Genomic DNA, 114883 nt, shown 5'->3' with positions numbered 1-114883 from the left:
TTTCATCATGACTGGCCTGGCAATGTGCGTGAGCTGGCCAATGTAGTCGAGTACGCCGTCAATATGGAAAACTGCACGTGGATACAACCGGAGCGCATCCTGCTGCCAGCCAAAAGGGAGAGCGAGTGGCGGGAGAAAGTGGAGGAAGAGGCGCCGCTGGATTCGCTCAATCTGAAGAAAAGGGAGAAGATCGCGATCTCCCAAGCCTTGCAGGCCGCCTCCAAAGCCAATCAGGGCAAAGACGCCGCTGCGCAGCTGTTAGGAATTAGCCGAGCGACGCTTTTTCGGAAAATCAAAGAGCATCATTTAAGTGGAGAATAATCGCATGAGAAGACGAGGTTGGCTGCGCGAAAGCCAGCCTTTTTGGACTGGCGATCATTTTGTGGTATCATGTCTTAAGCAACGATTTTTCATACTGGAGGGAGGATAGACACATGAAAATAAGAGAGATCGTAGGATGGATTCGTTCCATTGGCTTTGCTGTCGTCTTTGCTTTGGTCCTCGGAATCTTTGTGTTTCAGCCGTATAAAGTAGACGGTCATTCCATGGATCCGACCTTGCAAGACCAACAGCGTATATATGTGAGTAAACTTGCCCATACGTTTAACTATTTGCCCAACTACGGCGATATTGTTGTGATTGATAGCCGTGTAGATAGAAGCCGTTCCTGGAAAGATGATGTGACCGGGCATCCACTGGTAGGCTTGCTGTTAGGTACGGGAGATGATCACTCGATGTACGTCAAGCGCGTGATCGGCAAACCAGGGGATGTACTGGAATTTAAGGATAACAAGGTCTATCGCAATGGTACGCCTTTGGACGAGCCCTATATCAAAGAAACGATGGACTATGCTGCCGACGGTAAAGTAACGGTGCCAGCCAATCACATCTTCGTGATGGGTGACAACCGCAACCATAGCACGGACTCACGGGAGATTGGATTCATTCCAGTTGACCATGTCATGGGGACGATGATTGAAAATCCGTTCGCTGACCAATAAAAGACGTAAGGTAAGGAAGGTTGTCCCGCTGCGGACAACCTTTTCTCCTACAGCCAAGAATCGCTCTTTTCATCGAAATCTTCCGTGAATGAAAAGGAGGGGACTTCATGCCGAGCATTTTGATAGCTGACCGCGATGCCAACGAACGGATCGGAATCGGCTGGCTCATCACGAGCTGCGCGATTCCGTATGACCATGTCTACACGGCAGCTACGATGGCAGAAGTGATTCAATGCCTCGAATCTCATACACCAGACGTGCTTTGCCTGGAATTGGACATGATGGAAAGGGGACAGTGGGAGGCACTCAAGCTTTTGGTTGACCAGTATCGACCACTTGTCCTCGTCATGACGGCAGAAGCGACCTTCGAGCGGGCGATGCAAGGAATCGAGCTGAACGCACGGGACCTGTGGCTCAAACCGCAGACCCCGGAAAAGATCAGACGTGTCCTCACCCGCTTTTGTATGGAAAAGAAGGAAAGTCAGTCTTCGTTACCCGTGCGGGGCGTAGAGGGGGGCAGACTTGCGGAGGTGTCATATCGGGATTTGTTCTTACCGCTGAAGAAACCAGGCAAGTCCTATCCGCTCATGCTGGCGCAGCTGGAGAACCCTCAGCGGCATCCGGAGCTTTTGCGCTTTTTGTCCACATATCCGTTTCGGGAGCAGCCGATTTTACTCCCGTTAAATGATGCGATCGCAGGGATCTTTTCCTGGGAGGACGGCGACGCCTTATCGCAGCTGGAGCAGGTAGGGAAAAGATTGCTACGCGATTGGGAAGCTTCTTTCGATGATTCACTGTCGGTCGTGCTCTACCAATCGGATGATCAGGAGCAGCTCGTCAACGAAACCTATCTGGAGGCGAGCCAGGCGCTGCACATCCGTTTTTTCAGAGGGTATCGCCAAGTGTCGGTCGTGCGCAACCGCATCAGCTGGACGATGATCGATCCTTTCCTGACACCGGCTGAACAGAGGGCATGGATCGAAATGCTGCAGGATGGCGACAAAGAAAAGCTGAAGCAATGGATGTACCGCCAGTTTTTTTACAAGGATGAGCCTTATCCCGAGCCTGGCCTTCTGCGCATCCGTTTGACCAGCATTCTCGCGCAGGTAAGGCGGTATATGAAGGCGAATGGCCTCGATCACGGGAATGTGGAGGAAGCGTATCACCGTGTCTTTGAGACGATTTTGTACGCGCCGATTCTGTATCGGATCGTACAGGAGCTTTTGCTGTTCATCTACTCGTTGATCGATTCCGTGTTTACGCAAAAGGAGGAATCGCGAGCGGATTTGATCGAGCTTGCCATCCGCTATATCGAGGGGCGTTACACGGATCCGGCCCTGCGTCTGGAGGATGTGGCCCGCCATGTGGATCGAAGCCCAGCCTATTTCAGCACGCTGCTCAGCCAGAAGCACGGGGTCTCCTTTCGCCAGCTGCTGAACAACCTGCGAATGAAGGAAGCGCAGCGCCTTTTGCTCGAAACCTCTTTGTCTGTACAAGAAATTGCCATGCGAACGGGATTTGTCAACGCGAATTACTTCAGCAAAATTTTTAAGGAAAAAACGGGGACAACCCCTCGTTTGTTGCGAAATCAAAAAAAATGATAGGAATCGAAAGAAAAGAAAGTTTTTTGGGGTGATGTGACCCCGATAGATCCTTTTCCATCGATAAAACTGGCACCAATTCGAAAGGCAGGTGCCTTTTTTGTGCTTATTTCCTTTTTTATACTGAGGGTAAGCAATGAATCTGGAGAAAAGCAGGTGGACGAGATGACAATGACACAGACCCAAACGATTCAGCAACTGATCCAAGACTATTCCGGTACCAAGCTTCATACAAAGGGATGGATACAGGAAGCAGCTCTGCGCATGCTTTTGAACAACCTGAATCCGGACGTAGCCGAGCGGACAGAGGATCTGGTCGTGTACGGTGGCATTGGGAAAGCTGCGCGTAACTGGGATTGCTTCAGCGCAATTGTCAAAACATTGGGAAAACTGGAGGGTGACGAGACGCTGTTGATCCAATCGGGAAAACCGGTTGCGGTGTTCAAGTCGCATGCAGACGCGCCGCGTGTCTTGCTGGCAAACTCCAACCTCGTACCTGCTTGGGCCAACTGGGATCATTTCCATGAGCTCGACAAAAAAGGTCTGATGATGTACGGCCAAATGACGGCAGGAAGCTGGATTTACATCGGCAGCCAAGGCATCGTGCAGGGCACGTATGAGACGTTTGCCGAGCTGGCTCGTCAGCACTTTGAGGGAACACTGGCAGGGACCATTACCGTCACGGCAGGCTTGGGAGGTATGGGAGGCGCGCAGCCACTCGCTGTATCCTTGAATGGCGGTGTGAGCATCAATATTGAAATCGACCCGACACGGATTCAGCGCCGTCTGGACACCAAATACCTCGATGTATCGACGGAGAGCCTGGAGGAAGCGATTCGCCTGGCACTGCAAGCCAAACAGGAGAAGAAAGGCATCTCCATCGGTCTGTTAGGCAATGCTCCGGATGTGCTGAATGCTATGCTGGCGCGTGATTTTATCCCGGATGTTCTGACGGATCAGACTTCCTCCCACGATCCTTTGAATGGCTATATTCCGACCGGCATGAGCCTTGAGGAAGCGGCAGAGCTTCGAACCAGCGATGCCAAGGCGTACGAAGCGCGTGCAAAAGCGAGCATCGCCGAGCATGTTCGTGCCATGCTTGTCATGCAGGAAAAAGGAGCGGTCACGTTTGATTACGGCAACAACATCCGCCAGGTCGCCAAAAACGAAGGAGTAGAAGAAGCGTTCCGTTTTCCAGGCTTTGTGCCTGCGTACATTCGCCCGCAATTTTGCGAAGGAAAGGGTCCTTTCCGTTGGGTGGCGCTGTCGGGTGACCCAGAAGATATTTACAAAACTGATGAAGTCATTCTCCGCGAATTTTCTTATAACACGCATCTGTGCAACTGGATTCGCATGGCACAGGAACGCATCCAATTCCAAGGGCTGCCTTCGCGTATTTGCTGGCTGGGTTATGGAGAGCGTGCGCGTTTTGGACAGATCATCAATGACATGGTGGCGCGTGGCGAGCTGAGTGCACCGATCGTCATCGGGCGTGACCATCTGGATTCGGGGTCGGTTGCTTCGCCCAATCGGGAAACCGAAGCGATGAAGGACGGCAGCGATGCAGTAGCAGACTGGCCGATCCTGAACGCCATGATCAATGCAGTAGGCGGTGCAAGCTGGGTATCCGTCCATCACGGTGGCGGGGTAGGCATGGGCTATTCGCTGCATGCGGGCATGGTGATCGTGGCAGACGGGACACCGGAAGCTGCGAAGCGTTTGGAGCGGGTATTGACGACAGATCCAGGGATGGGGGTCGTCCGTCACGTGGATGCAGGCTACGATTTGGCGATCCAGACGGCAAAAGAAAAAGGCATCCACATCCCGATGCTGGGGGAGTGATAATCGATGAATAGACCTGTATGGATTCGCCATGCCAGTCAGCTTGTTACGCTAGCTGGCGGCTCTTCCTCTCCTGTAGTTGGAGAGGGGATGAATGAGCTTGCCATCATCGAGGACGGCAGCGTATGGCTGGAAAACGGCAGAATCGCAAATGTGGGTACGGACGCAGAGCTGGAAAAGATCTACCGCACGCGTTCGGAGGAAGCGGATATCATCGATGCCACTGGGCGGCTTGTCACGCCTGGTCTGATCGATCCGCACACGCATCTGGTGCATGCGGGAACACGCGAAAACGAATTCAACATGCGGCTGAACGGCGCTACCTACATGGAGATCATGAACAACGGTGGAGGCATCCACGCGACAACGGCTGCAACACAAAAAGCGTCCCATGAACAGCTGTATCAGGAGAGCAAAAAGCGGCTGGATCTGTTCCTGCTGCACGGTGTAACGACAGTGGAAGCGAAGAGCGGATATGGCTTGACACTCGAGGATGAAATCAAGCAGTTGGAAGTCGCCAAGCAGCTGGACGAAGAACATCCCGTTGATCTGGTCAGCACTTTTATGGGAGCACACGCTGTTCCAAAGAAATATCGGGATAACCCAGATGCATTTGTCGATGTGGTGATCCAAGAGATGATCCCAGAGGTTGCACGCCGAAAGCTCGCGGTGTTTAACGATGTCTTTTGCGAGCGAGGGGTCTTCACCCCCGAGCAGTCGCGCCGAATCCTGGAGGCTGGGGTAGAGCATGGGCTTTTGCCGAAGATCCATGCCGATGAGATCGAGCCTTATGAAGGAGCAGAGCTGGCGGCTGAGATTGGGGCGGTGTCAGCGGATCACTTGCTGCGTGCATCCGACACGGGCATCGAGCGAATGGCGGAAGCGGGCGTCATCGCGGTGCTATTGCCAGGGACAGCCTTTTTCCTGATGGCGGAGTCAGCGAATGGCCGCAAAATGATCGATGCGGGAGTAGCGGTCGCGATTTCAACGGATTGCAACCCGGGCTCGTCGCCTACCGTCTCCATGCCGCTTATCATGAATCTGGGCTGCCTCAAGATGGGGATGACACCTGCAGAGGTGCTGACAGCCGCGACGATCAATGCGGCCCACGCTATCAAGCGTGCCCACGAGATTGGAAGCATCGAGGCAGGCAAGCTTGCGGACATCACGATCTTTGATGTACCTGACTTCATGACGCTGCAATACCGGTATGGCGTGAACCATGTGCATACCGTGATCAAAAAGGGAGCTGTGGTCGTGGCGGAAGGGGCTTTGGTGTGATGAGCTATCCGTACCCGCTCTTAAAGCCGCCCAGCTTTGCGTGGGACAGAAGTGCTGCCCCGGCTGAGCCAAAAGTACATGAGTGGATTCAAACGCTGGATGCAGCGCGAGCAGGGGAGTTTGACTGGTCGAACGTCGATGTGGCTCTTTTGGGTGTGCCGCTGTCACGCTCGTCCATCTCGGCATCAGCTGCCAGCGAAAATCCAGATGCCATGCGCCGTGCATGGAAGTATTTTACTACCTACAATCTGGATCACGACGTAGATTTGAGCGAGCTGCATGTAGTGGATGTGGGAGACGTACGCCAGCACGTGACGGACATCGCAAAGTGTCACAGCCATATACGGGAAGCCATGCACGCGATGCGCACTCATCATCCGCACGTACTTCCGATGATGATGGGCGGAGATCACTCGATAACGGCGATGCTGATCAAAGGCTACAAAGACGCGCACCCGAAAGAGCGTGTCGGCATCTTGCAGCTGGACACTCATTTTGACCTGCGCGACTTGGCGGATAATGGTCCATCCAACGGTACGCCCATTCGCAACCTCATCGAAAGTAGGACCGTGGCTGGGGAGGATGTGCACAATATCGGCCTGCACGGATTTTTCAACGCCCGTTCGCTGAAAGCATATGCGGATGAAGTAGGAGTGCACTATACGACTCTGCGTCAGGCGCGGGCCAAAGGGGTTGCCGAGACGGTACGCGATGCACTCGCCAAGCTCGGTGAGAGGGTCGACACGATCTATCTCACCGTAGATATGGATGTGCTCGATATCAGCTATGGCCCAGGTGTTCCTGCTTCGACTCCTGGCGGGATGAGAAGCGATGAGCTTTTTGAAGCGGTCCATGCCGCAGGCTTATGCAAGAAAGTGAAAGCGATGGATCTCGTTTGCCTCGATCCATTTAAAGATCGGGGAGAAGCTACCGTCAAAACAGCTGTGCATGTCATGCTGTCTTTTTTGACGGGCTACAAGCAGCGGGAGCAATAGACGAGAAAGCAGGTTCAATCAGCTGCAAGAAGACAAGGCTACCGGCTAAGACCGGTAGCCTTGTTGTTGGTTGCCGCCACGGAGGAAGAGGGAAAAGGTAGGTTCGCCATATGTGAGAACATGATCATCTGTAAATCCGAGAGTAGTTTAAAACTTTACACCTGCTTCATTTGCGGGGTGTACAGTCAAGCGTATGCGCTGGCAAGGCGGCTGGTTTTCTTTCAGATGCCTGCACAGCTCTTCGATCGCTGCAGCCCCAAATTCCAGCCGCGAGAGTAATCAAGAACCCATTCATTCTTTTTTGTACACATTTTCTTCACATCCTCCCGCAATGGCTGTGGAAGGAGAAGTTCGCTTCTTGCTAGATAGATTATCGCATTGTACGATGACAGTATCCCGGCAAATCCCTTTCGGACAGAGGTGAACCCCGTGAAGTTTACGATTAATGAATTCCTTTCCGTTCCTATATATGTTCAATTGAAAGAACAGTTCAAAAAGTTGATCGATAACGGACTCTATCAGCCACATGAGCAGCTGCCCAGTGTGAGTGAACTGGCAGGATTTTTGCGAATAAACCAGAGTACGGTGCAAAAAGCCTATGCAGAGCTGGAGCAGGATGGTTATGTCCATATCCAGGCCGGCAAGGGAGTCTTTGTGCACGCGCAGCCTCCCCTTGCTGCGGTCGTCGAGGCAGTGTCGGAGCCGTTCGGGGATACTAGCATGGCAAAGGAGCTTTCTGTCTCGTCCAAGCCGGTGCTCCTGTTTGTGGAATGCAATGTTCCCCAGGCCCAGGAGTATGCCGTGGAATTAGAGAAAGCGACTGGCTATGTCGTCAAGCCTTGCCTCGTGCAGGATTTGGAGATACTCGGAGGAAGCATCCAGAGCGGCTATTACGATCTCATCGTAACGACGTTTCTCCATATTGAAGAAGTGCAGCCTATCATTGAACGACTAGGCGGTGCCTACCAACCAAAGGTGATCGCGTGCCTCATCGAGTCGAATCTGCAAAGCATCAGGAAGCTTCAGGAGTTGCCTGCCGGGAGCAAGGTAGGGATTGCAGGAACGACTTGGCAAGGCGCGGAAAATTTCCGTCAATCGATCGTCAACGCCGAATTGTCGCATGTGGAGTTGATCGTAGGCTCGCTCGAGTATCCGGCTTCCTTGGACGCCGTCATCGCTGCCAAACCTGACCTCATTGTCAGCACTAGCCTGGTAAGTCCTTATTTGCAGAGGCATTCGCGCTTTACGCAGCTGTTGATTGAAGACCGCTGCCTGAGTGCCCAGTCTGTACAGTACATCCAGCAATACGTGGAAGGGAAGCGTGCTACCACAGATCCTGCATCCAACATGTAGAACAAGTGCTCGGTTGCTAGATTGAAACGCCGTGCTAAGATGAGGATAGGCAAAACCTATTTGATGAAAGAGGTGTTCTGCTTGAAAGGATTCGGAAAATTTCGGGAAGTGATTCAAGACGAAACCCAGCTCAATGAGCTCTTTGGAGAACCAAGCCGCTTGGTACAAAACAAAACCATTCATCATATCGACGAGCACTGCCGCGATTACATTGCAAAAGCGCCGTTTCTCGTTCTATCTACGGCGAATGCAGAAGGAAATTGCGATGCTTCGCCACGTGGAGATGCTCCTGGCTTCGTCCACGTTTTGGACGATCGCCATCTGGTGATTCCAGAGCGACCGGGAAACAAGCGGATGGACTCGCTGCGCAACATACTGGCGAATCCGCATGTCGGTCTGATCTTTATCATTCCGACGCTGCAAGAAACGCTGCGCATAAACGGACAGGCTTGCATTATTCGCGATCAAGAGATTTTGGAAAAAATGGCAGTGAACGGGAAAGTGCCAACCGTAGGGATCGGTGTACAAGTCGAGGAGTGCTATGTGCACTGTGCGAAGGCCTTCATGCGATCCGGTCTGTGGCAGCCTGAAAAATGGCCGGAAAAAGAGACAGTCCCGAATATGGCGAAGGTACTGGCAGCTCATGTAAATCTTCCTGATGTAACCGTCAAAGATGTGTCTACGGGCTTGCAGGACAGCTACACCAACCGTTTGTATTGAGCGAGGAGGAGACTCGCAGCCGTCAGGAAGCAAACCGCTTCCGGCGGCTTTTTTTCTTAACGTATAGGAATTTATAATGCGTAATGCTTATGAATTCCGGAGCGCATGAAAACTTTCCGCTAAAACGCGGTCGCTCCTCCTCGAACAGGCATCGTTAGAGGTTTTCTTACTCGGAGTCCCAAAGCGAGACGTGGAAGTGAAACATCAGGTAAGAAGCAATGACAAACGAGAGCAGGTAAGCTGCTAGTGGCTTCTGATAATGAAGCCGCAAAACGGAGAACATGGTCAAGTTAAAAGCAGTAGACCACCACATGTTCCAGGAGTGGGCGTGCGAGATCGTGCCTAGAGAAAGACCGATGATTTCCAGAATCACGTAAATGGCAACATACTTGACGATGTGCCATACTCGTTTCCCTGCTTCTTCAGGATAGTTGGATAGAAAAAGCAAAGCGGTAGCTGGGAAGGCGATTACCGTATAAAGCAGGCTGGCGATTTCTTCACTAACATACGAATTCCCGGTATATCTCCATAAATAAAACGTGCCGTCATTTACAAGCACGTCGTACATGGCGCTGGAGAGGGCGATAAAAAGCATGGTGGTGTGATATTTTTGCCAATGCTTCCAGTCACCCCAGCGCCATGCGGCAAACACAGACCAGAGAATGAGGACTACATGCATGCGTTTCAGCTCCCACAAGCAGGTTTAGCAAGCTTTGCTACGTGTGCCATACCGAACGATTGCGTGTACTACAAGGATCCATACCAGCTGCAGGAGCACATAGAAAATGAATTCCCACGCATCGTCTATTTGTATGGTGGATGAAGCTAGCAGGAGAAAGTCGAAGGAAAGAAGGATGGCCATGAAACCGACTTTCCCAGGTACTTTCAGGAAAAATGAAAAAGCAGCAATCAGCGCAGTAGAGGCTTCAAGCAGTTCGCCTACCGCGATATGATCTCGGGTCGGATCTGAAAACCAGCCTACCTGCAGCTCGTGGACATCCATAAAATGACCTTGAATGAAATGAGAAGATCCGTAGAGGAAGAGGTAGGCAAAAAACGTGTACACAAACAAGAGCGGCTTGGTCACTTTGCCGTCGCGGACGCTCCCCCAGAGCCATTGGGCGATCCAGAAAAATAGGAGGATGCCGATTCCCGTGTAAATGGTTGTCCACCAATAATGCATATATGCTTGCAAAGACAAAAACAACCATTCAATTCCCATGAACAAAATGGATAGACAAAGAAGCCAAATAAAACGAAGCTTGAAGGCAGCAGCAGCTACTGCTACGGAAGGAACGATAAAATCATTTGAGGCAAAGGAGCCGAGCATGTTGTCGATCCAGGGATTGCCCATCACACCAGAATAGTATTGATAGGATGGCAGAAGGATCAGGATGACGTATTCGAGTGGATCGATCAAACCGGCCAAGCAAAAATGGAGGACGAGTAAGCGCAAATCTCTTGTTTTCCAGAGCGTATATCCTAGAATCAGCAGAGCAGCGACTACCAAGGAGCCATACCAGAAAAATTTCGGCATAAGATTTCACCCGCTGTGTAAATACTTCCATATTACAGTATTTCCTCTGATACAAGGAAATAACAGGAAATGTAAAAATTTTACATATGCCTCCACCCTTTTTTTGGTAGTCTACTTGTGATACACTTACTTATTGTACGTACATAATTAAAGGGTGACGGGAGGAGATCGGATGGCAACAAATATCTCGGATCATTCTGTACTGAACAACGGGGTGAAAATGCCCTGGCTGGGACTTGGCGTCTGGAAGGCAAAAGATGGGGAAGAAGTGACAGGTGCTGTCCGCTCTGCCATCGAATCTGGCTACCGCAGCATTGACACTGCAGCTGTCTATGGCAACGAGGTTGGTGTCGGCGAAGGAATCCGTCAAGCGGGGATCGATCGCGATCAGCTTTTCATCACGACGAAAGTATGGAATGCAGATCAAGGCTATGATTCCACACTGAAAGCATTTGATGAAAGTGTAAAGAGACTGGGTATCGAGACGCTGGATCTGTATCTGATTCACTGGCCAGTAAAAGGCAAGTATGTGGAGACGTGGAGAGCGCTGGAGAAATTGTACCGTGACGGCTATGTACGTGCAATTGGCGTCAGCAACTTCCATACACACCACCTGGAAGATCTGCGCCAAAACAGCGAGATCATCCCAGCAGTCAACCAAGTCGAGTTTCATCCGCTGCTCACACAAAAAGAGCTGCTCGCCTACTGCCAAGAAAACGGTATCCAAATGGAAGCGTGGAGTCCTTTGATGCAGGGGAATCTAGATCATCCGCTGCTTGTCGAGCTCGGGCAAAAATACGGCAAATCACCAGCGCAGATTATCATTCGATGGGATCTTGAGAAAAAGGTTGTGACGATTCCGAAATCGATCACACCAGCACGAATCGCGCAAAATGCAGATGTTTTTGATTTCTCCCTCAGCGCAGAGGACGTAGAGAAGATCAACGCCCTCAATGCAAACAAGCGATTCGGGGCAGACCCGGACAACTTTAACTTTTAATAAAGAAAAAGGGAAGCCGTTTTGTGCGCGGCTACCCTTTTTTCGTACAGAACAGATTCAGCGATAGCTGACAATTGTCCGGTACATCCCTTTATCCGACAGTTTGAGAAACAACGTGATGTCTGGGCGCAGATTGGCTTCGATAATCCATACCTTGCCGTTCGAATCGATCCCCATGTCAAAGCCGAATACGTTTTGCGAGGTATAATAGGTGAAGAGTCTGCTTGCAGCGAGCAGAGAGATCCGGCGCAAGCGTGCCATTACAGCATTGGAGGAAGCGCCGCGAATATTGGAAGAGCGAATCGCTGTACGCAAGGGAAGGACACGTCCACCGCTGCGTTTGATATTGGTGATGATATAGCCTCTGCCGGCAACCTTGGCGAGCATACCGGTGACGACCCATTGGGAGCCGGGACGCCGCTGTACCATGACACGCACATCAAAGGGGCGGCCGTTGATCCTGGCTAGTGAGATTCCACGCTGAACGAGGTAACGAGCGCCCATTTTCTTGCGTAAGTAATGATAGGTGTCCTTTTTACCGCGAATGGTTCGCTTTATTGCGCCCCGCTGTACGTGATAGCTGCTGCTGCCTTTGCTGGATATCATCATGACGCCTGCACCGCCGCTGCCAGAGGCGGGTTTGGCGATCACTTTTCGATACCGATCAAGAAACGCATACAGAGACCTTTTGGAAAAAGGCTTCGTGCGCGGCAGATTCCCTGCAAGAGCAGAGCTGGCGCGCAGGACGTAGTACTTGGTTAGCTTTGATTCACTTACGCCCATGTGAGGTCATTCCCCCAATCCTGAATTGAAACAAGCGGTGTACCATACTAATGTATGTCCCTTTTGTTTCATCGCTTGTGGGAGTGTCCTACTGGTAGAAAAATGGGAAGGGATGACAAAAACTCGTCATTTTCGCTCTTTACTATACACATTTTTTTCGTATACTGAAAAGTAGCATATTAGTTTCATCAGATGAAACGTACGGAACCAAGAAGGAAGCAGGTGTAATGAAAGATGGAAGAACAAAAAGCAAACGTGCGGGCGGTCGAGCGGGCTCTGGATATTTTGCTATGCTTCACAGATGCTACCGACCTAGGCTTGAGCGAGATCTCTAGTCGGCTCTCGTTGCATAAAAGCACGGTGCATCGTTTGCTAGCAACTTTGGAAAACAAAGGGTTTCTGATCCGTGACGTCGAGACGGAAAAATATCGGCTCGGCTTTCGAATTTGGGAGTTGTCTGCAAATCTTACCCATAATGACGATCCTGCTACGATGCTTCTGCCGGAGATGGAGCGGCTGCGCGATTTGGTAGAGGAAACGATCAGCTTGTATGTACGGGATGGTATGGAACGGATCCGCATTCAAGCTGTGCAGAGCAAGCAGCCGATCCGCAGGGTGGCTCCGATCGGGGCTCGAATGCCGCTGACGGTAGGAGCCTCCAGCAAAGTGCTCGTAGCCTATGCAGATGCGGCTGTTGCCAGAGAGCTTTTAGAGGATCCCGATTGGCCGGACTTTGTTAGCAGGGAATCGTATGTGGAGCAGCTCGAGCAGATCCGGCAGCAAGGCTTTGCGACAAGTGTGGAAGAGAGGGAGTTGGGGACGGCAGCTGTTGCAGCCCCGATCTTTAATCGAAATGGACAACTGGTGGCATCGATTGCCGCTTCAGGACCGTCAAACCGTCTGACGCAGGAGAAGATGAGTCAATATGCTCCATTCATCAAGGAAGCGGCCTATCGTATGGGAAAAATGATGAAATAGCTCCAAAGCCAACACAGCCCGATCGGTGGGACGTGTTGGCTTTTTTTCTACAGCTACATTCCTCGTTTGTGCTCGTTTTGCAAGACAGTCCAAAAGGATTTGACGCCTTCATCAGCGAGAAAACGGCTGCCCCGTTCTTTGACGTACTGGCTCATGGCTTCGTAATAGGAGGGATTGGTCAGCCGTTCGTAATGGAACACGATGTCGTAGGCGTCCTCGACAAACAGAGGGTATTCGCTACCGAGTAAGGCCAGGTTGCCGACTGTCCGTGTGGTCAATACAGGAACACCGAGCCCCATATACTCCAGAATGCGGGATAAGTAAGAGTGTGAGGGGTTGCGGTCTTCGGTTTTGTCATAGAGGAGGGCAACTCCGATCCCACTCTTGACGATCATCTCTTTCGTTTTCCACATCGATTTTTGTCCGTGATCCGCGACACCGGGTCTGCGCAGCAATTTTTCAGCCTGCTTGCGGTATTTTCCGACGATAGAGGGGTAGAGTACCCGCAGCTTGGCGTCGGGAAAGTCTTTGCGTATGAGCCTGATGGCTTTGGTCGCTACAGGCAAGCCATAGCGCGGACGAATCACGCCAGCTTGGATCAGATCGAGTGGATCGGAAGGGGAGCGACGGAGATTGAGATCGGGCATGGGCTCGACAAACTGGGGAAGTACCTGGATTTTGCGGAGAAGCTCCTCGTGGGAATAGGAGCCTTTCTGCAATTGATAGAGACGGTAGCGCTCGGCATTTGGCTCGGTTTGAAAAAAGACGACGCGGGAATGGCGAAAGACGTAATCGAGTCTGCGCATGATATACGGATCGTTGAGATTATACTGGATGGCCAAAAACAAAAGCTTGGAGCCGAGCGACCTTTTCATTCTTAGCAGCTTCACTGCTTCATTGCGGCCGCGGATGAAAATGAAATCATAGGGCTTTTTCCGGTCGCGGGCAATAATTTCCTCATGAGGATTATTGGCTTGGAAAAAGCGGATATGCTGAAAGGTAAAGCCACCCATCCCATCTCGAAAGCGAAAGGGAAGGACACACTCGAACGTATAGAGCTGTCGCTCGGACTCCGACAGCTGGGCCAGCTTGCGATCGAGCGCGCGCAGTAGGATGAAGAACTGCAGAACATTTCCCTTTGGCTTGAATTCGATGAGATTGCAATAAAAACAAATTCTCACGTGATTCTCTCCTTCACAGGGCTCTTCACTATGGTATTGGGATTAGAGGCGGATGGCTACCCGAAAGAAGAAAATCCAGAAAGAACAATCGCTTACTCGAATAAAAAACTTTACTCAAGTTAATTTATTGATTATTATGTAGATATCGAAAGGGATATAGGAGATCATCATGAAACTATCGTTGCGTGAAAAGAAAAAGGCGAAGACCAAGCTCGCATTGCTGCATGCCAGTCTGAATCTGATCGGGGAGCGTTCCTTTCGGCAGGTGCCTGTAGAGGAAATCTGTCAGCAGGTGGACGTCTCCAAAGTAACTTTTTTCAAGTTTTTCCCGCAAAAAGAAGATGTGCTCATCTTTTTCATGAGTGTCTGGCAGGCGCAATGCTTTTTGGAGCTCGTCGATGCCGGCAAGCGGGGGTGGGAGGGAGTTCGTCATATTTACGGAAAAGTGGCAGAGGATGCTAGGGAACAACCCGGGATTATGCTGAGTCTAATCAGCTTTTTGTCTGAGCAAAAAATGCATCCGTGGGTGCCGAAGCTGACGGAAGCAGAGCTGTCACTGTTATTTCCAGAAAGAGATACCCATGGAGTTGAAGAGGTAACGCTCGATCAAATTTTCAAGCGCTGTGTGAAAGAGATCAAGGAAGAGAAAGAGCTCGTGGATCAAGTAACGGCCGAAGAAGCGGTGGAGCTTCTGTTCTCGATCTTCTACGGCGCCTTTTTATCCGCGCATTTGTTTCGTTCCACCGATTATATGGCGTATTACGATATGCACCTCAAATTACTGAGGAGGTAGGTGCCCGATGGCAAAAGTAGTCCCTGGAAGATTTACGGCCCGTATAGAAGGCCCTTTTGTCGTGTTCATCATCGGCATGCGCGTAAACCGCTTATGGGCCTTTCATAAGTGGGTTCCTGTTGCGACAGCCATGGGTGGCATGCTTAAAGAGCTGTATGAGCACCCGGAGCTCGGCTTTTTGGGGAATTCATCCCATATGAATATGCGTGAAGTGACGCAGATTCAGTATTGGCGCTCCTATGAGCATCTCGAAAAGTATGCGAGAGGCAGCCACAATCATTTAACGGCATGGAAGAAGTTCAACCAGTCGATCGGGTCAGATGGGACGGTTGGGATCTTTCACGAGACGTACTTCGTGGAAGCGGGGAAATATGAGTGTCTTTATGGAAACATGCCTGTATGGGGTCTGGCAAAAGCAGGCGAGCATCTGCCAGCAGTCGGAATGCGGGAAACGGCCAGGCGACGTTTAGGAGGACAAAACGACCCCGCAGTTCCCACTCCTCCACAATAAGCTGAGGAAAGCGGTACGTAGTTTCCCAGGCGCTGGAAGGATATTCTAGCTCGAAAGCGAATACATGAAATACCGGGAAAGAGCCGCGAATAGCGGTTCTTTCTCTATGTGCAGATCGCTCTGATACGTATGGGGAGAACTTTTGGGAAAGAAAAGCAGCAGAGAGAGAAGCGGCTTGGGAAGGGACTGGGGGGAGAAAGCTGAGAGTTGTACTGATCGATGATGAACGGTTGGCGATCCAGTATATGGAGAAAATACTGGATGACATAGAAGGAATAGAGATCGTGGGAAGGTATCAAGATTCTGTCAAGGCACTTCACGATATACAAAGCCTGCGTCCTGATGTCGTGTTTCTGGATGTTGAAATGCCGGAGCGGGACGGGATAGAGACGGCAGAGGAGATTTCACTTCTTTTGCCTGATACCGATATTGTTTTCGTAACCGCGTATCAGGAATATGCAGTGAAAGCATTTGAACTGGATGCCCTGGATTACGTTTTGAAGCCGGTACAGCGTGAACGTTTACAGAAAACCTTGAAGCGGCTGCAAAAAGAAAAGGAATGGATGGCCGAGGAGAAACGGGAGAGCTCACCTCAGGCAAAAATTCACTGTTTCCAATCCTTGCAAATCGAGGTATCCGGGCTTCAGACCATCCGCTGGCGAACCGCAAAGGCGCAGGAGCTGTTTGCTTTTCTGATCCATCGCCGGGGAAAGCCCGTCCGAAAAGATTACCTGCTGGAGCTTTTTTGGACGGATATGGAATGGAAGAAAGGCTACTCGCTGCTGTATACAACGGTGTATCAAATCCGGAAGACACTGGAGCGGCTGGGCAACGGCTTGAAAATCACCAACCTTGAGGATGGATACTTGCTAGAGATGGGCGGAATCAGCCTCGATGTGGAAGAATGGGAGAGCCAGCTGCGAAGTCTGCCGCCGATCTCGGAGGACAGTCTGAGTAAGCATATGGAGCTGATTGAGCAGTACCGCGGAGATTACTTCGCGGAGTACGACTATTTATGGGCAGAAAGTGAGCGCCAGCGTCTGCGGGCAGACTGGTATGATCATGCGATGCAGGTGGGCCGCTACCTGGTGGGCGAAAGGGAGTATCCGAAAGCGATTGCCTTGTACCTGCGCTTGCTGCGGTTTTTGCCGCATTTGGAGGAGTTGCATTTCACACTCATGCAGCTGTACGATACGGTGGGAGACAGGGAGGCCGTTACCTTACAGTACAACCAGCTGAGGAATATGCTTAAGGAAGACTTTGATATGGACCCGCGCCCGGACGTAACGGAATGGCTTCAGAAGCGGAAGCGCGTCTATCGGGGCGAAATCGAAGGGAATTAAGGCAAGTGGGAGGTGACTCGTATGAAATACTCCTTTGTCCGCGTTGCCGGATGTGGCTCTAAGCAAAGAGTTCCTCAAAATCTTTGTTTAGAGCCTACTCTATAACTGCAAGTCGGAACTCTTTGCTTCTCTATATACGAAAAACCGTGATATAGATGGGAGCAAAGTGAAATGAAATACGTCAATGCAAATAAAATGCTGCCGGCAGAGCTTCTGCGCAGCATTCAGGAATATACGCAAGGCAGCTATTTGTACATCCCCGTTCGCGAGGGACACAAGAAGCGGTGGGGGACGCGCACGGAATCCAAGCATCTGTTGCGCAAGCGCAATGAGTCGATCATCTCGGCGTATCGGTCAGGTGCTTCTGTGAAGGAACTCGCACTCCAGTATCACCTAACGGAGTCTAGCATCCGCAGGGTCCTGCGCGATCACAAATGATTCTGTACCAAGCATGAACTTTCTTCTCTTCATTCCGCGCTGTAAACTGAACGGAAAGCACTGGAATGAGGAGGTACCTATGAGTGGAATCCACTTACTCGATATTTCGTTTACCAATCAGGGGCAACAAGAGACTATCACGCCCGTCTTGTTGCAGGATGAACAGGAGACCATTCTAGTCGATTGTGGGTACCCTGATTTTGTCCCACTGCTGGAAGAGGTAGTTGGTCGCTTCGGCTTGACGCTTGCGGCAGTCAACAAATTGATTGTGACTCATCACGACATCGACCACATGGGTTCACTTGCTGCATTCAAGCCTACAAGAAGAGGTGAGCAGTGGTGAAACAAAACAAATACGATGAGACCGAATTTTTTTCAGCCTATCAGCAAATGACGCGGTCCCAAAAAGGCTTGGAGGGGGCAGGAGAATGGCATGTATTCAAGGCGCTGCTGCCCGAATTGCAGGATAAGCATGTACTCGATCTGGGATGTGGCTTTGGCTGGCACTGTCGTTATGCACGGGAAGCGGGGGCAAGCTCGGTAGTAGGAGTGGATCTCTCGGAGAAGATGCTGCAGAAAGCACGGGAGATGACCGAGGATGACCTCGCTGTTACCTATATCCGGATGCCAATTGAGGACATCGCTTTTCCTTCTGACCAGTTTGACGTCGTAATCAGTTCGCTTGCGATCCATTACGTGCAAGACTTCGGCGAGCTTTGCAGCAAAGTACATGCATGCCTCAAGCCTGGAGGTACTTTCCTGCTATCTGTCGAGCATCCGATCTTTACCGCCCGCGAAGAACAAGATTGGATCATAGACGACCAAGGCAAACGCCTGTATTGGCCAGTCGATCATTATCAAATGGAGGGGAGCCGCTGTACCTCCTTCCTGGCCGAGAATGTGATCAAGTACCACCGAACCGTCTCGACCTATATGAATGACTTGATCGGTAATGGATTCACGATCAAAGCCGTGCAAGAGCCAATGCCTTCTGCCGAAATGCTCGATGAAGTAGACGGGATGCGAGATGAGCTGCGCAGACCCATGTTCCTGATCATGAAGGCAGTAAAGGCTAATGCGCTGGATGACAGGCAGATATAAAAAAGGAGAGGTCATCCGAGAGCTTCGATACGGATGGCCTCTTTCGTTTTTCAGCAGGGCAGCCTAAAAGCCGGGCAGGTTGTCCAGATTGTTTTCCTTGATCCCGTCAGGCTCGCTGCGCAAAATATCCCGACCGTACTTGTGAAAGACGTCGACATGGGCGAGCTTTCCTGCTTTGGCTTCGGTCAAGGCAGTGATGTAATCCAGCTCTCTGCCCGAGTCTGTCTTAAAGGCGATGAGATCGCCGTCATCATTTTTGCGTACGGCAACGATCTGTTCTTTGCCATCGATGGTTTGGTTGTTCATACCGCCATTTTCTTCGATGGCTTGCTGTTCGCCATTTGCTTTGTACTGGGCATAAATTTGGGCAAAGTCTTTTTCATTAGTTGGGTTCATGTCAGATTCCTCCTCTATGGATAAGGGTGTCTAGGAATGGCAGCAGCCATGCGCGCAATTGGAAGTTTCAATATTGAAATAATAGGAGATAACGAGGATACTGGTAAGTACAAGTACAGAAAAAGAGTTTGTCTACAAACGAGGAGTGGAAGCATTGGAGGGAAAACGGGCTTGGTGGCTGTTGGTATTTTGCAATTTGTTCTGGGCAGGCAACTACATATTCGGCAAATTCGTCGTGACCGAAATGACGCCCTTGTGGCTGACTTTCGCGAGGTGGGTCCTGGCCCTTGTCGTTTTGATTCCGCTGGCGATTGTTTTGGAGAAACCGGATTGGAGACAGGTCGCAAAGGCATGGCTGCCCTTAACCTTGATGGGGCTGTTCGGGGTGATCGGATTTAATGTACTGCTGTATTCGTCGCTCGAGCATACTTCCGCGACAAATGCTGCTTTGGTAACGGCTTTAAATCCTGTGGTCATCGTGCTGTTTTCGGTGTTTTTCTTGCGTGAAAAAGTATCGCGCATCCAGGCCACCGGGTTTATCCTCTCGCTATTCGGGGTGCTCGTCATCTTGACGCAAGGGCATGTTTTGCGCGTCTTTCAAACGGACTACAATCAGGGAGACTTGCTCGTCCTGTGCTGTGTACTGGTATGGACCCTGTATTCCATCATAGGGAAGAAGGTAAAGGGGGTATCGCCGATTACGGCCACAGCAGCTTCAACCGCGTTAGCTGTTGTCATGATGCTTCCTTTTGCCATCGCAGAGGGGGTCGACTTTAGCGCATTGAGCCCGCTAGCTTTCACCGGTATTGCTTACATTGTTTTGTTTCCGTCCATTTGTTCCTTTGTGTTCTGGAACGTATCGGTACGAGCCGTAGGAGCGAGCCAGGCAGGCATCACCTTAAACCTGATCCCGGTCTTCACTGCGATGATCAGCGTGGCATTGGGGGAGCGGATCTCGCAGTCACAAGTGTGGGGAGGACTGCTCGTCTTTATCGGGGTTACGTTTGCTTCCGGTTTGATCGATCAGCGCTGGAAACGCAGACAGGCAAAATCGTCCGCCGAAGTGATGGATAGATAAACAGACAAGCAAAAAGGCAGCGCATCGTCGAAACGATGGCTGCCTTTTTTATGGGTGGGTGCTGTTACGAACTTATTTGATAACGATCTTATGCGTTAACTGGTTTGCCTTCATCCAGCAACTGACGCAGTACAGTTTGCAGGATACCGCCGTTGCGATAGTAGTCTACGTCTACCATGGAGTCCAGACGAACCAGTACTTCGAATTCGAAGCTGCTGCCGTCATTACGGGTAGCCTGTACTTTTACGCGTTGGCCTGGTTGAACGTCATCGGACAGACCTACAATGCTGAAGGACTCCGTACCGTCGATATTCAAGGTTTTCCAGCTTTGACCGTCAACGAATTGCAGAGGGAGTACGCCCATACCTACCAGGTTTGCACGGTGGATACGCTCGAAGCTCTCTGCAATAACCGCTTTGATGCCCAAGAGGAATGTACCTTTTGCTGCCCAGTCACGGGAAGAACCAGTACCGTACTCTTTACCAGCCAGTACGACAAGTGGAGTACCGTCTGCTTGATACTTCATGGAAGCATCGTAGATGGACATTACTTCGTCAGTTGGCAGGTATTTGGTTACGCCACCTTCAGTTCCAGGAGCCACTTGGTTGCGGATACGAATGTTCGCGAAAGTACCGCGCATCATTACGTCATGGCTACCACGGCGAGCACCGTAGGAGTTGAAGTCTTTGCGTTCTACGCCGTTCGCTTGCAGATAGAGACCTGCAGGGCTGGTTGGCGAGATGTTACCTGCTGGGGAGATGTGGTCAGTTGTCACAGAGTCACCGAACAGAGCGATGGTTTTCGCTGCTTTGATGTCTGCGATCGCTGCGATTTCGCCAGCCAGGTTTTTGAAGAATGGCGGTTCTTGGATGTACGTGGATTTTTCATCCCACTCGTACAGATCGCCAGTTGGAACGTCGATTTGGTTCCAAGCTTCGTTTTGTGTAAACACTTGACCGTACTCAGCACGGAACAGAGCAGGATTCATCGCTTTGTCCATAGCTGCTGCGATCTCTTGAGGAGATGGCCAGATGTCTTTCAGGAATACTGGCTCTCCGTCTTTGCCAGTACCGATTGGTTCGGAAGTCAGGTCGATATCCACAGTACCCGCCAGTGCGTATGCAATAACGAGTGGAGGCGAAGCGAGATAGTTCGCTTTTACCTGTGCATGGATACGTCCTTCGAAGTTACGGTTACCGGACAGAACAGCGGCTACAGTCAGATCTTCATCAGCGATTGCTTTGCTGGTTTCCTCTGGCAATGGACCGGAGTTACCAATGCAAGTGGTGCAGCCATAACCTACGACGTTGAAGCCGATAGCGTCGAGGGAATCGATCAGGCCAGCGTCTTTCAGGTATTGTGTAACAACACGGGAACCTGGAGCCAGGGAGCTCTTCACGTAAGCTGGTTTGGTCAGACCTTTTTCCACAGCTTTTTTCGCCAGGATACCTGCGCCGAGCATTACACTTGGGTTAGAAGTATTGGTACAGGAAGTGATCGCTGCGATTACTACCGCACCTGTTTTCAATGTAGCTTTCTCGCCATTTGCATAAACAACTGGTGCGGAAGCTGCAATTTTCTCATCGGAGAGACCAAAGCCGCCTTTGTCGATCGGCGTACGCAAGCTGCTGTTGAAGGATTCCTTCATAGCAGTCAACTCTACGCGGTCTTGTGGACGTTTTGGACCAGCGAGGCTCGGTACTACAGTGGACAGATCCAGTTCCAATGTTTCGGAGAATACTGGGTCGACAGTGTCGTCGGTACGGAAGAGACCTTGTGCTTTGGTGTAAGTTTCCACCAGAGAGATCAAATCTTCTTCGCGGCCTGTTTGACGCATATAGTTGAGCGTTTCGGAGTCTACTGGGAAGAAGCCCATCGTAGCGCCGTATTCAGGAGCCATGTTCGCTACAGTCGCACGGTCAGCCAGCGAGATGTTGGACAGGCCAGGTCCGTAGAACTCTACGAATTTCCCTACAACGCCTTTTTTACGCAGCATTTGGGTAACAGTCAGAGCCAGGTCAGTTGCAGTTGCACCAGCACTCAGGGTACCAGTCAGTTTGAAACCAACGACTTCTGGTGTTACGAAATACAGAGGTTGGCCGAGCATTCCTGCTTCTGCCTCGATACCGCCAACGCCCCAGCCAAGAACACCAAGACCGTTGATCATAGTGGTGTGGGAGTCAGTACCTACGAGAGAGTCAGGGAAAGCTACCAGTTCGCCATCTACTTCACGAGTAGCGATAACCGTTGCCAGGTACTCCAGGTTTACTTGGTGAACGATACCCGTTGCTGGAGGAACCGCACGGAAGTTGTCAAACGCAGTTTGTGCCCAACGCAGGAAGCGGTAGCGCTCTTGGTTGCGTTCGAATTCCAGCTTCATGTTGTTTTCCAGAGCAGATGCGTTACCGAAATCGTCAACCATGACGGAGTGGTCGATAACCAGGTCAACTGGAACCAACGGGTTGATTCGTTTTGGATCTCCACCAGCGCGCTTCATCGCGATACGCATAGCAGCCAAGTCTACAACGGCAGGAACACCGGTGAAGTCTTGCAGTACGATACGTGCAGGCATGAGTGGTACTTCTTGGTTTTCGTCGCGTCCTTTTGTCCAGGTCGCCAGTTGTTGTACGTGTTCTTTGGTGATAGCGCGGCCATCGAACTGACGTACAGCAGCCTCGAGCAGAACTTTAATGGAGAACGGCAGCTTGGAAACTTCTCCAACGCCTTGTTCTTCCAACCCTTGCAGGCGATAGTACGCGAAAGACTTGTCGCCTACTTGCAGGGAAGATTTTACTTTGTAAGCATCTTTGTTAGCCAATGTATACAACCTCCCTAAAGAATTCTTGGGGTTTCATCAGGTGAAACGCAGTTTCGTTTCCTTCATTACGAACCTATTATACTCGATTTATTTCTTGCCATCTACCCCAAATTCATCATTTATATACAAAAATCATGGGAGAAAAAATAGGCACCGATCTCAAATAGGGAACCTAGCCTATCGTATTATCCCGTTTATATTCCGTTTACATTCATCCATTAATGTTTCTTTTGCAAGGGAGTAGCGGCACCAGGTGATCCGTTGGGGGAAGGAGAGGGAAAAGGTGGAAATCGAAAAACAACCGAGCAACAAGCTGATTTTATTCGGACTGCTCTTGGGATTGCTCGTGTCTTCCCTCAACCAGACGATCACAGTGACTGCGATGACTACGACGGTTAGCTGGCATTGGCTCTTTTTCGTCAATCTGCCCTTTGGAGTCTCAGCGGTTTGCTTATTGGCAATTGGACACCGTGAAAATCGGATCAAACACAAGCTGATAATCGATTGGCCGGGAGCCATCACGCTTTGCGGATCGGTCATCGCAATCTTGCTAGCTTAGGTCCGATCCTTCCTCTTGCTCTGTTTCGCCATCGGCTTGTTTCGAGCGCAAGTGTGGTTTCCTTTTTCGTCAGCGCGGGCATGTTCGGCGCCATCCCATTCGTTCCATTCTTTTTGCACGAAGTACAAGGTGTCAGCTCAGCACTTGCAGGAGCCATGGTCATCCCGTACATGCTCTTCTATTTTGTGGGCAATGTGGTGAGCAGGCGCCTGATGAGCTGTTTTACTTACCGCCAAATAGTCTTTACCAGCCTATTGATCATAGGAGTCAGCTTCGGTCTGCTGATGATCGACACGCAAACAACTTTACTGTCGGTTGCAACGTATATGATAGTATCAGGACTGGGAACGGGCCAGCTCATGCCGGTTTTGAAAACGGCTATGCAGAGCGCCGTAAGCAAGCAACACTCGGGTTCTTTCCCTTCCCTTTTCGGGTTTGTACGCTCAATGGGCAGTACCATCGGAGTTAGCTTGATGGGGCTCCTGATGTATGTTCAGCCTGACCACTCCCTTGGAATCGAGATCGAAGAAGTCTTTACACTCGGTCTTTTCTTTGTCATCATGGCGTTGCTGGCGGCCCTTTTTCTGGGGAAAGCGCAACTGGTTATTCGTCAGAACTAAAATCTTTACAGGCAAGGAGATCATTGCAATGAAAACTACTTTGAATCCAGCAGAAGGAACAAAGGCCAATTGGCGCTCGTTCTTTCATTTAATAAAAGAAACAAAGCCGTCTAAGTGGAAAGTCGGAATTGCCCTATTTTTGAGTGTCGCCACTACATTGGTGAGCCTGGTCATTCCTCTTTTCACGAAAGACCTCGTGGACAGCTTTACCCTTTCATCGATAAGTCCTGGCCAAATTGTTATTCTGGCGATTGCTTTTGTGGCACAAGCCATCGCTGGGGGAGTCTCGATCTATTTGCTCAATCATGTCGGCCAAAGCATCGTGGCATCCCTGCGTCAGCGTCTGTGGAAAAAGCTGCTGGTACTGCCTGTCTCCTATTACGATAACCATCGGACAGGAGACACGATCAGCCGGATGACCAACGATACGGGTGTTGTCAAAGGTTTGATTACGGAGCATTTGTCCAACTTCTTTACCGGTATCATTGCGATTGTCGGTTCGATCGCAACACTGCTGTACCTGGACTGGCAAATGACATTGGTGATGCTGATAGCAGTTCCGTTCGCCTTCTTTATTTTGATGCCACTGGGGCGGCAGATGTACAAGATCTCCAAAGGGCTGCAGGATGAGACAGCCAGCTTTACAACCGTCATGAATCAGGTGCTTTCCGAGGTTCGGTTGGTCAAGTCGTCGAATGCAGAGCCGCATGAGTACCAAAGTGGAAAAAAGGGGATCGACAATCTGTTCCGCTACGGGCTGAAAGAAGGCCGTGTGCAAGCGATGATCGGACCGCTGATTTCCTTTGTCCTGATGGTGCTTCTGGTCGTCGTTATGGGCTATGGTGGAATGCGCGTAGCGACTGGGGCTTTGACGGCAGGGGAGCTGGTCGCCTTTATCTTGTATCTCGTCCAGATCGTGATGCCGATGGGGCAGTTCACCCAGTTTTTCACTCAGCTGCAAAAAGCGATAGGTGCGACCGAGCGAATTATCGAGACGCTGGACGCAAGAGAAGAAGACCATGCATCAGGGCGCGAGCTGAATAGCGCCAATCAGCCAATCTATGTGGAAAACGTGAGCTTTGCCTACGATGGTGGGGAAACCATCTTGGAGAATGTGAGCTTTACGATTGCTCCAGGCAAGGTCACTGCGATTGTCGGACCGAGCGGCAGCGGGAAGACGACGATGTTTTCCCTGCTCGAGCGCTATTATCAACCGAATAGCGGGAGCATCCGCTTGGGAGAGGAACAGATTCAAGGCTTTACCCTCGCTTCCTGGCGCAGCAAGATCGGCTATGTGTCGCAGGAAAGTCCGCTCATCGCCGGGACGATTCGGGAAAACATCTGCTACGGGCTGGGTAGAGAAATCAGTGACGAAGAGCTTAGGCAAGCGGCTGCGATGGCGTATGCCGACCAGTTTATCGAGGAGCTTCCGGAAGGTTACGAAACACAGGTAGGAGAGCGCGGCGTCAAGCTCTCTGGGGGGCAAAGGCAGCGGATCGGGATCGCACGTGCTCTACTCCGTGATCCGCAAATTCTCATGCTGGATGAAGCGACCTCCAGTTTGGACAGCAAATCGGAGCTGATCGTACAGCAGGCGCTTACTAATTTAATGAAGGGACGCACGACACTGGTCATCGCCCACCGGCTATCAACCGTCGTCGATGCGGATCAGATCCTGATTTTGGAAAAAGGAAAGATTACAGGCAGAGGGCGGCACGCCGAGCTGTATGAAACCCATGCGCTGTATCGGGAATTCGCCACGCAGCAGCTGCGCGTGAAAGAAAGGGTGTAAGTAGATGACCAGATTGATGGTGGTAGATGATGATCCGCATATCCGGGAGTTGGTCAGCGTCTTTTTGGAGCGGGAGGGCTTCGATATGATGCAGGCGGCAGATGGAAGGGAAGCTTTGTCCAAGCTGGAGGACACGCCAGCCGATTTGGTCATCCTCGATATTATGATGCCAAATATGGATGGCTGGGAGCTTTGCCGGGAGCTGAGGAGCCTTTACGACATTCCGTTGCTCATGCTGACCGCAAAGGGAGAAACAGCGCAAAAGATCAAAGGCTTCGAGCTGGGAACAGATGATTACCTCGTCAAACCGTTCGAGCCAGCCGAGCTCGTTGTTCGAGTCAAAGCGTTATTGAAGCGATACCGCATCGCGAGCTCCCATATTGTGCAGGTAGGTGGCTTGCAGTTGAACCGCCAGACCTATGAGGTGATGCAGGGCGACAAGCTTCTGACGATTCCCTTGAAAGAGTTTGAGCTATTGTTTATGCTAGCCAGCTATTCCGGCAAAACGCTCTCCAGAGAACAGCTGATCGAACAGATTTGGGGCTATGACTTTGAAGGAAACGAGCGAACGGTAGATGTGCATATCAATCGCCTGCGGGAGCGGTTTCCGACGGAGAGCTACGGCATTCTCATCCGGACGATTCGCGGACTCGGCTATCGTCTGGAGGTAAGTACATGAGTGGACCTGTGATAAAAAAGGACGTTGTTTTCAAGGTCGTAGCTTCGATCACCTTTCCGGTTATTCTCATCGCATGCTGGTCAGCGGGTTATGCCATCAGTCGTTCCCTTTTTCCAAAATGGTGGCCGCAGGCTTCTGATTTTACGATCGGCGTAACGAGCGGCATTCTCGGCTTTTTCCTTTTCCTGCTCGCGATGTTTCTGATCTCCAAGCTGTTTCCCCGGCGTCATCGGGAGCTGTTTCAAATGGTTATCGACGCCCTGCGCAGAATCGCCAAAGGGGATTTCAGCGTCAATCTCGATGTGAAAATAGATCATATGTGGGGAGAGCTGGTGGACGGGATCAATCATATGGCAGAGCAGCTAAACGAAATGGAGCAGCTACGCCAGGAATTTATCTCGAATGTGTCTCACGAAATACAGTCCCCTTTGACATCCATCAGAGGATTTGCCAGAGCCTTGCAAAATGAAAGGCTCACGTATGAGGAGCGGCAGCATTACCTGCAGATTATCGAGACGGAGAGCGCGCGTTTGTCCAAAATCAGTGAGAATTTGCTCAAGCTCACCTCCCTGGAGGGCAAGCATCATCCGGTCGAGCGGAAAAGGTACAGTCTGGATCAGCAGCTGCGCAGAATCATTCTGGCGTGTGAGCCGCAATGGCTGGAAAAGGAGCTGGAGCTGGACATTATCCTGGACAAGGTGGAAATCGTAGCGGATGAAGAGATGCTGAGCCAGGTATGGAATAATCTGATCAACAACAGCATCAAGTTTACTCCGAGTGGGGGCAAGCTGCAGATTCAGCTGCGGGAAGCGGGGGAAGAGGTGCTCGTGCGCGTGACGGATACGGGGATCGGTATCGCCAAAGAGGATCAGGGACGCGTGTTCGAGCGATTTTTCAAGGCGGACAAATCCCGCAATCGCACAAGTGGAGGAAGTGGATTGGGGCTGTCCATCGTGAAAAAAATTATCGACCTGCATCAAGGGACGATCACGGTCCAAAGCGAGCTGGGGGCGGGAACGACATTCATCGTGAGCTTGCCAGCAGTACCCGGAACAAATGCATAGGTTAAAAAGGGGCGGTCGCGACGTCAGGAAAAGACGTTTGCGATCGCCCTGTTTGAACGTATAGGAATTTATAAGCTTTAGGCTTATGAATTCCGGAGCGCATGAAAATTTTCCGCTAAAACGCGGTCGCTCTTCCTTGAGCTGGCCACAATAGAGGTTTTCTTATTGGCTTGGAGCTTTAGGCACCGATGTATTTGGCGTGGAGGGTTCGTGCCTGGGTAATGTCATCCGTGCCTTGCACCAGTACCCGTCCATCAGGGAAGACCACCAGCGTGTGCGGCTCTGCGTGGAAGCGCAGCAAAAACTTGTTGCGCTCCACTTGGCCAAGCGGTGCGAGTCTTACAGCCAGCGCGTCCAGATCAAGCGACATGCTGCTGGCAGGAGAGATTTGGACGGTGTCGCGTCCGCATAAGGATACGGCTTGTCCATCCTGCGTTTCCGGATGGAGGAAAGCGAAGTCGCGCTGCCCGCAGCAAGGGCAGTCTGCCCGGCGGCCGTTTACAACCTTGATTTGCTGATGACGGTTTTGCCATATCTCGAAGTGCTCCAGATTTGGATTGAGCGCATCAGTCGCGCCGACCAGGATCTTGAAAGCTTCGGTCGCCTGATAAGAAGCGACGATGTGAATGATCGGACCGATGACGCCTGCCGTATCGCAGGTCGCCATTTCGCCAGGGTTCGGTGCTTCTGGAAACAGGCAGCGCAGACAAGGGGTCTCACCGGGACGAATCGCGGTAAAGGTACCCGTCGCACTAACAGCTCCGCCGTACACCCAAGGTATGCTGTGCTTTACACACACATCGTTTACGAGGTAGCGAACCTGAAAATTGTCCGTCGCATCAAGCACGAGATCGACATCTGCGAGCAGCACCTCGGCATTGTAGGCAGTCAGATCGGCGACGACAGGCTCGATCGTCACTCCCGAGTTGATGCGTGTCAGCTTGGCGTGGGCAGCAATCGCTTTTGGCAAATGCTCAGCTGCATCGGATTCGTCGTACAGCATTTGACGCTGCAAATTGCTCGGCTCCACAAAGTCGCGGTCAATGAGCCGGACGAAGCCTACTCCGGCGCGAACCATGTGATTGGAAAGCACCGTGCCAAGTGCGCCCATCCCGACGATGGCGACGCGGCTTTGGCTGAGCTGATCCTGTCCGCTGCGCCCGATCGGAGCAAACAGGATCTGGCGGGAATAGCGTGTATCCACGTTCTTATTGTCCCCCTTCTTCGTACTTCGAGATCGGATCCCAGGGACCTTGCTGATGCCCTTTCCACTCGCTGCCGTCTTCCCACATTTCCTTTTTCCAGATGGGAACAATTTGCTTCAGGCGCTCGATGGCATAGCGTCCAGCCTCAAAGGATTCGTTGCGATGCGCAGTGGCGACCGCTACGACAACGGCGATCTCCTCCACCTGCAGATTTCCGACGCGGTGCTGCATCGCGACTTGCGTGCCGGGCCAGCGTTCCTCGATTTCTGCTGCGACCTGCTTCATTTTTTTGACGGCCATCGGTGCGTATGCTTCATAGGAGAGGTACACGGTGCGCTGACCTTTCGTGAATTCACGAACTGTGCCAACAAAGGTAAGGATGGCGCCGGCATGCGGATTGCTGACGAGCTGCACGAGCTTGTCCGCAGAGAGTGGCTCTTCGGTAATCGCAAAGCGAGGGTCTTCTCCGCCGCTTACTGGAGGAAGCAGCGCAATTTCATCCTCTTGCAAAAGAACTCTGTCAGGTGCAGCGTATTCTTGGTTGACCGATACAAAGCAACTGCCAAGCAGCGGCGCGAGTGCAGCATGCTGGGTGGCGACAGCATCCAGTAGATCGCGAACAGTAGCTTGATCAGGAAGGGTTATTTTGATTTCACGTTCGTTGGCTCGCTCGGCAAGGCCGGCAAACAGCAAGATCGTAACAGTCATCAAGGCGATTCCTCATTTCCCGTTAGTAAATAAAAGACTCTTTATGGCTTGACGATATCACAATACGGACAAGATGCCAATCTTCGGAGGGGTTCGGGAATATACTTGCCTGAATTTTCGGATGGGTAGATTTCGGAATGATTGAAAATAATTTCCAGCTTGCTATAGTGGTAAGAGAGGAGACACAATTAGGGAAGGGTTGGGGAAGAAATGTGTACGAGCTTTGTCAGCTACGGTGATCGCACGTTGATCGGGATGAATTTCGACATTTCCGATCGGGCTATCAAACTGGTTTATCAAAAGGACAGTCAGCTTCTTGTCATGCAGCAGGAGAAAGACGCGTTTTTTCCTGCATTGGGCATCAACAAGAGCGGGACTTTCATGAATTTGCACATGGTCGAAGAAAACGCGGCAGGGGCTTACCGTCGCGGAAAGAATTGCGTCCATATAATGAAGCTTTTTGACGATGTGCTAAGTGAGAAGCTCGCCCTAGAGGATGTACCTGTTTTCGCAAGCGACCATGCCATCGTGAATGTTCCAGGGCACAGCGTCCATAGCTTGATCGCAAACGGGCAAAGCCGTGCCTGCATCGTCGAGCCAGGGAGAAAGCCGCTTCAGCTCGATTCGGAGGATGTAAAATTCGTCGTGCAAACCAACTTCTCGTTAATGGATGCAAAGGACAGCGGGGGAGCAGCGGACGGCTCTTATGGAGTGGAGCGTTTTCATCTAGCGAACGAGCGGCTCGCGTCGGCACAAGGGAGAGTTGGGGTAGAAGACGGTTTCTCGGTCTTGCAGGAGACCGCACAGCTGCGAGGAGATTTCCCCACACAGCTATCCCTCATAAGCGTTCCCGAAGAAGGGATTGTCTATTTCGCCCTACAAGCCGACTTTGAGCGGATTTTTTCCTTTTCCTTTCACGATCAGCAAATACGAACTAAGCAAGGTTTTCAGACTAGCAGGAATAGCCCTGTCACCAGAAAAGGCGTTCTGCTCTCGGAGCTTTCCGGTTGGTAAAGATTTAGATCTTGTATCCCTTTACATAGTGATTGCTTTTATTCGGAAGCCAGAGTAAGGTAGAGGAGTAAGAGATATTTTGAGCGAATGGGGCGAAAATCGGGAGAAGTTCTGATTTTCGCTTATTTTTGGAGGAAAAATATGAGCGATCAGCTGACTCATTTTAATGAGCAAAATCGTGCCCGCATGGTAGATGTCTCGGAAAAAAACATCACCAAACGGGAAGCGGTAGCGCAAAGCAAAATAACGATGAAGCCGGAAACATTGGCGCGTATCCGCGAGGGGCGTGTAGAAAAGGGGGATGTATTGGCTGTGGCTCAGGTGGCGGGCGTCATGGCAGCCAAAAAAACATGGGATATCATTCCGATGTGCCACCCGCTGCCGCTGACTGGGATCGATATTCGCTTCACGTTTACAGATGACCAGACCATCGAGATGGAAGCGTCTGTCAAAACAACAGGAAAAACCGGGGTGGAGATGGAAGCTTTGACCGCAGTAAGTGCGGCTGCCCTGACTGTGTACGACATGTGTAAGGCGATGGACAAGGGCATGGTCATCGGACCGACCAGCCTTCTTTTAAAAACAGGTGGCAAAAGTGGGGACTTCCGGCGGGGAGAGAACTAACAAATGAGACAGACTTGGAATTCCTATCCGAGCAGCATCCGTCTTCTGGCGGTAGCTGCCATCATTTTTTCTACAGGTATGGCTTGTATCTGGCCTCTGGTCACCATCTATATACACGATTATTTAGGAAAGCCGCTGACCGTAGCCGGCTTTTTGCTGATGCTGAACCAGGGGGCATTTTTGGTGGGGAGTCTGGCTGGCGGTATGCTCTTTGACCGCTGGGGGAAGATGAAGACGATCATCCTGTCCTCCATCGGGATCATCGTCATATCGGTCTGTCTCGGTTTCACGACTGATTTCACCATCTATACGATTCTTTTGCTTCTGAACGGATTGTTTTACGGAACCTTGTCCCCTGTGATGAATGCGCTGGCCGTTGTCATGTGGCCGCAGGGGGGGCGAAAAGCCATCAACATGATTTACGTTGCCCTCAATGCAGGCGTCGCAGCTGGTTCCGCCCTAGGAGGAGTTTTGGCAAGCGTGTCGTTTGCTTGGACCTTCTTCGGAAACGCTATCGCTCAAATCGTTGTTTTTGCCATGTTTGTCTTTATTTTACCTCGTCATTTGAAAGCGATCGCGGAGGGGCAGACAGGAGCAGCTGAGCAAGCAGCTACTTCTGCTGTAATGAAAGAGAGCGAACAGAAGGCGGCGATCTCCACCTCCCCGAAAAAAGTAGTGTGGGGCGCGTTGATCCTGTTATGCGCCGGGCTTTTGATCAGCTGGATCGTGTATGTGCAGTGGACGACGGTACTCTCTACCTACATGCAGTCACTGGGGATTACCTTGCGACAGTACAGCCTGCTGTGGACGCTTAACGGAGCTTTGATTTTGTTTGGACAGCCGCTTATCTCATGGGTCATCAGGCATTTTGCCAAGACGCTCAAGGCACAGATGCTGCTGGGAACCTACGTTTTCGCCTTGTCGATGCTGATTTTGTCCCAAACGACGGCGTATGCAGGCTTCTTCGTCGCCATGTTTGTCATGACGATTGGGGAAATGCTCGTTTGGCCGGCTGTTCCGACCGTGGCTGCCGAGTTTACACCGGAAGGGCAGGAAGGCTTCATCCAGGGGCTGGTATCGGGTACCGGCTCTGCTGGCCGGATGCTGGGGCCGCTGCTCGGGGCTTTCATTTTCCAGACGTTTGAGGCACAGGGCTTGCTCTACATTATGGCCGGACTCTCACTGATGTCTGTCGCTTTCTTTGTTCTGCACAGCTCGTTTCAAAAACGCAGCAAGCGCAGCGTGGTTGCGACAACCATAGAAAAATAAAGGAGGGCGCCTCGTGCGTCTTTCTTTTCGTTTGTTGGTAACAGGCATACTTCGATAGCGGGAGAATCAATAGCTTGTTAGAATACAGGCAGGAGCGCAAAGCGAGAGCCTAAATAACAGAAGGAAGGGATCCACTTGTCTCGGTCGTTATTTCTGGTACTCACGATCCTCAGTCTCATCTGGGGTGGTTCGTTCTACTTTATGAAGATCCTGCTGCATGATTTCGGTCCCGCGACGATTGCTTTCCTGCGTTCTGCTCTTGGCCTGGTGACGATTATCTTGATCATGGTGTGTTTGAAAAAGCCAATCGGTTTCAAACAAATTGCCTGGGGGCCGATGATCATCATGGCCTTGGTCAATACGGCGATCCCGTGGTCGCTGATTGCCTTCAGTGAAACTCGTTTGACGAGCACGATGGCATCGGTGCTAAATGCGGCGACTCCAATATGGACCTTGGCGGTAGGCATCCTCTTTTTCAAGTTTGCATCCAATCGCATGCATTGGATCGGCATGCTCATCGCCTTTTGTGGCATTATTGTCTTGCTCGATGTCAATCCGGTTTCCTTGGTGTCCGTGGATGTGATCGGTTTTCTTTGCATGCTCGCGGCTACTTGCTGCTACGCATTTGGAGGACAGCTGTCGAAGCGTTTGCCCGGCAATCTATCGATGTACCAGATTACGTTCGGGACACTGCTCACCTCGATGATCGGAGCAGGTGGAGTCTCGCTGGCAACGGAGTCGCTACCTATCTCCGCGTTTAGCTCGGGGGGGACAGTCGCGGCCTTGCTGGGGCTTGGCGTGTTTGGCTCTGGCGTAGCGTATATCCTCTTTTACTACCTGGTGCAAAAAGGCGGTCCAGAAATTGCGTCACTCGTAACGTACCTCGTGCCGATCACAGCGTTTATCTGGGGCTATTCACTGCTAGGTGAACAGATTACGTGGAATCTGCTTGTCGGGATGCTCTTCATTGTCGGCGGGGTGTTTTTGACGGGCAGGAAGGTGAAGCCGAAAACGAAAATGACCGTGGAAGTTTAGTGGGGAAGCAGGCTACAGGGAAGAGGTAGCCTGCTTTTTTGTAAACCATTTTTGGTGTCGAAACTTGCTTCGCTTTTCAAAGTGAATATTTCTTGATGCGAAATATTGAAGCGTGACATAATCATTTCGTAAAGCGAAATAGTGTGGGGTGCTTGCTATGGACGATAAGAAGCGGATGGCAATGCGTCTAACAAAGCTCAACAAGGTCTATCTGGATGTGATTGCGCAGGAGCTTGCTGCATGCGGGATGACCGTACCGCAGATGTTTGTGCTGGGGCCAGTCATGCAGGGCAGAAGGACGATCGGGGAGATCAGCCGGATGATTGACCTTTCCTACAGCACTGTATCCGGAATCGTCGACCGTTTGGAGCGGAATGGTTTTGTGGAACGTACCCGCGACCATCAGGACAGACGGATGGTGTGGGTCGAGCTGGTCGGTTCCGTCGAGGCGATCCAGAACCGGATTCCGTTCATGCGAGGCGAGTACTTCCCCGAGCTTTTCTCATCGATGGAGGCGTCTGAAGTGGAGAGGGCCAGTGAGTCCTTGGCGCTTTTGACCAGGCATCTCGAAGTGCGGCAACAATCGTTTCCGAAAAAGGGAGGGAGTGATGCGAGATGAATCTGTCACGTTTTTCCATTCAACGCCCCGTCACTATTTTTATGATGGCGCTAGCCTTGCTCATCTTTGGCTTTGTTTCCCTGCCCAAGCTGGCTGTCGAGCTATACCCGGAATTGAACTTGCCGGTAGCGGTCGTTGTCACGACAGTAGAAGGCAGTACACCCGCCGAGGTGGAAAAGCTGGTGACAAAGCCGATCGAGGAAGGACTCGGAACCGTCGCCAACGTCGACAAGATCATGTCCAACTCGGCAGAAGGAGCTTCTCAGGTTATCCTGCAGTTCAATTGGGGAACCGACATGGACCAGGCGACCTTGAACATGAGGGACAAAGTAGATCAGGTGCGCGGCAGACTGCCTGACAACGCAAACGCCCCGCGAATTATCAAGATCGATCCGAATAGCGAGCCGATCATGACGTTGTCTGTCACCGGGGAGAGCGACATCGCAAAGCTCAAGACCTTGGCCGAGGATGTCATCAAGCCGAGATTGGAGCGCATCGACGGGATTGCCTCAGTAGGTGTATCTGGCGGAGAAGACCAGGTCATCGAAGTCGTGCTTGATCCGGACCGCATCGCGGCTTACGGGATCGGAATCGAGCAGGTGCAGCAAGCCTTGCAAGCGACGAACCTCTCTGGTACCTCTGGCAGTATACGGGAAGGAGACACGAAGCTGGCGATCCGGGTCGATGGAGAGTACAGCAATGTCCAGGAGATCGGTGAAACGCCCATCCGGCTGCCCGGTGGAACCATCGCTCTGAAGCACCTTGCGACCATTTCGGATACATACAAGGAAATCACCCAAAAAACGTACTTGGACGGCCAGACGAGTGTAGGCTTGAGTGTAACCAAGGCATCTGGGGGAAACACCATTGAAGTGGCAGATGAAGTAAAAGCTGAGCTCAAGCAGCTGGAAAACGTCTTGCCCAAAAACGTCAAAATCTCGATGATTCTCGATTCGTCTCAATTTATCAAGGATTCCATCTACACGGTTGGCGAGCATGCGCTGATCGGCGGTCTGTTTTCCATCCTCGTCTTGCTCCTGTTCCTCGGCAGCTTCCGATCGATGATTATCATTGCGATCGTTTTGCCCATCTCCGTAATCGCCACATTCTGTCTGATGTATTTTACCGGTCAGACGATCAACCTCATTTCGCTGTCGGGCTTGACGCTCGGACTCGGCTCTCTCGTTGACTTTGCGGTCGTAATCCTCGAAAACATCTTTCGTTATCGCGAGCAGGGCAAAAGCATGATGGAAGCGGCACGACTCGGCTCCAAGGAAGTCGGGACCGCCGTCATGGCATCTGCCCTCGCTCAAATCTCTGTTTTTGCTCCCATCGTTTTTGTAGAAGGGCTCGCCTCGGAGCTGTTTGGCCCGCTTGCCCTGACGGTTGTGTACTCGCATATCGCAGCTTTGCTTGCCTCCCTGACGCTGGTTCCGATGCTGAGCGCCCGCTGGCTGAAAAAGACTCCGCATATGGATGAGCAGGAGCGAGCGAAATATCGGGGCATCAATCCACTGATTTGGTTCCATATCGGTTTCTCCAAGCTCGCTCGCCGGTATGGACGGTTTCTCGGTTGGGCTATTACGCATCGAAAAACAGTATTGGCCGCCACGATTGCGCTGTTTGTTGGTGCCGTGTTCCTTTCAGGAGCCGTCGGAGCGGAATTCATCCCCAAGCTCGAACAGGGGAAAATCTCTGTTTCCATCAAAATGCCAAATGGGACGCTGCTAAAGGAGACGGAAAAGGTCGTGCAGGAAGTAGAAGGCCGAATCAAACAGCTGCCCGAGCTCGATCAACTGTATACCTCCATCGGGTCATCCGGCGGGCCTTCCATTATCGCAACGTCCACAAGCAACCGGGCGCAGCTGCAGGTGTCACTGGTACCCAAGGAGCAGCGTACTGTCACGACGGAGCAGGTCGTGGAGCTTTTGCGCAAACAGCTCTCCGACATTTCTGGACCTGAAATCGAGGTAAAGGAGCTGGATCAGTCAGGGGGACCCGTCACGGCTCCGCTGGAAGTGACAGTTCGCGGGGACGATCTCGCTGTTTTGGAAGACATCAGTGCAATTGTCGCGGGGGAAATGAAGCAGGTGGAAGGGACACGAAATATTGTTTCCTCTATGGAAGAAAAGAGCCAGGAGCTGCAAGTGATCGTCAATGCCTCGCGGGCAGGCTTGTACGGACTGACGACCAGTCAGGTGCTGTCCAATGTGCGTACTGCCTTTGATGGAATGACCGTCACGACGTTTCAGACAGGCGATGATCAGATCGATATCCGCGTCATGATGCCGCGTAAATATCAGGACGACATCACTTATCTGCAGCAGCTTCGCATCCCGACATCAGGAGGGGCGCAGATCGCGTTATCCTCTGTCGCAGATATCGTCAACCAGGAAGTGCCCCAGGTGATTGCCCGCTCCAACCAGACACGTGAAGTGAAAATCTCCGGAGAATTCGTCGGGCGTGATTTGAACTCCGTTTCCTCGGATATTCAAGCCCGTCTGAATGCGTTGACTCTGCCGGATGGCTACAGCATCGAGTTTGGCGGGCAGAGCAAGGAAATGATGGAGTCGTTTGGCAGTCTCGGACTTGCGATCATCCTGTCCATCGCCCTCGTTTACATGGTTATGGCCAGCCAGTTTGAATCGCTGTTCACACCATTTATCATCATGTTTTCGATTCCACCGACCTTCATAGGTGTCGTAGTCGGGCTGCTCGTGACCGGTAAGCCGCTCAGCGTGCCTGCGCTCATCGGCTACATTCTCTTGATCGGAATCGTCGTCAACAACGCCATCGTGCTCATTGATTACGTGAATCAGCTTCGAAAAAAAGGCGTGGAGCGCAACAACGCGATACTCGCTGCAGGACCTCTGCGGCTGCGTCCCATTTTAATGACCACGCTTGCCACGATTCTGGCGATTACTCCACTCGCTTTTGGCGGAGGCGAGGGCAACGAATCGCAGGCACCGATGGCGATTGTGGTGATCTTTGGCCTTTCTTTCTCGACCATGATCACGCTGGTACTCATCCCGGTAATCTATACCTGGTTTGACGACCTGGGCAGCAAGCTGAAAAATCGCAAGCGTAAACAGAAGAAAGCCAAAGGCAGCGAGCTTCGTACCGAAGTATGATGCGGGAGAAGCAGGCGGACACGAGGTGGCTCGCCTGCTAGAGGGAGGATAGAAAATGAAAAGAAGCGGGGCAACAATCGGCCTGCTGCTGGCTTTTGCGGTAGCCATCGGAGGCTGTAGCAGCCAAGAGGCACAGGTGACACCTCAGCAGGAAGAGACCAAGGTCGTCCCTGTCCAGATCGACACCGTCAAGCGAGGGAGTGTAGGAGCAAGCGCAGGGGTAACCGGAAAGCTGGCACCGAGCGAGACAGTCGAAGTCACGCCAAAAGCGAGTGGAAAAATCAGCATGGTCCATGTAAAGCTGGGGCAGCAGGTACAAAAAGGAGCTGTCTTGTTCACGATGGATCAGACGGATCTAACAAACGCGGTGAAGGAAGCGCAGGCGAGCTATGAGCTGGCGGCGGCATCCTTGCAGCAAAGCAAGACCAGCACGGCGCAAAGTCTGCAGCAAGCCCAAAGCGGTCTCGTTTCGGCGCAGCAGGCACTAAACGATGCAAAACGAGACTATGAGCGGATCTCTGCTCTGTTCAATCAGGGGGCGGTATCTGCCCAGCAGCTGGAACAAGCCAAAGCCGTCTTGGTGAACGAACAGAGCGCGTATGATACCGCCAAGCAGACGCTCGCCACCGCGAAACAAAAAACAGGTGTGGCAGTCACGGAGGCATCCGTAGAGCAAGCGCGGGTCGCCTTGGAAAACGCGCGTCAGCAGCTGGGAAATGCCGTTATTGCCGCCCCTATTTCGGGGACGATTTCGGAGGTGCACGGCTCTGCAGGAGAGATGGCCTCGCCTCAATCTGCTGTCGTGACGATCGTGGATACAGATCCTTTGATCGCGAAGACCAATCTGTCGGAAAAAGACATGGCGACCGTCAAGACAGGGGACCTCGTCCACGTCTCGCTCACGGCAACCGGGCAAAGCTTGCAAGGGACGGTAACGGCAATCAGCCCTGTCATGAATCCGGATTTGCGGGCTTATCCTGTGGAGATCTCCCTCGCCAATCGGGATGACCGACTGAAAGCGGATATGGTGGTCAACATCCAATTCGGTCAGCAGCAATCTGCCCAGTCCTTGGTCATCTCGCGAAAGGCTGTGTTTGAGGAAAACGGGAAACAATACGTGTACTTGCTGGACCAGTTGACTGCGAAAAAAGTAGAGGTCAAAACGGGAGTCCAGACAAGTGATGCCGTCGAGATTCTCGCGGGTGTGAAAGAAGGAGAGCAGATCGTAGTGCGGGGACAGACACTGCTCAAGGACGGAGCGACCGTGCAAATTCAGCAAGGATCTTGACACACCGGTAGTGCTCAAGTAGTATGAAGAAGATTCAAAACATTATATTCCGTGTGCTTTACTTATGTAGAGAGGTGGAGGGACTGGCCCTATGAAGCCCGGCAGCGGATCTGCTCACCCATAGTGGGAAGTAGATGCTGTGCCAATTCCAGCAGGAGAATTCCTGACAGATAAGGACATGACGAAGCTGATCTATCCCTTTTTCTGTGAGGAAAAAGGGATTTTTTGTACAGTAAGAATTTATAGTATTCTTAGCCAGTATAAGTGCAGCTAAGGCGGAGACCTGTACCCTTTGGGTGCAAAAAGCTTGGCGTAGCCAAGTTTTCTAACATTCCCAGCATTACCCGACAGAAAGGAAAATGAAGACAGATGCGTATCCAACCCTCCGACATGATCGATCGGCTGCCGACACAGTTTTTTGCCACACTCGTAGCGAAAGTAAACAAAGTAATCGCTGCAGGACATGATGTCATCAATCTCGGACAGGGCAATCCTGATTTGCCGACACCAGCCCATATCGTAGAAGAGCTGCAAGCAGCCGCTGCACTCCCGCTGCATCATAAATATCCGCCATTCAGCGGTCGCCTCGAGCTGAAGCAGGCTGTCGCTCACTGGTATAAACAAGAGTTCGATGTTGACCTCGATCCCGAAGAAGAAGTAGCCATTTTGTTCGGCAGCAAAACAGGACTGGTAGAGATCTGTCAGGTCTTGATGAACAAAGGAGACGTGGCTCTGGTGCCGGATCCAGGCTACCCGGACTACTGGTCTGGCGTGGCGGTGGTAGATGGACGCATGGTCATGATGCCACTGCGCGCTGAAAATCAGTTCTTGCCTGATTACGGCCAGATTTCTCAGGAGGATTTGGATCGCGCGAAGCTGATGTTCCTCAACTACCCAAACAACCCGACAGCGGTAAACGCTCCGTTTGAGTTTTACGAAGAGACGATTCGTTTTGCCCGCAAAAACGAGATCGTCGTATGTCACGACTTCGCGTACGGCGCGATCAGCTACGACGGGAAAAAGCCGGTGAGCTTCATGCAAGTACCGGGTGCTAAGGAAGTTGGCGTGGAGTTTTATACGCTGTCCAAAACCTACAACATGGCAGGCTGGCGCGTCGGTGCGATGGTCGGAAACCGTGAGCTCGTCCGCTTGATCAATCTGATTCAGGACCATTATTTCGTCAGTTTGTTCGGTGCTGTGCAGATGGCCGCTGCCAAAGCGATGACAGAGTCGCAGCAATGCGTGCGCGATCTCGTAGCGGTTTATGAGGGCCGCCGCAACGCGCTGTTCTCCAATCTGCACCGCATCGGGTGGCAGGCTCAGCCTTCGCAAGGCTCGTTCTTTGCATGGCTGCCGGTTCCGAGTGGCTTTACTTCCGTAGAGTTCTCCGATTTGCTGCTGGAAAAAGCCCATGTCGTCGTGGCGCCAGGAAATGGCTTCGGACCGACCGGCGAAGGCTACGTCCGCGCGGCACTTCTATCGGATGAAGCTCGATTGGCAGAGGCTGTACGTCGAATTGAACAGCTCGGTATTTTTGCCAAAGCCTAAGTGAAAAGCGAGAAAGACCGTTATCCCTGAGAAAGAGCAGCTCAGAGATGACGGTCTTTTTTTCGATGGAGTAATTTCGGGCATATGCCCATCGCTTGCCGAAGGGAGGAAGAATAAGGTGGATGAGAATGGGCATTTTAAAAAAGAGTTTGTCATTCTCAATAAAAATCATTCTCAGCGTTGACAGATAATGATTTTCATTATACGATGGATACTGTTAATGATAATTAGTCTCACCGACAACAATTGGCAAAGCAGGAGGGTACTATGCGCTATCAGATTAACGGTTACACTGATATGTATACGGTGATCGCCAACGAGCGTAAAATAGGCGGGGCCATTGAAGCAAGCTCAATCCGTCTGCGTACGGGAGAAGTATATGGCAATGCCGTTCTCACTCGCTTGGAAATGTCAGGTGCGCATTTTTGCTCGATCGGTTTTGTTACAGAAGAAGGACAGCGGCTGATCGTCCATGTAGACGATGTGAGCATGATCACGGATGCACGCCACGTAAACGTCTGTGAATTGCGCAATGACTGCATGCGAGCGGAGAAAAAGGCGGATCGCTTGAAGCGTTTGAAACGGCTATGTGAATTGAACGAAGGAAGCTGTACCTTGACCTTCCAGGAAGAAGCGCTGCTGCTCGCGCAAGACGTTGGCTTGGAAGAAGCTCATGCGCAAGTAGACTTGTCTTTCCTGCCACAAGCGGAAAAGTCAAAAGTAGTTCGCATCGCTTAAGACAGCTACATACAATAAATTTCCAGCCTCTTTCCTCATAAGGAAAGAGGTTTTTATTAACGTATAGGAATTTATAAGAGTTTACGTTTATGAATTCCGGAGTGCATGGCGAAGTGCCTCAGCTTCCGCTTCTGGCATTCCTTCGGTAAAACTTACCGCTAAAACGCGGTCGCTCCACCTTGAACAGGCCTCGATAGAGGTTTCCTTATGACTGGATTCCTTTTCCATTGTGCTGGATGAAATCAATAAAGGTACGTACCTGCTGCGCCATGATGTCGTCCTGACGGTACACGAGGCAGATATGGCGGCGATTGACATACCCTGGCAGCTCGTGAACGATCAGTTCTTTCAGCTGGCTTTCGCGGATGACACTTCGTTGAGGCAAAATGCTGATGCCCATGTTGTGCTTGACCGATTCCTTGATCGTCTCGATCGCACCGAGCTCCATGCGAATTTTCCAGCGAAACCGGTTTTCTTCTGCCCACAGCTCCGCCAGCTCTCTGGAAGTGGAGCCGTACTCATGCACGAGAAAGGGTTCATTGCGCAAATCACTCAGAGCGATCTCTTCTTTAGCGGCAAGCGGATGCGAGGGAGACATCACCAATCGCAGCTCGTCGGCAATCAAGGGGATGACATGCAGACCTTCTTTCTGACCCTCTGGCAGCGAGACGATGGCGACATCAATTTCAAAGTCGAGCAAGAGCTCCATGATGGCTTTTGCCTTTTTCACGGTCAGCATGGGCAGTACGTTTGGATAGATCGCTTGAAAGTCTGCTAAAAACGGAGGCAAGAAATAGGTGGCTGGCGTGTAGCTCGCGCCGATTTTCAGCGTCCCTCTGCCTCCTTCCCGATACTCCTGCACCAGCTGCTCTGCCTCATCCAGTAAGGTCGTAATTCTCCGTGCATAGGGCAGCATGGCCATCCCTGCTTCGGTGAGGCGCAGCTGCCTAGGCTGCTTGTAGAACAGCTCGACCCCCAAATCTGTCTCAAGCTTTTTCAAATGAAAGCTGATGGTCGGCTGCTTGACCTTTAACTCCTCGGCTACTTCTGTTAGCGTCCGGCACTGGGCTGCGACGGCAAATACGCGCAATTGCTGAATGTTCACGGCCATCCCTCCACAGCCAGTATAGACAGTCTCTATGGAGGTATCAATAAACATAGAGTCTATTTAACACAACCTTAGCATCCCGTTTACTTTCCTCTTACATAAATGCCGTAGAGTGGTTGTTGAGAAGAAAATGACGTGGGAGGCTATCCTTGATGATTCGTAAAACAATGGGCAACAAACTCGCACTATTCACTCTGCTTGTCTCAACAACGCTGGTTTTTGCAGGATGTGGGCAAAGCCCGTCAGGACAAAATGCATCCGGTGCATCCGGTTCGTCAGCGACTGCGACGAGCAATCAAACAGAGGCAGCCAGCAAGCCAGCTGCAAGTGAGCCTGCTAGCAGCGCGGACAGCAAATCCAGTGAGCCACTGGTCGTTTACTTAAATGACTTTGATGAAATCATTGCTCCCATGTTTGAAAAGGAAACAGGCTACAAGCTGAAAGTCGTAGCGGGGAACGGTGCCGAAATCATGTCCAGGATTGAGGCGGAGAAAGGGAACCCGCATTGGGATGTGGTGTGGATGGACGCAATGCCATCGATCCATCAGCTAGGCAAAAACGGTCAGCTGCTCGAAGGCTGGACGCCGAAAAATGCGGAAAATTTGACCGATACTTATCAAAAAATTGTCCCGGCCAATAAAACGTATTACCCGACAGGCGCGCATGCAGCTTCCGTCTTGATCTACAACACCAAAGCGGTTTCAGCGGACAAAGCGCCCAAATCGTGGGATGACCTCGTGAAGCCGGAGTTTGCCAATCTGCTTGGGATGGCTGACCCTGCAGTAGCAGCACCTGCATATCCCTTTGTCGCCTGGTTCTTTGAACAGCGTGGGATGGAGGGAGGAAAAGCGTACTTCGACCAAATCCTGAAGAATGGCACCCATGTCTATCCGAAAAATCCCAATGTGGCAAAAGCTTTGACAGGTGGGGAAATCAAGGCTGCGGCCCTTCAGGAGAGCAATGCGTACGGCATGAAAAACGACAAAGCGCAAGTCGAGATCGTATGGCCGCAAGAGGGAGCACCTGCTTCCGTTCGCGTAGCAGGGATTCAGAAGGACACGAAAAACGTGGAAGCCGCAAAAGCGTTTGTCGAGTTCATCCTCGATCCAAAGGTGCAGCAGGAACTGATCGACAAGGGAGAAGAGAGCTACTTTGAACCGTCTGCAAAAGGCGTAAAGCCGAAAAGTGATCGTGCCGCTGAGGCGAAGCTCGTTGTAGCCGATCCAGAGTGGGCAGCCGAGCACGAAGCGGAAATCAAGCAGTGGTTTGCAGACAAAGCGGTGAAGTAATCGATGAGGATGTTCGGATCATACGGGAATCGGACGGGCTGGCTCGTGCTGGCCCTCCTCTTTTTACTCATTTTGCTGCCCCTCGCCGCCGTTATCATTCAGGTCTTGCTGCCTGGCGTTTTCTTTGGTCAGTGGAATGTAGGCGATCTGTCTTTGCTGCTGGAGGTTTTCCACAGGCCGCTATGGCTGGCATCGATGAAAAACTCGCTGTTCCTGGGGATAGGCACGACGATCTTTGCGACGCTGCTGGGAGGATTATTAGCTGTCGTACGATCCAGATGGGATTTCCAAACGGCACGGCTCTTGGACTTTGCCGTGTGGATTTTGATCATTACGCCTTCCTTTATTCTCGCGCAAGGCTGGGTGATGTTCGCTGCTGCTGACGGGCTCGCCAGCAATTGGCTGGGCTGGCACTGGGTTAGCGGGTTCATCTTTCAACCGAGCGGGCTGGTACTGGTCATGGCTCTGAGTAAATTTCCGCTTGCCTACCTTGCGATCGCAAGCGCTCTGGAATGGAAGGTGGATCGATTGGGAGAGGCGGCCCGCCTATGCGGCAGCTCTGCCTGGACAGCGTGGCGAACGATCGAATTTCCACTGCTGCTGCCAGCGATTTGTTCGGGGGCGATGCTGGTTTTCATGGATACCATCGGGGATTTCGGCTTGCCGGCCTCCATCGCGACGGTCTTTCGCTTTCCAACGCTGCCTTATTCCATCTATTCGGCTCTGTATACGTCACCGATTCGTTTTGATATGGCAGGGATCCTGTCCTTCTACTTGGTTTTGTTTATCGTTTTGGCGATGACTGTGCAGTTCTTTGTTATGCGCAAATCGCGATTTGATTTCCTTTCGTCGCGGGCGATTCGCAGAAAACCGCAGAAGCCAGTGCGAGGGGGAGTTCTGCTGACGATCCTCAATGTGTGTTTTTTGCTGGTTGTCATCGGAATTCCTTTTGGCACAAATGCCTTTATGTCCGTTTCCGATACATCCGGCGCTGCCAGCTTTACGAGTTTGACGATGCGTCATTATGCGGCGTTGCTTGAAAATGCGGGTGCGCTGCTGGACGGGTTGCTTCATTCGCTGAGCATTGCCGCTACCGCCGGAATCGTTGGCCTCGTCATTGGGTTTTTGGTGGCGTATGTGCTGACGTACTCGAGCTTTACGTATCGCAGGATGGTAGATGTGATGTCTTTGGTGTCCTTGGCAGTACCTGGGGTCGTTCTGGGGATTGGCTATATCTTTGTCTGGAACCAAAAATGGCTGGAGCCACTTGGCCTGCTTTTGTACGGAACACCGTGGATCCTGGTGCTGGCGAGTGTGGCTGGTGCCATTCCGATCATCACGCGAATTATTGTAGGGGCGATGGCAAAAGTGCCGGGGCAGCTGCTAAACGCCGCGCAGATGCAAGGCGCGAGCTTTGGTCAAAGGATACAGGGCATTCTCCTGCCACTGATCAGAGGGTCGCTGGTTTCAGCTGGTTTGGCTGCTTTTGGCAGCAGTGTCTTTGATCTGGCGTCCACGTCGATTCTGTATCCACCGGATTTTATGACGTTGCCTGTCTTTATCAATAAAGCGTTCGAGGACCTGAAATTCGCGTATGCGGCTGCTGCAACGCTGACTGGCGGCGGGATCGTCGTCGTCATCATCGTGGTGATGGAATGGTTGTTCAAGCCGAAGAATATGACATCGGGGAGGGAGATCTCATGACTCCACTACTAGAGGTTCGCGGCGTGCAAAAAAGCTTTGGCAAGCATGACGCCCTGCGCGACATCCAGTTTTCCGTGGCGCCGGGGGAAATCATCAGTGTTTTGGGTCCATCGGGCTGCGGAAAATCGACTTTGCTGCAAATCATAGCGGGTCTACAGCAGCCGGATGCAGGTGAAATCGTGCTGCGTGGAAAGACGGTGGCGACTGCTAAAAGTCTCGTGCCGCCGGAGAAGCGCAACATCAATATGGTCTTTCAGGATTATGCTCTGTGGCCGCATATGAACGTATTTGACAATATCGCGTATGGGCTTACGCGCAAAAAAATGGCGGCAGTGGACATTCGCAAAAAAATCGAGGAATTGATGGCGCTTTTACGACTGCAGGGTCTGGAGCACCGCTTGCCGCCACAGCTTTCGGGAGGACAGCAGCAGCGTGTTGCCATCGCAAGGGCTTTGGCGACGGAGCCGGACCTGTTGCTTCTAGATGAACCGCTGTCCAATCTGGATATGCGGCTGCGAATCGCGATGCGCACGGAGATGGCGTATTTGTTTCGCCGGCTCGGAACGACGGTCTTTCACGTCACCCATGACCCGGATGAAGCTTTTGCGATGGCGGATCGCCTGATTATCATGCGCTCGGGTGCCATCGACCAGATCGCTGATGCAGCCTCCTGCTACTCTTACCCGGCTACCCAGTCGGCAGCGGCGCTACTCGGAGCTGGGAATCAGCTGACAGGCAAATTTGTCTTTCATGAGCATCAGCCGGCTGCTCGCATCGGAGAATCCGTGTTGACGGGTATCATCCCAGGCCAGCATGTGCTTCAGTCTGAATCCGTCGTTCATTTGCTCTGCCGCCCAGAAGATCTGCTCTGGCAGGAGGAGCCATGGACTGCCGCAGCTTGGGCGAGAAAAACGGATGGGGAAATGGGGGATGGCATATGCAGCCAGCTGGCGGCTCGTGTCGTCCACAGTACCTTCGAGGGCAGCCGATGGCGAATCCTTGCCCAGACGCAGGATGAGCAGCAAGTTACCTATTTTCATTCCAAGTGCATAGAATCAGGTAAGAAAGGGTGGCTGCTGCTTCCTAGGTCAGCAGCGTATCTCTATCCGCAAATAGACGAAAGGTAGATCGCTATGTCACGCATCTTGGCTATCTCAGACATCCATGGTCATGTGGAAGGAGTGAAGCTGCTCCTGCAGAAAGCCGGCTATCAACCGCAGACTGACAAGCTTTTTTTCGTAGGGGATTACATCGACAAAGATCCAAGTACATGGAAATCACTCGAATACATCCGCGAAAGAGTCCAGCAAGGGGCAAAAGCCATCATCGGCAATCTGGAGATGTGGTATTTGGAAACCATTCATGAGAAAGGCAGCAGCTACCGGCAGGAGATAGGGGAGTGGCTGCAAACATTGCCGACCTACTTGACCGATGAAGATTATATCTTTGTTCACGCTGGCATGCGGCCTCATATCCCGATCAGCGAGCAAACGCGAGAGGACTTGCTGACGATCCGAAAAGACTTCTGGGGGGCGGAGCAAACACTGCCGCAGAAAATCATTTTCGGGCACACGCCGACGCATATGATGGGAGCAACGGAAGGCGAGATCTGGTGTCAGCCGGGGCGCATCGGCATTGATACGGGCGCGAAGCATCATATTCGGCTGACACTCGTCGATTTGACCAATCGCTGCGCCTACTCTTGCTCGACTGAAAAGCAAAGGCTTTACCAGGACACTCGTCTGAGCAGCTGGTAGCAGTTCAGAGAAATTCATGTGAAAGCAGTGACGCAGGATTGCCTTGCAGTGCATAAACGTACTTGCGAGTAAATAAAAGGGCTTGGGTTCGGTTCGCACTGGACTTAAGCCCTTTTAATTGATCTACCACGTATTTCCAACCCGATCGAACAATCGCTCGACATAGCCAAAACCTATCCCCTCATAGTAAGTGAGCATTGGACATTGCCAGTAGACAGTGATAAAACAAGTATAAACAAAATTGACCGTGACCGTTTTCGTTGAACACGAACGGTTGCATCCACTAAAGAATAATCAAGGGGGAACGGAACATGGAGTATTCCTTTTCAAAATCAGTAGAAGCATTATCCTCCTCGGCTGTCCGGGAAATCTTGAAGCTGACCCAAGGCAATCAAGTACTCTCGCTCGCTGGAGGCTTACCTGCAGAGGATTCATTTCCAATCGCCGAAATGCGTGAAGCTTTTGATCGTTCATTCGATTTGGGAGCAAAAGCCTTGCAATATGGTTTGACTGACGGCTATCTTCCGCTGCGTGAATGGGTAGCTGAACGCATGAAACAGAAACAGATGAATGTTGGCGTGGACAATATGCTGCTCACCACCGGCTCCCAGCAGGCCGTCGACTTGCTTTGCCGAGTCTATTTGGACGAAGGCGACGTCGTGCTGGTAGAAAACCCTACTTACTTGGCTGCGGTCCAACTGTTCCAATTTCGTGGTATTCGCGCCATTCCGGTGGACGGAGACGATGAAGGAATGGATTTGGAGGACTTGGCAGCCAAAATCGCGAAGTACCGTCCGAAAATGGCGTACGTCATCCCGACCTTCGCCAACCCGACTGGCAAAGTGTGGTCTATGGAACGCCGACTCGGTTTGCTGAAACAGTGTAAGGAAAACAACATTTTAATTCTGGAAGACGACCCTTACGGTGAAATCCAGTTTGATGGAAGCGCGCCATATCGCTCCATCTTCTCACTCGATGAGCATCCGACTGATTCGTGTGTAGTCTACACCAGTACATTCTCCAAAATCGTTGCCCCTGGTCTGCGTACAGGGTGGGCGATTGGCGACACTCGTGTGATCCAGATGATGGTCAAAGCGAAGCAAGCGGTGGATCTGCAATCGAGTACGATCGACCAGATCGCGCTGCACCAGCTCTTGTCCCGTTTTGATCTGGAATCGCATATTGCCAAAATCCGCGCCTCTTACAAAGATCGCATGGAGTGGATGCACGAGCTGATGACGAAGCAGCAGTGGGATGGCGTTACATGGGAAAAGCCACGTGGTGGTATGTTCCTCTGGGTAAACCTGCCTGAAAATGTCGACTCCGAGAAGCTGCTGGCTCTCTCCGTAAAAGAAGGAGTGGCATTCGTTCCAGGCAAACCGTTCTATGCGGAAGAAGCAAAATCCAACACCATACGCCTGAACTACACGCTGCTGAACAAGGAAGATACAGAGCTGGCCATTACCCGACTGGGCAAAGCCTTGGCTCAATACCAGCAGCAAAATCAAGCAGTGACACAAGCATAAGCAATAAGCAATAAGCAATAAGCAAAGCGAAAAAGACAGCCTAGCATGGCTGTCTTTTTTTGTGCAGGCAGAGGTACGCGAAGCTAGCTTTCTAGCTTACACAAATTTGCTCTCCCCAGTGGACACCATCGCAGAATCCTCGTGAATCATCATTGCCGGGTATTGATAGACAGAAGAGTCTCTGTCGCACAGTTGAATCCATGCCTCTACACAGCTGGGATCAAAGTGAGTGCCGCTGTTTTTCTGTAAAAAGGAAATGGTCTCTTCATGGGACCAAGCTGTCCGATAAGCGCGATTGGAAGTGAGGGCATCATACACATCGGCGACGGCAACGATCCGAGCCATGAAGGGGATCTGTTCACCCTGGAGCTGGTCTGGGTAGCCGCTGCCATCCCATTTTTCGTGGTGCGAGCGAATGATGGATAGCTCGTCTTTCATAAAGCCGAGGTTCTTGCACATTTCATAGCCGCGAACGGTGTGCTTTTCAATCACCTCTCGTTCGCCTGGGGTGAGCTTTCCTGGCTTGTTGAGAATGGGGTCGGGAATTTGGATTTTGCCAATGTCGTGAATAATGGTACCTTGTGCAACGGCGCGCAGCTGTTCTGGCCTTAGTCGCAGCTCTTCTGCCAGCTTAAGCGCATAGAGTGCCACGCGAAAATTATGGCCGGCCGTATAACGATCCTTGCTCTCCGTAGCCACAATCAGTGCTTTCACACTCGGAGAAAGACAGTTCGTTATCCGCTCAATCGGATCTGTCGTAAACAAGGCACGTATCGCATCAGATAAGGAGTGCTTCAATGCGTATTGCCGGTACAGCCCCGTTATCATGACGATCATGGACGCGAGCAGCAGAAAATGATAGATCCACCAGCTGACTCGCCAGGATTCGCCCAGCTGCATGATGAGCTGCGAGGTGATCAGCCAACCTGCGCTGTAAACGATGGAGAGCTGGAGGGGAAACTGAGAATACTTGTAGGAACGATAGTAACGATACATGGTGATCGTATTGAAAAGTACGATGGTGCTCGTTAACAGCACGTTGACGGGTCTAGAATCCACTTGAATCCAATCGGCTAAATGAGGAAACAGCATACTGACGATCCCCGCGCTGAGCAAAAGCACGGTCCACACGGGAAGCAGAAGGCGGTGCCCACGAGATAGGATTTCGCTCCACCGATGATCGGCGGGAAAAGAAGACAGCCATAGCCAAAAGGCAGCAAGGAAAATACTGATTTGCGCGGCAACTCCAGGCAAGTGGGTCGCATGAAGCAAAAAATTGGGTGTGGATAATCCATGGACGGCAAAAGCAGCTGCGAGTGAGAGAAAGGCCAGGGACAGGACTTTTACTTTGCTATTGCGCAAGCGTGAACCAGCGACACCGACTGAGATGGCAAACAGGGCGCCGAGAAGGGCTACACAGGTGACGATGTAAAAATGCCCCTTTGGCAAAACGACCAACGGATCAAGAGATTCGTTCATTCGTAAAAACGTAAAGAACAAAAGGGGAACGATTGCGGCAAAGACAGGACCCAAATAGCTGCGAAAGAACATGAAAAACAGTCACCCACTTCGAGAAAATATCACCAGTACTCCTATCTCATCTCTTTATGGAAAAAGGCGGACCAATTGCTAAGCTTAGTCAATTGATCCGCCTTTTTAAGTTCCTAGCTGATGGCAAACCTTATTCTTCTGTCTCTTCCAGTGTGCAGATTGCACTTGGACGCTTAATGCGAAGGACCACGCATTCATAGACGCGAAACAGGCTGTTCATTTGTTCGTCTCCGAGGAAAGCAGAGTCGAAATCTTCCGCGATGGCCAAGTCGAGATTGTGGCGGCCAGTAGCGACGAGGACACCACTGCGTCCTTTGATCGTTGGCGATTGGAAAACACCGTCTGTTACGAGATTGCGCACGTGCTCGATCTCGAGTACGTTTGTTCCTTTGTGTACACGGTGCAGCAGGGCGTAAAGCTCAGGAGAAACTACGAGCGCATAAGGACCGCTGTGACCCATTTTCAGCAGCTTATTGCGAGCTTCCACGATGTCGGCAAATGCATTGCCGGACTCCATCCAGTCGCTCTTCAGATGGGTGAGGCGTCCTTTCACGTTCATCAAGCCCGGCAGATCGAATTCTGCAGCGCCATTGAAAATCAGATCGTCTTCCATCAGGGCGCCGCCGGCAGCTGCATTGGCAGCCGCACTCATGTCGAGTGGCATGCCCAGTGTACGAGCTTGCGCGACATCACGCCAGTAGAGCATGAAGTCTTTATACAGGATCGGGATAGTCATGCTGACACGGCGACTAGGCTGGGTCATTTCCAGCGACTCACCACGCAGGCTCAATCCACCGAAGCGGGACTCATCATAAACATCATTGGTGATGGTCTGAATCCCTTCACCCAATGGTCCGTAGATATCGATAAAACGACGGCCAACCAGTTGACGGCGAGCCATGTCGATAACAGTTGCGTCCAGTTGGTTCCATTCTTCGTTCGTCAGGGGAGAATCCGGGTATTTACGAAGCTTGTCCATAGCGTTACCTCCAAGTCATACAGGATCGTTCTATTAATGAAGACCTTTTAAGCTGCCCACCGTCAGTCCCTTTTTACCAGAGACAGGGGCCTGTGGATGGGTGATCACGGATGCTACGCCCAAAGGCGCGCTCGCCGATGCTTTCAGGTGATCAACCTGATGAACATCGTGGCCTTCATCGTGATCAGTGAGATCCGTGGTATACACATCGGAAAAGCGCTCACTGAGCTTGCTCATGATGTCTTTCACCTGCAGATAGTCTGCATGTGTTTTTTCACGCATGCCATCGAGCTCCATGCGCGTCTCGTCATCCCGAAATTCGTACAGGGAAAGCTCCAGGTGCTCACGGAAATTGTGCAGTCCGAAGCGCTCCAGATTAATATCAGAAAGCAACTGGGACAGCTCGCGGTCACTCAATTGATCTGACTTTTTCTCGGCAGACAAAGATTCTAGATGAGGAACCAGCTGCTGCAGGCGTCCCATGCGTTGTTCTTCTTCTTCCAGAATGTGATGGTAGTACAGACGAGTGTGCTCGTCCTGGGCAGCGTCAATAATCGGCTGAATGATGCCCATGAAGCGATTGATGTAGCCTCTAGTGCGATCAAAAATGGTGTGCAGTTGTGTAAAGTCTTGCACCCTACGCCACCTCCTCACAAGTGATCTATTTCTTCATTATACATTTGGAAAAATACACCGGGCAAGACGTATGTACATTTTCCTGGATTTGTTCTACTTAAAAAGGATTTCCGTTCCTTTTCCGTACAATTCAAGCTCTGAATCCAAGGTTTTATTAAGTTTTGTTTTTTTACAAAAAAGATATCGTGGAGAGTATTGTCAAACCTAAATGGGAATGATAATATTTATCAATAATAGTGATATTCATTATCAATTGGATAACTGAGAATCCGCATAGATCACATACACAATCAAAAATTTAGGGAGGTAACACGGCTATGTCATCCATTCTAGTCATTGGCGGGGATCGCCTCGGGAATATTATCGAGTTCTTGCAAGAGAGGGGATTCCAAGAAATCCATCACGTAACGGGAAGAAAAAGCTCGCAAACCGGAGTGAAAATACCAACGGGTACACATATGATCCTGGTGCTGACTGACTACGTCAATCACAATCTGGCTAAAACCGTAAAGAGCCAGGCAAAAGACCGGGAGCTGCCCATTCTCTTTTGTAAGCGCTCGTGTTCGGCTATTGCCAAGGCTTTTCACATGACAGCGTAAATACATATCATCGGTGGTGGACAGACTATCCTACGAGTCTGATACCAACGGAGGAATGTGCTATGGAACAAAATCGCTTGCATGAATTGCCTCTTGCGCAACTGTCGAATGCACAGCTGCAACAGCTCAAACAGGCTGAGGAACAAATCAATTCAGATGGTCAAAATGTTTATCTGATCGCATACGAGAAACAAGCCCCGTCCCGCTAGACGGGGTTTTTTCTATATGTCTATATGTGTACCCTTTTGGCAGAGGCTACGCCGCTGTGGCGCAGCCAAGTTTACTTTTTCACGAATGGGTCCATGCAAGCGGCTTATTTGAACGCATATTGCTCCAGCTGGGATTTCAGGGCGTCAATCCCGATGGCAAAGCCAAGACATTGACTGGACTGGATGATAAAGGCGTTTAGACCAATGACTTCTCCGTTCAGATTGATGAGCGGTCCGCCGCTGTTACCCGGATTGATGGCGGCATCTGTCTGAAAGATTTCTTCATACAAACGTTTGGCTACCTGCAATCTTCTGTTTTTTGCGCTGATGATACCAGCAGTGACCGAATTTTCCAAACCAAGTGGGGAGCCACGTGTTCCCGTAGAGGCAAAAACGAGCATGCATCAGCGAAACTGCAGATCGGTCAGAATGACTTCTCGATTTCTTTGATGGGCAATTTGCGAGCAGGCTTGTGCTTCCATACGTGCAATGAGCTGAGTAGTGAGCTGCCTTTTTTCTTCGCGAGTCGCGAAATTCCAGATCATATCCCAATTCGTCAAGAAGCTTTCTTTGTTCGTACTATCGGGTACAGTTGACTCGACCTCTGCTTTGGCAGGGGATGGCGGTATGGCTTGGGATGTTAGCTCGTGCAGCTTGGATCGAAAAACGTCCAAGGAAATCAAGCCATTCTCATAAGCATCTTCCCAGCGCTTTCGCTTTTGCGAGAGCGTTTTTTCTTTGTGTGCCTCGACTTGCTGCTGGCTGCTGCCTTCTGCCGATTGGACAGTCGCAGCTGCTTCCCGAGATTCTTTCGGATACTGCATGAGCTGCTGCAGGAGGGCCTTCTCCACCCGATCCTCGCGAAGGGCGACAGAGGGGCAGGAGGCATCGTGCTTGGCGGAACAAACGTAGTAGATGTGTGCGTTTTTATTTCCTGCATCTGTCTGCGAGCGTGTCGCCTTTCCGCGCATGGGAGAGCCGCAGTGGGAGCAGTAAAGCAGGCCGGAGTATAGAAAAGAGGATGCGAGGACGCGAGGATGCCGAGAGCTCCTGTCGCGGATCTTTTGCTGGACCTGAAGAAAGGTATGCTCATCGACGATTGCCGGATGTGTGGATTCCTCGAGGAGGCAATCCTCAGGGGGATTTTGACGCTGGGTAGAGTCAGCATGATTCCAACGCAGCGCCCCATAGTAGACTGGATTTTTGAGCAGGCGTAAAACGGCACTTGCGCACCAGGGGGCTCCATTTTTGCCCCTCGCCCCTAAGCTGTTCGCTTGTTCCGCAATTTGGCGCGGGGATGCTCCCTGTAGGTACTGTTCGAACATCGTGTGAACGGTGCCAGCTTCCCCAGGATGCAGCTGCAGGGCTCCATCGACGAGCACATAGCCAAAGGGCGGGGGACCACCGGGGCGCTTTCTTTCCTTGACCATTTGCTCCATGCCGAGCTTGACTCGTTCGGCTAGATTTTCCCGTTCCCACTGCGCGAGTGCGGCCACCAAAGTAATGAAGAGCCTTCCCATAGCTGTAGTCGTATCGTAGACCTCTGTACAGCTCTTAAAATGCACGCTGCAGCGTTCGAACTCCTGCAGAAGCTGGTACAGATCGAGCACAGACCGCGTGAGCCGATCTAGACGGTAGACGAGGACGACATCGATTTTTCCGCTTCGGACATCTTGTAAAAGTTCTGCCAGCGCTGGCCGGTTGGTATCCTTGGCACTGACGCCCTCATCCACGTAAAGCTTGCTGAGCGTCCAATCCTGAGAATGAACGTAAGAGAGCAGCTTTTCTCGCTGGGCAGGAATGGAAAATCCCTCGCGTGCCTGGTCCTCCGTGCTGACACGTATATAGACAGCTGTTCGCATGAGCTTCCCTCCTGTGGCTGCAACGTTGCTAGAGTCTACAGCAGGAAGGGTTTGCTTATGCCTGGACAAATAAAAAAAAGCCCCGCAGCTCATCTTGGAGACGAGGCGGGGGACTACATCCACCGTTGACCCCATTCGTGAATGGATTCAATGACGGGACGCAGGTCTTTTCCTTTTTCCGTTAGGGTATATTCGATGCGAACAGGAATCTCTGGATACACTTTCCGTTCCAGAATTTCCAATTCCTCCAGTTCTTTTAACCGCTCGGACAACATTTTATCGCTCATTTGAGGAACCATTTCCCGGATGTCTTTAAAGCGTACCGCACCGCGCAACAGAACATGGAGGATCAAGCCAGTCCAGCGCTTTCCCAGGACGTTGATCGCCCCTTCGTATTTCGGACACATGTGTTCGCCAGCAAAATCCTGATTCATGACGAGTCACCTCTACCAAACATGTTTGAATTGATCTTTATTGTAGCACATGGACTTGAAAAAAGTAAGTAACATAAGTTTACCCTTGCATTTCTACTCATGTTCGCCTAAAAGCGGATAGGCTATGCACCCAAAAAGCGGCAGGTCCAAGCCTGTTTCCCGTTAGGCTGTGCCAATGCCGGGCAAGGTGCACATACACTATGAAAAAGAGAAGGGATGAGTGCGGGTATGTCACCCAAAAAGATCATCGGCATCTTGGCTTGGAGAGAGGGGAAGCGCTTCGGAGAACCGGAGTATCTGAGAAGGCTGGTTCATGCGGGTCACTTGCTGGGGGCTGAGATATTTGTTTTCTCCCATCAAGACGTGTTCGCCAGCGAAAAGAAAATCAGAGGATTTGTCCCAAAGGAGTCAGGGGGATGGGAGAGCGGCTGGTTTGCTTGGCCGCAAATTGTGATCGATCGGTACCGCAGACGCGTGCCTGAATATATGAAGCTGCGACACGGCGGGCTTTTTGATTTTGCCAATAGCCCTTTCAGCAAAAAATGGCGGGTTACCCAGCTGCTCGCAAAGGATGCACGGGTGAAGCGCTGGATCCCGGAGACTCATGTCTATGCTCCCGCCACCTTGAAGACGATGCTGGTAAAGCATCCGATTCTTTATGTGAAGCCCGGGAATGGCACAGGAGGCAAAAGCATTCTGAAGGTCGCGGAACGCGGCAGCAAGTATCAGCTGTCTGGACGTGACAAAAACTATGCCCGCAAGACGGCGAGCCTATCCGATCCTGAGGAAGTCGGTAAATGGGTCAAGCGCTGGGTAAACGAGCAGCGCATTCGCGACGGCAATTTTTTGTTGCAGCAAGGACTGGATTTGGAGCTTGTGCCCGATTGTGTCACGGATGTGCGCCTGTTGATCCAAAAGGATAAGAAAGGCGAATGGCGGGTGACGGGATGCGCTGTCCGGGTGGGAGAGAAGGGGAGCTCGACGTCCAATTTGCACGGAGGAGGCAAGGCCCTTCCATTTCATCTGTTAGTTTCCAGGCGCTTTGGCGAGGAGCGGGCTCAAAAGATTCTTCAGGAATGTCACCATATGGCCCATCAGGTAGCGATGGTTCTGGAAGAGCATTTTGGCCGCATGATGGAATTCGGACTTGATATCGGGGTAGATGTGCAGGGCAAAACGTGGCTGATCGAGGTCAATCCAAAGCCTGGCCGCGAAGTATTCCAGCAGATGGGCGCACTGGATTTATACGCGGAAGCCATATGCAGACCCGTACAGTATGCCTGTTACCTGATTGAGGAAAAAACGAAGAGGCTGACCAAAGAGGTGGAGCTGTCCTCGCGCCGGCGAAGGTAAGGCTGACCTTGCTGCGCTTTTTGGCTCTATGGCGACAAGTGGGGAACCGACACTGATGACCCATTCGCCTACCTTGGTATGGCTGGAGTTTCCCAAAGCCAGTGGGTACAGCTTGCAGTCTGCATCGATTTTGATCACGGCGTAATCCCGCACACGATCGGACAGAATCCGTTGTGCTTCGAATACACGGCCGTTAAACAGCTTGACGTAAATATTTTTGGATTTACCGATGACATGCTCACTGGTCAGGATGTACCCTTTGGGATGAAAAAGGAAGCCTGAACCAAAGCTGCGCTCCGTGGTGGATGGTGTTTCTTCTTCATTAATCAGGCTGCGAATCAAGGAATCCATGTTTTTGGAATGGGGAGCGTCCTCGGTGACGATGGAGACCACTCCCTCTTGGACTCGTTCCACGATGGGCACAAAAAAGTTGAAGGGATGCAAACTGCTGCTGCTCACGGGGTACTTTACCCGCGTATATTGGGACCATTTTTTACTTTTCACCGATTTCTCCCCCTACAGCAGATAGGTATGTATCATCTTATGGGGAGTGGATTGTGGAGGGAAGCCCAATTTTCTTAGCTTCGAGCATATATCACTGTTTATATATCATTATTTTTGATTGATATAATAAAGAAATAGCATTGGTATAATTATTAGAATCGAATTATAATACATTTAGTTAAAGAATATTTTGAACATAAAGGCTGCGCGGATACTCGCAAAGCGTAGAGAATCGATCTGCCCGAGCCGACACAGAGAGAAAAGAAAAGAACGGTAATGGAGGATGCGAAGAGATGGATGTAAAAACGATCATACTTGGCTTTTTGAGCTATGGTGAGATGAGTGGGTACGATATAAAGCAGGCATTTACCAACAGTATTGGCTTCTTTTATGATGCAAGCTTCGGGGCGATTTACCCGGCTTTGCGCAAGCTGGAAGAAGAAGGATACGTGACGAAGCAGGAAATCATTCAATCCGGCAAACCAAACAAAATTCTGTACCGCATTACAGAGCTCGGAAAAGAAACCTTCCTGCAGGAGATTCAGACGCCGATCGTTCCTGCTGTTCTCCGCTCCGATATGCTGGTTAAAATCTTCTTCGGAAAGAGCCGCAATGAAAAGGAACAGAAGGAATTGATGGAGAGCTGTATCGAAGTCCAGCGCCAGGTCTTGCAGCAAAGCCTTTCTACCTTTAAAAAGCTGGAAGCCTCTTTTGACGAGTATCAGCGCTTTTGCTGGGAATATACGATTCACCATTTGGAATCGACGATTGCGTTCCTGGAACAAAAGTCGTCTACTCTGCTGAAACAGCCCGCTTACTCAGGTTCATACTAACGTACGCCAAGCTTATGCCAAACCAAAAGTGAAGACTAGGTGGTAGGATCCCCTCATTGTAGACAGAAAGGAGCAAGCGCTTACTCTGTCTATGATGGGGGGATTTTCCTTCAAGCAACGCGGGTAATTCCTCCCGCGTTTTTTTATGGGGAAAATGGGTTACTGCATCCTGCATCTGGCTCTTGCTCTCCCTCTCCCTTATAGGAAGAAGGTAAATACCTATTTAATGGGGAGCTTCGAATGGTTTGACGAGATACACATACACAATGCGCTTGTACCGAATGTTTCCCTATCCATTGGTATTCCGCTGACCGTTGCCATCGGGACGATTCAGCTCATATACCTTCAACTTCTTTGATAATGTCCTGCCGGATGTGATCATCCTGTTACTGACTGATCAGTGTGGGATCGTGGTCTTTACAGCGACCATTATCGTTGTACCGGATGAACAATTGCTTGTCAGCGATTGCGTAACATTTGGTGACATCGTCATTTCTTCCCCATAGAATTACAGAATGCACAACATCCAAAAGCTCCTGTGCATACAGGGGCTTTTATCTTGGTGCGCCCAGCATGGGCGATAGCTCTAGGGTGTAAGTCCCGAACGGGGGTTGGCTGTACCAACCGTTAGCCCAAGGCAAGGGTGTCCACCGCGAGGTGGAATCTGAAGGAAGCCGGCGGCAAAGTCCCGACCTGAGGTACACGAACCCAATTTGAGGCTGTTGTATTCGGGTGAGTCTGCCAAACAAGACGAAGCCCCATACAGCCAAGGAATACAGCAGTAAACTTGGGCAGGTACATGGGATGAAAGTTATCGCTCTTACCTGGGGAGGTCTGCATGAAGTGCCTTCAAATGTTGGTAACCGTCTTCGTAAGGAGACGCTGAACATGCAGAAGTCAGCAGAAGCCATAGTACCCAAGTAAAGGACGCTTGAACGGGGAAGGGCTGAACATTAAGTCAACACATCCGCTAATCACTTTCGTGATAATACTGTGAAGCAGAATTCTGTAAGGAACTACTCTTGGAGAAAATGGGTGAAGCCCTGAGGGTACAAGAGAGGGCTGAGTATTGTCCGGCAAGACTAGAAGGATGCGTGCGGAGGAAGGGTATCGTCATGGAGCTGTTGGAGAAAGTCCTGTCACGAGAAAATCTATTAGTGGCACTCGAAAGAGTGGAAAGAAACAAAGGATCGGCGGGAATCGACGGTGTTTCAACCGAACAACTGCGCGATTATATCCGTGAACACTGGTTGACCACTAAAAAGCAGATTATGAAAGGGACCTACAAACCTTCCCCTGTCCGCAGAGTCGAAATCCCGAAATCTGACGGAGGAGTAAGGTTATTAGGTATTCCTACCGTGATAGATCGCTTTATTCAACAAGCCATCCTCCAAGTTCTTACTCCTATATTTGACCCCCACTTCTCAGAATCCAGTTTCGGATTCCGACCGAACCGTGGTGCGCATGACGCCATGAGACAAGCACAATTTTATATTTCCGAAGGATATCGCTTTGTCGTGGATATGGACTTAGAGAAATTCTTCGACCGGGTTAATCACGATATTTTAATGAGTCGGGTTGCTCGAAAAGTAAAAGATAAAGCTTTGTTGAAACTTGTTCGCGCATATCTACAAGCAGGCATCATGGTCAATGGCATCTGCCTTTCGGCAGTAGAGGGCACACCACAAGGTGGTCCACTTAGTCCGTTATTGGCGAACATCTTGCTCGACGATTTGGATAAAGAACTGGAAAAGAGGGGACATCGCTTTTGTCGATACGCAGACGATAGCAATATCTACGTGAGAACAAAGCGGGCGGGAGAACGGGTAAAAGAAAGTATCCAAAGCTACTTGGAGAAGGTACTTAAGCTTAAAGTAAATGAGCAGAAGAGCGCAGTGGATCGACCTTGGAAGCGTAAGTTCCTCGGTTTCGGTTTCACTAATGCAAAACAAGCAAGGATTCGGCTTCATCCAAAATCACTTCTGAAGTTGAAAGAGAAAATCCGCTTCATCACTAATCCGGTATGGAGCATCTCTATGGATGAAAGGATTCGGAAGCTAAACCAGTACCTCATGGGTTGGATCGGATATTTTGCCCTTGCGGATGCAAAGAAAATCCTTCAATCTATCGACGAATGGATACGACGTAGACTTCGACTTTGCTTGTGGTCTCAGTGGAAGCGAGTACGAACCCGATATCGAGAACTTCGCTCTCTGGGTTTATCGCACGTCCAAGCAATAGAAATTGCAAACACCAGAAAGGGTGCATGGCGTACCACAAAGACTCCTCAAATGCACAAAGCCCTCGGAGTTGCATATTGGCAACAACAAGGGCTGAAAAGCTTATTACAACGATATTCTGTCATTCGTCAAGCTTGATGAACCGCCGTATACCGAACGGTACGTACGGTGGTGTGAGAGGACGGGAGTTAGTCGCTCCCTCCTACTCGATTTTCGGCCTCTTGTTAGTGCGGATCGCCTACATTCTGTTCCACAAGAATGAAGCGACCTGAGCCCGTTTGAATATCGGACTCAGGTCGCTTCGATTGCCGTCTGCTTGCCCCAAGGGAAAGTGCCTCCCTTTTTCGGCTTGCCGTCTTACTTCAGGTTTTCCGGATTGAGGCACTCGAGCTCTGGAATCACAAATCGTCCATCCTTGCGAATCAGACGATCATCAAACCATATCTCTCCGCCGCCCCATTCAGGGCGCTGGATCATGACGAGATCCCAGTGAATGGAGGATTTGTTGCCATTGAACGCTTCGTCATAGGCTTGGCCTGGGGTAAAGTGGAAGCTGCCATCGATTTTTTCGTCAAACAAAATGTCTTTCATCGGGTTTTGGATGAAAGGATTCACTCCAATGGCAAACTCCCCAACGTAACGAGCGCCTTCATCCGTATCGAAAACCTCGTTGATTTTTTCCGTATCGTTGGCAGTAGCCTCGATGATTTTGCCATCCTTGAAAGTCAGCTTAATATTGTCGTAGGTGTAGCCTTGGTACGGCGAAGGAGTGTTGTAGGAAATCGTCCCGTTTACCGAATCGCGCACAGGCGCTGTAAACACTTCCCCGTCAGGAATATTGGCGTTTCCAGCGCATTTGATGGCGGGAATTCCTTTGATGGAGAAAGTCAGGTCGGTGCCAGGACCAGTCAGGCGGACTTTGTCTGTCTTTTCCATCAGCTCGACCAGGCTGTCCATCGCACTGTCCATTTTGCCGTAATCCAACGTGCACACCTTGAAATAGAAATCCTCGAAGCCATCCGTGCTCATGTTGGCGAGCTGCGCCATGGATGGATTCGGGTAGCGGAGCACGACCCATTTCGTTTCCGGTACACGTACGTCCAGAACCGGACGCATCAACAGCTTGGAGTACAGCTGCATTTTATCACCAGGGACGTCTGCCAGCTCGCTGATGTTATCGCCGCCACGGATCCCGATGTAGCAGTCCATTTTTTTCATAAAGGAGACATCCGCATCGCGCATGACACCCAGCTGCGTTTCATTTGCTCCAAGCAGAAGCTCACGCTGGATCGTTTGGTCGATCAGCTGCACATAAGGGTGGCCGCCTGCTTCGTATACCTTGCTGATGACAGCTTTCACCAAATCATGAACTTGGCCGATCGCGTAAATCAATACGTTTTCACCGGGCTGCACGGCAGTGGAGTAGTTCACCAGTACATCTGCCAGTTGTTCGATACGAGAATCTTTCATAGGAAGAGTATCCCTCGCTTTCCATATCATTCAGTATGTATTGTACACAACACGCACACAAAAAAGCTACCCACGTGAATGGGTAGCGTGCGTAGAAACGCGCTTAACAGGATTCGGTTTTAATGTATATGCAGCACCGTACCTAAATGTTCCTGGTTAATCCAGACTGATTTATTCGCAGCCGCATCCTACAATTACCAGCAGGATGAACAAAATCAGTACAAGAGTGAATCCATCGAAACCGCCGTTAAAAATGCTACTCATATGAGAAACATCCTCCTTTAATGTGTTAAGCCTCTTGTGCTTACACCCATAACATATGGGTTTTCGCACAGCGCCGATACGGGCATATGCCCATTTTTGGGAAGATTCTTTTGGAGGGCGGCCAAGATTTCGAATCTGTAAGCGTTTCGATGTTTATTATTCTGAAAAGCAGGAAAAGCTAGAGGATACCAAAAGACTTTGCAATAGCGAAAGGATGTTAAATACATGCAAAGATCATTGTCCAGCCTCCAACACGATCTCGTACCCATCACCATTAATGTAGGGGAAGATTTTAAATCCATCGTCTGGAAAGCGCAATACGATATGGATTTCAATACGGAGTGTCTGTTTTGCTTCTCCGAGCGCATTACCGGGTACCGAGTGGAAGATGAAGCAGGCCACGCAGGCAAGGTCGCTGTTTGCCCTCACTGTGAAAAAGTGAATGCGATTTACGCCTAACCTGTCTCTGCCTTTAAAACCAAGGGATATGACCTGAAAAAAGCGGTGCCTCCACAAGGCATCGCTTTTCTTTATCTGCCTCTGTATCCACCATGTACCACTTAGGGTTTAGCAGGATTGAAGAAGAGTTTCACGAATAGTACAGAGGTATACATATGTGGAATAGAGGTGAAAAGATGCAGAAGAAATGCAGCCGCTGCGGAAAAGACATGGAAATCGTGCTGCGCAACGTCGTGTACCGCAAACGGGTCAAGATCATGAACGTACCGGTGCACGTCTGCGTGGACGACTGCTGCGCCCATTCCCAGGTGGTTGATGTGATTAAAGACGATCTGAAATCACTGATGGAGGACTTGGGGCAGCATCCTGAGCGTCAGGCGATCGAATTCGAAGAAATGTCAGAGTTATCCAATATATTGGTTTTGGTTGCCAATGAAGGTCTGGACTCATCCGTACGCGATGTCTTGGGTGAGCGGGTTAACGAGCTTTTGGACTTATTCCTATTGGCACAGTCACTAGGAGACGAGAGCTGGATGCTGGAGTTGCGTGAAAGACTGACAAAAATCATGGTGTAAACGAAGGGGGAGGGGCGCCGGAAGAGGCGTCTTTTCTTTGTACAGTAAGAATTTATAAGATTCTTAGCCAGTATAAGTGCAACTATGGCTCCACCGCCAAGCTGGGCGGAGCCAAGTTTTCTAATGCACATATATTTCTCCTGCACCGGTAACGTAGACTTTCAGCTGCCTGTTTCTGTATACTGAAAACCACAGGGTAGATGAAAAGGAGAGATACAGCGTGGCACAAAAACAGCTTTCCTCCACGGAGGATTTGAATCAGTTTGTCGCAGAGAGCGGAAAAAGACTTTTGTTTAAACACAGCACGACTTGCCCGATCAGCGCAACGGCGTATTCCGAATTCCAGTCGTTTTTGCAAGAGCAAAGCGTACCTGCAGCAGTGATTCACGTCATCGAAGACCGGCCCGTTTCCAATGCAGTCGCAGAGCGCTTCGGGATCAAGCATGAATCCCCGCAAATCTTCTTGTTGGATGACGGACAAGTAAAGTGGCATACGTCCCACTGGAAAATCACCAAGGATTCCATCACGGAAGCAGTGAAGGCCTAATAGAGAAAAGAGCTGTCAACTCCACGGAGTGAGCAGCTCTTTTTTCATGCAGGTAATAATGATGAGATTCTATCCGGTATTCGTGCAGCGAAGCCGACTCTTCTGCTTTTACTCCCAATACAATTCGAGCTTGTCCCCGCTTTTTAGCTCCGTCTGGAAAGAGGCGACCTCACCGTTTACCAGCATGACAAATCCCGAGATGCTTTCACGATCCGGTTTTTCTAGTGAGAAGTCGACGTAGCGGAACACGTCACTGAAAACGGGAATGGTGGCCGGGGCAGATTTGACCGTAATGACAGCCCCATCCTCGACCAAATCCACGTCCTGTACTGTACGGCCATCCATGGTTATCGTCACTTGGGCTACAGGGATCACGACCCGCTCTCCATTGAAGTGAACGGTAATGGACTCCTGCACCCATTCCTCGAGAGGGATTACCTCGCGAATAGGGGGAAGGGATACCTCTTCCAGTCGGTAGGTCAGCTCATCGCCTTGACGGATAGAATCCGATGGCGTGGCAGGCTTTCCGTTGACCTCCAGCGTGACCGTACGGGAAGGAAGCGTGTAAGTATGGCCGTTAACACTGAACTGGTACGGAGTCGTTTCCTGCTCCGAGCTGTCAACTACCCCGGCGATCTGCAAGGCTTCGCCAACTGTTCGCGGCAGACGAATCTCCACTTCGCTGCGATCAGGCACCTCGGCATCAAGGGATTGCGGCTCCCCGTTAATGAGGATAACGGGTCCAAGAGACAGGGGCCGTTCGTTGCAGCGTATTTCCAACGTGTCCAGTTGGTCGAGCAGGTCCTTGGCAGTTGCCTGAGCATCCGTTCCGTTCTCCCCTGCAACAACGACGATGGTATCTCCATCCTCCAAGGGAGCATCCAGACTGGAAGCCTGACCGTTCTTTTCGATGACGGGCGGCGTCCCGTGCTTGCCTGGTATCATCTTCATTCTGCCATTGATCGTCACGGTCATCGCCAGTCCAGGGCGTCCATAGAGTCGACGAATGTCCATGCCAGCTCCGATCAAGGCATCGCCCAGCGTCATTTTCCGCAGGTCAAAAATTCGGATAGGCATGTCGTTGACAGTCACCGTGACGTAGCGCAAAGGATGGCGACGAGCCGCCACCGCGATTCCGACCGGTGTAACAAACTCAGGTCCTCCGAGCAGTGGATGATCGCCTACGTACTGCTTGATGGCATCTCCTCCACGGACGGCAACGCGAGCGGCTGGGATATTGAGTACCTGCGCCACTTTTGTTGTCAGCCCGGGTGTGAGGCTGCCGCCGCCAATCAGCATGACAGCCTGCGGTGCTTTTCCGTTCAGCTCGAGAATTTTAAAGGCGATTTTTTCCGCCAGCAAATGGATGTCCGACTCGATCGCAGCGATGACCTCTGCGCAGGGCAAGGTCTGCTCCACTCCCAAAATGTCAGTGAAAGTAACGGTTTCGTGTGTGGACAGAACTCGCTTGACCTCTTCCGCCATCGGAAAATCGAGCAGGTACGCATTCATCAGCGCGTCCGTGATCTCGTCCCCGGCTACCGGAACCATGCCGTAAGCTGTGATGGCTCCTTCCTCGGTCAAGGCGACGTCGGAGGTGCCGGCTCCGATATCTACGAGGGCGATATTCAGGCGGCGCATTGTTACGGGGATGAGCACATTGATCGCGGCGATCGGCTCCAGAGTCAAAGCCTGCATCTCCAGATCACAGCGCTTCAAAGCGGCGATCAGGGAGTCGACAACCACGCGAGGCAAAAAGGTAGCAATGACATCAGCGCTGGCTGTATCCCCGCGCTGATCGATCAAGCTGCCGATCAACTCGCCATCGAGGTGGTAGTTGACCACACTATACCCGACGCAATAATAACGGGTAACGTCCTGATCCTTCAGCTCCTGCGCCAGCTCGGCCTGGGCCTCCTGCACGGCAGCGAATTCCAGCGTGAGCACATCTTCACGGTTGATAAAGGCATGACGGGCAAGCGGCATGTCCGTCCGTACCCGACGAGTACGTAAGGAACGTCCTGCTGCTGCAACAGCTACTTGATGAAGCGGTCCGTACTTTTGTTCCAGCTCCTCTTTGATTTGCTGGATGACTTTGGCTACCGCCACGATATCGTGGATTTGCCCATCGAGCATGGAGCGCTCGTCGTGCTCTCTGATCGCACAATCAAGAACGCGGTATTGCTCACCGATCGCTTCCACGATCAGTCCGACTACGCTGCGTGTCCCGATATCTAAAGAAAAAATCAGCTCTGATTTGGCTGTTTCTGTATGCGCAGACAAAGGTAAGGTCACTCCTCGTTCTGGATGAATACCATGCAAAATATGTACATCTATCCAATTTATTCGACTTCGATCAAGGAGAATCCTGTCGAATAAAGGAATCTTCTGCGCGTTGACCAATATTTACAATTTACTTTCGCGCTTTTTGGCGCTAAACTGCTGACAAGGGCATTTGAATCGATTATAATAACCCTAATTTATCGAAAAGTACCCGTAGTGGCTGATCAGAAAACCATACTGAACTGGGCTTTTGGGCAATGCCTTCGTTGTACTTAGGTAAATGAGGTTTTTATGAAATCTTATTTGCAAATAAAAAGAGGAGAGTGGAGAGTCATGGCACACGATTTGATTGATAACATGCGCAAACAGATTGACGAAATCAACCTGCAAATTCTCGATCTGATCAACAAGCGCGCGACCCTGGTACAAGAGCTGGGCAAAGAAAAAGAAAAACAGGGCAGCAACCGATTCGATCCAGAGCGCGAGCGTCAAATGCTCAACCAGCTGGTAGAAAACAACAAAGGCCCATTCAATGACAATACAGTTCGTCATCTTTTCAAACAAATCTTCCAAGTATCCCTCGAATTGCAAAACGACGATAAGAAAAAGGTTTTGCTCGTCAGCCGCAAAAAGCAGGCGGAAGATACAGTAATTACGGTAAAAGGCGTAGAGTTCGGTGCCGGCAATCCGATCCTGATCGCAGGTCCTTGCTCGGTAGAAAGCTATGAGCAAGTAAAAGCAGTCGCGGAGAACCATGTGAAGCGCGGTCTGCGTACGCTTCGCGGCGGAGCATACAAGCCTCGCACGTCCCCATACGATTTCCAAGGTCTGGGTGAAGAGGGCCTGCAAATCCTCAAGCGCATCGGCGATGAGTACAACCTCGTTACCATCAGCGAGATCGTGACTCCAGCTGACCTGGAAATGGCGAGCCAATACATCGACGTGATCCAAATCGGTGCACGCAACATGCAAAACTTCGAACTGCTGAAAGCAGCTGGTCGTCTGAACAAGCCGATCCTGCTGAAACGCGGTTTGTCTGCAACGATCGAAGAATTCATCTACGCTGCAGAATACATCCTGTCCGAGGGCAATACGCAAGTCATGCTGTGTGAGCGCGGTATCCGCACCTATGAAAAAGCGACTCGCAACACACTGGACATCTCGGCAGTACCACTCCTGAAGCAAGAAACGCACTTGCCAGTGTTCGTAGACGTGACACACTCTACTGGTCGTCGCGATCTGCTCTTGCCTACCGCAAAAGCGGGTATCGCTGTCGGATCTGACGGTATCATGGTCGAAGTTCACCCGGATCCAGACGTGGCATTGTCCGATGCCAAACAACAGCTGAACATCCCAGACTTCAACAAATTTGTTGACGATCTGCTCGCTTCTGGTCTGTACAAAGGTGAAGTAGTCGCTGCACGCGGTTAATTTGAAAGCGTAAAGTGTAGTCGGAGGTCTTTCCTGCACGCAGGAGAGGCCTCTTCTAATTTGACGAACAGATGGTGAGCAAGTAAGCTAGACTTACGTGCTGTTAAGGCAGAAGGGGGATGTGCCTGATGAATGAACACGACCAATGCTGCTCGGCTGAACGTTCGACGATGCGTTCTGACAAGATCAAGTCAAACCTCGTGTCCCGTCTCAATCGCGTAGAGGGCCAAATTCGCGGGATTCGCGGAATGGTAGAGAAGGATGTGTACTGTGATGACATCCTGAACCAGATCGCGGCAGTCCAATCCGCGCTGAACGCAGTGGGCAAGATCCTACTCGAAGGGCACATGCGCAGCTGTGTCATGGAGCGGATTCAGCAGGGGGACGAGGAAGTCATTGACGAACTGCTGAAAACGATGAATAAATTAATGAAGTAACGCGTATAGAGACAAGCTAAAAACAATTGCAACCACGTACAGCTTGTCGTATCATAGGTGCATATATTTATGAAAATGATTATGAAAACCATTAAATGGGGAAAGTGAGGGTGTGTGATGCCGGTTACGATCTACGACGTGGCTAGAGAAGCGGGGGTTTCGATGGCGACCGTGTCCCGGGTTGTCAACGGAAATCCCAATGTGAAGCCGTTGACCCGGAAAAAAGTATTAGCTGCAATTGAACGATTGGGATATCGTCCAAATGCGGTAGCGCGAGGACTCGCCAGCAAAAAGACAACAACGGTCGGTGTCATTATCCCGGATATCTCCAGTTTGTTTTTTTCAGAGTTGGCGCGAGGGATTGAAGATATCGCGACCATGTACAAGTACAACATCATTTTGTGCAACTCCGACCAAAGAATGGAAAAGGAATTGCAATTAATCAATACATTGCTGGAAAAACAGGTGGACGGGCTGTTGTTCATGGGTGCGGAGATCAAGGAAGATCATCTGCAGGCGCTCACTAGCACATCCGTACCAACCGTTCTGGCAGCGACTCGCGATGCAGATAACGCACTGCCATCTGTCACGATTGATCATTTCCAAGCGGGATACGATGCGACAAAAGCTTTGATCGACCGCGGTCACAAGCGTGTCGCGATGATTACTGGACCGCTGAATGATCCACTGAGTGGTCTGATGCGTTTTGAGGGCTACAAAAAAGCGTTGGTTGACGCGGGAATTGGACTGAATGAAGACCTCGTTGCTAACGGGAACTTCTTCTACGAGTCCGGTCTGACAAAGACAAAACAGTTTCTGCAGCTGTCGGAACCGCCTACTGCGATTTTTGCCGCAAACGACGAGATGGCGATCGGAGCGATTCATGCGATCCAGGATTCCGGTTTAAACGTGCCAAACGATGTGGAAGTGATCGGGCATGATAATATCCGCCTGGTTGAGATGGTACGTCCGCGTCTGACCTCTGTGGTGCAGCCGATGTATGATATCGGAGCGGTTGCGATGCGCCTGTTGACCAAGTACATGAACAATGAACACGTGGAAGAGCATGTCGTATTGCTGCCACATCGAATCGAATACAGAGAAAGCACCAGACCCGAGCAAGAATAAGACGGGCAGATTGGACGAGCAAGAGGAGGAAAATTAGGGATGCGGATCGGCATTATTGGTGCGATGGATGAAGAAATCGCGTTGTATTTGGAAGCCATGCAGCAGACGAAGCAAACCGTAAAAGCGGGCATTACTTACTATGAAGGCCAGATGGAAGGCAAAGAGGTCGTCCTCTGCAAATCGGGAGTTGGAAAAGTCAACGCTGCGGTTACTACACAGATTTTGATAGACACGTTCCAGGTGGATCGGGTGATCTTCACAGGGGTAGCGGGTGCAGTGCATCCAGCGCTGAATATTGGAGATATCGTCGTTTCGACAGATTGCATCCAGCATGACATCGATGTATCGCCACTCGGCTTTGCGCCAGGTCAGATTCCGTTTACGGAGCAGTGGGTCTGGAAAGCCGATGAAGAGTTGATGCAGCAAGCGATCGATGCTGGTCAAAAGCTAGAGGCAGATGTGCAGGTAGTGAGCGGACGCATCCTGTCCGGCGACCAGTTCGTTGCCAGCCGTGAAAAAGTACAGTGGCTGTATGAGCAGTTTGAAGCGCATTGCACGGAAATGGAAGGAGCTTCCGTCGGACAAGTTTGCGCGATGAATGATGTGCCATTCGTCGTCGTGCGCTCCATGTCGGACAAGGCGGATGGTTCTGCGCATGTCAACTTTGTGGAATTCACAAAACTCGCCTCCGAGCGATCCTATGCGATTGTCCGCAATATGCTGACGGCAGCTACGGAAGGTTCTGCGGTCATCGTCTACTCCACACAGAACTGCATTGACTGCAATCTGGTCAAGCAATGGCTGACCGCCAAGGGACTTGCTTTTGAAGTGCGCGATGTTATGACTAGCCGCGCCTATCAGGAGGAAGTGGAGCGCTTTGGCTTCATGGGTGTTCCTGTGACAGTCGTCGGCGACAAAGCGGTAAAAGGGTATCAGCCAGCTGAGCTGGAGCAGCTCGTGAGCAGCCTGTCATCCAACTAGCCTTTGGCAACGAAGTGCTCATAGTGACTATCATACACAAAGAGAAGCGTACAGGTTTTCGTATCAGAGGGATACGGGATCTGCACGCTTCTCTTTTTTTAGGAGACAAACCATCATGACTCAGAGGAGATCGGGGCATACATCATGGCGCGCTCCAACGTTACTAGATTCTTTTGCGTGATCTCAGCGCGTCGTGGGATGGCAGGGAAAGGCTCGTCAAACAAGCGCTTTGGCAATACCAGCTCAGAGTGAGGCTGCCAGCGCTCTGCCCAGGCAGCGGGTAGTGGTCCGTCAGACAATGGCTGGTCTGTCATCTCGCTCCACAGCAAGGTCCAGGCGCGAGGGACGACCCGCCAAATATCATAGCCTCCGCCGCCAACCGCAATCCATTTCCCCCCGCACAGCTCATGGGAGAGCTGGTGCGCCAATCGAGGGATCGCCTGATAGATTTTCATGGAACAGGACAGATGGGTGAGCGGGTCAAACGCATGGGCATCACAGCCGTTTTGGGTCAATATGACGTCGGGCTTGAAGCCGTGTGCAAGCTTGGTCACCAGCTCCTGATAAATCGAAAGAAACGAGTCGTCTTCCGTAAAAGCATCAAGCGGAACGTTGACGGAATACCCGTAACCGCTTCCATCGCCACGCTCGGTCAAATTGCCGGTGCCAGGAAACAAGTACTTTCCGGTTTCGTGCATGGAGACGGTAAGTACATTCGGATCGTCGTAAAAGGCCCATTGGACGCCATCCCCGTGATGGGCATCTGTGTCGATGTACAGGACGCGTGCGTTCCACGTTTTGCGTATGTAGGCAATGGCGACAGAGCAGTCGTTGTAAATGCAAAAGCCAGATGCCCGACCCCGAAAAGCGTGATGAAGTCCGCCTGCCGGATTGAAAGCATGCTCGGCTTGACCGTTCATAACGAGGTCTACGGCATTCAAGGTCCCTCCGGCGATCAGGGAGGCGGATTCGTGCATATTCGCGAAGCAGGGGACATCCTCGGTACCCAGCCCGTAGCTGGCAGCGAGAGGAAGCTCCGTATCGCTATGGCCTTGATCGCGAACAAACTGGATGTAGCGGGAATCGTGTCCCAGCTCCAGCTCTTCATCCGTAGCGAAGCGGGGAGGAACGATGTCCGATTCGTCCAGGAGGCCGTACATGCTCATCAAGTCATGCGTGAGCAGCAAGCGCCGTTGGTTGAAAGGATGCTCGTCATGGAAGTAGTAGTTTGTATAATCTGGCGAGTAGATGAGGCGGGAGTTGCGACTCAAAGAAGGCTCCCTCCTTCTTTTGGCCAGACGACGGTGAAGCCTTTGTCGGTCAGCTGCTGGATCAGAGGGCGTGGGTCGATGGTTTGTGCGCGGAAGACCAGGTTTTTTTGTGGTGGGTTCTGAGCTGGATAGACCAAGACACTGCAAATGTTGACATGCGCATCCCGGAAAACCTGGCTGACTTCGGCAAGAGCGCCGACACGATCATCGACCTGCACCTCGATATGAGAGCTTGGCCGGTTGACACCAAACAGTTCAATCAGACTGGAAAACAAATCGGATTCGGTAATCATCCCGACGAGCCGTTCGTTCTCGACAATCGGGAGAGATCCGATTTTATGCTCATAGACTTGGGCTGCTGCATCCTCGATAAAGTCGAGTGGATGAGCTGTGATGACTTGCTTGCTCATGATGTCCGAGACGTGTTTTTGCAGAATCATGTCGTCATCTTCGTGGGTCAGCAGATGAGAGGGGAGAGCATCGCGCAAATCACGGTCCGAGACGAGCCCTACCAGCCGCTCTTCTTCTAGTACGGGCAAATGCCTGATCCGATTGGTACGGAGCAACAGGAGTGCTTCCCCGATCGAAGTGGAAGGACTGACCGTGATGACCTTTTTCCGCATAATATCCTCAATACGCATGAGAGAAGCCTCCTTTTTTCTCCGAGAGGGTGTCGATGGCTCTAATAAAGAAAGCGATTTTGAAAACGCATCCCATCAAAAGCTTCGACGGATTCAGGGGGAACCCGCTTGCCGATTTTGGCCATCAGGCAGTTGGCAGGGTGGGAGCAGATTTCCGGATCATCAGTCGCCATCCAGACCATGCCGACACTTCCCATGACCTTTTCCATCACCTTCCGATACTGCCACACATCCAGGCCAGTCCCTTTCAAGTCCCAGTGCCAGTAATACTCAGTCGTAATGATAATGTAGTCCTCCATGGCGTCATCAGCAAAGGAGACCTCCAACAGCTTTTTCGCTACGCCGCCTGCTCGGATCAAGTGGCTGATCTCAATGGCCCCCAGCTCCAGAAGATCGGGCAGCTTCGCTTGTGACCAGCGCTCGAGGGGGTCTGGATGGAGAAACGTCACATATCCAAGAACGAGATCGTCTTCGCGGGCGACAATGATGCGGCCCTCAGGAAGATCCGCAATTTCAATCAGAGCCTGGTGCTGCTGCTCGGGAATACGAAAAGCTTTTAAGCCATCATCGAAGCGGTAGGAGGCGAGCTCACTTCCCGAAATAGGGCCTTCAATCAACAGTTCTCTTCCGTTCACAATCGTCTTTAGCGAGTGGTAACGCTTGACGTGTTCCATCAGATCCCTCCTCGTGCTTGTAGAAAAAGAGAGATGGCACATAAGACCATCTCTGCTTCTTCTTTTACGTTATTCGGAGCCGCTGGCAGTTACATTGTTGGAATGTGACGATTCTCCGTAACTATTCACGGCTGTGATGTAGTAGCTTCCATTTTTCACATCGGTGGTATGGGTATAGCTTGTGCCAGATACGGTATCGATGAGCAGGAAACCGCTTGTTGCATCCGGCTTGAAGTAGATGTTGTACGCAATGACTTGCTCAGCTGACGCATTTGCTTTCCATTGCAGCTTCACTCCGCTTCCCGCAGAATGCAGGGACAGCGACTTCGGTGTCGACGGGGGATTCGTGCTGCTTCCGCCGTCTCCAGGAGAAGTTGGGTTTTGGCCATCGTTTGGTACAGTCGTCCCTGGAGTGCCAGGTTCATTCGAATTACTTGGGATATCCGTATTGCCCGTTTCTGTATTCGGGTCTGGGAGCTGCCAGGTATGTGTCGAAGAACCGCTCGTGGCAATCGCTGACGGCTGTGATTCCTGACCTGTCACATCAACAGCTGTCACATAATAGCCGACGTCGCCAAAGGCCGCTGCTGTATCGGTAAAGGTCAACACAGATGGATCCTTGACGGTGCCAATTCGGGTAAAGCCATTTTGACTGTCAGCCCGATAGACGCGATAGCCGAGGAGATCGGCTTCCTTAGCCGACTGCCAGGTGAGCACATGCTGTTGCCCGCTGCTGCTTGCTACCACGCCAGTTGGTGACTGCGGAGTGCCGGAGACATCGGTGCGCGGATCTTCCAGGTCCGGAAGTCGCTTTTCCCAGTCAGGCGGGTGAATGGCCACTTTTTTATTTTTCGCCTGAATCTGCTCCTTGGTTGCGAGCGGGTCGGGCGAGCGATAGAAGATACCCTCTGTGACAAAGTCATCCGGTGTGCCTTCCTTCGCGAGGTAACGCTCATCATTATAGGTGACGATCCGCGCTTTTTGATGCGAGTCGTCGACCTTGGTAGGAACGAAGCGACGGTTGAACAAGTCGGTGATGACATGTCCGGCTTCTTTGGAAAGCTCGCTTGGCAAAAGCCCTGATTTCGAGTCTACGGTCGCGCTGACGATCCCTTCCGGCTTCTTGAACGTGTCAGTCGGAGGAGAGAGGTTCGGCTGTTTCTCAATGATCTCCTTCATGACTTTACCCCAGACGACCATCGGGACATATTTGTCGGCGTCCGGCATCGGGTACGGCTCATCAAAGCCTACCCAAACGCCCATGGACAGCTGCGGCGTGTAGCCAACAAACCACAAGTCGTTGCTGCTGTTGGTCGTACCGGTTTTGCCTGCGACGTCTACTTTTTTCGGAACGTATTTGCGGATGTGTGTACCAGTACCGGCATCGACAACATCGCGCATCATATCGGTGATCAGATAAGCGGTTTGTTCGCTGTACACTTGAACGGGCTGCGACTCATGCTTGTAAATGACCTTGCCCGTGCTGTCCTCAACGGAGTCGATGAGATAAGCGTCCACGAAGGAGCCATGGTTGGCGAAGGTGGCGTAGGCATTTGTCATTTCCTCAACGGTCGTTCCGTATGTAAGTCCACCGATTACCCCTGTAGAGGCGTAATTATCCGCATCCACCAGCGTGGTGATTCCCGTCTTTTTCACATACTCGAGTGCGGTCGGAATGCCTACTTTGAGATAGGTTTTGATGGCTGGAATGTTCCAGGACATCCGCAAGGCTTCCCGTGCACTCATGATTCCTTGCCATTTGTTGTTCCAGTTCATCGGCAGGTGAGTACCGTTCTGACCGTCTGCCAGCAAAACTGGTGAATCGTCGAGCGGGGAAGCAGGCTGCAGAATGCCCAGCTCAAAGGCAGGAGCGTAGGCTGCGAGCGGCTTCATCGACGACCCCGGCTGACGAGGTACGGTGGCATGGTTGGTTTGTTCCACTTTAAAGTCGCGCCCACCGATCATGCCGAGAATTGCCCCCGTCTTGTTGTGGATCAGCATTGCGCCAACTTCTTCCAAAGCATTCTCGATTTTTTCTGTTTTGCCGTTCGAGCGGCGGATCGTATACGAACGGTTTTTTCCGAAATTTTTCGGGTCGTTCGCGACGGCCTGCATGGTCGCGTACACGTTCTTATCGATTGTCGTATGAATTTTGTACCCATTGCGGAGAATATCGCGGTGCTTCTCTTCTACGAGCTGGCGATACTCATTGCGGCCAACAGTGTTTTTGTCTCTGCCTTTTTCCTTCAGGTCAGCATCGACCAGCTGACGGGCTGCCCTGTCCTCGATTTCCATCATGAGGAAAGGAACTTCTCGATACGCTTGCTCCGTTGGCTTGGCAAGCGCGGTTTTGAGATCCGCTTTGCTCGCTCCATCGTACTGAGTCTGAGTGATGTATCCATTCTCCAGCATCCGATCGAGAACCATCTTTTGGCGTTCTTTTCCGCGCTCATAGCCCTCGGCTGCAAACGGGGTATAGGCGCCTGGGTTTTGAATCATCCCTGCCAAGTAGGAGCTTTCGCTGAGGTTCAGTTCCTTGACATCCTTGCCAAAAATCCCTTTTGCGGCTGCTTGTACACCATAAACGTTGGAACCGTTCGCATTTTTCCCAAAGTAGATCTCATTCATGTAAGCTTCCAAAATCTGATCTTTGGAAAACATGCGCTCGATCCGCAAGGCGCTAAAAATCTCCTTGGCTTTGCGGGAATGGCTTACTTCCGCCGTAAGAATCGTATTTTTGACGAGCTGCTGGGTGATCGTACTGCCTCCAGTTACCACGGGCTGATTGGTAAAATCCTGAATGGCACCGCGGATGGTGGATTGCAGAACTACCCCTTTGTGATGATAAAAGTTTTTGTCTTCCGTTGCGATGATTGCGTTGATCAAATAGGGAGAAACGTCTGCTTTTTTCACCAATCGCCTGTCGCCTTCTTCTGCTCGGAGCTGTCCGATCAAAGAGCCGTCATTGTAATAGGCAAATCCAGTCAGATAGTTCGTGAAAATCTTCTTTTCGAGTTCCTCCTTGTTGCGCACAGGCTCGTCTTTCACCAATGCGGCTACATAACCGGTCACGATTCCTCCTGCAACGACGCCTCCCATTACTCCCAGTAAAAACAGCAGCTGAATGGCAATCCAGATCATTCGGCCGCGGCTTCTTCGGCGTTTTTTCTTCGTCGGTTCAGAGGAAGAATTGTGGCTGTTCGACATAGTCTATGACCCCCTAGCATACATCCTGATTATACCATAGGAGGAACCGGGAGGATAGAAGCTGAGACGACAAGAGGGAGGTCAGAAACCGTCGAAAAAAGGAAAAAAAGAGGGGATCTGCTCAGCAGCGTCAACTACTGGGCAGGCACCCTCTTTTACTGTAGAAGTACCATTATCCAACTGTTCGAGCTTTATACCTTCTGTGAGATCGGGAACCAGCCGGGTGTATGGAGGATAGCATGCCAGAGTGGATCTGGAATGTCCAAGCGGGCCTGATCGTTTTTATCAATCTCCACCTGAATGTCGGCTTCTTGCCCATTCTGCACCTTTTCGACCCACTCAGGCTCGATGATCAGCTCGCGGCCAAGAGCGAGCAGCGGGACACCTGTTTCAAAAGCTTGGAGGGCTTCGTCCGCTGTACGGATGGAGCCAACTCCCATGACGGGAACGCGACCTGCGACTTGCTTTTGAATCAGCTCAAGTCGCGTTTCCGAGCGAGTTCCTTCCGCGCTGCGCGGCGTGGACCAGAAATTCATCAATGATACGTGCAGATAATCAAGCTCCTTTTGAGCGAGTGCGTCTGTGAGAACGAGCGTATCTGCCATCGTGATTCCTGGTGTTTCCGCCTCTTCCGGTGAAAAGCGGTATCCGATCAGGAAAGGCTGTTTTGCGTGCGCGGCGACGACACGTTTGACCTCGTCCACAACGGCGAGCGGGAAGCGCATGCGCTTTTCCAAGCTTCCACCCCAGTGGTCATTGCGTCGGTTGGAGTGGGGGGAGAAAAATTGCTGGACCAAATAGCCGTTGGCACCGTGAATCTCGACGCCATCATAGCCTGCTTCAATGGCACGGCGTGTCGTTTCCCCAAAAGCCTTGATGATGTCCTGGATTTCCGCATCTGTTAGCTCGGAAGGGACAGGGGCACCCTGCTGCTCTGCGGCTACTGCACTTGCGCTTACCGTTTTTCCATGGGGGACGAGCTCAGGGGGACTCATCCGACCTGCATGAAAAATTTGCAGCACTGCTTTGGCTCCCTGCTCCTTGATTGCTGTAGCCAGGGAACGCAGGCTTGGGATCATTTCGTCGCGGTCTCCGGCAAATTCGCCAGGGAATCCCTTGCCGTTTGCGGCGACGTACGTGCAAGCGGTAATGACCATGCCGACGCCCCTCGAACGGCGGGCATAGTAAGTGAGCTCACCTTTGGAGACGGTGTCATCCGGATTGCCGGAGTAGGTAGTCATGGGGGGCATGACCAAACGATTTTTCACTTCTACACCACTGCGGAAGCGAAATGTATCGAAGAATGGCTGGTATTTTGGATTCATGTGCTGCTCTCCCTCATTTCTGCGTGAGAATACATACAAATGATGCCCCTAACATTCTTCCCTATTTGACAGGGGAAGTACGTCCCTATTTAGCGAGAGGACGGTTAGCAGCAGCGTCGATGCTTTACAATTATAGGGAGAGCACTAACTGTGGTCAAGGTAATAACTTTTCGAAAGTGCAAGATGAGGAACGAGCGACTTCGCTCGCCGATGAGGAGAGGGCTTTCGCGCCTAGACTTGCCAAATAAAAAAAGAGTAGGCCGACGAGCGGCGCTACTCTTTTTTTCAAGTCGATTAACGGCTGTAGAACTCAACGATCAGAACTTCGTTGATTTCAGCTGGCATTTCTTCACGGTCAGGCAGACGAGTGAAGGTACCTTCAGCAGCAGCATCGTTGAAAGTTACATAGTTAGGCAGGAAGTTGCGGCCTTCCAGGGAGTTCTTGATGATTTCCAGACCACGGGATTTCTCGCGGATGGAGATCACATCACCTGGTTGAACACGGTAAGATGGGATGTTCACTTTTTTGCCGTTTACCATGAAGTGACCATGGTTTACCAACTGACGAGCAGCTGGGCGAGTTGGAGCGTAGCCCATACGGTATACCAGGTTGTCCAGGCGGGATTCCAGCAATTTCATGAAGTTTTCACCCACTACGCCAGCCATTTTGCTCGCGTGGTCGAAAGTGCGGCGGAATTGTTTTTCGTTCAAGCCAAACATGTGGCGCAGTTTTTGTTTTTCTTGCAACTGAATTCCATACTCGCTCAGTTTACGACGGTTGTTGTGACCGTGTTGACCTGGAGGGAAGTTGCGTTTGATGTCTTTTCCTGTACCATCGAGGGAGATACCCAGACGACGGGCCAGTTTGTGACGAGGTCCTGTGTAACGTGACATGTTTTCATTCTCCTTTAATATGGATTCGCAGGTGTTTACTTCCGACAGGTTAGTTCCTACTTTATCTACACGAACTTCGGACGGTAGCGTTTCCGCATCGTGCTCCTCACAGGTAGTTCAGCCGCTGCCTGAAAGGGAGGGAACTAAGAGGATACATCCTTCCGTTTTTACCTGCAATCAATGCTACCCTGTACACATACATTCAATAATACAAGGATAGGTAGAGCGAAGTCAAGGGAAAAGAAAGGCGCCACCCTAGTGTGGATGGCGCCAAGCATCCTATTCTTTGACTTGCTCGATGGCAGTGAAACCATCCGGCTCTTCCCCGCGTTTTTCGAGGAAACGGGTGAAGGACACAGCTGCATCGGCACGGGAGACCTTCGCTTGTGGCTTAAAGGTTTGCTTATCGGTCGTCATGATACCCAAGGTCGTAGCGATCACGATCGAGCCGCGATGCTTGGTACCTGCGATATCGGTCAGGCTGGACTGGAACATGTTGGAGTAGTCCGCCAGCTTGCTGTACCCAAGCGCACGTACGATCATGTCAGCCAGCTCTTCGCGATTGATCGGTTCATCCGGATTGAGCGTGGCCCCATTTTTCACGAGCAGACCGCGATCGACAGCCGCCTCGACGGCAGAGAAGTAGCGGGATCCGTTTGCCACATCGCTGTAAGTGGCCTTGCGATCGGATGCGTAAGTCGGATAGAAGCGTCCATTGTTTAAGCTGATCATCAGCATCTCAATCATCTCGCCGCGGGTGATCTGTTTTTGCGGCATGATTTTACCGTCGACGAGGGAGAGAGCATCATATTCATACATCAGCATCAATTCTTTTTCGGCAGGGTCCCCCTTCAGGTCAGAAGGTGCCGGACGGTGAAGGCTGATGGCTTTTCCTGAGGATTGGGAGCGCCATTCTCCTGTGACAGCATCGAAAAAGTATGGCTGTTCAAAGGGTGTAGCGGTCGCTCGGTAGACCAATTTGGCCGTTCTCTTTGGCATGTAGGAAGGCAGCGATTGCATTTTCAGGTTGTCTTCCTTGCTCAAAGGCGTCAGGACGTATACCGCTTCGGTTTCTACTTCCTTCTGCCAGGCAGCGATGGCTTCCTCCTCGCTCAAATGCTTGGGCAGCTTGGATGGATACGTTTCGCTGCCAAACTCAGTGTAATAGGAGAGAAGCTCGCCGGTTGTGGTATCGAAAGTCTGAGAAGAGGAGCCAGAAGCTGCTGCGACGCCGTTTAGATAGCGTTGGAACGACACGGTGTATCGGTCGCCATCATTTTGCCATGATTCTTCCTGAGAGCGGTCCTGCCAATACAGCTGATTCGCGGCGGTCGGGGACCATTTGCGAATATTTTCCGCTGCTTTTTCTTTGAGACTGTCTGTATCAATTTTCTTGGTAGAAGAAGTGTCCTTATCCTTTAATGGACGGATGTCTTTGTTAAAGGCGTAAATATCGCCAGTCTGAGCATCGATGGATACGTAGGCATAGCCGCCGTTGCGATTGTCTTTTTCCCCATACTCCAGGTTCCAGACCGGACGATTGCCGCGGTAGTCCTTTTCGCTGTAATTGGCAGAGCGCAGCTCGTATTTGTCCAGATCAAAGGTGCTCGCCGCAAACTTGACCGCGTCATCCTGAGAAAGGGCTTTGCCCGTATGGCGCGCAGGCAAAGGCTTGCTGCTGACAGGTGTCGGCTCCTTGACTTTATCGAGAGGCGTCAGCGAGAACTGAGTCACGGCCTCACCAGTCGAAGCATCGATGTAAAACGAGAACGGGTTTTGATAAGCCAAGATCGGGTTGTTGCGATCCACTCCCTCCTTTTCCCAAGCCATGAGGTAGGAGAGGCTGGCCTGCGCCTGAGCGTGCATTTCCTTTTCGGCTTCTTCCTGCGAAATGGCTTTGGCAGGCTTTTCAAAGGTGACATCGTTCCACATGAGGGAATAGCCCACTACCGTTCCTGCGCCATTGACAATGATGTCTACGCTGTTGTCAGGAAAGAGAACGCCATCTACGACCCGGACAAATCGGAAGCTATAGTTGATGTCCGAGTTCAGCGGAGTCTTTGGTGTGGGCATATCGCGCGTGTACAAGCGAGTCTGCTCGGCTTTGCCAGAATTGTACTTGGACAGGAAGCTCTCTGCCTGCTTGCGCGCATCGTCATAAGAGATTCGCTTGGCGTATGGGAGGTTGGAAGCTCCCCGATCGTAGCGTGAGTAGGCAGTCACTTCGCCTGTATTGGCATGGATGCTAACAGTGTACGAAAGCAGGATTTCTTCGCTGTTCGCTACCTTTTTTACCCAACTGAAGGACCACTCTGGAAAGGGCCGCCAGGAATCGGCGGAGCGAAACGAAACTTGATTGAGCGAAAGGCCGCTTGTAGGTACCAGCTTCTGTGCCAGAGTCACGGCATCTTCTTTGGATAGCTTTACTTTGCTGGCAGCAGCGAGCATCGCGCTGTTTGGCTGAGCAGGTATCGGGAGCGCCTGGCTGGAAGCAGCCAATGGCGTTTGCGCATGGACCGGAAGCACTGGCAATACCAGACTGGCAGTTAATAGAAAGGAGCTCGAGCGGACGAGCCAAGTTTTCATGGGTAATCCCTCCAACGGTGTCAGTATTTTCACATACCACTCTGACGAGCAAAAGAGTGTCGTCGTTTCACGATCAGAAAGAAAAAAGAAGAAAGGCAGGCTGAACCGTTATCGAGGAAAGGAAATTGGTAAAATTGTCCCAAATGTTTTTTTATCAATCTAGAATTGCGTATACGCTTCTTATATAATATAAAGTACTATTCTAAAGAATCTTTGCAAAAGGAGATTTTCGTTTTGGAAACCATCCTATACCTCATCCGCCACGGAGAAACAGAGTGGAATCAGATCAGGCGCATACAAGGCCATAGCGATATCGACTTGAATGAGCTTGGATTACGTCAGGCAGAGCAGGTAGCCCGTCGCTTTCAGGGAGAGATCATTCACGCCGTTTACTCGAGCGATTTGAGCAGGGCGCGTGTCACAGCATCGAGAATCGCGGAGCAATCAGGCTCGTCCATCTCTACACGGATGACGCTGCGGGAACGGTGCTACGGCGAGTGGGAGGGATTAACCTACGAAGAAATCCGTGCCCGTTTTGAAGCACAGGATGAAGCGGCATGCGGAATCGAGACGTTTGAAGACATGCAGAGTCGTGCTGTGACGGCTTTGACGGAAGTAGCCTCGAACCATCCGGGCGAATCGGTAGTGGTCGTATCACACGGCGGACTTATCAACAGCTTTTTGCACTACGTGACAGCAGGCGAACAGGGAACGGGGATTACGCGGATCGACAATACGGGAATCACGATGTTCCGGTATGTAGACGGTCGGTGGGAAGTTTTGCAGGTGAATAATACAGACCATTTGGAAATTTGAGAAAATGCTGAGAGAGGGAGTATCTCGTGTCAAGTAAAATGTTGGGGAAGTTAGAGACGGTCTTTTCCTACACGGCCCATTTTATTCTTCAATCATGGCCGGAAAAGCGCCCAGGCATCCTTTTCTTGACAGATTCCGGGGGCCGTGTGATCAACTTCATGGAGATGCAAGTAGGCCAATCCGGGGACCTCGGGGGACTTGACCTGATGCTACACTCTGTACCTTCCGGGAATGTACGGGAGTTGATCGAAAAGACAGCAAGCACCAGGGAAATTACCGTAGAAACTTGGGAGGGGGACCCAAAGCTTTATGGGGCAATACCTCTGCGTGAGTACGACGGTCGTATTCGCGCCGTCATCGGGATCGTGACTTCCCAAGCGGAGTTTGATTTGGACCTCTTCGCCTACATGCGAGGACTAGAGCCGATGATACGGATGGGCTATGATGCGTACATCCAGCATGCGACCAGTCAAATCGTGATGGATCTCAATCTTCACGACAGCACACGCGATCTGCTGGAGTGCTTGATCAGTCAGATTAGCGAGATCATCCAAAAGGGGTACTGCTCGGCAGTGAAGCTCTCGGAGAACGGCCAGTGCATACCGCATGAGTGCATGACGACACAGCCTACTGAGTATGGGACAAGCCAGATCAGCCAGATTCTCCTGCGTTTTGGTCAGGATGCATTGACACCTTCCGTGCTGGATGGCAATCGGATCATCGTTGTTCCCATCAGTCACAACTACACACCGCTGTACGCATTAATCCTGCATTTGCCACAGGAGGAAGCGGACGTTTTCTATGATGAAAGGGACGTCGCCTTTCTGCAGGAAGTGTGTGAAAAGGCGAGCAGTGCGCTGTGGAGAGCCATTTCATCTGACGATCTGAGGCGAGAAGCGGGAAAGAAGGATCTGCTGTATCAGCTGATGTCCAAGATACAGGCGTCTATTGATGTGAATGATGTTCTGCATGAGATCGTAACAAGCATTCCCAGCTTGTATCCGCAGCTGTCCGTCGAGCTTTTCCTCACAGTCGAGCCGAACGCGACCACTCCAGTCAAGCAGCTGTCTTTTCAAGAGACAGAGCCTACAACCAGTACGAGGGCATATCTGGAAGGTCGTCTGATTGTAGAAAAGCGGGAGGAGGACGAGCAGCCGGTCACCGTTATAGCAGCGCCTTTGCTAGGAAAACAGGGCATCTATGGCGTGCTACAGGTTACGTCCGATCAGCGGGTGTCGCTTAGTCAGCATGAAACCGACTACATCGCAATCTTGGCGGATACGGCAGGAACTGCTTTTGAAAACGCGCAGCTGTACCAGCAATCCCGCAATTTGATCCGCGAGCTTCGGCTGATCAATGAGATGGCGAGACAGCTGAATCGCAGCCTTGATTTGAAAGAAATTTTGGATTTTGTCACCACGATGATGGGCGCTACCTTTGATGCGGAATTTTGCGCCATCCTGAGCAAAGTACCCGGTGAGGAGCGCTTCGACGTTCTGTCCTGCTCGCAGCCGGAGTACACAGGCAAGACCGTGCTGGCAAATGAAAAACCGTTTCAGGAAATTTTGCAGAACAAACAGGCGCTTCTGCTCGCCCAGCCAGGAGCAGGGCCACTCCCCTTTTCCCTCTTGCCTTGTGGCTCATTGATGGGGGTTCCGTTGATCGTCGAAGGCGAAATCAGCGGCGTGTTGCTTGTTTCGGATTCACGCTATCATTTTTTTAGTTTTGATGATTACAAGCTGCTTGAAATTTTCGGCCAACACGCCAGCCTCGCCATGACAAACGCTGTTCTGCATAACGAAATGGAACGAATGGTCATCACAGACAATTTAACGGGTCTGTATACCCGCAGGCATTTGAACGAAAGAGTTCGGACATCGCTGGAGAAAGATCCCTATGGCTCTTTGATCCTGATCGATATTGATTATTTTAAAACGGTGAATGATACGTTTGGGCATCAGGTAGGGGACGAAGTATTGATTCAGGTTTCCAATCTCATTCGCCACAGCATTCGGGACAGCGATATTGCCGCGCGCTGGGGAGGCGAAGAGCTGGCCGTTTACTTGCCGCGCGTGGACAAGTCTACCGCACATGGTGTCGCAGAGAGAATTAGACATTGTGTGGAGCAGGAGACGTCACCGCGAGTCACCATTTCGTGTGGTCTTGCGAAATGGAATAAAGACTTAGGGCTGGATTTGAGTGTCGAGTCGCTCTTCCATCAGGCAGATATTGCGTTATACGAAGCAAAAAATTCGGGTAGAAACCAAGTTGTGTTAGCATAGAGCCAAGCGATGGCTCTTTTCTTTTTTCAGAAGAGACGGGCAAAAAACGAAGAGGTTTCCGGAGGGATCAAGATGACTTCACGAGAGCAGTACGTGCAAGCGCAAGAAGTGGCGCCAGATGTATTTCGGCTGGAGCTGCCAACCCCATTTAAAGTAGGGCCGGTCAACGTCTACCTCGTAAAAGGGGAAAAGCTGACTTTAGTGGATGTTGGCCCGCTTACGGAGGAGGCATGGCAGGCTTTACAAACGGGATTGGATTCGATTGGGATCAGCGTGGAGCAGATCGAACAGGTCGTGCTCACACATCATCACGTGGACCATTGTGGACTGCTGGAGCGGGTCAGACAGGTATCCAAAGCGCAGACATTGGCACATCCGCTAGCAGCACCGTACATAGAGCTGGATAAAGAGTTCATCGAATTTCACGATCGCTTTTTTACGGATCTGTACAAACAGAGTGGGGTTCCCCAGGAAAAGCTGTTTATCATCGAGCGGTTCCACAAGCTCATGGAGACATTTTCCCAAACGAGCCAGATTGATGTGCTGTTGAAGCACGAGCAGATGGTACCCAATCTGTCGCAGTGGCAGGTCCTCTACACACCTGGTCATAGCCAGAGCCACCTGTCCTTGTACCGAGCGTCCGACCGCATCATGATTGGGGGCGATCACATCATCCAAAAGATCTCCTCGAACGCTTTTATCGAGCCCCCGCGTGACCGCAGCCGTGTACGCCCATTGACATTGGTTCAGTACCGGACTGCACTGGAGATGTGCGCTGACATGGATATTGAAATGGTGCTGTCCGGGCATGGTGAGCCAGTCCGGGATCACCGTGAGCTGATTCTCGCAAGACTGCGGAAAAACTGGGAGCGGACAGATACACTCCGGAAGATGCTGAAAGACGGAGAAAAGACAGCGTACGAGCTGACGGCGATGCTCTTTCCTACCTTGTATGAAAAGGAATTGCCGCTGACGCTGTCGGAAACCTTGGGTCATATCGATCTGCTGATGATCCTGCATCAGGTCGATGTGCGGGAGCAGGACGGCATTCTTTATTATTCGGTCTAAGAATAACCTTTTTCTGCCCTGGAAACGCTATGGTGGAGGCTTGCCAGAGTAGCGTGAAGGAGGGGCAGTAATGCGCAAAGGTTGGACGATTTGTCTCTTGACCCTTTTATGTACGTCCATGACCGGCTGCAATCAAATGGGCGTAAAGCAAAACCCGAGTTCGGCTTTTGATCAGGTGCGCGATCATTTCTCCGCACAGGATTCCTACGCGTTTTACGGTCGTACCAAGCTGCTGACGGAAAACAGCGCGAATGCCAACGTGGTCAATTTTTCAGGCCGAAAAGATAAAGACGCCGTGTACATGAATGTGAAGCTGTCGATGCCGGATGAAAAGAGAGTGGACAGTCTGAGCCTGCTGCATCAAGGGGACAAGCTGTACGCCAAGCAAGGAAGCGATGCTGCGTGGAAAAATGTCGCCCATACACAAGCGGCGTATCAGCAGGAAATGGACAACTGGGACCCTGCCTCCTGCTTTTCGCAGATGGCTGATATGCAAAAGAACATACGCCAGCTGCCCGACGAAGATCCAAACGATGATGTCGAAGCGATACGGGTCACGCTGGACTCTGCCAAGCTGAAAAACTGGCTGGTCACCCAGATGAATGAACAGACGCAAGGCACGGAGACTGCCGGCTCCCACATTCAGTCTGCTGCTGCACACAAGCCCAGGCTGAAGCTGGCTATGGCTTTATCGGATGGATCGTGGAAGAAGAGTGCGACGGGGCAAAAGGGTCCGCGAATCCAGTCGGAGTCAAACCCTGCGCCAAACGTAAGGGAAATTGTTGACCAGATGGATGTCAATGCGGACTATACTGTCTACTACAATCGAACCAGCATGCTCCCCACAACGATCACGATGTCCATTCGTTCTCAATACGACGTGAACGGACAACGAGTCAATGAACATTCCCAGGTGGAAACCTACCTGCAAAATTACGGACGAGTCAAGCCACTGCCGACTCCGACCGAGAGTCAATCCTCCAGGTAATACGATACGTCCAAGAAGCGGTCTCCCTCTAGTAGGAGGAGGCCGCTTCTTGCGTGAGCAGGGAAGAGCGAGTCAGATGCATCTGCAGCGGATAATGATCGGAAGGGCCGACGGCAGGAGCTGCGGCATCCATGTAGGTTAAATCCGGTGAATGCAGGATCCGGTCAATTTCTCTTGGGACGACAGGATGCTTGAGCGTGCGCAGTCCGAGATTTTCCTCGTAAAGCGGATCTTTATAAAAGGCTCGCAAGGAATCGAGCGATGGGTCGCCAGGAAGCATGTTGAAATCCCCAAGCAGCAGGCTGGTTTTGTACGATTGTTCATTCAAATAGGTGAGTAAGGATTCCGTTTGTTCGCTATGTTCTGACTTTTTGACGCCTAAGTGAGTGACCAGGACGTGCAGCGGTTCTCCGTCCCAGTTGACCGTCACATCCAGAAGGCTGCGCGGCTCCCATTGGGAAGGCAGGGCAATCATGTTGGCTTGCTGGATCGGATATTTGCTGAGCAGGGCATTTCCATACTGACCGATGACGAAATCGATCGAGGGGCCGTAAGCGTAGTTCATGTTCATGCCCGCGGCAATGGTGGCGAGCTGATTAACAAAGCCGGAGCGCGGCAAACGTACGTCTACCTCCTGCAAAGCAATAAGATCGGCATGGAGGGGCTCTAAGGCAGAAATGATGAGTGCGGGGTCTGCGGTTCCATCGTCCGTACGGCAGCCGCGAATGTTGTACGTAACGACTGACAGCGTATGTTCGTAATCACTCATAGTCGGAGCTGCAGAGGCAGGCAGGTTGTGAACGAGCGTACCCCCTGACGGAAAAGCAAAGAATGTAAGGCATAGGGTGAGTGACAGCCATTTTTTGCGCATGGGACCTCCTTTGCTGACAAGACCGACTTTATGAGGTTTTTTTTATCATAGCTTGTCTACATGCAGGAGGAATACTGGAAAAGTTTGTCGAACTAACAAACGAGACTATCTTTTTACGTCGAAACCTCTGTAAAATAGATGAGATGCCTGACTGGCCTTGGTGATGAACCAATAGCAGGAGGGAACAAGGCAATGGATCAGACGAAAATGCGCATCCTGTCTGCAGCGGCCAAGCTGTTCGACATACATGGCTACAAAGGTACTTCCGTTCGCCATATTGCCGAGGAGGCACAGGTAAACTCCGCGCTGATTTCCTACCATTTTCAAGGAAAGCAAGGCGTGCTGGAAACCTTGATCGCCTCTTATTTTGATACGTTGTTTCGCCGTATAGAAGAGCAGGAGACCGAGTGTAAAGAAATCCCTCTCTTTGAGCGGCTGGAAAAGGTCGTAGCTCTCTATGTAAGCTTTCAATGCGAACATGCGCCAATCACCCGTTTGATTCAACGTGAGCTGAGTGTCGAGTCGATGCTGGCAAGAGAAGTACTCACTCTGTACATCAGCCGCTGGAAGCATGGCTTGTCTCGAGTCATCGAGCAGGGCATGGCAACTGGTGATTTTCTACCCATATCATCGGACCGCGTCGTCTTGGCCGTGATCAGTCAAATGACGTACCCATTTTTGCAGGCTCAAATGGTTCGCCAGGTTTATGATCTGGAACCGTACTCCGAGGAGTTCGCCTTATGGCTGCAAGCCTCCATCATGCGCTATCTTCGAGCATGCTTGCTTCCCACATAAGCAGTACCCTCTCCCATGAATAAAGACGCTAAGGGGTTGTATAACAAGTGAAACGATCATTATTCATGCTCTGTCTGGCAGGCATGTTGCTATATGCGAATCCGGCTTTTGCGACGCCGTTTCCTGACAAAACGGATGAAGTCGTCCAAGACGCGGATAACTATTTGAAAAAGGAAGACCGAACGAAATTTGCAGAAGAGCTAAAGGAAAGCCCGGGAAGCTACAAGGTCGTCGTAGTAGAAAGCACGTCTCCGGAAGCGGAGTCTCCCGATGTTTACGCGCAAAAGCTCTTTGACAACTACAATTTGGCAGAGGATGCCTTGATGCTCGTCTTGGACATGGATACGGAGCAGCTTGGCGTTTACGCGGGACCAGCCTTGCAAACAAAAGGCGCGAACATGGAGATGCTTCACGACAAAATCAACTCCTACTTCGAGCCTTTTCGTAACCAGAAGCAGTATTTAACCGGGATTCAAACCCTCATCGACGAGGTCAACACAGAGCTGGATCGACTGCAGACGAACCAAGCAGCAGCGGGGACAGCTGATGCAAGTCAAGCGGGCGAGGAAGCAAAAGAGAAGGCAGACTCTGGACTCGGCGGTATTCCCTGGTGGATCTACCTGATCGGAGTCGTTTTTGCTGGTCTGTCTATCGCGCTGATTTACGCAATGATTCGCCGGCGCGCGATTTTCGCTCAAGTAGATGAAGTGGAAGACTGGAAGGAAGAGCTGGTCGAAAAAATCAATGTGATCGAAGTGGACAAGCCAATGCGCCGCTCTAGTGGTATGACGGAGGTGCGCTACCATCACATCGCGGATAAAAAGGAAAACCTGCTGCGCATCCGCATCCCTGATGTGGAAATGATGATCCTCGATGCCGAGGAAGCGTGTGACCGCTTCCGCTTTACTCTGGCGCTCGGCATGCTGGGCGAAGCGAGAGAGGCGATCACCCAGATTGAGCAGGAACTGGCAGACCTGAAGACGGATACGACGCAGGTCGCGGTAACCAAGCAGGAAACGAAGGTCGTCATCCCGGAAATCGGCAAGCAGGTGGAGCAGGTTGAAAGAAAACTGTCTGACTTGCGTCTGGAATACGGGCTCTCGTTCCATGAGTTGAAAGGGAAGCTGGATGAAATCGAAACGATGCGCAGTCTGGTAAAAACGTCACGGGCTGCTGGTGATGATATTCAAGCGTACGAAACGACGCTAAAAGCACAGCAGCTGCTCGAGAGCGTAACGAAAGCGATGGAGCAGATCCCGGCTCTGGTGAATCGCGTCAAAAAAGAGCTGCCGGAAGAGTTTAAGCAGCTGGAAGAGGGAATCGATCAGGCTGTGCGCGGCGGATTTCAGCTAGAACAAAACGGGCTGGACAATTCACTGATGCAGGCGAAGCAGCTCCTGACTGCAGCGAAAAGCGCGCTGGAGGAAGGTAGTCTGGAAATGGTTCAGACGCATCAAAAGGCATTTGAAGTTTTAATGGATGCTACGTATCAGAGCTTGGAAGAACTGGTGTTGGCACAGCGAGAGGCTGCGTCTGCAGCTGCTTTGGCCAAGCAGGCTTCCCAGGTGAGCGAGACGAAACCGGTACATGTTGAACCAGCAACAGTGGAGCGGGTAACAGTGGAAGAGGTTTTTGCTCACCAAGATCAAGCTGCGGGTAGCAAGTATGCGTTTTCCCAAGTCGAAGCTGATCAAATGCAAGAGCTTGCACAGGACCAGGCATCCTATCAAGAGCAAGTAGAAGAGGAGCCGGTCTATCAGTATAAACGTGCCGAGCCTGCTGGCGTGGCAGCTTACGATTACGAAAAAGACATGGTAGAGGACGAAGAGATAGAGCCAGTAACAGAGCTGAGCAAGGCAGAGCGGGAAGTCCTGCTGAACGCGAAAGCCATCCCGTTTCCGAATGCTCCTCGTCAATCTGCCCCTCCTACCCAGCAGCGAGTAGAAACCGATGACGTGGACGAAGAAGAATACGAATTAGTGATTCCAAAGCGCCAGCCGGAGTGGGAAGAGTCCAAACAGGAAGCCGAACCTGCCCATCTGCTCATTGAGACCGAAGACGATGCACTGGACGAGCTGGAACGGATTTCGGGAACACTGGTCCGCGTTCGTCAGCAGATCAAAAGAAGCTATCTGCCGGGCATCCCTGATCATTTGAAATACTTGTTTGAAGAAGTGGTTCAGACGCTGGCTCAAATTAAGGGAATCATGGAGGAATACCGCTACGATCTGGAGGAAGTCGCTATCCTGATCACGGACGCCAACGAATTGGTGGCCGAGACGGAGCGAATGGCAGAGCGGGTCATCTCCACCTGCCAGCTGGCGGAAGGGGCCATCCAATATACGAACCGCTATCGCAGACAAAATCGCCAGGTAAACGATTTGCTGACGAAGGCAGAGCAGTCGTTTAGACAGCTGGCGTTTGCGGAAGCCTATCAATTGGCAGAAGAAGCGCGCCTCGTAGTCGAAGGGGCACCAGAGGAAGCAGAGACGCGCTGGCTCTTGCGACGCAAGAAGAAAGGGTGATCCATCCTTGAGTTTTCCTCTGTTTCTTCTTCTGATTGGCGTGATTGTGATGATCCAGCCTAGAACGAAACGATGGCAGTCCCGCATGGAAGCCCATTTCAAGGGGAATGAAAAACGGGTCAAGCAGCGGGCCAATACGTTTTACCTGCTTGGCTTCGCGTTTCTGATGGCGGGCTTTGCCTATTTATATCAAGCTGTAGCTTCCTCGTAAAAGAGAGAGACACCCGATGCAAAGGCAGCGGGTGTTTTTTAACGTATAGGAATTTATAAGCGCTATGGTTATGAATTCCGGAGCGCATGAATGCCTACCGCTAAAACGCGGTCGCCCCTCCTTGAGACGGCCTCGATAGAGGTTTTCTTACAGGCTATCTTTTATGCAGCTATGAATGTTTGCCATATACAAACATTCATTCCATAATAAAGGAAATCATTTGGCTGGGAACTCGAAAACAGAAGAGGAGTGTTCCTTGATGACAAGCAGCAGATTGAATCCGAAGGTTGATGAGTTTTTAAGCAAGTCTAAAAAGTGGCGGGAAGAATTTGAGAAGCTGCGAAATATCGTGCTGGATTGTGAGCTGACCGAAGAGTTTAAGTGGATGCATCCTTGTTACACGCTTGAGGGCAAAAATATCGTTTTAATACATGGATTTAAAGAATACTGTGCGCTGCTGTTTCACAAGGGTGCCTTGCTCAAGGACCCTCAGGGGATTCTCATCCAGCAAACAGAGAATGTACAAGCTGCGCGCCAGATTCGTTTCACGGATATTCATCAAATCGTGGAACAGGAAGCTATCGTAAAAGCGTATATCATGGAAGCGATCGAAGTTGAAAAAGCAGGTTTGGAAGTGAGCTTGAAAAAGAACGAAGACTATACCGTTCCGGAAGAGCTTCAGAACAAATTTGAAGAAATGCCTGCCTTGAAAGCGGCTTTTGAAGAATTGACACCCGGACGTCAAAGAGCTTACCTGCTTCATTTTTCACAACCCAAGCAAGCCAAAACGAGAGAGGCAAGAGTGGAAAAGTACATGCAGCAAATTCTCGATGGGAAGGGATTAAACGATTAGCAGATTGCAGAGGGAAGTCGAACAAACCGAACATACCGCTCATTCCTGTGAGTGGTTTTTCTTGTGGCTGAATATGAAAAAGAGCAAGTCTGGGTACAAAAAAAGAAACGGCGCTCACCGAGGCGCCGCTTCATAATAGGGAAGATAAAGGGAGTAAAGGTGTGATAACCAGCATCTTACAACTAGGGGGGAGTAAGATGCTGATCACTCTTTTCCAAAAAGAGTTACCCATTCAATAGATTCCCCGAACGCGCTGACCTTAAACCTGATTTGCAGAATAATTTTCCAGTGCGGCTTGAGCACTATGTGTGCCTGCTACATAGCCGGAGGAAAAGGCGATCGTAATATTGTAACCGCCAGTATGAGCGTGGACATCCATGACTTCGCCGGAGAAGTATAGGCCCTCCACACATTTGGACTGCATGGTTCTCGGATCGATTTCTTTTACACTGACGCCTCCTCCTGTGATGAAGGCCTCCTGCAGGGAGAGCGTGCCTGTGATGGTCAAAGGGAAGGCTTTGATCAATTTCGCGAATGCTGCCCACTCCTGTTTGCGCATATGGCTGAGCGTTGTCTCTTCCGTAATGGAGGAGAGTGATAGCAAGATCGGAATAATCCGTTCCGGCAGGTAGCCTTTCAGAACATTTTTTACAGCTTTTTTGGGCTGTTCCTCCAAAAGGCCCCAGCTTTCCGTCTCAATTTCCTCGACGCTCTTGGTCGGCATCAGATCCAGTGTCAAAGACAGGGGAACGGACCCGTGCTTACGCTGTGTGATGGAGACATAATGCCCCATGCGCAGGGAAGCAGGCCCAGACAGACCTTGATGGGTAAAAATCATGTCGCCTTCCTGCGTGTTCACTTTCTTGCCGTTTGGCGCGTACAACGTCATTTCTACATCCCGCAAGGACAGGCCCTGCAACGATTTATCGCGAATGAACGAATCATTCGCAACGAGCGGTACTTCGGTCGGGTAAAGGTCGGTAATGGTATGCCCAGCGTCTTTGGCCCAGGCATAACCATCTCCCGTAGAACCGGTTTGCGGCACCGAACAGCCTCCAACGGCGATGATGACACAAGGAGCCAGCAGCTTTTCCCCCGATTGCAGCAGAATTCCTTCTGTACGGCCATCGGCATACAGAACGTGATGAACAGGGCTGTTCAGCCGGATGGTGACTCCCTGTGCTTTTATCTTGTCGATCAAAGCTTGCGCGACAGTAACGGCTTTATCTGTTACCGGAAACATGCGGCCGCGGTCTTCTTCTTTTAAAGCAACGCCCAGCTCTTCAAAAAACTGAACGATATCCCGGTTGCTAAACTGGGCAAATGCGCTGTACATAAAGCGTCCGTTTCCAGGCATTTGCTTGATCAGCTCGTCCTGTTCCTTTGCATTGGTGACATTGCAGCGGCCACCGCCGGAGATAATCAGTTTGCGCCCCAGCTTTCCGCCTTTTTCTACTAGACAGACACGCGCGCCTTGGCTGGAGGCAGCAACTGCAGCCATCAAACCGGAAGGACCGCCGCCGATGATAATGACATCAAAATCGTATTCAGATCTATGCATATTTCGTTCTCGTCCTCTTTCCAATAGGGTAGATCAACACCCATTGTACCACAAGGTGGGAGGAATCGCTTTTAAGCGCGGGCGGCGGAATCCAGAATCGCCGGGAGTGGTCTTCTGTCGAGCACATAGCGAACGATATCCTGATCCGGATCGCGCAAGATGTACGTCACCGTGTAGCCTTGCCCCATGTACGACTGGAAGAGCTCACTCGTGAGCTTTCTCCAGCTGCGAGCCGCGTCCATGTCGCGGTGTTTGACCTCTTGAAAGTGGGCAGGCACCGGCAGCAGAAGGATCGGCTCTTGCAGATCGAAACGCTGCTCGATAGGTTTTGGGAGTCCGTCGACGATTTCAAAGCGGAGCACTTCGGGAGCTCCCTCCACGAGACTCGGCTTTTCTCCATTTTGGGTACGATGATTCTCTACCCGGTTGCTATCGAGAAACCATTCGATCAAGAAGCGATCTGTAGGAATCCCACGACTGAACTCATCGTCGAGATCGCCATAGCAGTTTGGGAAATACGTCCGAACGATGCCGCCGAGCTTGGCGATATTCAAAACCCCGTTGACCGTTTCTAGTGGATCGTACGTCCATGTGATCTTGGTGTGACCCATTGCTATCGCTTCGTCTCGCTGCAGCCATTTCATTTGCACGCCGAGACCTTGCTTGCGGTATTCCGGTAAAAATCCGAGCATGTGCGAGCAGAGATGAGGCTCTCCGTGAGAATTTCCTGGAAATGTGTACAGAAACCCGACCATTTTGTCTTCATCAAACGCTCCGATAAAAAGGCCGCCAAACTTGGCGATCGTAATGGTCATGTGGTAAGGAATGACCTCGGTCGTATTCCATACAGCACCCTCCAAGGCCTCGAGCTGCTGTAAGTCCTGTGGCTCTGTTAATTTGCGAAGTGTGATCGACATGCTTTTCCCTCCTTAACGATATGTATCTTACAAGCATTCGGGAAATGGAATGTCTATTCCTGCCCATCGATCAGTTGCATCCCTGTTCGCCCTCGCAGATAATAGAGTACGTAGAAAAACTTTTGCTGTACAAAAGAGGAGGCACGACTGGAATGGAGAATGAGTTTTCGCTCGAGTTGTGGAAACGTCTGACGGAAGCACCTGGCGCACCCGGGTTTGAAGGACCGGTACGCGATATCATGAAGGAATACATAAGTCAGTATACAAATGAATTGGTCTATGACAATCTGGGCAGCATGTTCGGCGTTATGCGCGGGGATGAAAACGGACCGCGGATCATGGTTGCAGGACACATGGATGAAGTGGGCTTCATGGTTACACGCATTTCCGAGAAAGGCTTTATTTCCTTCCAAACCTTAGGCGGATGGTGGGGACAGGTTCTGTTGGCACAGCGCGTGCAAATTATTACGGGCCAAGGTGTGATTCAAGGCGTCATCAGCTCGATTCCGCCGCATGTGCTGAGCGATGATCAGCGCAATCGCCCGATGGATGTCCGCAACATGTACGTCGATATCGGTGTAGATACACGAGAAGAAGCGGAGCGTTTGGGCATTCGTCCTGGCCAGCCGATTTTGCCGATCTGTCCATTCCAGGTGATGGCAAACCCGCGTCGCATCATGGCAAAGGCATGGGACAACCGCTATGGCTGCAGTCTGGCAGTAGAGCTGGCAAAAGAGCTGCATGAGCGTCCTGGTCATCCAAATGTGGTTTATGTAGGAGCGACTGTTCAGGAAGAGCTGGCGGGTACACGCGGTGCCAAAACAGCTGCGGAATTGATTCAACCGGATCTGTTCCTGGCACTGGATGCAAGCCCGGCTGGAGACATCCCTGGCGTGCGAGAGGAAGGCGGCAAATTGGGGAACGGTCTCTTGATGCGTATTTACGATCCGATGTACGTCATGCCGGTGGGGCTGCGAGAGCTGTTGATCGCGACCTGTGAAGAGGAAAAGATTCCATATCAGATCTACGTCGCCAAAGGGGGCACGGACGCAGGTGTCGTGCAAAACCACGGCAAAGGTGTACCCTCAGCCGTAATCGGCATTCCGTCCCGCTATATTCACAGCCATGCTTCAATCATCGATACAGCGGATTACGAAGCGGCGAAGCGTCTCCTGTTCTCGATTATCCGTAAGCTGGATCGACAAACATGGGAGTCGATTCTGCCGCGATAACGATCGAGTGGAGGAAACACGATGAACGCAGTCACTTTCTATACGAAGCGAGTCAATCAGGCTACGTCCTTCGAGTTCAACGTATTCGACAACCAATTTGCGACTGAGAATCTGGCCGTGCGCAAAGTTTTGATGAGCATGCTCGAATCGGTTGCGCATCGCTTAAGTGATCTGGAGGTCGAGTACAACGACAGTATGCTCGCCGAGAAATTAGGCGGGCGACGGGCAGGGGAACTTCTCCGGCTGCTCGGGGCAACCAAAGAAAATACGAGGGAAAACCAGAGCAACGGAGTGGTTGTCAGCCGCACCTTTCGCGCTCCGCTGACCGAAGAGCGCTACGACTACTTTTACAACCAGAGAGATATTGCAACGCTTGCGCACTATCGCTTGCAAGAGGGGCTAGAGGACCGCATCGTCTTCTATTTTACTCGCTACTTGCAGCTGATCGCGCCGGATCAGGAGGCTTACGACAAGTTTTTGGCAAAGCTCGAGTCGTTTTCCTTGCCGTACAAGCTCGTTCCCATTGCATAACCCGATGAAACGAAGCAAAGCCGTGTTCGCCCCACAAATGGAGCTGCACGGCTTTGCTTTTTATAATTTTTATCTGCCTATTCTAGGCGAGATGAATTCGTTTCTCTTGTACGAGAGGGTCCAAAATCTCATTGGCTCGCGAGATTTGTTGGGCATGGTGAAAGGTTTCCTCTGTAATGCTTTGAAAAAAAGCTTCAACAACCTTCGGGCAAAACTGCGTTCCGGAATTACGGATGATCTCATCGCATGCTTTGGAAAAGGACAATCCCCTTCGATAGGCTCTGGAGGATGTCATGGCATCAAATGAGTCGGCGACGGCTGTTACTCGGGCAATGATCGGGATGTTATCCTCCTGCAGCTGATCCGGGTAGCCCTTCCCATCAAAGCGTTCATGATGATGACGGGTGATCGCAAGAATGGAACGAATACTGTCTGCATCCTTTTTGTCTACTTCGGCATAAAGCTTTCGCAGGAGTGCTTCCCCGCGTACGGGATGAGACTTGATGCTGTGGAATTCTTCCTCTGTGAGCTTTCCTGGCTTGAGCAGGATACTGTCTTCGATTCCGATTTTGCCGATGTCGTGGAGAAGTCCTCCCGTGTACATCAGGTCGAGTGTTTCTTTATCCAGACCCATTTTCTGACCGATTATTCGGGTATAATAAGCCACTCGCTGGGAATGACCAGACGTATAGGCATCTCGCTCTTCCAAGGCGACTGCAAGTGATTTGAGAATGCTTTGATTGACCTCTGCCAGCTGTTCTCCGCGCAAGGTAGACGTGAGGAGTGCTTTTTCTTTTCTTGTGGTGAGAGTCAACAAGATCGCTGCGATCAGGTAGCTGATCACTACGAGGATGATGAGAAACAGTTTCACCTTGCTAAATTGTTCGTAAAATTCATCTTCTGGCGAGACGAGGCAAATGTACCAGTCCCATTGGGGGAAGTATCGGACAACTGCGATTTTTTCGATGCTGGAGGATTCGTCAGACAAATTCCAACGATACGTACTGACCATTTTTCCTTCGTTCAAGGTCTGCTTGACCAAAAAGCGGTCACCTGGATTGGGCAGGTTGTACATATTTTGACCCTCAAGTGAGCCGTGAATCGTCAGGCTCCCTTGGGAGTTGAAAGCGAAAAGCTCATCTCCCTGTGCGAGAGTCAGCTTGACCTGGGATTGGTCACGTGTTTGATCTGCCCGCTTGGGACCTACCATCATGTCTCTGATTTGATTTTCGGCTTCTGTATAGCTAAGGATGTTGTCTTTCACTTGTGCGTTAAAAAGAGAGAGGATTTGCGTCACGGTGTTCAGCTGCCTGTCCATCGCACGCACACCAGATTGAAAATAGAGCTGCTTCGCCTGTGAGTACCCGATGACAACGACCACCGTAAAAATGATGGGCAGCATCAGAAGAAAGAGGGGATAAAGATGAGATTTGGTCGTCGATTTGAGTGGCAAGGCTCTACGTCCTTTCCGTTTATGGGTATTCTTTCCTATCATAATAGGCTATCTCGACGTAACCTTCAAGAAAATATCCGAATATTGTCGAAAATGAGCTTCCATTTGACAGGAATAAAAAAAGAGCGTTCGCAGGACGAACACTCGAGAATAAATCTTTACGTGGAAGGGCGATTTGGTCCTTCCAGCTTCTTGTCCCCGAAGCCGGGGGCGTTGTTTTTGATGGAGTCTGGTTGCCTGTTTCGTTCGGGATTTTGGTCTATTCTTGCTGATTTCGGTTTTGAATTGTTCATCAGAACCACGATCCTTTGCTGGTTTTTGCTGTTTTGGCATAAGGCCGAGCGCTAGCGATGTCTTCCAATTGAATCAGCAGCGAAGACAAAGGCATTTTTGTTGGCCTCTCCTCGGCAGCTGGTTTTACGACCACGTCTTCTCTATCTGTCCACGTCATGTGGCTCCCTCCTTTTTCCTCGTTCGAGGTGCTAAGGTTTGCGAGTCGGTTTTCTTGTATCTGGCCATGGCGTATATGGCAAACAAACCCAGAACTGCCGTCACGAAGAGGGTGATCACCCCATACGCGATCCACGGATAAAGACTGCCGACCCCACCCAGCTTGTCCACCATCATCCCACCGAGGCTCGTGCCAATCGCCGTTCCAATGCCAGAGACAAAGTTGGAAAAACCAAAATAGGCACCGAGCCGATCTTCTTTGGCAAAATGGGTCACGAGACTGTCCTGCACGGGCATGAACAGCATTTCCCCCAGAATGAATAGAATGGCTGATCCGCTCAAGGTAATAAAATGCTCAGCCCAGCCCATCACGGTCAGTCCCGTACCCAGCAGCGTCGTTCCCATCGCCAGGGACAGATAGGGATTGATTCGCTGCAGGACTAAACGGGAGATGAACCCTTGGAGCAGCACGACACTTATCGAGTTGATCGTCCAGATCAGCCCGATCATCGTTGCCGAGTGCAGGACGTGCTCTCCCCGCAGCGGGAGGATCAGGGCAAACTGCGCGTAGAGTGCCCAAATCACTAGGGTAATCAGGGAAAAGAACAAGAAGCTGCGGTGCGTCAAAAGATTTTTGTACTCCGAGAGAGGCGTGCGCTGGCAGTCAGGTCCGACACAGCGGTCATCGGGCAGGCTGAAGCGGGTAAGCGCTGCGAGCAGGACAAAAACGAGCGCGGCGATCAAAAAGGGCTGTTGTCCTCTTGAAGTCATCCAAGCAATGAAGACGCCAGCTACGATAATGCCAGAGTGCGCGAGAATCCCACGCCAGGAGAAAGCGGCTGTACGGTTATGAACGTCCACTTCATCGGCAATCATGGCCTTGATCGTAGGGGCTAGCAGACCAAGCCCCAGCCCGTTGACAGCGGAAAACAGGAAAAAGAGCCAGTAGGTCAGAGAGTAATGGTAGCCGAGCATGGCACTTCCCTGCAAAAGGGCACCAATCATGATGATGCTGCGCCTGCCAAAGCGGTCAGACAACGGGCCGCCGAGCAAGCTCCCGATTTGATACGTGATGCTGCCAGCACCGAGTATCAATCCCACCTGGGAAAGCGAGAGGGTACGGGCTTTCTCCAGAAAAATTGGAAAGACAGGGATGACTAAGTAAGATGCGAGGTGCATGAAAAAAACAATGAGCAGGAGTAACAAATAAGGCTTGTTTCGCCACAGTGAACCTGTTGAGGCTTCCATAATCGTCTCCTCTCTGTTCATTTCCTGATTAGTATGAGTGGAACAGGAGCCTCTCTATGCACACAATTGGGCGAAAGCGGAAAATGAGAGGCAGGAGGGTAAGCGTCCAATCCATTTCCTATCACGCGACATATACCTATAATGAATAGCCCCGTGGGCGGGAGAAGAGCGTGACAGATTGAAGGGGGGACGACAGGATGGGCTTTTTTGACCAGGATGGCTTTGAAGTAGTGATCTGGATTGTCATTATCATCTTTCTTCTCTCCATATTCTTTGATGAAGGGATAGATTAAGATGAGGGCCTATCGACCGATACGACGATTAAATCAGTACTACAAATCCAATACCGGATTTAAGTCTTGGGTCAAGGCAAATGAGCAATGGTTCAAAGAAAATCCAGACGTATTTAACCAGCTGCTGCGCAATCCGAACATGGTCAACCTGTTCATGGATCTGATGGTGATGAATTCACCTCGTATCGAAAAAAGACTGCGCAGGCAAGGCAGACGAAAAAATTAGGTCAGAGAGCGGCATGTTTCCTGAGCATGCCGTTTTTTAACGTATAGGTATTTATAAGCGTATTGCTTATGAATTCCGGAGCGCATGGAAACTTTCCGCTAAAAACGCGGTCGCTCCTCCTCGAACAGGCCTCGATAGAGGTTTTCTTACTTGGGTGCCGTCACGATAGGTTGGATGAGCGTTCATAAAAGTCTGACAAGCTGCGTAGGGATAAGGATAAGCACAAGCAGTCTGGGGGATGAATGCAGTATGGCTCAGGTCATTCTGACGTTTTTTGTGGCGTATGGAATCGTGGTCGGAGGATCGCTATCCGGTGGAATTGGTGCTTTTTTGACCGACAAGCCTCCTCTTTTGTCTATGGCACAATTGGCTGATCAATTAAAGATATGGGGCTTGGTGGGGGCGTTAGGGGGAACTTTTGATTCGTTTTTGCAAATCGAAAAAATATTGATGGGCAACTTGACACCTGTTTTCAAGCAGCTAGTAATGATCGTCGTCGCTTTTCTCGGTGCGCACATTGGAACGATCTGTGTGCAATGGCTCATCCAGGTACGCTCATGAAGCGAGCACATTGGCAGCGCTATGTAGCTATCTGGGTGATCGGTATCCTTTTAGGCGGATCCACCGTTCTTTTTTTATACGGAAAAGAGATGGAAGAAATGATGCTGGTGAAGAAAAGCCTGGAGTTCCAAAACAAAAAGCTGTACGAAGAAAATCAGGAGCTGAAAAAAAGTCAAAACGTCTCGCGCAGAAAGCAAGCGGTCGGGATCGAAGAGGTACGGGTCACAGTCATGGATCCCAAGCCCCATCCAACCATAGAGGTGCAGGTGGTCGAGTGGATGGAAAAGGATCTGGCCTCTCTGAAAGGAAAGAAAGTCGAGCAGGTCGCTGAGGTCCATCAGGTTTTGCATGAAATGCTGCGGAGGCGCGAATATGTGCTGCCTGATCGCACGATGGTGGAGGTCAGGGTCAAGACGGTAGTCATCAGCCGTACGCTGCACTTGTTCGTGACGGCCGAGGTAAAACCGGATGATGTATGGAAGAAAGTTGCCCGAAACTTTCTTTTTGTGGATTCGTATATCTCTACATAAGCACCGGTTTTCCTAACGGGCAAAATTCTACCGGTCGAAGCGTAAAGGAGAGAGTGGTACATGTCGATGTTCAAAAAATTATTGGCCAGCGTGGGGATTGGTTCCGCACAAGTGGACACCCGCTTGGAGCAGGATTCCCTCATTCCCGGGGAAGTGCTGTCAGGGGAAGTGCATCTAACCGGGGGAGATGTGGCCCAGGAGATCGATGAGATTTACATGTACGTCATCACCCATTACGAGCGGGAGAACAACGACAGTAAGGTGAAAGAGGAGTGCACGCTCATCAAGCATCGTCTGACGGAGAGGGTCGTTCTGCAGCCGAAGGAACACAAGGTGCTGCCTTTCGCTTTCCGTCTCCCGTATGAGACACCGTTGACCATGGGGCGTCAGCCCGTGTATTTGCGTACCGGACTGGATATTAAAAATGCGATTGACCCAGGCGACTCCGACTTTATCGAGGTGCGTCCGCATCCTTTGATGGCCAAAGTCCTGGATGCCGTTTCGCAGATCGGCTTTCAATTGTTCAAGGTGGATTGCGAGTACAACAGGCACTTGGGAAAAGCATACCCGTTCGTTCAGGAATTTGAATTCCGTCCGACCGGTCCTTATCGCAGCCGCGTAGAAGAGCTGGAAATCATCTTTTACCTAAATGAGAACAGTGTGGAAGTGCTCATGGAGCTGGACAAACGCGCTCGAGGCTTTTTGGGTGCCTTTGAAGAGGCCTTTAACCTGGACGAACGTTATGTACGATTCCGCCTGCATCGAGAGGATCTGCAGCGCTCGACGGGAGACATTGCCCATTCCATTGAAGATTTGATTCGCAAACAACTCCGTTAGAATGAACAGCAAAAAGCTGCCTGTGTCCGAGCACAGGCAGTTTTCTTTTGATAGTTATTCGTCTACACCGACAATGGTCAACAGGATAAACAAAACGAGAATCAGAGCAATGCCCCCGCCATTAAACAATCCCATCGGTACCCCTCCTAGTCACGAGCATTCTTGAGTTCCCTACAGGATATTAGCGGATAGACGTTTCGGTGTCCGGATATTGACCTATTTTCCCACCCAAGTTAGTTGTATTTGAAGACGCCCTAGCGATGTCTTTCTAATTTTTTGATTTGCATGTATAGGCCTGGATTTTTCTGACAATACTGTGACCATGAAGAATCCAAGGAGGAAATAATTGATGAATTTACTAGAAAAAACTAGAAAGATTAATGTAATGCTGCAAAAAACAATGGGAGGCAGCGGAGTCGGTTACCAGGATCTCGCAAGACTCTTGTCTGATGTCATTGCTGCGAATGTATACATTATTACGGCAGATGGAACCATTCTCGGTAGCGGATTGAATCAGGATATCGCGCTCAACGAGGAAGGACGTTCTTCCAGCTACGTACAGGATGGCGTTCACCAAAAGCTGCTGGAAGTAACGCAGACGCTCGCAAATGAGCCAATCAGCAGCCCGTATAGCATGGTTCCTGCGGAAATGAGCTCTCTGTTCCCGCAAATGATGACGACGGTGGTTCCGATCAATGCGGGTGGAAGTCGCTTGGGAACTCTGGTCCTGCTGCGCGCCTATGGTCAATTCGAGACTGAGGATCTCATCTTAGGTGAGATTGGTGCGACTGTAATCGGGATGAAAATTGTTCGCCAACGGACAGAACAAATCGAAAACGAGGTGCGTGACAAAACTTTCGCGAAAATCGCCCTTTCGTCCCTGTCCTACAGCGAGCAAATCGCCATCGAAAAGATTATGGAGCAGCTGGACGCCAAAGAAGGATTGCTCGTTGCAAGCCAGTTGGCTGATCAGGCTGGCCTGACACGCTCCGTAATCGTCAATGCCCTTCGCAAGCTGGCGAGTGCCGGCGTGCTGGAATCCCGTTCATTGGGAATGAAAGGTACCTACATCAAGGTCCTGAATGATAAATTCCCATCTGAACTGGCAAAATGGAAAACCTCGTAATCCACTTGTGGACATCAGAACCTCTCTTTTCCCCTGAAAGAGAGGTTCTTTTTTTGTGAGGATGGCATTGAATATTTGGAAAAAGCAGTCTATACTTTTCTGTAAGGATAAACTGCAAAAATAACAACATTCTAAAGTTTAAACTTCAAAAAAAGAAAAGAAAGGCTAAGATCCGCATGGAAGATGTCCAAGAACGCATTCGCAAGTACTACCCCCAACTGACAAACCAGCAGAAGCTGGCAGCGAAGTTTATTCTGGAAAAGCCCAAGGAGGTAGCCCTGAATCCAGCCAAAGTCGTAGGCACGCTGAGCGGAACAAGTGAAACGACGATTATCCGCCTGTGTTACGCCCTAGAGTACTCTGGCTACAGCGAGCTGCAAAATGAACTGCGTCATACCCTGATCGCACCGCATCCGCAAGAGCAGACCATCAGTCACTGGCGAAATGCAGCAGAAGAGCTTCAAGCCAAAGAGGATCTGATTTCCTTTCACATGGAACAGGATGTGAACTCGATTCAGCAGACGCTGAGTGAACTGAGCAAGGAAAAGCTGGATAAGGCTGTCTCGGCGATTCTGGCTGCCAAGCAGATTGTCGTCGTCGGCTTTCGAAGCTCTCATGCCCCCGCGCACTGGCTTTCCTTTGCCCTGAATATCGTGAAAGGAAATGTCCATTTGTACAAAGGCCCTGTCGATGACGCGAACTACTTGCTGACACAGCTGGACTCGTCGTGCTTGATTATCGCCTTTTCCTTTCCGCGCTACGTCAGTGAGACGATCCAGTTTGCGCAGGCGGCAAAGGAAAAAGGGGCATATGTCCTCGGGTTCACGGATAATGAGCTTTCTCCGATCGGCCCGATTGCCGATCAGCTTCTGAAGGTACCGGCCCCTGCGCCAACGGTTTTGCTAGGAATGGCAGCCTTGTTTTCACTGCTGAATACCATCGTAGGTGCTGTCTTGGCGGCAGACAGGGAGAATGTAGAACAGCGCCTTGATTTGTATGAAAAAACCAGCCGACAAATTTACCCGTTTGTTCGTCAATTGGACGAGAAAGGATGATCGAGAATGAAATTGGAACGCATTGAGGTACAGCAGCTGCAAATGCCGCTTCGCTTTCGCTTTGAAACCAGCTTTGGAAGCACCACCATCAAGGATTTTCTGCTTATTTCCGTTCATGGAGAAGGGGCGGTTGGCTATGGGGAAAGCGTAGCGATGCCAACTCCTTTCTATAATGAAGAAACGACGGAAACGGTATGGTACATGATGGAGAAGTTTCTGATTCCCAAGTTGTTCTCCCAGCCGATCGAGACACCCGAAGATGTAGATCGACTCTTTGCTCCCATTCGACGAAACAACATGGCGAAGTCGGCCCTGGAGGGAGCAATCTGGGATTTGTACAGCAAGCAGAAAGGCATTTCGCTGGCGAAAGCTCTGGGCGGAACCAGATCGCTGATCGATGTGGGTATCAGTATTGGGATAGAGCCGACGGTAGGCGAAGTCTTGCAAAGAGTTGAACGGGCGCTCGCAGACGGCTACAAGAAAATCAAAGTAAAGATCAAGCCGGGCTTTGATGTCCAAGTTATCCAAGGAATTCGTGAGCGCTTTGGCGACAGTGTTCCCCTGATGGCAGATGCGAACTCTGCCTACACGGTGAAGCATCTCGATATTATGAAAGAGCTAGACCAGTACGGGCTGATCATGATCGAGCAGCCACTGGCCCACGACGATATCATCGATCACGCCAAGCTGCAGGCGCAATTGAAGACACCGATTTGCCTGGATGAAAGTATTCATAACGCAGAGGATGCGCGCAAGGCGATTGAGCTTGGCAGCTGCGGCATTATCAACATCAAGATTGGACGTGTAGGCGGCTTGACCGAGTCCAAGCGCATTCACGATCTGTGCGAATCCCATGGCATCCCGGTGTGGTGCGGCGGGATGGTGGAGTCGGGAGTCGGGCGTGCCCACAACGTTGCGATCACTTCGCTGCCGAACTTCACGATCCCCGGGGATACGGCAGCGTCGAGCCGCTACTGGGATCTGGATATCATCGAGCCGGGGGTTGAGCTTGTTGCACCAGGCCAGCTGGCAGTTCCTGAACAGCCAGGCATTGGCTACGCGTTAAACCAGCAGGCTGTTGGCAAATATGCGGTTCGTTCCGCCAGCTACCGTCCGGCAAAATAAGAAAACGCACACGCGAAGCATGCTGTTCTGCTCGCCGTGTGCGTTTTCTTTGCGAAGGCATCAGGAGGATAACGAATGTGATTCAGGCACCTTTTCGGTACGAGCCCATGCAGGATGCTGCTCCATTTGGCGTACGGTACGAAACACCCACAGACTCATGCTAATAAACGCAAGCCCGATCCCACCGATCAGCATGATGACAGCAGGTGTGGCGAGTCTGTGCTCCAGCACGAAGGAGCAGATCGCATAGCTGACAGGCCCAAGCCCAAGTGACATCAAAGAGAGCAGAGACATGACTCGACCGAGCATGGCAGACGGGACAATGGTCTGAATGTACGTGATAAACGGAATATTCGTGATGCTGAGCATAAGTCCGATCGTCGCCATGGCCGCGAAGCCTAGGCTGAGATGCTGCATGAAATAAAGGGAGCTGACAGCAAGGCCCATGATAGCGAGAAAGAAGGGAAGCAGGAGAAACCTTCCGCGAAACCCGTTTAAGAGGCCGGTGATAATTCCGCCCGCAATCGTCCCGATTCCAAGTGTAATACTGAGGGAGCTGTACGCGCTTCCGTCCCATCCCAGGCTTTTTACGAGAAGAGGAAGGCCCATGTTGATCGGCCCGGAAAAAGTCATGTTGGTAAAAAGGGACGTGCAGAAAATGATGCTTAATATGGGAACGGAAAAGGTAAACCGAATCCCACTGAATAGATCCTTGAAATAGGAGCGAGAAGACGCTGTCGTTTGTAGCCCCTTGTCTGAAGCAGCTTGTTGCAATCGCAGCGCGAATATAAACACGGCTCCTGCAAAGAAGGCGAGGGCAAGGATAAAAAACATAAGCGGGTAATGGGAGCTGCGGATGAGCAAGGCAGAGACCAATGGGCCAAGTACCATACTGATCTGCTGGGAAATTTCCATCATGCTGTTGGCGGGTGCGAGCTGATCGCGATTGACCAAAAAAGGGAGAACCGAACTGCGTGCCGGCCAAAAAAAGGCATCAACGGTCCCAAAGAAAATCGCGACTGCATAGGCGGAAAAGGGGAGCCACCCCTCATTTCCCCACAATAAGCTTATGCCAAAGGCAGAGAGAATGAATCCACGAGCGAGAATGGAAGAGAACATAATCCATTTGCGACTCCAGCGGTCAGCCACTACACCGCCAATCAGCATGAACAGCAAGCGCGGAATGGACATGCTGATCAAGGTCGTCCCGAGCATAGTCTCCGATCCTGTAACATCAACGATAAACCAGGAAAGCACCAGGAAAAAGGCACTGTCAGCGAGGGCAGAAAGAATCGTTCCGCACCATAAAAGAACAAAGGGGCGATTGCTCCAAAGACTTCCCTTATTCGCGACGATCATCTGGGGCTTCGCTCGCTTTCTTTTTCTTCACTACGATTTTGTCTGTCAAATGCTCAAATTCACTGGGAAGATGTTCGTAATTGTCGGGCAATGATTCATCTTCGGCTACAAAATAACGTTCGTTGGTCATAAAGCCGACCGTTACCATATAAAAATTCTCTTCGACATCGTCTGCTTCGCCAGCTGCTACTTGCTTCTGAAATTGATCCTCGATTTCAACGAGCTCATTTAGGAGTGCTTTGTACTTCAAAAGCCATGCCTGAATTTGGTGGCGTGGAGCCTTGAATTCAGAGGTACTGGCGATTGAAGGGGGGCGTTTTTCCTCATCGGCAAATTGCATGAAAGACTCTTCCGGTGCGTTGTACAAACGTGTGATGCTAGAGCGCAGGTGATGAAGCATGGACTCCTGCGTGAGCATCGTGTCCTCCTGCAGCGATGGCAATAAGTCGTCGCTCACTTTGAAATCGAAGGCGACTGCCCGGTAAAATTTCTGCACGATCCCGTTCTTTTCTTCGGTACGAACCACTTGAATGAAGTGATGGTTTTCCAGCTCCTTCAGATGGTAATGAACCTTGGAGGCAGAAAGATTCAGCATAGTCGCCAATTGCTTCCCGGTGTACGCTTCCTTTGTCAGATAGGTAACAATCTCCAAGCGTAAAGAATCGCTGATGGCCTTTAGCTGCTCGATCGTTTCGATGACCTGGTAACGTTTCAACGATATCATCCTCATTTCGTTCAAAATGAACGTTTTCTTATTTTACAACGTTCAACTTTATTTGAACGTATTGTATCAGTAGAACGAGATGAATTTCAAGATCATTCTGCCATTCTTTTTCGACAAGTGTTACAATACGAGAAAATCGGTGAAAGGGACCAGATCATGGCATTGCTAAAACATCCGGTATTTCGCCGTTTATACGCGGCACATATCATTCATATCATCGGAAATGAGTTTACCTTCATCGCGGTAGTCGGGCTTCTACACGATTTAAGTGGATCGGGTCTTTCTTTTGCCGCTGGGACCGTTTTTCGAATGGTTCCTTACGTTTTGACCAGTTTTTTTTCCGGAGCACTCGTGGAGAGCTGGGACAAGCAGCGCGTGATGATCACGGTAAACCTTTTGCGCGGCATTCTTGTCAGTCTCTTTTTCTTTATTTCTTCCCCTGCCTATTTGTGGATGGCTTTTCTGTTGTTGATAGCCGTGAATATTTGCAGTGCCTTTTTCCAGCCGGCCATGCAGGTGGCGATTGTGAGCGCAGTGGCAGAAAAAGATCGGCTGACGGCAAACTCCTTGCTGCAAGGCACGACATCGTTCTTGATTATTGTTTGTCAGGGTGTCGCGGCCATACTGGTGTATCTGTTTTCCTATCGATACAACTTCTTGCTGGATGCAGCCTGCTATATGTTTTCCCTGCTCATCTTGCTCAGACTTCCGAAGATCGTGATCGAAACCAACTCCAGCTTAGCCTTGAGCTTTGTTGCACGTCTGCAGGAGGGGTTTCGTTACATTGCCAGGAAAAAGGATATCGGGCAGGTCCTCCTGTATCAAATGGCGGAACGTGTGTTGGGGGCTTACTACATCATGCTCATGTACTATATTTTGCAGGAGCGGGGGGAAGGCCTGTACGTTTTTGGGCTGCTGGACATTCCTTTGGGGCTAGGGGGTGTCTTTGCCGGGATCGTTGTGACGAGAATATCGGACCGTTTGGGCGATAAAGGCGTATCGGCTGTGCAAGGCTGGACTTTAGTTGCGATGGGCCTCTCGATCTATGCAGTCTTTCACATCACACCGATCTTTGGTCTGGCGGCAGCGATTCTCGTTTGTTCCCTCGCTTCCTATAGTGCTTCTATACTCTCTGTCACGAAGCTGCAGAGATTGGCTGATCCGGACTATTTGGCGCGTGTGTTTTCCATAAGGGAAATGGCCACGATGGGGAGCTTTTCCGCCAGCTGTCTGGTGCTCGGGTATGGGGCAGAGAAGGTAGGCAGTGCCGTTGTATCCGGGTGGTTGGCTGTGTTTGGCGTCATAGCGGGCTTGCTTTGGCTGTGGACCCGCAGCCGCTTGGAAAGGCAAGTAGCTGACATGTAAGCAGGAAGAGTAAATCCCTTTGCCAGATAAAAAGGCAGAGGGATTTTTTTTGATCAGAATAGAGCTTTTTTTATTTAATAAATATAATCGTTGAAAAAGTATGATTAAATGCATACAATAAAGACAACCTCAGGTAAGAAAAGGAAGATGTATATGAAAGAGCTGTGGCGACAGTATTCGTTTCGCTGGTACTGGCTGGGGATGTTTCTCTCGGGATTAGGCGATCAGTTTGGATGGATGGGCTTGACGTGGTTTGTCATGAAAAAGACGGGCTCCTCAGCTGCGATGGGGGGAGTCATCCTTGCTTACATGCTTCCGGCCGTTTTTTCAGGACTGGTGGCAGGGGCTTTGCTGGATCGATACGATCGCAGAAAATTGATCATGCTTGATAACGTGGTACGGGGAATTATCTTTATTTCTTTGGTGGTCTTGCTGCAAATCGATCAGGTTCCTTTGGGCTGGATTTATGTCCTCATCGTCACTGCGGGTATTCTTTCACCACTTAGCACCGCAGGAGCACAGACGATGCTCCCCAGCCTGGTAGGCGATCCCAAGCATTTGGTGAAGGCCAATGGAGTGATGGAGAGCCAATGGCAGATCGTTTACATGTTTGGACCTGCGCTGGCGGGTGTGCTGATTGGTTGGATCGGGGAAGCTTACGTGCTGATCATTGATGCTGCCAGCTTTTTCGTCTGTGCCTTCTGTTTTTCGCGGCTGCCTAAGCCAGTGGCCTCTGCGAAAGCCGCAGTCCAAACGAAATATGATATACGAACGCTTTTGCTGGACATGCGCATGGGCTACCAGTTTTTATTGGGCAAAAAGCAGATGATTGCTTTGGTTGTCTTTACCTTTTTGTTTAACATGGCGTATGGGCCAATTGAAATAGCATTGCCGCTATATGCCAACAACGATTTGGGTGGGGGATCCGTTGCGCTCGGAATGCTCTGGTCTTCTCTGGCGATCGGTGCACTAGTGGGTTCGTTGTTTTTTTCTACCGTTACGTGGAGACTCCCACTGGGGGTGACTTTGGCGGGAATCATCGTCGCGTGGGGAGTCACGACGATGCCGTTAGCTCTCTTTTCCCGCTTGGAGATCGCTATGCTGTCTATGGCATTGGCAGGCTTTAGCTACGCTCCCTACAACATTTTGTATCGGACGTATTTGCAAAGACAGGTCCCCAATGAGCTTTTGGGCCGCGTCATGACCAGTGTACGCACCATCACAGGTATGGGCATGCCGGCAGGAGCGGCCGTTTCGGGATTGCTCATCCCTTTGATGGGAGTCAGTGGATTGTTTGGAGCAGGAGCCATTGCTTGTATCATCTGTGGAAGCATTGCCTTTGTCATGCTCCGTAATCTGGATACTCCTTCACTTGCGATTGAGGAGGGGAGCGACGAGGAGCTTCACACGGTACGGCAGGAGGGCATAAAGTCGTGACAGGTAATGAAGGCGCATTGGCATCGCGACTTCTGGCCTTTTCCGATCTACCGCTTGGAGGATGAGCGAAGCGGTCTGCTCTGGTGTCAACAAATAGCTGTTCACCTTGCTGCGGTAAGACCCGGTACGATCTGCACGATCCAAAAAGGGTGTATCGATCGGACCTGGCATGGCACAGGTGACGTGAATTCCATGCATGGAAAGCTCATGGCGCAAACCTTCGCTAAAGCGGATGACAGCAGCCTTGCTCGCAGCGTAAACAGCAGCTTTGGAAGTAGCCACATGTCCGGCGAGCGAAGCAATATTCACGATATGTCCGCCATGCTGCTGCATCATCATGGGCAAAAAGGCACGGGTGGTGTAGATGACCCCATTGATATTTGTTTCCAAGGTTTCATTCAGCTCTTCCAGCTTCATGTCGGACAGAGCTGCAAAGGTCGCCACGCCTGCGTTGTTATACAAAAGATCACAGCGGCCGAAACGTACCTGTACCCATGCTGCCAATTGGCCCGCCGCCTCGTTATCCGTGACATTGAACTGCCGCGTGTGAAGATGTTCATAATGGTGGAGTTCCTGCCTGAGTGCCTGCAGTTTTTCTTCGCTGCGGCCAGTGGCGATAACTGTATCGTCTCTCTCCAGATGCTGGCGAGTGAGGGCATGGCCCAGACCGCTTGTGGCTCCGGTGATGACGATGATCCGCTTTTGAATCATGGGATCGTCCTTTCTATCCTGCCAAAAGTCGCGGCTGGTTTTCTTTTCGGCATTAGTATAAGCCCCCTGTTTGATGTGAAGGATAGCCCCTAGGGGGTGAATACACATGCCAGCAGTCAAATGCAGTGTAGCGAATTGCGAATACTGGGCAGACGGAAATCTGTGCAGTGCTGAAGAGATCATGGTGGAGATCGATGCTCATGCGAGTGCCGACTACAAAACCGAGTTTGCCTCGGAGAACGATCAACACCAAGATCGTGCAAGCACATCTTCCGAGACCTGTTGTCTGACGTTCAAACCGAAAAAATCAGGCAAGTAAAATCTGCGGAGTGTGATCAAAAAGACGTATCCCTAGCAGGCTGGGTGATACGTCTTTTTGTATAAGTGCAACTATGGCTCCGCCACAAAGCTTTGCGGAGCCAAGTTTTCTCATGTATCTTTTCTTATACGCTTGTCCGCGCAAGGTTTAGCACCTGTACTTTTTTCTGCACTTCATCCCACGTCTTTACACGATGAATCAGGGGAGGCAGCTCGCTTTGGTTGTACGGCGTATCGAACAAAAAGACTGGGATTTGCAAAGCTTCCGATAGCTGCAGCGCATTTTCCAGCCGATCTTCCAGGAAGAGATCTACTCCCCATCTTTTAGCGGCCGCCAATTTGTCATGGGACCCGACCAAATCGACTTCATGAAACGGAATATCATAACGGGAAAACCAGTCGAGCGTGACCGCGCGATGTCGTGCCTCCCTGGCGCTGATGTAGATCAGTTGATGGTGGGAGTGCCAGCCGCGCAAAATCTGGTCCGCATTCCCGTGGACAGGCGCTTCTGTGTACAAACGCTCTCCGTTTTCATCCAGCCATTTGTCAAATTCCGCGTCGGTGATTTTGTAAACGTTGGCCAGATTGTATTCAAAGCAATCCTCATATCGCAAATCTTTACCAAAGCTTTCATTCATCAGGGGGACAATACTGCTGGGTGACGTCACTGTGCCGTCAATATCAATACCAATGGTTAGGACATTCTCAGGTTTCATCCTCTCGCCTCCAGTTTAAATTGTACACCGAAGGCAGAGAATAAGGCTACCTTCCTTCACTAACAAATCCTTTGTGAAAAGGGGCTGAGCATGACATGTCGGACCGAAAAGAACGTATGAATGCGAAGCGGAAGGAAGATACCGGCTTTTCCGAGACAGTTGACATGCACGACACGGAATTCGCCGCCGATACATGGACCAATGCTGCGTTTGACGAAGACGATGAGAGGTCTGTGAAGCGAAGAATCCAGTATGACCCTTTTACCCACACGGAACGCTACACAGGCGAACGTGATGGAGACGAGGACGATTTTTCAGAGCGTCTAGACGGTATTGATCGTACGCAGGAAGAGAAATATCGGGCTTCCGCGATCCGAGATGATGACGTCGAGGCAGCTGCTGAGATTGCCGAACCAATTCCGGTTCGTCGTACAGTCCGTGATGCGAATGACGAGGATAGTCGGGAAAATGGGGCTAGCGGGATCGGAATGACAGGGCTCGGATTGTCGATTTTGTCCTTGTTCTTAATGCCGTATCTGTTTGCACCCATTGGGATGGTGCTTGGCTACCTGGCGTATCGACGCAATTCACGATCGCTTGGGGCTTGGGGGATGATTGTAGGGGCCATCGCGATTTTGGGCGCTCTGGTGATTTATCCGTTCTACACAGCCCGGTAAGTGCCAAACCAAAAAACCTCTCCAGCACATGGCTGGGGAGGTTTTTTCTATTTGTAGTAAGGAGATAAAAACGGAGTGATGGCTGCCAATACAGCATCGCGAAATACGTCTGCCCTGCGTATCCGATTCTCGGTCAGCAGGCCGTACGCGCCTCCTTGATGATTGCTGTTTGTCATGCCGCTCCATTCGTCGATGATGGTGCTAAGCTCCACATTTTCTTGTTGAATGCGCTCGGCAGCCTGATTGGGTATCGGAAAAGACAAGCCTTTCCCTATGTACAGCTCGGCTCCGTTCCATGCAGCGCAGACCGATATCAGATACCACTGCTTGTGCTGTGAGTCATAGGTGAGCCCGCCTTCCAGCCCTAGCCCGATGTCACTTCCCGGGATCTGTTTGTACACAGCTTTGGCTCGATTGATGGCGCCTTCGACTGTTTCCTCCTCGGACATAGGCTGATCGGAGACCCCTGATGGGACCGATAAGCAGGCAGGCTCGGTACCTGTGGCCATTTGAACGGCAGACTTTTTGGCGCTATTGGTTGTCCCGAGGGCATAGCGAAAAGCGGAAAAATCCATACGACACTCTCTCCTTCTTTGCGCGATAAACTAATGGTAGTATACCACTTCCCCACAAGTGGGGGGGATGTGATAAGATAGGGCTTATACTAGAGACAGAAATTTGTGAGAAAAAGAGGAGAGAACCATGAAGTTTACCAAATTGCATGGACTAGGAAACGATTATGTGTACGTGAACTGTTTCACGGAGGACCTGACTGGGGTCGATTTTCCCGAGCTGGCAAGGCGAGTAAGCGACCGTCATTTTGGAGTCGGAGGAGATGGCTTGATCCTGATCATGCCGTCAGAGCGTGCAGATTTCCGGATGCGGGTATTTAATAACGATGGCAGCGAAGCGAAAAACTGTGGAAACGGATTGCGCTGTGTCAGCAAGTACGTGTTTGATCACGGGCTGACGACCGAGAACACCTTTACTGTCGAAACATTGGGAGGAATTATGACTCCCATGGTCTCGCTTGATCAGGAAGGGAAAGTAGAACAAGTGACCATCGACATGGGCGAGCCGCGCTTTGAACGCGCAGCGATTCCGATGACGGGGATTCCAGAGGAAAAAGCGCTGGAGGAAACCATCGAGGTGGATGGAGAGGCATTCACGATGACGGCAGTATCTATGGGAAATCCACACGCAATTCTGTTTATGGATGAAGTGCTGGATGAAGACGTCCTGAAGTACGGTCCCAAGATCGAATTTCATGAATGGTTCCCTGAGCGTACAAATGTAGAGTTCATTCAAATTCTCGATCGACAGGAAATCCATTTCCGTGTGTGGGAGCGGGGGTCTGGTGTGACGCTCGCCTGTGGAACAGGGGCTTGCGCAGCGGCGGTTGCTGCGATCCTGAGCGGAAGAACCGATCGCAAGGTGACGGTGCATCTGGCTGGCGGAGACCTTTTCATCGAATGGCGGGAATCCGATAATCACGTGTTTATGACGGGTCCAGCGACAGAAGTTTTCTCCGGCGTTTATCAAGGTTCGATTCCTTACAAATAGATAAAAAAACGTTCCGTCTGCAAGAGACTGGAACGTTTTTTTGTTTTTCTAGCTTGATTATTTCACGCCTGCCGCGATTTTGATAGCCTCCTGGTGATCAGGATCGATGGCGTTATCCTTGTGGCGCAAGCTGTTTAAGAAGTGGATATCAAAGTGACCGGTAAAATTGTTGTCCGTGATGTACTCGATGCTGTGAGGCATGGAGGTCATGGAGGCGGCAATCCGTCTGCCGTCCACTTCTACAATAACAGGTCGTACACTCCAGGAAAAATCACCGCCCCAGATTTCTTTGATGATCGCAGTGTCGGCTGAAGTGAGCGGCTCTGTATCCGAATGGGAAGCACCGATTGTTCGTTTCACCTGAAAGCTTTTCCCGGTTTCGAAGTCTGTAACAGTTGCAACGGCATTGATCGGGAAGAGATATTGGCTCGCTTCAAACCAATCGAGGTATTCTCCATATTTGACGCTTTTGACACTGGTTTTGGGAATATGGTGAACAGGGACGACGAGCGTTTGCCCGATTTGCAGTTCAGCGTTTTCCGAGAGCTTGTTTACCTGAAGCAGCTCGGTCATCGGGATGCCATGTGCGATGGAAATCGTCCACGGAGTATCTCCTTTGACGACTTTGTAAGACTTATTTTCCACCCAAGGCTTTGTGGAGTCGTCAGCTGGAGTTTCAACAGCATCAGAAGCTTGTCCATCGGATGTACTGTTCGTTTGAGGAATGATCAGCTTCTGCCCAATCATCAGCTCTGTGGAGCTCAGTTTGTTGGCTTCCACAATGGATTGGATGGTTACGCTGTTTTGACTGGCAATTTTCCAGAGCACGTCGCCTTTTTTGACAGTGTAAGTGGTCGAAGGACTCGCAGAAGTTTTCGGTACGAGGATTTTTTCGCCGACCAAGAGATCGTAGGAGGTGCGTTGATTGATTTCCATAAGAACAGGGATCGTCGTTTGATGGTCAGCAGCAATTTTCCACATGACATCGCCTGACTTGACCGTATATACCTCTGAGAGGGGTGGTATGTATAGCTTTTGTCCGAGCATGATCATGTCGGAGCTTAGATGATTCGCGATTTTTAATTGCTCGACAGGAACCTGGTAGCGGTAAGCGAGATTGCCTAGCGTATCACCAGACGATACAGAAATGGACTGTGCAAATGCCGATGTGGTTGGGAGCAGCAAAGCTAGTAGTGTCGTTTGAATAGTCAGGCGTTTCCATCGTGTTGTGTAGAACATGAAAGCCTCCTTTGGAATGTTTCTCCCATAATTGTAAACAGCGGAGGTGGGTGCTTTCATTGTGAAAATAAATCCTCAAATGGTCGTATCTTCCAGCATAAGCTCAGAGACTCCCTTTTCTCTGTTGTATTTTCCTACCATAGTCGTAGAGGAGGATGGCAAACGAGGGTTCGCAGACACAAAAATAGCGTGGGTAGCGGCCATTTTTTTAAGCCACTTCCACGCTATCGAAAACAAATTAAGTGAAATGTCACCCGTTGTACACCTCATTTAGGTATGCGACTTCAGATCGGTTGATGGCAGGGTTTGTTTTGTTCATCTTTGCGAGTTCAGCCTGCAGTCGTTTCAATTCTGCTTCCATCCTCGTGATTTTTTCTTGCATAGCTTGAGTTGTCATGGTTGCTCTCTCCCCGTTGTTTGGTTGTTTTGTTTAAATTTACTGACAATTCTAACGAAAAGGACCTGCGATGTAAAGAGCCTAATACTGGATGTAAGCGCTTTAAGTATGAATAGTATGTGAACGATCGTTCAGGGCTGGTCTTATTTGGATATTTTGCCTGACAAAGTTGGGGAAAATAAGGGCAAAGCGTGCTTTGCGCTGTATGTTCGTGGAACAGTCGTGTTATGATGTAGCGTAGACATGGAGCAGCTTGCTCCGAGGAAGGTGTGGACAAGTGATTTACTTGGATAACAGTGCTACGACTCGTCCTCATCCCGATGTGGTTGAGTCGATGAGGCGGGCAATGGAGAACTATTATGGAAACCCCTCTTCTCTTCATCATAAAGGAGTAGAAGCGGAAGCTGTGCTGAAGCAAGCACGCGAAGTCGCAGCCAAATTTTTAGGCTGCAAGCCGGGGGAGATCATTTTTACCTCTGGTGGAACCGAAAGCAATAATACGGCGATCAAAGGTGTTGCCTTTCAATATCAGAATCGCGGGAAGCATATCATCACGACGCAGGTAGAGCATCCAGCCGTTTACGATGTATGCCAGCAGCTTGCGAGCTTAGGGTTTGAAACGACCTATTTGCCGGTAGATCGCGATGGTCGAGTATCCCTTGAGGATGTTCAAAAAGCGATGCGGCCAGATACCATTCTCGTTTCAGTCATGCATGTGAACAACGAGTTGGGGACGATCCAACCGGTTGTGGAAATCGGGCAGTGGCTCAAACAGTTTCCCAAAGTCCTGTTCCATGTAGATGCGGTGCAAGCCATCGGAAAGGTGCCGCTTAAGCTGAAAGAAGCGGGTATTGACCTTCTCAGTGTATCTGCACACAAGTTTTACGGACCGCGTGGGGTAGGAATCTTGTACAAACGCGAGGGCTTGATCATTCACCCGCTGATGATGGGCGGCGGACAAGAGAGCGGAGTCCGATCTGGTACAGAAAACCTGCCAGCGATCGCAGGCATGGCCAAAGTGATTCGTTTGCTGGAGGAATGGGGCCCGGCAGAAAGTCGCCGTCTGCAGGATTTGCTGGTACAGCTGCGCGAAGGCATTTCGAAGATCGAGGGCTGCATCATCAATACACCTGAGGCTCACGCTGCACCGCATATCATGAACATATCGGTGCCGGGGGTAAAGGCTGAAGTACTGCTGCACGCTTTGGAAGAGCGTGGCTTTTTGGTTTCCACGAAGTCGGCGTGTTCCTCCAAAGCCAATGAACCGAGCCGAGTATTGACTTCTGTGGGAATCGAACGGGATTGTGCGCTGTCTTCCCTGAGAATCAGCCTGGGCAGGGAAAATACGGCTGAGGATATCAAGCGGTTCCTGGAAGCACTAACAGTCTGTGTGGGTACTTTGCGCAGCCAAATGAAATCGAAA

At 51.0% G+C, this 114883-nt stretch carries 112 protein-coding genes and 1 riboswitch (2 of these 113 running past the window's edge); of the genes, 72 read left to right on the top strand and 40 right to left on the bottom strand.

What is annotated here, in order from left to right; genetic code table 11:
• From ACLIN2_RS21545 to ACLIN2_RS21510, 8 genes are all read left to right on the top strand, one after another.
• Positions 1 to 321, top strand: partial view of a sigma-54-dependent Fis family transcriptional regulator gene (locus ACLIN2_RS21545; RefSeq protein WP_411504577.1) — the 3' end only. The gene continues 1473 nt to the left of window position 1, outside the view; 321 of the gene's 1794 nt are visible here — the last part of the coding sequence; its start codon lies off the left edge, out of view; it ends in the stop codon at positions 319 to 321.
• Positions 322 to 440: 119 nt separating this feature from the next.
• On the top strand, positions 441 to 1001 hold the full coding sequence (gene lepB, locus ACLIN2_RS21540) for a signal peptidase I (RefSeq protein WP_122960707.1): 561 nt from the start codon (positions 441 to 443) through the stop codon (positions 999 to 1001).
• A 107-nt stretch (positions 1002 to 1108) separates the two neighbouring features.
• On the top strand, positions 1109 to 2602 hold the full coding sequence (locus ACLIN2_RS21535) for a helix-turn-helix domain-containing protein (RefSeq protein WP_411502075.1): 1494 nt from the start codon (positions 1109 to 1111) through the stop codon (positions 2600 to 2602).
• Positions 2603 to 2773: 171 nt separating this feature from the next.
• Positions 2774 to 4444 carry a urocanate hydratase gene (hutU, locus tag ACLIN2_RS21530; RefSeq protein ID WP_411504576.1) on the top strand — a complete coding sequence of 557 codons (1671 nt, stop codon included), beginning with the start codon at positions 2774 to 2776 and terminating at the stop codon, positions 4442 to 4444.
• 6 nt (positions 4445 to 4450) lie between these two features.
• The gene (gene hutI / locus ACLIN2_RS21525) at positions 4451 to 5725 is read left to right on the top strand and encodes an imidazolonepropionase (RefSeq protein ID WP_411502074.1); all 1275 of its coding nucleotides are present in this window, start codon (positions 4451 to 4453) and stop codon (positions 5723 to 5725) included.
• The gene (locus ACLIN2_RS21520; RefSeq protein WP_411502073.1) at positions 5725 to 6720 is read left to right on the top strand and encodes an agmatinase family protein; all 996 of its coding nucleotides are present in this window, start codon (positions 5725 to 5727) and stop codon (positions 6718 to 6720) included. The genes hutI and ACLIN2_RS21520 overlap by 1 nt, the downstream gene beginning before the upstream one ends.
• Before the next feature lie 429 nt (positions 6721 to 7149).
• Positions 7150 to 8073, top strand: a complete 924-nt coding sequence (locus ACLIN2_RS21515; protein WP_411502072.1) for a GntR family transcriptional regulator — start codon at positions 7150 to 7152, stop codon at positions 8071 to 8073.
• Between the two features lie 81 nt (positions 8074 to 8154).
• The gene (locus tag ACLIN2_RS21510) at positions 8155 to 8793 is read left to right on the top strand and encodes a pyridoxamine 5'-phosphate oxidase family protein (RefSeq protein ID WP_411502071.1); all 639 of its coding nucleotides are present in this window, start codon (positions 8155 to 8157) and stop codon (positions 8791 to 8793) included.
• Positions 8794 to 8959: 166 nt separating this feature from the next.
• Here ACLIN2_RS21510 and ACLIN2_RS21505 read toward each other — a convergent pair whose 3' ends face one another.
• Positions 8960 to 9472 (bottom strand): CBO0543 family protein, encoded by a 513-nt coding sequence (locus ACLIN2_RS21505; RefSeq protein WP_411502070.1) that lies wholly within the window; start codon positions 9470 to 9472, stop codon positions 8960 to 8962.
• A gap of 24 nt (positions 9473 to 9496) precedes the next feature.
• Positions 9497 to 10330, bottom strand: coding sequence for a hypothetical protein (locus ACLIN2_RS21500; protein WP_400585141.1), 834 nt, complete (start codon positions 10328 to 10330; stop codon positions 9497 to 9499).
• Positions 10331 to 10502: 172 nt separating this feature from the next.
• On the opposite strand from ACLIN2_RS21500, the gene ACLIN2_RS21495 reads away from it, so the two are divergent.
• Positions 10503 to 11330: an aldo/keto reductase gene (locus ACLIN2_RS21495; protein ID WP_092268723.1), complete on the top strand. Its 828-nt coding sequence runs from the start codon at positions 10503 to 10505 to the stop codon at positions 11328 to 11330.
• A gap of 57 nt (positions 11331 to 11387) precedes the next feature.
• Here ACLIN2_RS21495 and ACLIN2_RS21490 read toward each other — a convergent pair whose 3' ends face one another.
• Positions 11388 to 12113 (bottom strand): YheC/YheD family protein, encoded by a 726-nt coding sequence (locus tag ACLIN2_RS21490; protein ID WP_411502069.1) that lies wholly within the window; start codon positions 12111 to 12113, stop codon positions 11388 to 11390.
• Between the two features lie 234 nt (positions 12114 to 12347).
• Between ACLIN2_RS21490 and ACLIN2_RS21485 the strand changes: the two genes are divergently transcribed.
• A complete protein-coding gene (locus ACLIN2_RS21485) occupies positions 12348 to 13091 on the top strand; it encodes an IclR family transcriptional regulator (RefSeq protein WP_092268727.1) in 744 nt (247 codons plus the stop codon).
• A gap of 53 nt (positions 13092 to 13144) precedes the next feature.
• Here the strand turns inward: ACLIN2_RS21485 and ACLIN2_RS21480 are convergent, their stop codons facing one another.
• The gene (locus ACLIN2_RS21480; protein WP_411502068.1) at positions 13145 to 14272 is read right to left on the bottom strand and encodes a glycosyltransferase family 1 protein; all 1128 of its coding nucleotides are present in this window, start codon (positions 14270 to 14272) and stop codon (positions 13145 to 13147) included.
• 169 nt (positions 14273 to 14441) lie between these two features.
• Between ACLIN2_RS21480 and ACLIN2_RS21475 the strand changes: the two genes are divergently transcribed.
• The 6 genes from ACLIN2_RS21475 to ACLIN2_RS21450 all read left to right on the top strand — a co-directional run bounded on the left by ACLIN2_RS21475 (position 14442) and on the right by ACLIN2_RS21450 (position 18458).
• Positions 14442 to 15065: a TetR/AcrR family transcriptional regulator gene (locus tag ACLIN2_RS21475; RefSeq protein WP_246070987.1), complete on the top strand. Its 624-nt coding sequence runs from the start codon at positions 14442 to 14444 to the stop codon at positions 15063 to 15065.
• A 7-nt stretch (positions 15066 to 15072) separates the two neighbouring features.
• Positions 15073 to 15576, top strand: coding sequence for a DUF4188 domain-containing protein (locus tag ACLIN2_RS21470; RefSeq protein WP_411502067.1), 504 nt, complete (start codon positions 15073 to 15075; stop codon positions 15574 to 15576).
• Positions 15577 to 15665: 89 nt separating this feature from the next.
• Positions 15666 to 16919, top strand: a complete 1254-nt coding sequence (locus ACLIN2_RS21465) for a response regulator (protein ID WP_411504575.1) — start codon at positions 15666 to 15668, stop codon at positions 16917 to 16919.
• A gap of 171 nt (positions 16920 to 17090) precedes the next feature.
• Entirely contained in the window at positions 17091 to 17357 is a 267-nt protein-coding gene (locus ACLIN2_RS21460; protein WP_327933763.1) for a CD3324 family protein, read from the top strand.
• A 79-nt stretch (positions 17358 to 17436) separates the two neighbouring features.
• Positions 17437 to 17700, top strand: a complete 264-nt coding sequence (locus tag ACLIN2_RS21455; RefSeq protein ID WP_411502066.1) for an MBL fold metallo-hydrolase — start codon at positions 17437 to 17439, stop codon at positions 17698 to 17700.
• A complete protein-coding gene (locus ACLIN2_RS21450) occupies positions 17697 to 18458 on the top strand; it encodes a class I SAM-dependent methyltransferase (RefSeq protein ID WP_411502065.1) in 762 nt (253 codons plus the stop codon). Before ACLIN2_RS21455 ends, ACLIN2_RS21450 begins: the two co-directional genes overlap by 4 nt.
• A gap of 63 nt (positions 18459 to 18521) precedes the next feature.
• Here the strand turns inward: ACLIN2_RS21450 and ACLIN2_RS21445 are convergent, their stop codons facing one another.
• Entirely contained in the window at positions 18522 to 18854 is a 333-nt protein-coding gene (locus tag ACLIN2_RS21445) for a DUF3892 domain-containing protein (protein WP_092268741.1), read from the bottom strand.
• 154 nt (positions 18855 to 19008) lie between these two features.
• Between ACLIN2_RS21445 and ACLIN2_RS21440 the strand changes: the two genes are divergently transcribed.
• Complete coding sequence (locus ACLIN2_RS21440) at positions 19009 to 19932, top strand: DMT family transporter (protein WP_122960650.1); 924 nt, start codon at positions 19009 to 19011, stop codon at positions 19930 to 19932.
• Between the two features lie 88 nt (positions 19933 to 20020).
• On the opposite strand, the gene acnA is transcribed toward ACLIN2_RS21440, so the two are convergent.
• A complete protein-coding gene (gene acnA, locus ACLIN2_RS21435) occupies positions 20021 to 22750 on the bottom strand; it encodes an aconitate hydratase AcnA (RefSeq protein WP_411502064.1) in 2730 nt (909 codons plus the stop codon).
• 283 nt (positions 22751 to 23033) lie between these two features.
• On the opposite strand from acnA, the gene ACLIN2_RS21430 reads away from it, so the two are divergent.
• The 5 genes from ACLIN2_RS21430 to ACLIN2_RS21410 are packed head-to-tail and all read left to right on the top strand — an operon-like array spanning position 23034 to position 27464.
• Positions 23034 to 23309: a hypothetical protein gene (locus ACLIN2_RS21430; protein WP_411502063.1), complete on the top strand. Its 276-nt coding sequence runs from the start codon at positions 23034 to 23036 to the stop codon at positions 23307 to 23309.
• Positions 23276 to 23929 (top strand): MFS transporter, encoded by a 654-nt coding sequence (locus ACLIN2_RS21425; protein ID WP_411502062.1) that lies wholly within the window; start codon positions 23276 to 23278, stop codon positions 23927 to 23929. The genes ACLIN2_RS21430 and ACLIN2_RS21425 overlap by 34 nt, the downstream gene beginning before the upstream one ends.
• Positions 23930 to 23957: 28 nt before the next feature.
• A complete protein-coding gene (locus ACLIN2_RS21420) occupies positions 23958 to 25721 on the top strand; it encodes an ABC transporter ATP-binding protein (RefSeq protein WP_411502061.1) in 1764 nt (587 codons plus the stop codon).
• A 4-nt stretch (positions 25722 to 25725) separates the two neighbouring features.
• Positions 25726 to 26400 carry a response regulator transcription factor gene (locus ACLIN2_RS21415; protein WP_092268749.1) on the top strand — a complete coding sequence of 225 codons (675 nt, stop codon included), beginning with the start codon at positions 25726 to 25728 and terminating at the stop codon, positions 26398 to 26400.
• Positions 26397 to 27464, top strand: a complete 1068-nt coding sequence (locus ACLIN2_RS21410; RefSeq protein WP_411502060.1) for a sensor histidine kinase — start codon at positions 26397 to 26399, stop codon at positions 27462 to 27464. Before ACLIN2_RS21415 ends, ACLIN2_RS21410 begins: the two co-directional genes overlap by 4 nt.
• Before the next feature lie 178 nt (positions 27465 to 27642).
• On the opposite strand, the gene ACLIN2_RS21405 is transcribed toward ACLIN2_RS21410, so the two are convergent.
• A complete protein-coding gene (locus ACLIN2_RS21405; RefSeq protein WP_411502059.1) occupies positions 27643 to 28668 on the bottom strand; it encodes a ThiF family adenylyltransferase in 1026 nt (341 codons plus the stop codon).
• A gap of 4 nt (positions 28669 to 28672) precedes the next feature.
• Positions 28673 to 29377, bottom strand: a complete 705-nt coding sequence (locus ACLIN2_RS21400) for a molybdenum cofactor biosynthesis protein (RefSeq protein ID WP_411502058.1) — start codon at positions 29375 to 29377, stop codon at positions 28673 to 28675.
• Positions 29378 to 29587: 210 nt separating this feature from the next.
• On the opposite strand from ACLIN2_RS21400, the gene ACLIN2_RS21395 reads away from it, so the two are divergent.
• From ACLIN2_RS21395 to ACLIN2_RS21355, 9 genes are all read left to right on the top strand, one after another.
• Positions 29588 to 30391, top strand: coding sequence for a hypothetical protein (locus tag ACLIN2_RS21395; RefSeq protein WP_411502057.1), 804 nt, complete (start codon positions 29588 to 29590; stop codon positions 30389 to 30391).
• Between the two features lie 141 nt (positions 30392 to 30532).
• A complete protein-coding gene (gene moaC / locus ACLIN2_RS21390) occupies positions 30533 to 31015 on the top strand; it encodes a cyclic pyranopterin monophosphate synthase MoaC (RefSeq protein WP_092268950.1) in 483 nt (160 codons plus the stop codon).
• A gap of 3 nt (positions 31016 to 31018) precedes the next feature.
• Entirely contained in the window at positions 31019 to 32284 is a 1266-nt protein-coding gene (locus ACLIN2_RS21385) for an MFS transporter (protein WP_411502056.1), read from the top strand.
• Positions 32285 to 32419: 135 nt separating this feature from the next.
• Positions 32420 to 33319, top strand: a complete 900-nt coding sequence (locus ACLIN2_RS21380; RefSeq protein WP_328210653.1) for a DMT family transporter — start codon at positions 32420 to 32422, stop codon at positions 33317 to 33319.
• Between the two features lie 157 nt (positions 33320 to 33476).
• Positions 33477 to 33938, top strand: coding sequence for a MarR family winged helix-turn-helix transcriptional regulator (locus ACLIN2_RS21375; protein WP_122960659.1), 462 nt, complete (start codon positions 33477 to 33479; stop codon positions 33936 to 33938).
• The gene (locus tag ACLIN2_RS21370) at positions 33935 to 37069 is read left to right on the top strand and encodes an efflux RND transporter permease subunit (protein WP_411502055.1); all 3135 of its coding nucleotides are present in this window, start codon (positions 33935 to 33937) and stop codon (positions 37067 to 37069) included. The genes ACLIN2_RS21375 and ACLIN2_RS21370 overlap by 4 nt, the downstream gene beginning before the upstream one ends.
• 55 nt (positions 37070 to 37124) lie before the next feature.
• Positions 37125 to 38357 carry an efflux RND transporter periplasmic adaptor subunit gene (locus ACLIN2_RS21365; RefSeq protein ID WP_411502054.1) on the top strand — a complete coding sequence of 411 codons (1233 nt, stop codon included), beginning with the start codon at positions 37125 to 37127 and terminating at the stop codon, positions 38355 to 38357.
• A gap of 59 nt (positions 38358 to 38416) precedes the next feature.
• Positions 38417 to 38534: riboswitch (SAM riboswitch) on the top strand.
• 192 nt (positions 38535 to 38726) lie between these two features.
• On the top strand, positions 38727 to 39905 hold the full coding sequence (locus ACLIN2_RS21360; protein ID WP_092268765.1) for a pyridoxal phosphate-dependent aminotransferase: 1179 nt from the start codon (positions 38727 to 38729) through the stop codon (positions 39903 to 39905).
• Between the two features lie 267 nt (positions 39906 to 40172).
• Positions 40173 to 40643, top strand: a complete 471-nt coding sequence (locus ACLIN2_RS21355; protein WP_411502053.1) for a hypothetical protein — start codon at positions 40173 to 40175, stop codon at positions 40641 to 40643.
• Between the two features lie 205 nt (positions 40644 to 40848).
• On the opposite strand, the gene ACLIN2_RS21350 is transcribed toward ACLIN2_RS21355, so the two are convergent.
• Positions 40849 to 41748 carry a LysR family transcriptional regulator gene (locus ACLIN2_RS21350; RefSeq protein ID WP_411502052.1) on the bottom strand — a complete coding sequence of 300 codons (900 nt, stop codon included), beginning with the start codon at positions 41746 to 41748 and terminating at the stop codon, positions 40849 to 40851.
• Between the two features lie 155 nt (positions 41749 to 41903).
• Here ACLIN2_RS21350 and ACLIN2_RS21345 point away from each other — a divergent pair, with 155 nt between their 5' ends.
• From ACLIN2_RS21345 to ACLIN2_RS21325, 5 genes are all read left to right on the top strand, one after another.
• Positions 41904 to 43040, top strand: coding sequence for an extracellular solute-binding protein (locus tag ACLIN2_RS21345; RefSeq protein ID WP_411502051.1), 1137 nt, complete (start codon positions 41904 to 41906; stop codon positions 43038 to 43040).
• A 3-nt stretch (positions 43041 to 43043) separates the two neighbouring features.
• Positions 43044 to 44744 carry an ABC transporter permease gene (locus ACLIN2_RS21340; protein ID WP_092268769.1) on the top strand — a complete coding sequence of 567 codons (1701 nt, stop codon included), beginning with the start codon at positions 43044 to 43046 and terminating at the stop codon, positions 44742 to 44744.
• Entirely contained in the window at positions 44741 to 45871 is a 1131-nt protein-coding gene (locus ACLIN2_RS21335) for an ABC transporter ATP-binding protein (RefSeq protein WP_411502050.1), read from the top strand. Before ACLIN2_RS21340 ends, ACLIN2_RS21335 begins: the two co-directional genes overlap by 4 nt.
• Positions 45872 to 45877: 6 nt before the next feature.
• Positions 45878 to 46501 (top strand): metallophosphoesterase, encoded by a 624-nt coding sequence (locus ACLIN2_RS21330; RefSeq protein WP_411502049.1) that lies wholly within the window; start codon positions 45878 to 45880, stop codon positions 46499 to 46501.
• A gap of 311 nt (positions 46502 to 46812) precedes the next feature.
• A complete protein-coding gene (locus tag ACLIN2_RS21325) occupies positions 46813 to 48027 on the top strand; it encodes a PLP-dependent aminotransferase family protein (protein WP_411502048.1) in 1215 nt (404 codons plus the stop codon).
• A 96-nt stretch (positions 48028 to 48123) separates the two neighbouring features.
• On the opposite strand, the gene ACLIN2_RS21320 is transcribed toward ACLIN2_RS21325, so the two are convergent.
• From ACLIN2_RS21320 to ACLIN2_RS21310, 3 genes are all read right to left on the bottom strand, one after another.
• A complete protein-coding gene (locus tag ACLIN2_RS21320) occupies positions 48124 to 49578 on the bottom strand; it encodes an HD-GYP domain-containing protein (RefSeq protein WP_411502047.1) in 1455 nt (484 codons plus the stop codon).
• Positions 49579 to 49708: 130 nt separating this feature from the next.
• The gene (locus ACLIN2_RS21315) at positions 49709 to 50557 is read right to left on the bottom strand and encodes a family 1 encapsulin nanocompartment shell protein (protein WP_122926168.1); all 849 of its coding nucleotides are present in this window, start codon (positions 50555 to 50557) and stop codon (positions 49709 to 49711) included.
• Between the two features lie 33 nt (positions 50558 to 50590).
• Positions 50591 to 51193 (bottom strand): IMEF encapsulin system ferritin-like cargo protein, encoded by a 603-nt coding sequence (locus ACLIN2_RS21310; protein ID WP_122960667.1) that lies wholly within the window; start codon positions 51191 to 51193, stop codon positions 50591 to 50593.
• 317 nt (positions 51194 to 51510) lie between these two features.
• Here ACLIN2_RS21310 and ACLIN2_RS21305 point away from each other — a divergent pair, with 317 nt between their 5' ends.
• Together ACLIN2_RS21305 and ACLIN2_RS21300 are read left to right on the top strand one after the other, a co-directional pair.
• The gene (locus tag ACLIN2_RS21305) at positions 51511 to 51792 is read left to right on the top strand and encodes a DUF2325 domain-containing protein (protein WP_092268781.1); all 282 of its coding nucleotides are present in this window, start codon (positions 51511 to 51513) and stop codon (positions 51790 to 51792) included.
• A 62-nt stretch (positions 51793 to 51854) separates the two neighbouring features.
• Positions 51855 to 52001, top strand: a complete 147-nt coding sequence (locus tag ACLIN2_RS21300) for a hypothetical protein (protein ID WP_170184463.1) — start codon at positions 51855 to 51857, stop codon at positions 51999 to 52001.
• Positions 52002 to 52105: 104 nt separating this feature from the next.
• Here ACLIN2_RS21300 and ACLIN2_RS21295 read toward each other — a convergent pair whose 3' ends face one another.
• The 3 genes from ACLIN2_RS21295 to ACLIN2_RS21285 form a co-directional block, all read right to left on the bottom strand.
• Positions 52106 to 52402, bottom strand: a complete 297-nt coding sequence (locus ACLIN2_RS21295; protein ID WP_092268783.1) for a S1C family serine protease — start codon at positions 52400 to 52402, stop codon at positions 52106 to 52108.
• Between the two features lie 3 nt (positions 52403 to 52405).
• The gene (locus tag ACLIN2_RS21290; protein ID WP_411502046.1) at positions 52406 to 53863 is read right to left on the bottom strand and encodes a recombinase family protein; all 1458 of its coding nucleotides are present in this window, start codon (positions 53861 to 53863) and stop codon (positions 52406 to 52408) included.
• A gap of 113 nt (positions 53864 to 53976) precedes the next feature.
• Entirely contained in the window at positions 53977 to 54297 is a 321-nt protein-coding gene (locus ACLIN2_RS21285) for a winged helix-turn-helix transcriptional regulator (RefSeq protein WP_092268787.1), read from the bottom strand.
• Positions 54298 to 54525: 228 nt separating this feature from the next.
• Here ACLIN2_RS21285 and ACLIN2_RS21280 point away from each other — a divergent pair, with 228 nt between their 5' ends.
• Positions 54526 to 55650 carry a YheC/YheD family protein gene (locus ACLIN2_RS21280; RefSeq protein ID WP_411502045.1) on the top strand — a complete coding sequence of 375 codons (1125 nt, stop codon included), beginning with the start codon at positions 54526 to 54528 and terminating at the stop codon, positions 55648 to 55650.
• On the opposite strand, the gene ACLIN2_RS21275 is transcribed toward ACLIN2_RS21280, so the two are convergent.
• Entirely contained in the window at positions 55540 to 56154 is a 615-nt protein-coding gene (locus tag ACLIN2_RS21275) for a S1C family serine protease (RefSeq protein ID WP_411502044.1), read from the bottom strand. The genes ACLIN2_RS21280 and ACLIN2_RS21275 overlap by 111 nt on opposite strands.
• Positions 56155 to 56447: 293 nt before the next feature.
• On the opposite strand from ACLIN2_RS21275, the gene ACLIN2_RS21270 reads away from it, so the two are divergent.
• The 3 genes from ACLIN2_RS21270 to ltrA all read left to right on the top strand — a co-directional run bounded on the left by ACLIN2_RS21270 (position 56448) and on the right by ltrA (position 59365).
• Positions 56448 to 56987 carry a PadR family transcriptional regulator gene (locus ACLIN2_RS21270; protein WP_092268793.1) on the top strand — a complete coding sequence of 180 codons (540 nt, stop codon included), beginning with the start codon at positions 56448 to 56450 and terminating at the stop codon, positions 56985 to 56987.
• A gap of 314 nt (positions 56988 to 57301) precedes the next feature.
• The gene (locus ACLIN2_RS21265; protein ID WP_411502043.1) at positions 57302 to 57493 is read left to right on the top strand and encodes a hypothetical protein; all 192 of its coding nucleotides are present in this window, start codon (positions 57302 to 57304) and stop codon (positions 57491 to 57493) included.
• A gap of 609 nt (positions 57494 to 58102) precedes the next feature.
• Positions 58103 to 59365, top strand: a complete 1263-nt coding sequence (ltrA, locus tag ACLIN2_RS21260; RefSeq protein ID WP_411501590.1) for a group II intron reverse transcriptase/maturase — start codon at positions 58103 to 58105, stop codon at positions 59363 to 59365.
• A 219-nt stretch (positions 59366 to 59584) separates the two neighbouring features.
• Here ltrA and ACLIN2_RS21255 read toward each other — a convergent pair whose 3' ends face one another.
• Together ACLIN2_RS21255 and ACLIN2_RS21250 are read right to left on the bottom strand one after the other, a co-directional pair.
• A complete protein-coding gene (locus tag ACLIN2_RS21255) occupies positions 59585 to 60697 on the bottom strand; it encodes an aminopeptidase (protein WP_411502042.1) in 1113 nt (370 codons plus the stop codon).
• Positions 60698 to 60868: 171 nt separating this feature from the next.
• Entirely contained in the window at positions 60869 to 60961 is a 93-nt protein-coding gene (locus ACLIN2_RS21250) for a YjcZ family sporulation protein (protein WP_092268797.1), read from the bottom strand.
• Positions 60962 to 61186: 225 nt separating this feature from the next.
• Between ACLIN2_RS21250 and ACLIN2_RS21245 the strand changes: the two genes are divergently transcribed.
• The 3 genes from ACLIN2_RS21245 to ytxJ all read left to right on the top strand — a co-directional run bounded on the left by ACLIN2_RS21245 (position 61187) and on the right by ytxJ (position 62542).
• Positions 61187 to 61420 carry a hypothetical protein gene (locus ACLIN2_RS21245; RefSeq protein ID WP_092268799.1) on the top strand — a complete coding sequence of 78 codons (234 nt, stop codon included), beginning with the start codon at positions 61187 to 61189 and terminating at the stop codon, positions 61418 to 61420.
• A 176-nt stretch (positions 61421 to 61596) separates the two neighbouring features.
• Positions 61597 to 61995: a hypothetical protein gene (locus tag ACLIN2_RS21240; RefSeq protein WP_092268801.1), complete on the top strand. Its 399-nt coding sequence runs from the start codon at positions 61597 to 61599 to the stop codon at positions 61993 to 61995.
• Positions 61996 to 62215: 220 nt separating this feature from the next.
• Positions 62216 to 62542 carry a bacillithiol system redox-active protein YtxJ gene (gene ytxJ, locus ACLIN2_RS21235; RefSeq protein WP_092268803.1) on the top strand — a complete coding sequence of 109 codons (327 nt, stop codon included), beginning with the start codon at positions 62216 to 62218 and terminating at the stop codon, positions 62540 to 62542.
• A 108-nt stretch (positions 62543 to 62650) separates the two neighbouring features.
• Here the strand turns inward: ytxJ and ACLIN2_RS21230 are convergent, their stop codons facing one another.
• A complete protein-coding gene (locus tag ACLIN2_RS21230) occupies positions 62651 to 64825 on the bottom strand; it encodes a cell division protein FtsA (RefSeq protein WP_411502041.1) in 2175 nt (724 codons plus the stop codon).
• A gap of 333 nt (positions 64826 to 65158) precedes the next feature.
• On the opposite strand from ACLIN2_RS21230, the gene ACLIN2_RS21225 reads away from it, so the two are divergent.
• From ACLIN2_RS21225 to ACLIN2_RS21210, 4 genes are all read left to right on the top strand, one after another.
• Entirely contained in the window at positions 65159 to 66256 is a 1098-nt protein-coding gene (locus tag ACLIN2_RS21225) for a bifunctional 3-deoxy-7-phosphoheptulonate synthase/chorismate mutase (RefSeq protein WP_092268809.1), read from the top strand.
• Between the two features lie 128 nt (positions 66257 to 66384).
• Entirely contained in the window at positions 66385 to 66693 is a 309-nt protein-coding gene (locus ACLIN2_RS21220) for a metal-sensitive transcriptional regulator (protein ID WP_092268811.1), read from the top strand.
• Positions 66694 to 66810: 117 nt separating this feature from the next.
• Positions 66811 to 67821 (top strand): catabolite control protein A, encoded by a 1011-nt coding sequence (gene ccpA / locus ACLIN2_RS21215; RefSeq protein WP_092268813.1) that lies wholly within the window; start codon positions 66811 to 66813, stop codon positions 67819 to 67821.
• 39 nt (positions 67822 to 67860) lie between these two features.
• Entirely contained in the window at positions 67861 to 68802 is a 942-nt protein-coding gene (locus ACLIN2_RS21210) for a 5'-methylthioadenosine/adenosylhomocysteine nucleosidase (RefSeq protein ID WP_411502040.1), read from the top strand.
• A 113-nt stretch (positions 68803 to 68915) separates the two neighbouring features.
• On the opposite strand, the gene ACLIN2_RS21205 is transcribed toward ACLIN2_RS21210, so the two are convergent.
• From ACLIN2_RS21205 to ACLIN2_RS21175, 7 genes are all read right to left on the bottom strand, one after another.
• Positions 68916 to 70073: an acetoin utilization protein AcuC gene (locus ACLIN2_RS21205; RefSeq protein ID WP_411502039.1), complete on the bottom strand. Its 1158-nt coding sequence runs from the start codon at positions 70071 to 70073 to the stop codon at positions 68916 to 68918.
• Positions 70070 to 70714, bottom strand: coding sequence for an acetoin utilization AcuB family protein (locus ACLIN2_RS21200; RefSeq protein WP_092268818.1), 645 nt, complete (start codon positions 70712 to 70714; stop codon positions 70070 to 70072). Before ACLIN2_RS21200 ends, ACLIN2_RS21205 begins: the two co-directional genes overlap by 4 nt.
• Before the next feature lie 41 nt (positions 70715 to 70755).
• Positions 70756 to 71388, bottom strand: coding sequence for an N-acetyltransferase (locus ACLIN2_RS21195; RefSeq protein WP_327933722.1), 633 nt, complete (start codon positions 71386 to 71388; stop codon positions 70756 to 70758).
• 69 nt (positions 71389 to 71457) lie between these two features.
• On the bottom strand, positions 71458 to 74595 hold the full coding sequence (locus ACLIN2_RS21190) for a transglycosylase domain-containing protein (RefSeq protein WP_411502038.1): 3138 nt from the start codon (positions 74593 to 74595) through the stop codon (positions 71458 to 71460).
• A 191-nt stretch (positions 74596 to 74786) separates the two neighbouring features.
• Positions 74787 to 75920, bottom strand: coding sequence for an NADH-dependent flavin oxidoreductase (locus ACLIN2_RS21185; protein ID WP_411502037.1), 1134 nt, complete (start codon positions 75918 to 75920; stop codon positions 74787 to 74789).
• Between the two features lie 294 nt (positions 75921 to 76214).
• A complete protein-coding gene (rpsD, locus tag ACLIN2_RS21180; RefSeq protein WP_327933719.1) occupies positions 76215 to 76814 on the bottom strand; it encodes a 30S ribosomal protein S4 in 600 nt (199 codons plus the stop codon).
• 279 nt (positions 76815 to 77093) lie between these two features.
• On the bottom strand, positions 77094 to 79400 hold the full coding sequence (locus ACLIN2_RS21175) for an S-layer homology domain-containing protein (RefSeq protein WP_411502036.1): 2307 nt from the start codon (positions 79398 to 79400) through the stop codon (positions 77094 to 77096).
• Between the two features lie 234 nt (positions 79401 to 79634).
• Between ACLIN2_RS21175 and ACLIN2_RS21170 the strand changes: the two genes are divergently transcribed.
• From ACLIN2_RS21170 to ACLIN2_RS21155, 4 genes are all read left to right on the top strand, one after another.
• Positions 79635 to 80216, top strand: coding sequence for a histidine phosphatase family protein (locus tag ACLIN2_RS21170; RefSeq protein WP_092268830.1), 582 nt, complete (start codon positions 79635 to 79637; stop codon positions 80214 to 80216).
• A gap of 38 nt (positions 80217 to 80254) precedes the next feature.
• On the top strand, positions 80255 to 82498 hold the full coding sequence (locus ACLIN2_RS21165; protein ID WP_411504574.1) for a sensor domain-containing diguanylate cyclase: 2244 nt from the start codon (positions 80255 to 80257) through the stop codon (positions 82496 to 82498).
• A 72-nt stretch (positions 82499 to 82570) separates the two neighbouring features.
• Positions 82571 to 83566 (top strand): MBL fold metallo-hydrolase, encoded by a 996-nt coding sequence (locus ACLIN2_RS21160; protein WP_411502035.1) that lies wholly within the window; start codon positions 82571 to 82573, stop codon positions 83564 to 83566.
• 70 nt (positions 83567 to 83636) lie between these two features.
• Positions 83637 to 84554 carry a hypothetical protein gene (locus tag ACLIN2_RS21155; protein WP_411502034.1) on the top strand — a complete coding sequence of 306 codons (918 nt, stop codon included), beginning with the start codon at positions 83637 to 83639 and terminating at the stop codon, positions 84552 to 84554.
• A 28-nt stretch (positions 84555 to 84582) separates the two neighbouring features.
• On the opposite strand, the gene ACLIN2_RS21150 is transcribed toward ACLIN2_RS21155, so the two are convergent.
• Positions 84583 to 85425, bottom strand: a complete 843-nt coding sequence (locus ACLIN2_RS21150; protein ID WP_411502033.1) for an endonuclease/exonuclease/phosphatase family protein — start codon at positions 85423 to 85425, stop codon at positions 84583 to 84585.
• Positions 85426 to 85617: 192 nt separating this feature from the next.
• Here ACLIN2_RS21150 and refZ point away from each other — a divergent pair, with 192 nt between their 5' ends.
• The 4 genes from refZ (at position 85618) to ACLIN2_RS21130 (ending at position 89809) form a co-directional block, all read left to right on the top strand.
• Positions 85618 to 86220, top strand: a complete 603-nt coding sequence (refZ, locus tag ACLIN2_RS21145) for a forespore capture DNA-binding protein RefZ (protein ID WP_092268840.1) — start codon at positions 85618 to 85620, stop codon at positions 86218 to 86220.
• 47 nt (positions 86221 to 86267) lie between these two features.
• The gene (locus ACLIN2_RS21140; RefSeq protein ID WP_411502032.1) at positions 86268 to 88745 is read left to right on the top strand and encodes a septation ring formation regulator EzrA; all 2478 of its coding nucleotides are present in this window, start codon (positions 86268 to 86270) and stop codon (positions 88743 to 88745) included.
• 7 nt (positions 88746 to 88752) lie between these two features.
• Positions 88753 to 88956, top strand: coding sequence for a hypothetical protein (locus ACLIN2_RS21135; RefSeq protein ID WP_092268844.1), 204 nt, complete (start codon positions 88753 to 88755; stop codon positions 88954 to 88956).
• 259 nt (positions 88957 to 89215) lie between these two features.
• Complete coding sequence (locus ACLIN2_RS21130) at positions 89216 to 89809, top strand: YdeI/OmpD-associated family protein (protein WP_092268846.1); 594 nt, start codon at positions 89216 to 89218, stop codon at positions 89807 to 89809.
• Between the two features lie 259 nt (positions 89810 to 90068).
• Here ACLIN2_RS21130 and ACLIN2_RS21125 read toward each other — a convergent pair whose 3' ends face one another.
• Together ACLIN2_RS21125 and ACLIN2_RS21120 are read right to left on the bottom strand one after the other, a co-directional pair.
• Positions 90069 to 91370 carry an NAD(P)/FAD-dependent oxidoreductase gene (locus tag ACLIN2_RS21125; protein ID WP_092268848.1) on the bottom strand — a complete coding sequence of 434 codons (1302 nt, stop codon included), beginning with the start codon at positions 91368 to 91370 and terminating at the stop codon, positions 90069 to 90071.
• Between the two features lie 71 nt (positions 91371 to 91441).
• Positions 91442 to 92287 (bottom strand): GNAT family N-acetyltransferase, encoded by an 846-nt coding sequence (locus ACLIN2_RS21120; RefSeq protein ID WP_411502031.1) that lies wholly within the window; start codon positions 92285 to 92287, stop codon positions 91442 to 91444.
• 152 nt (positions 92288 to 92439) lie between these two features.
• Between ACLIN2_RS21120 and ACLIN2_RS21115 the strand changes: the two genes are divergently transcribed.
• Positions 92440 to 93519: a M42 family metallopeptidase gene (locus tag ACLIN2_RS21115; RefSeq protein WP_092268851.1), complete on the top strand. Its 1080-nt coding sequence runs from the start codon at positions 92440 to 92442 to the stop codon at positions 93517 to 93519.
• 21 nt (positions 93520 to 93540) lie between these two features.
• Entirely contained in the window at positions 93541 to 94050 is a 510-nt protein-coding gene (locus ACLIN2_RS21110) for a hypothetical protein (protein WP_092268853.1), read from the top strand.
• An 82-nt stretch (positions 94051 to 94132) separates the two neighbouring features.
• On the opposite strand, the gene ACLIN2_RS21105 is transcribed toward ACLIN2_RS21110, so the two are convergent.
• The 3 genes from ACLIN2_RS21105 to ACLIN2_RS21095 form a co-directional block, all read right to left on the bottom strand.
• Positions 94133 to 95503 carry an HD domain-containing phosphohydrolase gene (locus tag ACLIN2_RS21105; RefSeq protein WP_175530526.1) on the bottom strand — a complete coding sequence of 457 codons (1371 nt, stop codon included), beginning with the start codon at positions 95501 to 95503 and terminating at the stop codon, positions 94133 to 94135.
• A 292-nt stretch (positions 95504 to 95795) separates the two neighbouring features.
• Positions 95796 to 95954, bottom strand: coding sequence for a hypothetical protein (locus ACLIN2_RS21100; protein WP_400588125.1), 159 nt, complete (start codon positions 95952 to 95954; stop codon positions 95796 to 95798).
• Positions 95951 to 97201 carry an MFS transporter gene (locus ACLIN2_RS21095; RefSeq protein WP_411502030.1) on the bottom strand — a complete coding sequence of 417 codons (1251 nt, stop codon included), beginning with the start codon at positions 97199 to 97201 and terminating at the stop codon, positions 95951 to 95953. Before ACLIN2_RS21095 ends, ACLIN2_RS21100 begins: the two co-directional genes overlap by 4 nt.
• Before the next feature lie 294 nt (positions 97202 to 97495).
• On the opposite strand from ACLIN2_RS21095, the gene ACLIN2_RS21090 reads away from it, so the two are divergent.
• The 4 genes from ACLIN2_RS21090 to ACLIN2_RS21075 all read left to right on the top strand — a co-directional run bounded on the left by ACLIN2_RS21090 (position 97496) and on the right by ACLIN2_RS21075 (position 99648).
• Entirely contained in the window at positions 97496 to 97720 is a 225-nt protein-coding gene (locus ACLIN2_RS21090; RefSeq protein WP_411502029.1) for a hypothetical protein, read from the top strand.
• Between the two features lie 249 nt (positions 97721 to 97969).
• Positions 97970 to 98281, top strand: a complete 312-nt coding sequence (locus tag ACLIN2_RS21085; RefSeq protein WP_092268861.1) for a YtrH family sporulation protein — start codon at positions 97970 to 97972, stop codon at positions 98279 to 98281.
• Positions 98278 to 98811, top strand: a complete 534-nt coding sequence (locus ACLIN2_RS21080) for a hypothetical protein (protein WP_092268952.1) — start codon at positions 98278 to 98280, stop codon at positions 98809 to 98811. Before ACLIN2_RS21085 ends, ACLIN2_RS21080 begins: the two co-directional genes overlap by 4 nt.
• A gap of 60 nt (positions 98812 to 98871) precedes the next feature.
• On the top strand, positions 98872 to 99648 hold the full coding sequence (locus ACLIN2_RS21075) for a sporulation protein (RefSeq protein ID WP_411502028.1): 777 nt from the start codon (positions 98872 to 98874) through the stop codon (positions 99646 to 99648).
• 54 nt (positions 99649 to 99702) lie between these two features.
• Here the strand turns inward: ACLIN2_RS21075 and ACLIN2_RS21070 are convergent, their stop codons facing one another.
• Complete coding sequence (locus ACLIN2_RS21070; protein WP_092268866.1) at positions 99703 to 99783, bottom strand: YjcZ family sporulation protein; 81 nt, start codon at positions 99781 to 99783, stop codon at positions 99703 to 99705.
• Positions 99784 to 99997: 214 nt separating this feature from the next.
• On the opposite strand from ACLIN2_RS21070, the gene codY reads away from it, so the two are divergent.
• The 3 genes from codY (at position 99998) to menC (ending at position 102954) form a co-directional block, all read left to right on the top strand.
• Complete coding sequence (codY, locus tag ACLIN2_RS21065) at positions 99998 to 100774, top strand: GTP-sensing pleiotropic transcriptional regulator CodY (protein ID WP_122960687.1); 777 nt, start codon at positions 99998 to 100000, stop codon at positions 100772 to 100774.
• 176 nt (positions 100775 to 100950) lie between these two features.
• Positions 100951 to 101829, top strand: a complete 879-nt coding sequence (locus ACLIN2_RS21060) for a MurR/RpiR family transcriptional regulator (RefSeq protein ID WP_092268870.1) — start codon at positions 100951 to 100953, stop codon at positions 101827 to 101829.
• 6 nt (positions 101830 to 101835) lie between these two features.
• Positions 101836 to 102954, top strand: a complete 1119-nt coding sequence (menC, locus tag ACLIN2_RS21055; RefSeq protein ID WP_411502027.1) for an o-succinylbenzoate synthase — start codon at positions 101836 to 101838, stop codon at positions 102952 to 102954.
• Positions 102955 to 103014: 60 nt separating this feature from the next.
• Here menC and ACLIN2_RS21050 read toward each other — a convergent pair whose 3' ends face one another.
• Positions 103015 to 104313, bottom strand: a complete 1299-nt coding sequence (locus ACLIN2_RS21050) for an MFS transporter (protein ID WP_411502026.1) — start codon at positions 104311 to 104313, stop codon at positions 103015 to 103017.
• Positions 104297 to 105028: an ArsR/SmtB family transcription factor gene (locus tag ACLIN2_RS21045; protein ID WP_400588120.1), complete on the bottom strand. Its 732-nt coding sequence runs from the start codon at positions 105026 to 105028 to the stop codon at positions 104297 to 104299. The genes ACLIN2_RS21050 and ACLIN2_RS21045 overlap by 17 nt, the downstream gene beginning before the upstream one ends.
• Before the next feature lie 165 nt (positions 105029 to 105193).
• On the opposite strand from ACLIN2_RS21045, the gene ACLIN2_RS21040 reads away from it, so the two are divergent.
• Together ACLIN2_RS21040 and ACLIN2_RS21035 are read left to right on the top strand one after the other, a co-directional pair.
• Complete coding sequence (locus tag ACLIN2_RS21040) at positions 105194 to 106402, top strand: MFS transporter (RefSeq protein WP_411502025.1); 1209 nt, start codon at positions 105194 to 105196, stop codon at positions 106400 to 106402.
• 153 nt (positions 106403 to 106555) lie between these two features.
• A complete protein-coding gene (locus ACLIN2_RS21035) occupies positions 106556 to 107839 on the top strand; it encodes an MFS transporter (protein ID WP_411502024.1) in 1284 nt (427 codons plus the stop codon).
• Here ACLIN2_RS21035 and ACLIN2_RS21030 read toward each other — a convergent pair.
• Entirely contained in the window at positions 107771 to 108550 is a 780-nt protein-coding gene (locus ACLIN2_RS21030; RefSeq protein WP_411502023.1) for an SDR family NAD(P)-dependent oxidoreductase, read from the bottom strand. The two genes, ACLIN2_RS21035 and ACLIN2_RS21030, sit on opposite strands and share 69 nt — an antisense overlap.
• Before the next feature lie 106 nt (positions 108551 to 108656).
• On the opposite strand from ACLIN2_RS21030, the gene ACLIN2_RS21025 reads away from it, so the two are divergent.
• Positions 108657 to 108869 carry a DUF1540 domain-containing protein gene (locus ACLIN2_RS21025; protein WP_327933697.1) on the top strand — a complete coding sequence of 71 codons (213 nt, stop codon included), beginning with the start codon at positions 108657 to 108659 and terminating at the stop codon, positions 108867 to 108869.
• A gap of 124 nt (positions 108870 to 108993) precedes the next feature.
• Here ACLIN2_RS21025 and ACLIN2_RS21020 read toward each other — a convergent pair whose 3' ends face one another.
• The gene (locus ACLIN2_RS21020) at positions 108994 to 109584 is read right to left on the bottom strand and encodes a hypothetical protein (protein ID WP_411502022.1); all 591 of its coding nucleotides are present in this window, start codon (positions 109582 to 109584) and stop codon (positions 108994 to 108996) included.
• 95 nt (positions 109585 to 109679) lie between these two features.
• Here ACLIN2_RS21020 and ACLIN2_RS21015 point away from each other — a divergent pair, with 95 nt between their 5' ends.
• Positions 109680 to 110261 (top strand): DUF456 domain-containing protein, encoded by a 582-nt coding sequence (locus ACLIN2_RS21015; RefSeq protein ID WP_122926217.1) that lies wholly within the window; start codon positions 109680 to 109682, stop codon positions 110259 to 110261.
• A 47-nt stretch (positions 110262 to 110308) separates the two neighbouring features.
• On the opposite strand, the gene ACLIN2_RS21010 is transcribed toward ACLIN2_RS21015, so the two are convergent.
• The gene (locus ACLIN2_RS21010; protein ID WP_400588115.1) at positions 110309 to 110836 is read right to left on the bottom strand and encodes a DUF84 family protein; all 528 of its coding nucleotides are present in this window, start codon (positions 110834 to 110836) and stop codon (positions 110309 to 110311) included.
• 127 nt (positions 110837 to 110963) lie between these two features.
• Here ACLIN2_RS21010 and dapF point away from each other — a divergent pair, with 127 nt between their 5' ends.
• Positions 110964 to 111824: a diaminopimelate epimerase gene (gene dapF, locus ACLIN2_RS21005; protein WP_400588114.1), complete on the top strand. Its 861-nt coding sequence runs from the start codon at positions 110964 to 110966 to the stop codon at positions 111822 to 111824.
• A 57-nt stretch (positions 111825 to 111881) separates the two neighbouring features.
• Here dapF and ACLIN2_RS21000 read toward each other — a convergent pair whose 3' ends face one another.
• On the bottom strand, positions 111882 to 113063 hold the full coding sequence (locus ACLIN2_RS21000) for a LysM peptidoglycan-binding domain-containing protein (protein WP_411502021.1): 1182 nt from the start codon (positions 113061 to 113063) through the stop codon (positions 111882 to 111884).
• Between the two features lie 250 nt (positions 113064 to 113313).
• Positions 113314 to 113460 carry a hypothetical protein gene (locus ACLIN2_RS20995; protein ID WP_170184533.1) on the bottom strand — a complete coding sequence of 49 codons (147 nt, stop codon included), beginning with the start codon at positions 113458 to 113460 and terminating at the stop codon, positions 113314 to 113316.
• A 277-nt stretch (positions 113461 to 113737) separates the two neighbouring features.
• Here ACLIN2_RS20995 and ACLIN2_RS20990 point away from each other — a divergent pair, with 277 nt between their 5' ends.
• A protein-coding gene (locus tag ACLIN2_RS20990; protein ID WP_411502020.1) for a cysteine desulfurase family protein crosses the window boundary here: on the top strand, positions 113738 to 114883 show its 5' portion. It continues 21 nt past the right edge of the window; 1146 of the gene's 1167 nt are visible here — the first part of the coding sequence; it begins with the start codon at positions 113738 to 113740; the stop codon falls past the right edge of the window.

It is taken from the genome of Brevibacillus centrosporus, assembly GCF_046622605.1.
GTDB classification, from domain to species: domain Bacteria; phylum Bacillota; class Bacilli; order Brevibacillales; family Brevibacillaceae; genus Brevibacillus; species Brevibacillus centrosporus.
This window is presented reverse-complemented; position numbering and strand designations above follow the sequence as displayed.

Bases quoted from the DNA above. Each gene is read 5' to 3' on its own strand.
- ACLIN2_RS21535 (WP_411502075.1), top strand. From the start codon at position 1,109: ATGCCGAGCATTTTGATAGCTGACCGCGATGCCAACGAACGGATCGGA.
- hutU (WP_411504576.1), top strand. From the start codon at position 2,774: ATGACACAGACCCAAACGATTCAGCAACTGATCCAAGACTATTCCGGT.
- hutI (WP_411502074.1), top strand. From the start codon at position 4,451: ATGAATAGACCTGTATGGATTCGCCATGCCAGTCAGCTTGTTACGCTA.
- ACLIN2_RS21520 (WP_411502073.1), top strand. From the start codon at position 5,725: ATGAGCTATCCGTACCCGCTCTTAAAGCCGCCCAGCTTTGCGTGGGAC.
- ACLIN2_RS21505 (WP_411502070.1), bottom strand. From the start codon at position 9,472: ATGCATGTAGTCCTCATTCTCTGGTCTGTGTTTGCCGCATGGCGCTGG.
- ACLIN2_RS21500 (WP_400585141.1), bottom strand. From the start codon at position 10,330: ATGCCGAAATTTTTCTGGTATGGCTCCTTGGTAGTCGCTGCTCTGCTG.
- ACLIN2_RS21495 (WP_092268723.1), top strand. From the start codon at position 10,503: ATGGCAACAAATATCTCGGATCATTCTGTACTGAACAACGGGGTGAAA.
- ACLIN2_RS21490 (WP_411502069.1), bottom strand. From the start codon at position 12,113: ATGGGCGTAAGTGAATCAAAGCTAACCAAGTACTACGTCCTGCGCGCC.
- ACLIN2_RS21485 (WP_092268727.1), top strand. From the start codon at position 12,348: ATGGAAGAACAAAAAGCAAACGTGCGGGCGGTCGAGCGGGCTCTGGAT.
- ACLIN2_RS21475 (WP_246070987.1), top strand. From the start codon at position 14,442: ATGAAACTATCGTTGCGTGAAAAGAAAAAGGCGAAGACCAAGCTCGCA.
- ACLIN2_RS21470 (WP_411502067.1), top strand. From the start codon at position 15,073: ATGGCAAAAGTAGTCCCTGGAAGATTTACGGCCCGTATAGAAGGCCCT.
- ACLIN2_RS21460 (WP_327933763.1), top strand. From the start codon at position 17,091: ATGAAATACGTCAATGCAAATAAAATGCTGCCGGCAGAGCTTCTGCGC.
- ACLIN2_RS21455 (WP_411502066.1), top strand. From the start codon at position 17,437: ATGAGTGGAATCCACTTACTCGATATTTCGTTTACCAATCAGGGGCAA.
- ACLIN2_RS21445 (WP_092268741.1), bottom strand. From the start codon at position 18,854: ATGAACCCAACTAATGAAAAAGACTTTGCCCAAATTTATGCCCAGTAC.
- ACLIN2_RS21420 (WP_411502061.1), top strand. From the start codon at position 23,958: ATGAAAACTACTTTGAATCCAGCAGAAGGAACAAAGGCCAATTGGCGC.
- ACLIN2_RS21415 (WP_092268749.1), top strand. From the start codon at position 25,726: ATGACCAGATTGATGGTGGTAGATGATGATCCGCATATCCGGGAGTTG.
- ACLIN2_RS21410 (WP_411502060.1), top strand. From the start codon at position 26,397: ATGAGTGGACCTGTGATAAAAAAGGACGTTGTTTTCAAGGTCGTAGCT.
- ACLIN2_RS21400 (WP_411502058.1), bottom strand. From the start codon at position 29,377: ATGACTGTTACGATCTTGCTGTTTGCCGGCCTTGCCGAGCGAGCCAAC.
- ACLIN2_RS21395 (WP_411502057.1), top strand. From the start codon at position 29,588: ATGTGTACGAGCTTTGTCAGCTACGGTGATCGCACGTTGATCGGGATG.
- moaC (WP_092268950.1), top strand. From the start codon at position 30,533: ATGAGCGATCAGCTGACTCATTTTAATGAGCAAAATCGTGCCCGCATG.
- ACLIN2_RS21385 (WP_411502056.1), top strand. From the start codon at position 31,019: ATGAGACAGACTTGGAATTCCTATCCGAGCAGCATCCGTCTTCTGGCG.
- ACLIN2_RS21375 (WP_122960659.1), top strand. From the start codon at position 33,477: ATGGACGATAAGAAGCGGATGGCAATGCGTCTAACAAAGCTCAACAAG.
- ACLIN2_RS21370 (WP_411502055.1), top strand. From the start codon at position 33,935: ATGAATCTGTCACGTTTTTCCATTCAACGCCCCGTCACTATTTTTATG.
- ACLIN2_RS21365 (WP_411502054.1), top strand. From the start codon at position 37,125: ATGAAAAGAAGCGGGGCAACAATCGGCCTGCTGCTGGCTTTTGCGGTA.
- ACLIN2_RS21360 (WP_092268765.1), top strand. From the start codon at position 38,727: ATGCGTATCCAACCCTCCGACATGATCGATCGGCTGCCGACACAGTTT.
- ACLIN2_RS21355 (WP_411502053.1), top strand. From the start codon at position 40,173: ATGCGCTATCAGATTAACGGTTACACTGATATGTATACGGTGATCGCC.
- ACLIN2_RS21345 (WP_411502051.1), top strand. From the start codon at position 41,904: ATGATTCGTAAAACAATGGGCAACAAACTCGCACTATTCACTCTGCTT.
- ACLIN2_RS21340 (WP_092268769.1), top strand. From the start codon at position 43,044: ATGAGGATGTTCGGATCATACGGGAATCGGACGGGCTGGCTCGTGCTG.
- ACLIN2_RS21335 (WP_411502050.1), top strand. From the start codon at position 44,741: ATGACTCCACTACTAGAGGTTCGCGGCGTGCAAAAAAGCTTTGGCAAG.
- ACLIN2_RS21330 (WP_411502049.1), top strand. From the start codon at position 45,878: ATGTCACGCATCTTGGCTATCTCAGACATCCATGGTCATGTGGAAGGA.
- ACLIN2_RS21325 (WP_411502048.1), top strand. From the start codon at position 46,813: ATGGAGTATTCCTTTTCAAAATCAGTAGAAGCATTATCCTCCTCGGCT.
- ACLIN2_RS21320 (WP_411502047.1), bottom strand. From the start codon at position 49,578: ATGTTCTTTCGCAGCTATTTGGGTCCTGTCTTTGCCGCAATCGTTCCC.
- ACLIN2_RS21315 (WP_122926168.1), bottom strand. From the start codon at position 50,557: ATGGACAAGCTTCGTAAATACCCGGATTCTCCCCTGACGAACGAAGAA.
- ACLIN2_RS21305 (WP_092268781.1), top strand. From the start codon at position 51,511: ATGTCATCCATTCTAGTCATTGGCGGGGATCGCCTCGGGAATATTATC.
- ACLIN2_RS21300 (WP_170184463.1), top strand. From the start codon at position 51,855: ATGGAACAAAATCGCTTGCATGAATTGCCTCTTGCGCAACTGTCGAAT.
- ACLIN2_RS21295 (WP_092268783.1), bottom strand. From the start codon at position 52,402: ATGCTCGTTTTTGCCTCTACGGGAACACGTGGCTCCCCACTTGGTTTG.
- ACLIN2_RS21290 (WP_411502046.1), bottom strand. From the start codon at position 53,863: ATGCGAACAGCTGTCTATATACGTGTCAGCACGGAGGACCAGGCACGC.
- ACLIN2_RS21285 (WP_092268787.1), bottom strand. From the start codon at position 54,297: ATGAATCAGGATTTTGCTGGCGAACACATGTGTCCGAAATACGAAGGG.
- ACLIN2_RS21280 (WP_411502045.1), top strand. From the start codon at position 54,526: ATGTCACCCAAAAAGATCATCGGCATCTTGGCTTGGAGAGAGGGGAAG.
- ACLIN2_RS21270 (WP_092268793.1), top strand. From the start codon at position 56,448: ATGGATGTAAAAACGATCATACTTGGCTTTTTGAGCTATGGTGAGATG.
- ltrA (WP_411501590.1), top strand. From the start codon at position 58,103: ATGGAGCTGTTGGAGAAAGTCCTGTCACGAGAAAATCTATTAGTGGCA.
- ACLIN2_RS21255 (WP_411502042.1), bottom strand. From the start codon at position 60,697: ATGAAAGATTCTCGTATCGAACAACTGGCAGATGTACTGGTGAACTAC.
- ACLIN2_RS21250 (WP_092268797.1), bottom strand. From the start codon at position 60,961: ATGAGTAGCATTTTTAACGGCGGTTTCGATGGATTCACTCTTGTACTG.
- ACLIN2_RS21245 (WP_092268799.1), top strand. From the start codon at position 61,187: ATGCAAAGATCATTGTCCAGCCTCCAACACGATCTCGTACCCATCACC.
- ACLIN2_RS21240 (WP_092268801.1), top strand. From the start codon at position 61,597: ATGCAGAAGAAATGCAGCCGCTGCGGAAAAGACATGGAAATCGTGCTG.
- ACLIN2_RS21225 (WP_092268809.1), top strand. From the start codon at position 65,159: ATGGCACACGATTTGATTGATAACATGCGCAAACAGATTGACGAAATC.
- ACLIN2_RS21220 (WP_092268811.1), top strand. From the start codon at position 66,385: ATGAATGAACACGACCAATGCTGCTCGGCTGAACGTTCGACGATGCGT.
- ccpA (WP_092268813.1), top strand. From the start codon at position 66,811: ATGCCGGTTACGATCTACGACGTGGCTAGAGAAGCGGGGGTTTCGATG.
- ACLIN2_RS21210 (WP_411502040.1), top strand. From the start codon at position 67,861: ATGCGGATCGGCATTATTGGTGCGATGGATGAAGAAATCGCGTTGTAT.
- ACLIN2_RS21200 (WP_092268818.1), bottom strand. From the start codon at position 70,714: ATGCGTATTGAGGATATTATGCGGAAAAAGGTCATCACGGTCAGTCCT.
- ACLIN2_RS21195 (WP_327933722.1), bottom strand. From the start codon at position 71,388: ATGGAACACGTCAAGCGTTACCACTCGCTAAAGACGATTGTGAACGGA.
- ACLIN2_RS21190 (WP_411502038.1), bottom strand. From the start codon at position 74,595: ATGTCGAACAGCCACAATTCTTCCTCTGAACCGACGAAGAAAAAACGC.
- ACLIN2_RS21185 (WP_411502037.1), bottom strand. From the start codon at position 75,920: ATGAATCCAAAATACCAGCCATTCTTCGATACATTTCGCTTCCGCAGT.
- rpsD (WP_327933719.1), bottom strand. From the start codon at position 76,814: ATGTCACGTTACACAGGACCTCGTCACAAACTGGCCCGTCGTCTGGGT.
- ACLIN2_RS21175 (WP_411502036.1), bottom strand. From the start codon at position 79,400: ATGAAAACTTGGCTCGTCCGCTCGAGCTCCTTTCTATTAACTGCCAGT.
- ACLIN2_RS21165 (WP_411504574.1), top strand. From the start codon at position 80,255: ATGTTGGGGAAGTTAGAGACGGTCTTTTCCTACACGGCCCATTTTATT.
- ACLIN2_RS21160 (WP_411502035.1), top strand. From the start codon at position 82,571: ATGACTTCACGAGAGCAGTACGTGCAAGCGCAAGAAGTGGCGCCAGAT.
- ACLIN2_RS21155 (WP_411502034.1), top strand. From the start codon at position 83,637: ATGCGCAAAGGTTGGACGATTTGTCTCTTGACCCTTTTATGTACGTCC.
- ACLIN2_RS21150 (WP_411502033.1), bottom strand. From the start codon at position 85,425: ATGCGCAAAAAATGGCTGTCACTCACCCTATGCCTTACATTCTTTGCT.
- refZ (WP_092268840.1), top strand. From the start codon at position 85,618: ATGGATCAGACGAAAATGCGCATCCTGTCTGCAGCGGCCAAGCTGTTC.
- ACLIN2_RS21130 (WP_092268846.1), top strand. From the start codon at position 89,216: ATGACAAGCAGCAGATTGAATCCGAAGGTTGATGAGTTTTTAAGCAAG.
- ACLIN2_RS21125 (WP_092268848.1), bottom strand. From the start codon at position 91,370: ATGCATAGATCTGAATACGATTTTGATGTCATTATCATCGGCGGCGGT.
- ACLIN2_RS21120 (WP_411502031.1), bottom strand. From the start codon at position 92,287: ATGTCGATCACACTTCGCAAATTAACAGAGCCACAGGACTTACAGCAG.
- ACLIN2_RS21115 (WP_092268851.1), top strand. From the start codon at position 92,440: ATGGAGAATGAGTTTTCGCTCGAGTTGTGGAAACGTCTGACGGAAGCA.
- ACLIN2_RS21110 (WP_092268853.1), top strand. From the start codon at position 93,541: ATGAACGCAGTCACTTTCTATACGAAGCGAGTCAATCAGGCTACGTCC.
- ACLIN2_RS21100 (WP_400588125.1), bottom strand. From the start codon at position 95,954: ATGACGTGGACAGATAGAGAAGACGTGGTCGTAAAACCAGCTGCCGAG.
- ACLIN2_RS21095 (WP_411502030.1), bottom strand. From the start codon at position 97,201: ATGGAAGCCTCAACAGGTTCACTGTGGCGAAACAAGCCTTATTTGTTA.
- ACLIN2_RS21090 (WP_411502029.1), top strand. From the start codon at position 97,496: ATGAGGGCCTATCGACCGATACGACGATTAAATCAGTACTACAAATCC.
- ACLIN2_RS21085 (WP_092268861.1), top strand. From the start codon at position 97,970: ATGGCTCAGGTCATTCTGACGTTTTTTGTGGCGTATGGAATCGTGGTC.
- ACLIN2_RS21080 (WP_092268952.1), top strand. From the start codon at position 98,278: ATGAAGCGAGCACATTGGCAGCGCTATGTAGCTATCTGGGTGATCGGT.
- ACLIN2_RS21075 (WP_411502028.1), top strand. From the start codon at position 98,872: ATGTCGATGTTCAAAAAATTATTGGCCAGCGTGGGGATTGGTTCCGCA.
- ACLIN2_RS21070 (WP_092268866.1), bottom strand. From the start codon at position 99,783: ATGGGATTGTTTAATGGCGGGGGCATTGCTCTGATTCTCGTTTTGTTT.
- codY (WP_122960687.1), top strand. From the start codon at position 99,998: ATGAATTTACTAGAAAAAACTAGAAAGATTAATGTAATGCTGCAAAAA.
- ACLIN2_RS21060 (WP_092268870.1), top strand. From the start codon at position 100,951: ATGGAAGATGTCCAAGAACGCATTCGCAAGTACTACCCCCAACTGACA.
- menC (WP_411502027.1), top strand. From the start codon at position 101,836: ATGAAATTGGAACGCATTGAGGTACAGCAGCTGCAAATGCCGCTTCGC.
- ACLIN2_RS21050 (WP_411502026.1), bottom strand. From the start codon at position 104,313: ATGATCGTCGCGAATAAGGGAAGTCTTTGGAGCAATCGCCCCTTTGTT.
- ACLIN2_RS21040 (WP_411502025.1), top strand. From the start codon at position 105,194: ATGGCATTGCTAAAACATCCGGTATTTCGCCGTTTATACGCGGCACAT.
- ACLIN2_RS21035 (WP_411502024.1), top strand. From the start codon at position 106,556: ATGAAAGAGCTGTGGCGACAGTATTCGTTTCGCTGGTACTGGCTGGGG.
- ACLIN2_RS21030 (WP_411502023.1), bottom strand. From the start codon at position 108,550: ATGATTCAAAAGCGGATCATCGTCATCACCGGAGCCACAAGCGGTCTG.
- ACLIN2_RS21025 (WP_327933697.1), top strand. From the start codon at position 108,657: ATGCCAGCAGTCAAATGCAGTGTAGCGAATTGCGAATACTGGGCAGAC.
- ACLIN2_RS21020 (WP_411502022.1), bottom strand. From the start codon at position 109,584: ATGAAACCTGAGAATGTCCTAACCATTGGTATTGATATTGACGGCACA.
- ACLIN2_RS21015 (WP_122926217.1), top strand. From the start codon at position 109,680: ATGTCGGACCGAAAAGAACGTATGAATGCGAAGCGGAAGGAAGATACC.
- ACLIN2_RS21010 (WP_400588115.1), bottom strand. From the start codon at position 110,836: ATGGATTTTTCCGCTTTTCGCTATGCCCTCGGGACAACCAATAGCGCC.
- dapF (WP_400588114.1), top strand. From the start codon at position 110,964: ATGAAGTTTACCAAATTGCATGGACTAGGAAACGATTATGTGTACGTG.
- ACLIN2_RS21000 (WP_411502021.1), bottom strand. From the start codon at position 113,063: ATGTTCTACACAACACGATGGAAACGCCTGACTATTCAAACGACACTA.
- ACLIN2_RS20995 (WP_170184533.1), bottom strand. From the start codon at position 113,460: ATGACAACTCAAGCTATGCAAGAAAAAATCACGAGGATGGAAGCAGAA.